General features: G+C 61.1%; 108 protein-coding genes and 2 pseudogenes (2 of these 110 cut by a window edge). 45 read left to right on the forward strand and 65 right to left on the reverse strand.

Annotation, left to right across the window (positions count from 1 at the left end):
- Positions 1-141, forward strand: the 3' portion of a protein-coding gene (locus AC1RQ5_RS26240; RefSeq protein WP_398481078.1) for a DUF7662 domain-containing protein. Its footprint begins 132 nt before the window's first position; only the last 141 of its 273 coding nucleotides appear in the window; the start codon falls outside the window, past its left edge; its stop codon occupies positions 139-141.
- Between the two features lie 166 nt (positions 142-307).
- On the opposite strand, the gene AC1RQ5_RS26245 is transcribed toward AC1RQ5_RS26240, so the two are convergent.
- The gene (locus tag AC1RQ5_RS26245) at positions 308-1990 is read right to left on the reverse strand and encodes an outer membrane beta-barrel protein (protein WP_398481080.1); all 1683 of its coding nucleotides are present in this window, start codon (positions 1988-1990) and stop codon (positions 308-310) included.
- Between the two features lie 217 nt (positions 1991-2207).
- Here AC1RQ5_RS26245 and AC1RQ5_RS26250 point away from each other — a divergent pair, with 217 nt between their 5' ends.
- A complete protein-coding gene (locus AC1RQ5_RS26250) occupies positions 2208-3215 on the forward strand; it encodes a KpsF/GutQ family sugar-phosphate isomerase (protein WP_398481082.1) in 1008 nt (335 codons plus the stop codon).
- Between the two features lie 142 nt (positions 3216-3357).
- On the opposite strand, the gene AC1RQ5_RS26255 is transcribed toward AC1RQ5_RS26250, so the two are convergent.
- From AC1RQ5_RS26255 to AC1RQ5_RS26280, 6 genes are all read right to left on the reverse strand, one after another.
- Positions 3358-3801, reverse strand: a complete 444-nt coding sequence (locus tag AC1RQ5_RS26255; RefSeq protein WP_493202894.1) for an NfeD family protein — start codon at positions 3799-3801, stop codon at positions 3358-3360.
- A gap of 10 nt (positions 3802-3811) precedes the next feature.
- A complete protein-coding gene (locus AC1RQ5_RS26260; RefSeq protein ID WP_493202895.1) occupies positions 3812-4792 on the reverse strand; it encodes an SPFH domain-containing protein in 981 nt (326 codons plus the stop codon).
- Between the two features lie 234 nt (positions 4793-5026).
- Positions 5027-6052 carry a ferrochelatase gene (gene hemH, locus AC1RQ5_RS26265; RefSeq protein WP_493203579.1) on the reverse strand — a complete coding sequence of 342 codons (1026 nt, stop codon included), beginning with the start codon at positions 6050-6052 and terminating at the stop codon, positions 5027-5029.
- A 38-nt stretch (positions 6053-6090) separates the two neighbouring features.
- Entirely contained in the window at positions 6091-7227 is a 1137-nt protein-coding gene (locus AC1RQ5_RS26270) for a nickel/cobalt transporter (RefSeq protein WP_493202897.1), read from the reverse strand.
- Entirely contained in the window at positions 7224-7859 is a 636-nt protein-coding gene (locus AC1RQ5_RS26275) for a DUF1007 family protein (RefSeq protein WP_493203581.1), read from the reverse strand. Before AC1RQ5_RS26275 ends, AC1RQ5_RS26270 begins: the two co-directional genes overlap by 4 nt.
- A gap of 23 nt (positions 7860-7882) precedes the next feature.
- Positions 7883-9964 carry a M3 family metallopeptidase gene (locus tag AC1RQ5_RS26280; protein ID WP_493202899.1) on the reverse strand — a complete coding sequence of 694 codons (2082 nt, stop codon included), beginning with the start codon at positions 9962-9964 and terminating at the stop codon, positions 7883-7885.
- 131 nt (positions 9965-10095) lie between these two features.
- On the opposite strand from AC1RQ5_RS26280, the gene AC1RQ5_RS26285 reads away from it, so the two are divergent.
- Positions 10096-10347, forward strand: a complete 252-nt coding sequence (locus AC1RQ5_RS26285; protein WP_398481093.1) for a hypothetical protein — start codon at positions 10096-10098, stop codon at positions 10345-10347.
- A gap of 132 nt (positions 10348-10479) precedes the next feature.
- Here AC1RQ5_RS26285 and AC1RQ5_RS26290 read toward each other — a convergent pair whose 3' ends face one another.
- The gene (locus AC1RQ5_RS26290) at positions 10480-11247 is read right to left on the reverse strand and encodes an SDR family NAD(P)-dependent oxidoreductase (RefSeq protein WP_493202901.1); all 768 of its coding nucleotides are present in this window, start codon (positions 11245-11247) and stop codon (positions 10480-10482) included.
- 139 nt (positions 11248-11386) lie between these two features.
- Here AC1RQ5_RS26290 and AC1RQ5_RS26295 point away from each other — a divergent pair, with 139 nt between their 5' ends.
- The 6 genes from AC1RQ5_RS26295 (at position 11387) to AC1RQ5_RS26320 (ending at position 17742) form a co-directional block, all read left to right on the forward strand.
- Positions 11387-12280 carry an AraC family transcriptional regulator gene (locus AC1RQ5_RS26295; RefSeq protein WP_493202902.1) on the forward strand — a complete coding sequence of 298 codons (894 nt, stop codon included), beginning with the start codon at positions 11387-11389 and terminating at the stop codon, positions 12278-12280.
- 856 nt (positions 12281-13136) lie between these two features.
- Entirely contained in the window at positions 13137-14279 is a 1143-nt protein-coding gene (locus tag AC1RQ5_RS26300; RefSeq protein ID WP_493202904.1) for a type III PLP-dependent enzyme, read from the forward strand.
- A 217-nt stretch (positions 14280-14496) separates the two neighbouring features.
- Entirely contained in the window at positions 14497-15087 is a 591-nt protein-coding gene (locus tag AC1RQ5_RS26305) for a GNAT family N-acetyltransferase (protein WP_398481101.1), read from the forward strand.
- A gap of 53 nt (positions 15088-15140) precedes the next feature.
- Positions 15141-15527: a RidA family protein gene (locus tag AC1RQ5_RS26310; RefSeq protein ID WP_398481103.1), complete on the forward strand. Its 387-nt coding sequence runs from the start codon at positions 15141-15143 to the stop codon at positions 15525-15527.
- A 130-nt stretch (positions 15528-15657) separates the two neighbouring features.
- On the forward strand, positions 15658-17100 hold the full coding sequence (locus AC1RQ5_RS26315; RefSeq protein ID WP_398481114.1) for a homospermidine synthase: 1443 nt from the start codon (positions 15658-15660) through the stop codon (positions 17098-17100).
- A gap of 129 nt (positions 17101-17229) precedes the next feature.
- Complete coding sequence (locus AC1RQ5_RS26320) at positions 17230-17742, forward strand: MaoC family dehydratase (RefSeq protein WP_493202905.1); 513 nt, start codon at positions 17230-17232, stop codon at positions 17740-17742.
- 868 nt (positions 17743-18610) lie between these two features.
- Here the strand turns inward: AC1RQ5_RS26320 and ppdK are convergent.
- Both ppdK and AC1RQ5_RS26330 read right to left on the reverse strand, forming a co-directional pair.
- Positions 18611-21589: a pyruvate, phosphate dikinase gene (ppdK, locus tag AC1RQ5_RS26325; protein WP_493202907.1), complete on the reverse strand. Its 2979-nt coding sequence runs from the start codon at positions 21587-21589 to the stop codon at positions 18611-18613.
- Positions 21590-21707: 118 nt separating this feature from the next.
- The gene (locus AC1RQ5_RS26330) at positions 21708-21866 is read right to left on the reverse strand and encodes a DUF3096 domain-containing protein (RefSeq protein ID WP_398484371.1); all 159 of its coding nucleotides are present in this window, start codon (positions 21864-21866) and stop codon (positions 21708-21710) included.
- A gap of 250 nt (positions 21867-22116) precedes the next feature.
- On the opposite strand from AC1RQ5_RS26330, the gene AC1RQ5_RS26335 reads away from it, so the two are divergent.
- Positions 22117-22482, forward strand: a complete 366-nt coding sequence (locus tag AC1RQ5_RS26335; RefSeq protein WP_398484373.1) for a DUF1236 domain-containing protein — start codon at positions 22117-22119, stop codon at positions 22480-22482.
- 236 nt (positions 22483-22718) lie between these two features.
- Here AC1RQ5_RS26335 and AC1RQ5_RS26340 read toward each other — a convergent pair whose 3' ends face one another.
- From AC1RQ5_RS26340 to AC1RQ5_RS26370, 7 genes are all read right to left on the reverse strand, one after another.
- On the reverse strand, positions 22719-23813 hold the full coding sequence (locus AC1RQ5_RS26340) for a hypothetical protein (RefSeq protein ID WP_493202910.1): 1095 nt from the start codon (positions 23811-23813) through the stop codon (positions 22719-22721).
- Positions 23814-24104: 291 nt separating this feature from the next.
- Entirely contained in the window at positions 24105-26219 is a 2115-nt protein-coding gene (gene glyS / locus AC1RQ5_RS26345; protein WP_493202912.1) for a glycine--tRNA ligase subunit beta, read from the reverse strand.
- Complete coding sequence (locus AC1RQ5_RS26350; protein WP_493202914.1) at positions 26219-27154, reverse strand: glycine--tRNA ligase subunit alpha; 936 nt, start codon at positions 27152-27154, stop codon at positions 26219-26221. The genes glyS and AC1RQ5_RS26350 overlap by 1 nt, the downstream gene beginning before the upstream one ends.
- Before the next feature lie 392 nt (positions 27155-27546).
- Complete coding sequence (locus AC1RQ5_RS26355) at positions 27547-27735, reverse strand: hypothetical protein (RefSeq protein ID WP_398480738.1); 189 nt, start codon at positions 27733-27735, stop codon at positions 27547-27549.
- 304 nt (positions 27736-28039) lie between these two features.
- On the reverse strand, positions 28040-28924 hold the full coding sequence (locus AC1RQ5_RS26360) for a S49 family peptidase (protein WP_398480732.1): 885 nt from the start codon (positions 28922-28924) through the stop codon (positions 28040-28042).
- Positions 28925-29150: 226 nt separating this feature from the next.
- On the reverse strand, positions 29151-29906 hold the full coding sequence (locus AC1RQ5_RS26365) for a tRNA1(Val) (adenine(37)-N6)-methyltransferase (RefSeq protein WP_493202916.1): 756 nt from the start codon (positions 29904-29906) through the stop codon (positions 29151-29153).
- A complete protein-coding gene (locus AC1RQ5_RS26370) occupies positions 29906-30136 on the reverse strand; it encodes a putative signal transducing protein (RefSeq protein ID WP_398480728.1) in 231 nt (76 codons plus the stop codon). Before AC1RQ5_RS26370 ends, AC1RQ5_RS26365 begins: the two co-directional genes overlap by 1 nt.
- 223 nt (positions 30137-30359) lie before the next feature.
- Here AC1RQ5_RS26370 and AC1RQ5_RS26375 point away from each other — a divergent pair, with 223 nt between their 5' ends.
- The gene (locus tag AC1RQ5_RS26375; RefSeq protein WP_398480726.1) at positions 30360-31370 is read left to right on the forward strand and encodes a polyprenyl synthetase family protein; all 1011 of its coding nucleotides are present in this window, start codon (positions 30360-30362) and stop codon (positions 31368-31370) included.
- A 150-nt stretch (positions 31371-31520) separates the two neighbouring features.
- Here the strand turns inward: AC1RQ5_RS26375 and AC1RQ5_RS26380 are convergent, their stop codons facing one another.
- Positions 31521-32366 (reverse strand): alpha/beta hydrolase, encoded by an 846-nt coding sequence (locus AC1RQ5_RS26380; protein ID WP_493202919.1) that lies wholly within the window; start codon positions 32364-32366, stop codon positions 31521-31523.
- 156 nt (positions 32367-32522) lie between these two features.
- Between AC1RQ5_RS26380 and AC1RQ5_RS26385 the strand changes: the two genes are divergently transcribed.
- The 4 genes from AC1RQ5_RS26385 (at position 32523) to AC1RQ5_RS26400 (ending at position 36945) form a co-directional block, all read left to right on the forward strand.
- On the forward strand, positions 32523-33947 hold the full coding sequence (locus AC1RQ5_RS26385) for an amidase (protein WP_493202921.1): 1425 nt from the start codon (positions 32523-32525) through the stop codon (positions 33945-33947).
- A 398-nt stretch (positions 33948-34345) separates the two neighbouring features.
- Positions 34346-35581, forward strand: a complete 1236-nt coding sequence (locus AC1RQ5_RS26390; RefSeq protein ID WP_398480736.1) for an MFS transporter — start codon at positions 34346-34348, stop codon at positions 35579-35581.
- Positions 35582-35610: 29 nt separating this feature from the next.
- On the forward strand, positions 35611-36273 hold the full coding sequence (locus tag AC1RQ5_RS26395) for a sulfite oxidase-like oxidoreductase (RefSeq protein WP_493202922.1): 663 nt from the start codon (positions 35611-35613) through the stop codon (positions 36271-36273).
- Positions 36274-36678: 405 nt separating this feature from the next.
- Positions 36679-36945, forward strand: coding sequence for a hypothetical protein (locus AC1RQ5_RS26400; protein WP_398466673.1), 267 nt, complete (start codon positions 36679-36681; stop codon positions 36943-36945).
- 150 nt (positions 36946-37095) lie between these two features.
- Here the strand turns inward: AC1RQ5_RS26400 and AC1RQ5_RS26405 are convergent, their stop codons facing one another.
- Entirely contained in the window at positions 37096-38430 is a 1335-nt protein-coding gene (locus tag AC1RQ5_RS26405) for a dihydroorotase (protein WP_493202924.1), read from the reverse strand.
- Between the two features lie 129 nt (positions 38431-38559).
- On the opposite strand from AC1RQ5_RS26405, the gene ygfZ reads away from it, so the two are divergent.
- The 11 genes from ygfZ (at position 38560) to AC1RQ5_RS26460 (ending at position 51932) form a co-directional block, all read left to right on the forward strand.
- Entirely contained in the window at positions 38560-39441 is an 882-nt protein-coding gene (gene ygfZ / locus AC1RQ5_RS26410) for a CAF17-like 4Fe-4S cluster assembly/insertion protein YgfZ (RefSeq protein WP_493202926.1), read from the forward strand.
- Positions 39438-40064: a DNA-3-methyladenine glycosylase I gene (locus AC1RQ5_RS26415; protein ID WP_493202928.1), complete on the forward strand. Its 627-nt coding sequence runs from the start codon at positions 39438-39440 to the stop codon at positions 40062-40064. Before ygfZ ends, AC1RQ5_RS26415 begins: the two co-directional genes overlap by 4 nt.
- On the forward strand, positions 40064-40678 hold the full coding sequence (locus AC1RQ5_RS26420; protein ID WP_493202930.1) for a YfbR-like 5'-deoxynucleotidase: 615 nt from the start codon (positions 40064-40066) through the stop codon (positions 40676-40678). Before AC1RQ5_RS26415 ends, AC1RQ5_RS26420 begins: the two co-directional genes overlap by 1 nt.
- 33 nt (positions 40679-40711) lie before the next feature.
- Positions 40712-41218: a tyrosine phosphatase family protein gene (locus tag AC1RQ5_RS26425; RefSeq protein WP_493202932.1), complete on the forward strand. Its 507-nt coding sequence runs from the start codon at positions 40712-40714 to the stop codon at positions 41216-41218.
- A gap of 125 nt (positions 41219-41343) precedes the next feature.
- Complete coding sequence (locus tag AC1RQ5_RS26430; RefSeq protein ID WP_493202934.1) at positions 41344-44040, forward strand: DUF2339 domain-containing protein; 2697 nt, start codon at positions 41344-41346, stop codon at positions 44038-44040.
- 133 nt (positions 44041-44173) lie between these two features.
- Positions 44174-45865 (forward strand): thiamine pyrophosphate-dependent enzyme, encoded by a 1692-nt coding sequence (locus tag AC1RQ5_RS26435; protein WP_493202936.1) that lies wholly within the window; start codon positions 44174-44176, stop codon positions 45863-45865.
- A 234-nt stretch (positions 45866-46099) separates the two neighbouring features.
- Positions 46100-46882: an ABC transporter ATP-binding protein gene (locus tag AC1RQ5_RS26440; RefSeq protein ID WP_493202938.1), complete on the forward strand. Its 783-nt coding sequence runs from the start codon at positions 46100-46102 to the stop codon at positions 46880-46882.
- Positions 46879-47736 carry an ABC transporter permease gene (locus AC1RQ5_RS26445; RefSeq protein ID WP_493202939.1) on the forward strand — a complete coding sequence of 286 codons (858 nt, stop codon included), beginning with the start codon at positions 46879-46881 and terminating at the stop codon, positions 47734-47736. Before AC1RQ5_RS26440 ends, AC1RQ5_RS26445 begins: the two co-directional genes overlap by 4 nt.
- A gap of 35 nt (positions 47737-47771) precedes the next feature.
- On the forward strand, positions 47772-48740 hold the full coding sequence (locus tag AC1RQ5_RS26450) for an ABC transporter substrate-binding protein (protein WP_493202941.1): 969 nt from the start codon (positions 47772-47774) through the stop codon (positions 48738-48740).
- Between the two features lie 219 nt (positions 48741-48959).
- The gene (locus AC1RQ5_RS26455) at positions 48960-50288 is read left to right on the forward strand and encodes an amidase (protein WP_493202942.1); all 1329 of its coding nucleotides are present in this window, start codon (positions 48960-48962) and stop codon (positions 50286-50288) included.
- A 135-nt stretch (positions 50289-50423) separates the two neighbouring features.
- The gene (locus AC1RQ5_RS26460; protein ID WP_493202943.1) at positions 50424-51932 is read left to right on the forward strand and encodes a flavin-containing monooxygenase; all 1509 of its coding nucleotides are present in this window, start codon (positions 50424-50426) and stop codon (positions 51930-51932) included.
- Positions 51933-52108: 176 nt separating this feature from the next.
- On the opposite strand, the gene AC1RQ5_RS26465 is transcribed toward AC1RQ5_RS26460, so the two are convergent.
- Positions 52109-52639, reverse strand: coding sequence for a cupin domain-containing protein (locus AC1RQ5_RS26465; protein ID WP_493202945.1), 531 nt, complete (start codon positions 52637-52639; stop codon positions 52109-52111).
- 178 nt (positions 52640-52817) lie between these two features.
- Here AC1RQ5_RS26465 and AC1RQ5_RS26470 point away from each other — a divergent pair, with 178 nt between their 5' ends.
- The 3 genes from AC1RQ5_RS26470 to AC1RQ5_RS26480 all read left to right on the forward strand — a co-directional run bounded on the left by AC1RQ5_RS26470 (position 52818) and on the right by AC1RQ5_RS26480 (position 54193).
- Positions 52818-53033 (forward strand): CsbD family protein, encoded by a 216-nt coding sequence (locus AC1RQ5_RS26470; protein WP_398480692.1) that lies wholly within the window; start codon positions 52818-52820, stop codon positions 53031-53033.
- Positions 53034-53190: 157 nt separating this feature from the next.
- Positions 53191-53985, forward strand: a complete 795-nt coding sequence (gene trhO / locus AC1RQ5_RS26475; RefSeq protein WP_493202947.1) for an oxygen-dependent tRNA uridine(34) hydroxylase TrhO — start codon at positions 53191-53193, stop codon at positions 53983-53985.
- Entirely contained in the window at positions 53978-54193 is a 216-nt protein-coding gene (locus tag AC1RQ5_RS26480) for a SlyX family protein (RefSeq protein ID WP_398480688.1), read from the forward strand. The genes trhO and AC1RQ5_RS26480 overlap by 8 nt, the downstream gene beginning before the upstream one ends.
- Before the next feature lie 125 nt (positions 54194-54318).
- Here the strand turns inward: AC1RQ5_RS26480 and AC1RQ5_RS26485 are convergent, their stop codons facing one another.
- Positions 54319-55857, reverse strand: coding sequence for a class I adenylate-forming enzyme family protein (locus tag AC1RQ5_RS26485; protein ID WP_493202949.1), 1539 nt, complete (start codon positions 55855-55857; stop codon positions 54319-54321).
- A 143-nt stretch (positions 55858-56000) separates the two neighbouring features.
- On the opposite strand from AC1RQ5_RS26485, the gene AC1RQ5_RS26490 reads away from it, so the two are divergent.
- The gene (locus AC1RQ5_RS26490) at positions 56001-58100 is read left to right on the forward strand and encodes a S9 family peptidase (protein ID WP_493202951.1); all 2100 of its coding nucleotides are present in this window, start codon (positions 56001-56003) and stop codon (positions 58098-58100) included.
- Positions 58101-58234: 134 nt separating this feature from the next.
- On the opposite strand, the gene hemC is transcribed toward AC1RQ5_RS26490, so the two are convergent.
- From hemC to AC1RQ5_RS26515, 5 genes are all read right to left on the reverse strand, one after another.
- Entirely contained in the window at positions 58235-59206 is a 972-nt protein-coding gene (gene hemC / locus AC1RQ5_RS26495) for a hydroxymethylbilane synthase (RefSeq protein WP_493203583.1), read from the reverse strand.
- Positions 59207-59395: 189 nt separating this feature from the next.
- On the reverse strand, positions 59396-60871 hold the full coding sequence (gene mctP, locus AC1RQ5_RS26500; RefSeq protein ID WP_493202953.1) for a monocarboxylate uptake permease MctP: 1476 nt from the start codon (positions 60869-60871) through the stop codon (positions 59396-59398).
- Positions 60861-61046: a DUF3311 domain-containing protein gene (locus AC1RQ5_RS26505; RefSeq protein WP_398480680.1), complete on the reverse strand. Its 186-nt coding sequence runs from the start codon at positions 61044-61046 to the stop codon at positions 60861-60863. Before AC1RQ5_RS26505 ends, mctP begins: the two co-directional genes overlap by 11 nt.
- Before the next feature lie 235 nt (positions 61047-61281).
- Positions 61282-62394, reverse strand: coding sequence for an NADH:flavin oxidoreductase/NADH oxidase (locus tag AC1RQ5_RS26510; protein ID WP_493202955.1), 1113 nt, complete (start codon positions 62392-62394; stop codon positions 61282-61284).
- Between the two features lie 230 nt (positions 62395-62624).
- Positions 62625-62948, reverse strand: a complete 324-nt coding sequence (locus tag AC1RQ5_RS26515) for a hypothetical protein (RefSeq protein WP_398480675.1) — start codon at positions 62946-62948, stop codon at positions 62625-62627.
- A gap of 359 nt (positions 62949-63307) precedes the next feature.
- On the opposite strand from AC1RQ5_RS26515, the gene AC1RQ5_RS26520 reads away from it, so the two are divergent.
- Positions 63308-65110, forward strand: coding sequence for a carbamoyltransferase family protein (locus AC1RQ5_RS26520; RefSeq protein ID WP_493202957.1), 1803 nt, complete (start codon positions 63308-63310; stop codon positions 65108-65110).
- Between the two features lie 160 nt (positions 65111-65270).
- Here the strand turns inward: AC1RQ5_RS26520 and AC1RQ5_RS26525 are convergent, their stop codons facing one another.
- The 8 genes from AC1RQ5_RS26525 to AC1RQ5_RS26560 all read right to left on the reverse strand — a co-directional run bounded on the left by AC1RQ5_RS26525 (position 65271) and on the right by AC1RQ5_RS26560 (position 75893).
- On the reverse strand, positions 65271-66962 hold the full coding sequence (locus AC1RQ5_RS26525) for a methyl-accepting chemotaxis protein (protein ID WP_493202959.1): 1692 nt from the start codon (positions 66960-66962) through the stop codon (positions 65271-65273).
- 273 nt (positions 66963-67235) lie between these two features.
- Positions 67236-69239, reverse strand: a complete 2004-nt coding sequence (locus AC1RQ5_RS26530; protein ID WP_493202961.1) for a methyl-accepting chemotaxis protein — start codon at positions 69237-69239, stop codon at positions 67236-67238.
- A 31-nt stretch (positions 69240-69270) separates the two neighbouring features.
- Positions 69271-71301, reverse strand: coding sequence for a methyl-accepting chemotaxis protein (locus AC1RQ5_RS26535; RefSeq protein WP_493202963.1), 2031 nt, complete (start codon positions 71299-71301; stop codon positions 69271-69273).
- A 294-nt stretch (positions 71302-71595) separates the two neighbouring features.
- Complete coding sequence (locus tag AC1RQ5_RS26540) at positions 71596-72327, reverse strand: amino acid ABC transporter ATP-binding protein (RefSeq protein ID WP_398477859.1); 732 nt, start codon at positions 72325-72327, stop codon at positions 71596-71598.
- A 23-nt stretch (positions 72328-72350) separates the two neighbouring features.
- A complete protein-coding gene (locus AC1RQ5_RS26545; protein ID WP_398477849.1) occupies positions 72351-73043 on the reverse strand; it encodes an amino acid ABC transporter permease in 693 nt (230 codons plus the stop codon).
- 3 nt (positions 73044-73046) lie between these two features.
- Positions 73047-73778, reverse strand: coding sequence for an amino acid ABC transporter permease (locus tag AC1RQ5_RS26550; RefSeq protein ID WP_398477847.1), 732 nt, complete (start codon positions 73776-73778; stop codon positions 73047-73049).
- A 163-nt stretch (positions 73779-73941) separates the two neighbouring features.
- Positions 73942-74850 carry an amino acid ABC transporter substrate-binding protein gene (locus tag AC1RQ5_RS26555; protein WP_493202966.1) on the reverse strand — a complete coding sequence of 303 codons (909 nt, stop codon included), beginning with the start codon at positions 74848-74850 and terminating at the stop codon, positions 73942-73944.
- Between the two features lie 239 nt (positions 74851-75089).
- The gene (locus AC1RQ5_RS26560) at positions 75090-75893 is read right to left on the reverse strand and encodes a gamma-glutamyl-gamma-aminobutyrate hydrolase family protein (RefSeq protein ID WP_493202968.1); all 804 of its coding nucleotides are present in this window, start codon (positions 75891-75893) and stop codon (positions 75090-75092) included.
- Between the two features lie 378 nt (positions 75894-76271).
- On the opposite strand from AC1RQ5_RS26560, the gene AC1RQ5_RS26565 reads away from it, so the two are divergent.
- From AC1RQ5_RS26565 to AC1RQ5_RS26595, 7 genes are all read left to right on the forward strand, one after another.
- Entirely contained in the window at positions 76272-76850 is a 579-nt protein-coding gene (locus AC1RQ5_RS26565; RefSeq protein WP_493202970.1) for a hypothetical protein, read from the forward strand.
- Positions 76840-77673, forward strand: coding sequence for a hypothetical protein (locus AC1RQ5_RS26570; RefSeq protein ID WP_493202971.1), 834 nt, complete (start codon positions 76840-76842; stop codon positions 77671-77673). Before AC1RQ5_RS26565 ends, AC1RQ5_RS26570 begins: the two co-directional genes overlap by 11 nt.
- Before the next feature lie 363 nt (positions 77674-78036).
- Positions 78037-78282, forward strand: coding sequence for a helix-turn-helix domain-containing protein (locus tag AC1RQ5_RS26575; protein ID WP_493202973.1), 246 nt, complete (start codon positions 78037-78039; stop codon positions 78280-78282).
- Positions 78282-79415 (forward strand): tyrosine-type recombinase/integrase, encoded by a 1134-nt coding sequence (locus AC1RQ5_RS26580; protein ID WP_493202975.1) that lies wholly within the window; start codon positions 78282-78284, stop codon positions 79413-79415. Before AC1RQ5_RS26575 ends, AC1RQ5_RS26580 begins: the two co-directional genes overlap by 1 nt.
- A gap of 6 nt (positions 79416-79421) precedes the next feature.
- Positions 79422-80423, forward strand: a complete 1002-nt coding sequence (locus AC1RQ5_RS26585) for a hypothetical protein (RefSeq protein ID WP_493202976.1) — start codon at positions 79422-79424, stop codon at positions 80421-80423.
- Between the two features lie 368 nt (positions 80424-80791).
- The gene (locus tag AC1RQ5_RS26590; protein WP_493202978.1) at positions 80792-81031 is read left to right on the forward strand and encodes a hypothetical protein; all 240 of its coding nucleotides are present in this window, start codon (positions 80792-80794) and stop codon (positions 81029-81031) included.
- A 585-nt stretch (positions 81032-81616) separates the two neighbouring features.
- On the forward strand, positions 81617-82054 hold the full coding sequence (locus tag AC1RQ5_RS26595) for a YybH family protein (protein WP_493202980.1): 438 nt from the start codon (positions 81617-81619) through the stop codon (positions 82052-82054).
- A 236-nt stretch (positions 82055-82290) separates the two neighbouring features.
- On the opposite strand, the gene AC1RQ5_RS26600 is transcribed toward AC1RQ5_RS26595, so the two are convergent.
- Positions 82291-83641 (reverse strand): IS3 family transposase gene (locus AC1RQ5_RS26600; protein ID WP_493202982.1). Its coding sequence is split into 2 segments (ribosomal slippage): positions 82291-83305 and positions 83304-83641, totalling 1353 coding nucleotides; the frame shifts between segments, so codons are not numbered across the junction.
- 347 nt (positions 83642-83988) lie between these two features.
- On the opposite strand from AC1RQ5_RS26600, the gene AC1RQ5_RS26605 reads away from it, so the two are divergent.
- The gene (locus tag AC1RQ5_RS26605; RefSeq protein WP_493202984.1) at positions 83989-84165 is read left to right on the forward strand and encodes a hypothetical protein; all 177 of its coding nucleotides are present in this window, start codon (positions 83989-83991) and stop codon (positions 84163-84165) included.
- 3 nt (positions 84166-84168) lie between these two features.
- On the opposite strand, the gene AC1RQ5_RS26610 is transcribed toward AC1RQ5_RS26605, so the two are convergent.
- The 5 genes from AC1RQ5_RS26610 to AC1RQ5_RS26630 form a co-directional block, all read right to left on the reverse strand.
- Positions 84169-84423 carry a hypothetical protein gene (locus AC1RQ5_RS26610; protein ID WP_493202986.1) on the reverse strand — a complete coding sequence of 85 codons (255 nt, stop codon included), beginning with the start codon at positions 84421-84423 and terminating at the stop codon, positions 84169-84171.
- Positions 84420-84593: a DUF3606 domain-containing protein gene (locus tag AC1RQ5_RS26615; protein ID WP_493202988.1), complete on the reverse strand. Its 174-nt coding sequence runs from the start codon at positions 84591-84593 to the stop codon at positions 84420-84422. The genes AC1RQ5_RS26610 and AC1RQ5_RS26615 overlap by 4 nt, the downstream gene beginning before the upstream one ends.
- A gap of 58 nt (positions 84594-84651) precedes the next feature.
- Positions 84652-84882, reverse strand: coding sequence for a hypothetical protein (locus AC1RQ5_RS26620; protein WP_493202990.1), 231 nt, complete (start codon positions 84880-84882; stop codon positions 84652-84654).
- Positions 84882-85214: a hypothetical protein gene (locus AC1RQ5_RS26625; RefSeq protein WP_493202992.1), complete on the reverse strand. Its 333-nt coding sequence runs from the start codon at positions 85212-85214 to the stop codon at positions 84882-84884. Before AC1RQ5_RS26625 ends, AC1RQ5_RS26620 begins: the two co-directional genes overlap by 1 nt.
- Positions 85215-85462: 248 nt before the next feature.
- Positions 85463-85876 carry a response regulator gene (locus tag AC1RQ5_RS26630; RefSeq protein WP_493202994.1) on the reverse strand — a complete coding sequence of 138 codons (414 nt, stop codon included), beginning with the start codon at positions 85874-85876 and terminating at the stop codon, positions 85463-85465.
- Between the two features lie 756 nt (positions 85877-86632).
- On the opposite strand from AC1RQ5_RS26630, the gene AC1RQ5_RS26635 reads away from it, so the two are divergent.
- Positions 86633-86923, forward strand: coding sequence for a hypothetical protein (locus AC1RQ5_RS26635; RefSeq protein ID WP_493202995.1), 291 nt, complete (start codon positions 86633-86635; stop codon positions 86921-86923).
- Positions 86924-87070: 147 nt separating this feature from the next.
- On the opposite strand, the gene AC1RQ5_RS26640 is transcribed toward AC1RQ5_RS26635, so the two are convergent.
- A complete protein-coding gene (locus AC1RQ5_RS26640; RefSeq protein WP_493202997.1) occupies positions 87071-87289 on the reverse strand; it encodes a hypothetical protein in 219 nt (72 codons plus the stop codon).
- 382 nt (positions 87290-87671) lie between these two features.
- A complete protein-coding gene (locus AC1RQ5_RS26645; RefSeq protein WP_493202999.1) occupies positions 87672-88256 on the reverse strand; it encodes a DUF1376 domain-containing protein in 585 nt (194 codons plus the stop codon).
- Between the two features lie 304 nt (positions 88257-88560).
- On the opposite strand from AC1RQ5_RS26645, the gene AC1RQ5_RS26650 reads away from it, so the two are divergent.
- Positions 88561-88767 (forward strand): hypothetical protein, encoded by a 207-nt coding sequence (locus tag AC1RQ5_RS26650; RefSeq protein ID WP_493203001.1) that lies wholly within the window; start codon positions 88561-88563, stop codon positions 88765-88767.
- Positions 88768-88792: 25 nt separating this feature from the next.
- The gene (locus AC1RQ5_RS26655; RefSeq protein WP_493203003.1) at positions 88793-88957 is read left to right on the forward strand and encodes a hypothetical protein; all 165 of its coding nucleotides are present in this window, start codon (positions 88793-88795) and stop codon (positions 88955-88957) included.
- On the opposite strand, the gene AC1RQ5_RS26660 is transcribed toward AC1RQ5_RS26655, so the two are convergent.
- Positions 88954-89229 carry a hypothetical protein gene (locus AC1RQ5_RS26660; protein WP_493203005.1) on the reverse strand — a complete coding sequence of 92 codons (276 nt, stop codon included), beginning with the start codon at positions 89227-89229 and terminating at the stop codon, positions 88954-88956. The two genes, AC1RQ5_RS26655 and AC1RQ5_RS26660, sit on opposite strands and share 4 nt — an antisense overlap.
- Positions 89230-89443: 214 nt before the next feature.
- On the opposite strand from AC1RQ5_RS26660, the pseudogene AC1RQ5_RS26665 reads away from it, so the two are divergent.
- A pseudogene (locus AC1RQ5_RS26665) lies at positions 89444-89955 on the forward strand (helix-turn-helix domain-containing protein); the annotation flags it as partial.
- 502 nt (positions 89956-90457) lie between these two features.
- Here AC1RQ5_RS26665 and AC1RQ5_RS26670 read toward each other — a convergent pair.
- From AC1RQ5_RS26670 to AC1RQ5_RS26685, 4 genes and pseudogenes are all read right to left on the reverse strand, one after another.
- Positions 90458-90709 (reverse strand): annotated as a pseudogene (locus tag AC1RQ5_RS26670) (integrase core domain-containing protein); the annotation flags it as partial.
- 758 nt (positions 90710-91467) lie between these two features.
- Positions 91468-92217 (reverse strand): ParB/RepB/Spo0J family partition protein, encoded by a 750-nt coding sequence (locus tag AC1RQ5_RS26675; RefSeq protein WP_493203006.1) that lies wholly within the window; start codon positions 92215-92217, stop codon positions 91468-91470.
- A gap of 5 nt (positions 92218-92222) precedes the next feature.
- Complete coding sequence (locus AC1RQ5_RS26680) at positions 92223-93095, reverse strand: plasmid partitioning protein RepB C-terminal domain-containing protein (protein ID WP_493203008.1); 873 nt, start codon at positions 93093-93095, stop codon at positions 92223-92225.
- A complete protein-coding gene (locus AC1RQ5_RS26685) occupies positions 93092-94648 on the reverse strand; it encodes a recombinase family protein (RefSeq protein WP_493203010.1) in 1557 nt (518 codons plus the stop codon). Before AC1RQ5_RS26685 ends, AC1RQ5_RS26680 begins: the two co-directional genes overlap by 4 nt.
- An 88-nt stretch (positions 94649-94736) precedes the next feature.
- Between AC1RQ5_RS26685 and AC1RQ5_RS26690 the strand changes: the two genes are divergently transcribed.
- Both AC1RQ5_RS26690 and AC1RQ5_RS26695 read left to right on the forward strand, forming a co-directional pair.
- Entirely contained in the window at positions 94737-95129 is a 393-nt protein-coding gene (locus AC1RQ5_RS26690; protein WP_493203012.1) for a hypothetical protein, read from the forward strand.
- 165 nt (positions 95130-95294) lie between these two features.
- Entirely contained in the window at positions 95295-95813 is a 519-nt protein-coding gene (locus AC1RQ5_RS26695; protein ID WP_493203014.1) for a hypothetical protein, read from the forward strand.
- 51 nt (positions 95814-95864) lie between these two features.
- Here the strand turns inward: AC1RQ5_RS26695 and gabD are convergent, their stop codons facing one another.
- The 18 genes from gabD to AC1RQ5_RS26785 form a co-directional block, all read right to left on the reverse strand.
- Positions 95865-97331: an NADP-dependent succinate-semialdehyde dehydrogenase gene (gene gabD, locus AC1RQ5_RS26700; protein ID WP_493203016.1), complete on the reverse strand. Its 1467-nt coding sequence runs from the start codon at positions 97329-97331 to the stop codon at positions 95865-95867.
- Entirely contained in the window at positions 97328-97789 is a 462-nt protein-coding gene (locus tag AC1RQ5_RS26705; RefSeq protein WP_493203018.1) for an acyl-CoA thioesterase, read from the reverse strand. Before AC1RQ5_RS26705 ends, gabD begins: the two co-directional genes overlap by 4 nt.
- A gap of 3 nt (positions 97790-97792) precedes the next feature.
- Positions 97793-98950: an iron-containing alcohol dehydrogenase gene (locus tag AC1RQ5_RS26710; RefSeq protein WP_493203020.1), complete on the reverse strand. Its 1158-nt coding sequence runs from the start codon at positions 98948-98950 to the stop codon at positions 97793-97795.
- Between the two features lie 13 nt (positions 98951-98963).
- Positions 98964-101408, reverse strand: coding sequence for a 5-amino-6-(D-ribitylamino)uracil--L-tyrosine 4-hydroxyphenyl transferase CofH (gene cofH / locus AC1RQ5_RS26715; protein WP_493203021.1), 2445 nt, complete (start codon positions 101406-101408; stop codon positions 98964-98966).
- The gene (gene cofC / locus AC1RQ5_RS26720) at positions 101399-102082 is read right to left on the reverse strand and encodes a 2-phospho-L-lactate guanylyltransferase (RefSeq protein ID WP_493203023.1); all 684 of its coding nucleotides are present in this window, start codon (positions 102080-102082) and stop codon (positions 101399-101401) included. The genes cofH and cofC overlap by 10 nt, the downstream gene beginning before the upstream one ends.
- 4 nt (positions 102083-102086) lie before the next feature.
- The gene (npdG, locus tag AC1RQ5_RS26725) at positions 102087-102788 is read right to left on the reverse strand and encodes an NADPH-dependent F420 reductase (RefSeq protein ID WP_493203025.1); all 702 of its coding nucleotides are present in this window, start codon (positions 102786-102788) and stop codon (positions 102087-102089) included.
- Positions 102785-103699, reverse strand: coding sequence for an enoyl-CoA hydratase/isomerase family protein (locus AC1RQ5_RS26730; RefSeq protein ID WP_493203027.1), 915 nt, complete (start codon positions 103697-103699; stop codon positions 102785-102787). Before AC1RQ5_RS26730 ends, npdG begins: the two co-directional genes overlap by 4 nt.
- Entirely contained in the window at positions 103699-104907 is a 1209-nt protein-coding gene (locus AC1RQ5_RS26735; protein WP_493203028.1) for an acetyl-CoA C-acetyltransferase, read from the reverse strand. The genes AC1RQ5_RS26730 and AC1RQ5_RS26735 overlap by 1 nt, the downstream gene beginning before the upstream one ends.
- 1 nt (position 104908) lies before the next feature.
- Complete coding sequence (locus AC1RQ5_RS26740) at positions 104909-106009, reverse strand: TIGR03617 family F420-dependent LLM class oxidoreductase (RefSeq protein WP_493203030.1); 1101 nt, start codon at positions 106007-106009, stop codon at positions 104909-104911.
- A 30-nt stretch (positions 106010-106039) separates the two neighbouring features.
- A complete protein-coding gene (gene paaK, locus AC1RQ5_RS26745) occupies positions 106040-107344 on the reverse strand; it encodes a phenylacetate--CoA ligase PaaK (RefSeq protein WP_493203032.1) in 1305 nt (434 codons plus the stop codon).
- 216 nt (positions 107345-107560) lie between these two features.
- Entirely contained in the window at positions 107561-108601 is a 1041-nt protein-coding gene (locus tag AC1RQ5_RS26750) for an AraC family transcriptional regulator (RefSeq protein WP_493203033.1), read from the reverse strand.
- A gap of 110 nt (positions 108602-108711) precedes the next feature.
- Entirely contained in the window at positions 108712-109422 is a 711-nt protein-coding gene (locus AC1RQ5_RS26755; protein WP_493203035.1) for a 3-hydroxyacyl-CoA dehydrogenase family protein, read from the reverse strand.
- On the reverse strand, positions 109401-109700 hold the full coding sequence (locus tag AC1RQ5_RS26760; RefSeq protein WP_493203037.1) for a 3-hydroxyacyl-CoA dehydrogenase NAD-binding domain-containing protein: 300 nt from the start codon (positions 109698-109700) through the stop codon (positions 109401-109403). Before AC1RQ5_RS26760 ends, AC1RQ5_RS26755 begins: the two co-directional genes overlap by 22 nt.
- Positions 109697-110638, reverse strand: coding sequence for a 2-phospho-L-lactate transferase (gene cofD / locus AC1RQ5_RS26765; protein ID WP_493203039.1), 942 nt, complete (start codon positions 110636-110638; stop codon positions 109697-109699). The genes AC1RQ5_RS26760 and cofD overlap by 4 nt, the downstream gene beginning before the upstream one ends.
- Positions 110635-111405 carry a coenzyme F420-0:L-glutamate ligase gene (cofE, locus tag AC1RQ5_RS26770; RefSeq protein WP_493203041.1) on the reverse strand — a complete coding sequence of 257 codons (771 nt, stop codon included), beginning with the start codon at positions 111403-111405 and terminating at the stop codon, positions 110635-110637. Before cofE ends, cofD begins: the two co-directional genes overlap by 4 nt.
- A complete protein-coding gene (locus tag AC1RQ5_RS26775; protein ID WP_493203043.1) occupies positions 111402-112100 on the reverse strand; it encodes an ABC transporter ATP-binding protein in 699 nt (232 codons plus the stop codon). Before AC1RQ5_RS26775 ends, cofE begins: the two co-directional genes overlap by 4 nt.
- Complete coding sequence (locus AC1RQ5_RS26780; RefSeq protein WP_493203045.1) at positions 112087-112878, reverse strand: ABC transporter ATP-binding protein; 792 nt, start codon at positions 112876-112878, stop codon at positions 112087-112089. Before AC1RQ5_RS26780 ends, AC1RQ5_RS26775 begins: the two co-directional genes overlap by 14 nt.
- Positions 112875-113548: the 3' portion of a branched-chain amino acid ABC transporter permease gene (locus tag AC1RQ5_RS26785; RefSeq protein ID WP_493203047.1), read on the reverse strand. 271 nt of this gene lie beyond the right edge of the window; the window shows 674 of its 945 coding nt (coding positions 272-945); the start codon falls outside the window, past its right edge — the gene reads right to left on this strand; it ends in the stop codon at positions 112875-112877. Before AC1RQ5_RS26785 ends, AC1RQ5_RS26780 begins: the two co-directional genes overlap by 4 nt.

The raw sequence follows: 113548 nt of genomic DNA on the forward strand, positions 1-113548 counted from the left end.
GAAACCGACCGCGCGCCGGACGAGCACATGCCCCAGCGCGAGGCCTGTATCGAAGCGGGATTTGTGGCGACGCGCCTGCCCGATGGCTCCGGCGTCAAGTTTCACCGGAAGACGGCGAAGTTTCTGCGGAAGTGGAAGTAGGCTCCGAGCGCCTTTTTCGTCCGCTCTCGGACCCTCATGGTGAGGAGCGTGCACTTGGCACGCGTCTCGAACCACGAGTTGGCCTGGTTGGTGAGATCAGCACACATCCTTCGAGACGCCGCTTCGCGGCTCCTCGGGATGAGGGCTGCATGTGGGCTCCTCGCGACTAGCGCTGCAGGCGCACGCCGAGCATCACCACAGTTGCCGCAGTGCTGGCGCCCACCACGTTGGAATTCAGGATATCGCGGCGAACCTGCGCCTTGAGCCAGACCTCGCGGCTCATCTTGTAGAGCAGGTTGCCTTCGATCGAATAGATCTTATCCGAGCGGAAGTTCTCCTGATAATCCTGCGTGCCGTAAGTGAACTTGCCGATCGCGGTGAGCCAGCGGCGGAAGTCGTGATCGACCTGCACCGTATAGAGCCGCGTCAGCACGCCGGGAACGCCAGGCACTGTCGTCTCGTCGATGGTCGTCGTCGTGATGAAACGCGCCGTGGTCAGTGGCGTCGGCGTCCAGACGAGCGAGGCCGAGGTCAGCAGCCCCTTGAGCACTTCGAGGCGTGGATCTTCGTATTTGCGCGCGAGATAGCCGACGGACGCTTCGCCGGTCAGCAGGCGCGTGAACTCGAACGTGGTGCCGGCCTTGATATAGCCGCCGCTTGAATCGCGCAGATAGGTGAAGCGATCCGCCCGCTCGTCATGGACACGGACATCGCCCTGGATTTCCGCAAATGGCTTAAGGCCGGGCAGCACCTCGTAGCTGACACGACCGACGCCGCCATACTGATTGAAGTTACGGTCCGTATTCGGCGTCGTGATGCCGTTGACCAGTTTGGAGTCCTGATAGACGGTGCGATCGACCAGAGCGTCCATCTTCAACTGAAAGCGGTTGAAATCCTGCTCGATGCCGAGCGAGCCGCCGGTGGTCGTGAAGAGCGGGAATTCCTTCATGCCGGCGGTGTTGTTCGGGCTGCCGGGATTGTCGGAGCCGACGCGCATGCGGGCTTCGGTATTGATGCGGGTGTCGCGGGTCGCATCGATGCGCCCGGCGATCTTGCCGTTGAACTCGGCACGATCGACATTCTCCGGCGACGGTGACACCTGCGCGATCGCCGATGGAAATGTCTTGTCATACCCCGTGAACGAGCCGCGCAGATCGACCACGACCGAATGGCGCGACCAGTTGGACGCGGCCAGAAGCTCCGGTGCGATCTGATACAAGGATGCGCCGCGCGGCTGAAGCAAGCGCGCGGGGTTATCGCTGTAGCCGCCCATGATCTCGACGGCGCCCTTGACCAGAAAGCTGCCGACCCGGATGCCGATGGGCGCATAGGGATCGGGATCGATCGGCAAACGCTTGCGGGCGGGCTGACCGATCACCGCGCCTGCAATTGCGGGCGCGACCGGCGGCTTGGCCGCCTTGGCCGATGGCGGCACGGGTCGCGTTTCCTGGACAAGCGGCGGCGGCAAACTGCCAGGCCCGACAGGACGCTTCGGCCTTTGCTGGCCGGGATAATATTTGACCTGCTGCCGCTTGCGGTTGAGTGCGTCATAGCCGCTGCCGGCAGCGCCCGACGCCGCAGGCACGGGTGGCGTGATGATCGACTGATCCTGGCGCTGTGGCGACAGCAGACTCGTCTGTAGGGTCCCGCGCGGCTGCAGGGAGTTATTGCCCGGTCGGCGCGACGGCAGATTTTCGGGCTGAACGAAGCCACCGGGAACCGGGGCCAGTAGATCCGAGGTCAGCGCCTGTGCGAAAACAGGGGATGGCGCGGCGAGCGCGAGGCACAGACATGCCGAAACCGCGCCGGTCGCCCGCGCGCGGTTCTTTGTCCGGTCTGCCCGACCCATCCTCACGATCACAAAAACTCCAACGCCATCAAAAACTTGGATGAGTTCATCAACCGCGGCCGCGGACCGCCGGACGACAACTCATGGTTAAGGGAGTTAAAACGCTTATGGTTAATGGGCCGTTGAGATTTGGCGGACGGGCGTTTCGCTTCCCGCCCCGCCGCGTGCTAAAGGACGGCCAGCACAAGGCCGATGGACCGGCCGCAGGACACCACCCATGGCCCTTTCCAAGATCCCGACCTCGACCATCAGCGATCAGGCAAGCGAGGCGATTGCCTCGGCGCTGCGCACGCTGGAGGCCGAAGCCAGTGGCGTCACCGCACTTGCCGCGGCACTGCAGGCCGATCTCGGCGCGAGTTTCGTTGCCGCCGCCGACCTGATCCGCAATGCCAAGGGCCGTTTGATCATTACCGGCCTCGGCAAATCCGGCCATATCGGCCGCAAGATCGCCGCGACTTTTGCGTCCACCGGCACGCCAGCGTTTTTCGTCCATGCGGCCGAAGCCAGCCATGGCGATCTCGGCATGATCACGGCCGATGACGTGATTCTCGCCATGTCATGGTCCGGCGAGCAGCCGGAGATGAAGAACCTCATCACTTACGCCACGCGTTTCAGCATCGGCCTGATCGCGATGACGTCGGAGGCCGGCTCGACACTGGCCACCGCTGCCGATGTCGCCCTGACACTGCCGAAGGCGCGCGAGGCCTGTCCGCATAATCTCGCGCCGACAACCTCGTCGCTGATGATGCTGGCGATGGGCGATGCGCTCGCCATCGCGCTGCTGGAAGGCCGTGGCTTCACCACGCGCGATTTCAGCGTGCTGCATCCCGGCGGCAAGCTCGGTGCGCTCTTGAAATATACGCGCGACCTCATGCATCAGGGCGACGCCGTGCCGCTGAAGCCGCTCGGCACAAAAATGTCGGATGCGCTGGTGGAGATGTCGGCCAAAGGCTTTGGATGCGTCGGCATTGTCGATGGCAACGGCCACGTGGTCGGCATCGTCACCGACGGCGACCTCCGCCGCCATATGCGCGCCGATCTGATGACGGTCTCCGTCGATGACGTGATGACGAAAAACCCCAAGACCATCAGCCGCGATTTGCTCGCCGGCGAGGCGCTGGAGCTGCTCAACACGGCCAAGATCACCGCCGTGCTGGTGACCGACGCGAAGAAGCCTGTGGGGATCGTGCATCTGCACGATCTGCTGCGTGCGGGCGTGGCGTAACGCGAATACGCTCTCCAAACTCAGCCCTCATGGTGAGGAGCGTGCCCCTCGGCACGCGTCTCGAACCATGACTGGCGTGGCTCTCGCGTTCGCGGCCATCCTTCGAGACGCCGCTACGCGGCTCCTCAGGATGAGGTCAGAGCTACGCCACATCCACCGTCAAACTCGCGCCATCCGCCTTCACGATCTTCACCTTCGTTCCCGCGGCGACATCCGGCCCGCTGACGCGCCAGACCGTGTCATCGACGCGCACGATGCCTTCGCCATCGACGATCGGGCGATCCAGCGTGAAGACGCGGCCGACCAGCGCATCGCTGCGCCGGTTCAGAAACGGATTCGGATTGGCACCCGGCTTCTGCTGCGCGACGCGACGCCAGATCGGCACGGCAGCGGCAGCGAATACTGCAAAGATCAGCACCTGCACTTGCCACGACGGCGCAACGATGAAGGACAGCATGCCGACGAGGAATGCGGCGAGGCCGAGCCAGAACAGGAAAATGCCGGGCGCCAGCAATTCCAGCGCCATCAGCAGCACACCGAAGATCAGCCAGTTCCAGGTGCCGAGCGTGACGAACATCTCTGCCATGGATTGCCCCTTACGCCGCCGGCGGCTTGGTCGGTGGCACCGAGCCGGCGCGGCGCGCGGCCTGCGCGGCGACGGCCTGTTCGCCAAATGTCGCCTTGGCGATCTCGCCGATGCCGCCCAGCGAGCCGAGCATGCTGGTCGCCTCCATCGGCAGCATGATGATCTTCTGGTTCGGCGACTCCGCGAGCTGGCCGAACGCCTTGATATATTTGTCGGCGACAAAATAGTTCAGCGCCGCCACGTCGCCCTTGCTGATCGCTTCGGAGACGAGCTGCGTGGCCTTCGCTTCGGCTTCGGCCGCGCGTTCGCGCGCCTGCGCATCGAGGAAGGCGGATTCGCGCCGACCTTCCGCCTGCAGGATCTGTGACTGCTTGGCGCCCTCGGCGCGCAAGATTTCCGACTGCCGCTGGCCTTCGGCCTGCAGGATTTCGGCGCGCTTGACCCGCTCGGCCTTCATCTGCCGGCCCATTGCCTCGACCAGATCGGCCGGCGGCGCGATGTCCTTGATCTCGATGCGGTTGACCTTGATACCCCATGGCGCCACGGCCGCATCGACCACGCGCAGCAGCCGTTCATTGATCTCGTCGCGATGCGACAGCATCTTGTCGAGATCCATCGAGCCCATGACCGAACGGATATTGGTCATGGTCAGCACGACGATCGCCTGCTGCAGATTGGAGACTTCGTAGCTCGCCTTGGCGGCATCGAATACCTGGAAGAAAGCGACGCCATCCACGCCCACGGTGGCATTGTCCGCGGTGATGACCTCCTGCTCTGGAATCTCGATCACCTGCTCCATCATGTTCACCTTGCGGCCGACGCGATCGAAATAGGGAATGATGAGATTGAGGCCGGGCGACAGCGTGCGGGTGAATTTGCCGAAACGCTCGATGGTCCAGTCATAGCCCTGCGGCACTGTCTTCACGCCGGCGAACAGCGTGAAGATGATCAAGAGTGCAATGGCAATGGCAAAAATGTCGAACCCGGACATCGGTGTCTCCCTGCGGCAAAATGGACGCGCGACGTGGTGCGTCTCGGTGTTTTGTCGTTCGCGGGGATTGTAGGGTTCGACACGGGGAAAAGCGAGGGGCGCTCCTAACTCAGATCCTCATGGTGAGGAGGCGCGAAGCGCCGTCTCGAACCATGAGATGCTGTACGCCGGAGCTTGCAGCCATCCTTCGAGACGCGGCCTGCGGCCGCTCCTCAGGATGAGGGGCGGAGTGTGTTAAATCCAGCCCTGCAATTCGCGCAACACGAGCTGGCGGATCACATCCATGCCCTCGTCGCTGTCATTCAGGCACGGGATCGCGGAAAATTTCTCGCCGCCATTGTGCAGGAAGATCTCGCAATTCTCCTGCGCGATTTCTTCGAGGGTTTCCAGACAGTCCGCCGAGAAACCCGGCATGACAACGGCCAGACGCTTCACGCCATCCTTGCCCAGCTGCTCGATGGTCTTGTCCGTGTAAGGCTGCAGCCACGCATCGAAGCCGAAGCGCGACTGGAAGGTCAGCAACAGCTTTGGCGCATTCGGTCCCATCCGCTTGCGCAGCGCTTCCGTGGTCGCGACACACTGCGCCTGATAGGGATCGCCCTTGTCGATATATTTCTGCGGCATGCCGTGGAACGAGGCCACGATCATCTCCGGCACGAAATCCAGCGTCGCCAGATGCTTGTCGATAGAGATGGCGAGTGCATCGATATAGTCGGGCTCGTCATAATAAGGCGGCGTGACACGCAACGTCGGCTGCGCGCGCATGCCGGCGAGCACGCGGAAAGCCTCGTCGCAGACGGTGGCGGAGGTCGCGGCGGAATATTGCGGATAGAGCGGCACCACGAGGATGCGATCGCATCCCTGCTCCGTCAGCGCCGCGATGCGCGAGCGGATCGAGGGATTGCCGTAGCGCATCGCCCAATCCACCACGAGATGGGTGTGGCTGCCGAGCGCCGCACCGAGCTTGTCGGACTGAGCGCGCGTGATCGTCTTCAGCGGAGATTCGTTATTCTCCGTATTCCAGATCTTGAGATAGTCCTTTGCCTTCTTGCGCGGGCGCGTGTTCAGGATGATGCCGTTCAGTACCAGCTTCCACAGCAGGCCCTGATTTTCGATCACGCGGGCATCGGACAGGAATTCCTTGAGATAGACGCGCACGCCCTTGGCATCCGCCGTATCGGGCGTGCCGAGATTGACGAGCAACACGCCGACCTTCTCAGGCAGATCGGCGACGGTTCGGACGGGATGGGGCTCGGTCATGATGCCGCTGGCTTCGCGCTTCGGACCAATCTTGTCAATTAGAAACACCTTACCGGCTCGGTGCCGAGATAGCCGAGCAAGAGGCCGACACCGAACACCAGCACCACAGCCGCAGCGCCGAACTCGATGCCGCGCATCAGCAGCGCACCGGAGCCGTCCTTGCTGCCGGCGAGGCGTGCGGCAAGCCCCTTGGCGGAGACGGCGATCACGGCGATGGTCGCCACCGTAAGGGCGGTGCCGAGGCCCATCACGAAGGTTGCCGCGATGCCCGCCCAGAACAGGCCCTGCGCCAGCGCGAAGACCAGCACCAGGATCGCGCCCGAACACGGCCGGATGCCGACGGTGAGGACTGCCGACAGGCCGCGCGCCCAGCCGCCGGGACCAGCGAGCTGATCCGGCGTCGGGCCATGGGAATGGCCGCAATGCTCGTCATGGACATGATGATCGTGATGCGCATGAGCGTGAGCTTCTGCATGCGCCGTATGGGCGTGGGCGTGAGCATGCGCGTGGCCATGATCGTGGTGATGGTGATGATCATGCCCGTGATCGTGGGAATGGCTGTGCGCATGCGCGGAGGCGTGCGCTACCGCCAATTGCGGCCCGGCCGAGCCGAGCGACGGCCGCAGCGCGCGGAAGAAACCGCGCCCTTTCACCCAGACCAGCCGCGCGCCAAAGAGGGCGATCAGGCCATAGCTGGCGATCTCGATGACGCGTTCGGTGCTGCACATGGTGCGCGCCGTGACATTCAGCAGCCATGCACCGATGCCGACGATCAGCACCGCCACCAGCGCCTGCATCAGCGCCGAGACGAAGGACAGCGCGATGCCGCGCTTCGCCGTCTCCTCATTGGCGACGAGATAGGACGAGATCACCGCCTTGCCGTGACCGGGGCCGGCGGCATGGAAGATGCCGTAGAGAAAGGAGATGCCGAGCAGTGTCCACACCGCACTGCCATCGGATTTGGCAGCGCGGATGGTCGTGGAGATCGCGCGATAGAATTCGGATTGTTTGGTCAGCAGCCAGCCAATGATGCCGCCCACTTGCGAGTCCGGTACGGCGCCTTTGGAAGCGCCGAAGGGATTCTGCGCGAAGGCCGCATGCACGGATGCATCAGCGATGACGATGCAGGCCAGCGCGGCGAGCGCAGCCGCGACAACCACACGCGATTTGATCATGGGCAGTCCACCGTCACCTTGTTGGCGAACATCGCGCCGAAATTGCTGTTCTCGCCATTCGTAAAGGTGTCTTCATTCATGGTCTGCGCCTTGGAGGCGCCGTCCGACGGACGCTGGATCGCCATGGCGCACGAGGCCGGCGCACCGACGAGCTTGATCGGGTCCTTCTTCTCCAGACTGAAATCGATGAAGAAGGAGGGATCGAACACTTCGAGCGCGAGCTGCTTGGTCTTGACGGGCGTCTTGAACGGCAGCGTGAAATGCAGCGTCAGGCCGGCATCCGTCTTCTCGAGATAGTAATCGACGGGCTCGTTGAAGTGTTCTTTCTTGCCGTTCGCTTTGGCAAAGGTGAAGAACTTGTATTCCTGCAGCGACTCCACATTGGTCTGCGCCAGCGGCGCCAGATCCTCGCGGGTGTAGACGCCCGGCGTCTTTGTCGCGAGGCCCTGCAGCGCGTAGGTCGAGAACATGTCATCAAACGTCCAGGCGTGGCGCACGCCCGTGATGGTGCCGTCCGGCGCATAGAGCAGCTCGCTCCTTGCCGCGACGAAGACGTGCGGATGCGCGGCAGCAGTCGCGATGCCACCAATAAAGACTGCGATCAGAGCAGAAAATCCAAAGAGACGTCGGATCACGTTGTTCACCTCAGGCGACCTCAGGCCGCATCCAACAGACCGCGCCGCCGCAGCAGTGCATCCGCTTCCGGCGCACGACCACGGAAGGCCACATAAGCGGCCTCCGGATCAACCGAGCCACCCGACGAATAGATATCGTCATGCAGCCGCTTCGCCGTGGCAGGATCGAAGATATTGCCAGCCTCCTCGAACGCACCGAACGCATCGGCATCCATCACTTCCGACCACATATAGCTGTAGTAGCCGGATGCGTAGTGATCGCCGGAGAAGATGTGACCGAACTGCGTGGGCCGGTGGCGCAGCGCGATTTCCTCGGGCATGCCGATCTTTTGCAGCTCCCTCTTCTCGAAGGCTGCGACATCGGTGGACGCCGATGCCGGCTGGGTGTGGAATTCCAGATCGATCAGCGCCGAGGAGACGAATTCAACCGTGGCAAAGCCCTGGTTGAATTTACGCGCGGCAATGAAACGCTTGAGCAGATCGTCCGGCAACGCCTCGCCGGTCTGATAGTGCTTGGCGAATTGCTGCAGAACCTCGGGTCGCTCCTGCCAGTGTTCGTAGAGCTGCGACGGCAGTTCGACGAAATCGGTGAACACCGAGGTGCCCGACAGTGATGGATAGGTGACGTTGGACAGCATGCCATGCAGGCCATGGCCGAATTCATGGAACAGCGTGCGTGCATCGTCCGGCGACAGCAGCGATGGCTGCCCATTGGTGCCCTTGGCGAAATTGCAGATGTTCAGCACCAGCGGTGCGGTGTCGCCATCGAGCTTCTGCTGGTCGCGCAGCGAGGTCATCCAGGCGCCGGAACGCTTCGATGAGCGTGCGAAGTAATCGCCGTAGAACAGCGCCTTGTGCTCACCCTTGGCGTCCTTGACCTCCCAGACGCGCACATCGGGATGCCAGACCGGCACGTCCTTGCGCTCATGGAAAGTGATGCCGAACAGCTTTGTCGCCACATCGAATTGCGCGGCGATCATGTTGTCGAGGGCGAGATAGGGCTTGATGGCCGCATCGTCGAAATTGGCGCGGCGCTGGCGCAGCTTTTCAGCGTAGTGGCGCCAGTCCCAGGCAGCGAGTTTGAAATTGCCGCCCTCCTCCGCGATCAGGTCCTGCAGCGCGTCGCGATCCGCGAGCGCGCGGGCCCGCGCCGGCTTCCAGACGCGCTCCAGCAGATCGCGCACCGCTTCCGGCGTCTTTGCCATGGAGTCTTCGAGGCGATAGGCAGCGAAGGTCGGATAGCCCAGCAGCTTCGCGCTTTCCTCGCGCAGCTTCAGGATTTCGACGATGGTCGTGTTGTTGTCATTTGCGTTGCCATTGTTGCCGCGCTGGATGAAGGCCTTATAGGCCTTCTCGCGCAGATCGCGCCGCAATGAGCTCTGCAGGAACGGTTCCATCGACGAGCGCGAGGTGGTGACGATCGCCTTGCCGGGCTTGCCTCGCTCTTCAGCTGCAGCCCTGGCCGAGGCGACGAAGCTTTCGCTGAGCCCCTCAAGATCGCCCTCGCCGAGCTCCATCGACCAGTCCTGCTCGTCGCCGAGCAGGTGATGGCTGAAGGTGGTGCCGAGATGGGCGAGGCGTTCGTTGATCTCGGCCATGCGCGCCTTGGCAGCCTCATCGAGGCCCGCGCCGGCGCGGTGGAAGCGCGTATAGGTCCGCTCCAGCAGGCGCGCCTGTTCGGGCTTGAGATGCAGGCTGGCGGCATTGTCGCGCAGCGCGGCGATGCGGCCGAACAGCACCGCATTCATCATGATGGGATTCCAGTGCCGCGCCATCCGCAGCGACACCTCCTTGTCGATCTCCAGGATCGCCGGATTGGAATGCGCCGAGACGAGGTCGTAGAACACCGACGCCACTTTCGAGAGCAGCTTGCCGGAGCGCTCCAGCGCCGTGATCGTATTGGCGAAATCCGGAGCCGAGACGTCGTTGACGATGGCGGCGATCTCGCCGGCGTGATCGGCAAAGGCCTGCTCGAAGGCCGGCATGAAATGCTCCGGCTGGATCTCGTCGAAAGGCGGGGTCTCGAACGGGGTCTGCCACGTTTTCAGGAGGGGGTTATCGAGACCTTTCGACGCAACCGGCGAAACCTGCGTGTCCGACATCATAAATCCTGCTTTGCGGCCCAAATCACGCGTGGAGCTATACCACGCCTAGGGCCTTTTTGAGGCTCATTAGCGCTTGCCGCAGCAGGCTTTTTCGTTAGATTGCGGCCCGAAACAGGACCTTATCGACCATGACCACTTCCACCGGCCCTCGCCGCATTTACTGGCCCAGCGTCATCACCGTCATTTCGGCGGCGATCCTGATTGGCGCCGAGGTTTTTGGCGCGGCTTTCGCGGGTGGATGGGCGCTGTCGATCCTGTTCGGCCTCGACACCTTTGGCGAGCATGTGCTGCAGGCCGTGCTGTTCCTGTGCGGCGTCGCCGTGATGGCTGCCTTCATGCGCACCGCCGCGCGGATCGAGCCGTTCACGCGCCGCGGCTGAGCTTGCCGCTGTCGTTGCCCGGCTCGACCGGGCAATCCAGCAGACACCACCGCCAGCGTTTCATCACGAACGACATCGCCGACTGGATCCTCCGCTTTCGCGGAGGATGACAAGTGCGAGCAGACTCCCCGATCAGATACCCTGACCACCCGACACTTCAATCCGCTGCGCATTCACCCAGCGATTGTCCTCTGACAACAGGCCCGCGATCATCGGGCCGATATCGTCGGGCACACCAGCACGGCCGAATGCCGTCATGTCGGCGAAGACCTTGTTGATCTCCGGATTGTCGCGCACCGCGCCGCCACCGAAATCGGTCTCGATCGCGCCCGGTGCCACCGTATTCACAGCGATACCGCGGCTGCCCAGCTCCTTCGCCATATAGACCGAGAGCACTTCCACAGCACCCTTCACAGCCGCATAGGCGCCGTAGCCGGGGAATGACACCCGCGTCAGGCCCGTCGACAGATTCACGATGCGCCCGCCATCGGCCAGCACGGGCAGCAGCGCCTGGGTGAGAAACAGCACGCCCTTGAAATGGACGTCCACCAGCCGATCAAACTGCGCTTCGGTCGTATCTGCGATCAATGCGTAGTCACCATGCCCAGCATTGTTGACGAGGTGGTCGAACGTGTCGCGGCCGAATGTCGTCTTCAGCGCCGCGCGAAGGCGCTCGGCGAAGCCGGCAAAGCTGGCGACATCGCCGGTGTCGAGTTGCAGCGCCACGGCCTTGCGGCCAAGCGCCTCGATCTCGGCAACCACGGCCTGGGCCTCTTCGGCACGGCTTTGATAGGTGATGACGACATCGCCGCCGTGGCGGGCGACACTGAGTGCCGTATTGCGGCCAAGGCCGCGGCTGGCGCCGGTGACGAGGGCGATCTTGTTGCTGGTGATGGTCATCGTGAGTACTCCTCTGTGAGGTGTTGGGGTGCCTTGAAATACGGCGGCCCTGCCCGACCGTCGTTACCGGAACCTCGGCGTTTCTTGCCTAATCCTCCAATAGCCAAGCCAGCCGGCCCAGGATGAGTTAGGATGCCGCATGACCGAAAACCTGCTCGCTGCCGTCCGCCGCTATGTCGAGGCCCACACCGATGCCACCGGGCTTGCCCAAACGCCCGTGCCCGGCCTGACCACGATCCGCTCCCTCGCGCCGACCGGGCTGGTCCATGCCATTGTCAGCCCGTTGGTTTGCCTGGTGCTGCAGGGGACCAAGCTGGTGACCATCGGCACCAAGACCTTCACCTTCAATGCCGGTGACAGCCTGTTGATCACGGCGGACGCACCGACCGTGAGCCAGATCACCTCCGCCAGCGCCTCCGAGCCCTATCTCTCGCTGGTGCTGCATCTCGATCCCGCGGTCATCGCTGAGCTCTCGCTGCAGATGAAGACGGCGCCCGTCGCTGACAATGCCGCCGTGCGATACGAGCCCACGGACGGCGAAGTCAGTGACGCCGCGCTGCGGCTGATGCGGCTGCTCGATCGCCCGGAATCCGTCCCGGTGCTGCATGGCCAGCTCGTCCGCGAATTGCATTACTGGCTGCTCACCGGTCGCCATGGTGCAGCGATCCGCCGGCTCGGCTGGCGGGATAGCCACGTCCAGCGCGTGACGCGCGCGGTATCGATCCTCCGCGATGAGTTCGCGCAAACCCTGCCGGTGGAACGTCTCGCCGCTGCGGCGGGCATGAGCCCATCTTCCTTCCACGAACATTTCCGCAGCGTCACCTCGCTGTCGCCACGGCAATTCCAGAAGCAGCTGCGGCTGATCGAGGCGCGTCGGCTGATGATGTCCGAAGGCGCGACGGCCAGCAGCGCCGCTTTCGCCGTCGGCTATCTGAGCGCCTCGCAATTCACGCGCGAATATGGCCGCATGTTCGGTACTCCGCCTGCGCGCGATGCCGAGGCGGCACGGAGCTGGGCGGAGAGCGCAGCGTAGCTTGCCGGCCTGCACTCAATCCCTCATGGTGAGGAGGCGCGTAGCGCCGTCTCGAACCATGAGTTCGCCTGGCCCGAGTGTGCGGCCATCCTTCGAGACGCGCGCTTTGCACGCTCCTCAGGATGAGGGCTGGAGTGGAATATGAGCATGCGACCATCCTCCGCAGCGCTCACTTTGATACTTCACATCTCCGACAAGGAATCGTTGCAAACTACTTGCCGGCTAGGCCCAAACGCGCTTCCGCCGTTAATGTTTGTTCATCTTCCCAGCACTCAGTGCGACCTCTTTGCAACGCCTCGACCCCGCGTCGATAAAATTGCCCCCTCACCCAAAAAAGTTGTTGCGGAGGGGGGCCAAAGAACCTATTTGCGGTCTTGCCCAATTTCGCACGTGCCTGTGGTCGTGTGTCAGTCGGTAGGTATCCGGACAAGAGGCCGGACAGCCGCCAAGGGGCGAAGAAGCCGAGGGTCGCTCGAAAATCTCTTCCAGAGATATTGCGAGAGGCCAGCATCTCTCTCCAGGGATGCCGTTGAAGGCAACTTTGCTCTTTGCAACCGTGACTGGCAGCCGGAGGCGAACCGGCGCACCTCGTTCTCAACGGGGGACGCGACTTAAAGCAACGACGGATCGGGCTTTTTTGGTCTCTACCGGCAGTCCAACGCCGGCGCGGGCTACTGAAAAGGCTTGTCCTTCATTGCCAGGTGTGCGGGCGGGAAATCTCCCAACCAATCCACGGCAGCACAGTTTGATCCGAGCGTTTTGGCTCGTTGCGCCTCCATCGCGTGACGTCGCCGGAAAGCATCGGACTGACGCATCTATTTGCGCCCCTTCTCGCGAAGGGCGTCGGGAGAGTGCTATGACCGAACGTATCCAGGAATTCCTCCGCGCACGCCGCAATGAGGGTCTCGATACCGAGCCGTGCCTGGTCGTCGATCTCGACGTCGTGCGCGACAATTTCCAGACCTTTGCCAAGGCGCTCCCGGACTCCCGCGTGTTCTACGCGGTGAAGGCCAACCCGGCGCCGGAAGTGCTGTCGCTGCTGGCATCCATGGGCTCGTGCTTCGATTGCGCCACCGTGGCGGAGATCGAGATGGCACTGGCCGCTGGCGCCACGCCGGACCGCATCTCCTATGGCAACACCATCAAGAAGGAGCGCGACATCGCGCGCGCCGCAGCGCTCGGCATTCGCATGTTTGCCGTCGATTGCGCGCCGGAAGTCGAGAAGGTTGCGCGCGCCGCACCGGGCGCCAAGGTGTTCTGCCGCATCCTGTATGATTGCGCCGGCGCCGAATGGCCGCTGTCGCGCAAGTTCGGTTGCGATCCGGAAATGGCCGTCGACGTGCTCGATCTCGCCAAGCGTCTTGGCCTCGAGCCGGTCGGCATCTCGTTCCACGTCGGCTCGCAGCAGCGCAAGGTGAAGGCATGGGACCGCGCGCTGGCGATGGCCTCGTCCGTGTTCCGTGACTGCGCCGAGCGCGGGATCAACCTCACCCTCGTCAATATGGGTGGCGGCTTCCCGACCAAGTATCTGAAGGACGTGCCGCCCGTGCTGCAATACGGCCGCTCGATCTTCCGTGCGCTGCGCAAGCACTTCGGCAATGCGATCCCGGAAACCATCATCGAGCCGGGCCGCGGCATGGTCGGCAATGCGGGCATCATCGAGACCGAGGTCGTGCTCATCTCGAAGAAGAGCGACGAGGACGACAATCGCTGGGTCTATCTCGACATCGGCAAGTTCGGCGGTCTCGCCGAGACGATGGACGAGTCGATCCGCTACGCGATCCGCACCCCGCATGACGGCGCGGACATGGCGCCCTGCGTGCTCGCCGGCCCGACCTGCGATTCGGCCGACGTGCTGTATGAGAAGGCGCCGTATCCGCTGCCCGTCACGCTGGAGATCGGCGACAAGCTGCTGATCGAAGGCACCGGGGCGTATACGTCGACCTATTCGGCGGTCGCCTTCAACGGCATCCCGCCGCTGCGGACGTATCATATCTGATCTTTCTTACCTCTCCCCGCTTGCAAGGAGAGGTCGGAGCCGAGCGTAGCTCGGATCCGGGTGAGGGGGCTCTCCACTCGCTCCGAGCAAGTGGAGAGCCCCCTCATCCGTCGCCGCTGCGCGGCGCCACCTTCTCCCCGCAAGCGGGGAGAAGGAAAACCCGTCACTCACCGGAATGACAACACTCCGCGCACCACGCGGAGTGGGGACACATGCCATGACCGATCTGCACGAGACCAACATCATCGCCCCGACCATCGCAGCCGCTCCGTTCGTGATCCGCGCGGAAACCGGCTCCGACATCGCCGCCCGTGAAGCCCTGCTGGATGTGTGCTTCGGCGCCTCGCGCCATGCCCGCACCTGCCAGCGACTGCGTGACGGACGACTGCCCGCAGAAGGCCTCGCCTTCTCGGTGGATTTCGAGGGCCGGCTGGTCGGCACGATCAGGCTTTGGCATGTCGATGCCGGGGGCCGAGCAGCACTCATGCTCGGCCCCCTGGCCGTCGATCCCGCACTGCGCGCTCTCGGCATCGGTGCGGCGCTCATGAAGCATGCGATCACCGAAGCTGCGGCACGCGGTCACGGCGCCATCCTGCTGCTTGGTGACGCGCCCTACTACGCCCGCTTCGGTTTCACGCCGGACCGCATGGACACGCTTGCGCTGCCCGGCCCGTTCGAGCGCGAGCGCCTGCTCGGCCTCGAACTGAAGCCGGATGCGCTGGATCGCGCACGGGGCATCATCCTGCCGAGCGGTAAGCGGGTCCGTCGTGCAGAGGTTGGGTTCCAGCCATTCGCCCACGCGGCTTGATTTGACGGCCAGGAACCGGCATTGCGGGGCTCATCTCTGCAGGAGAGCCAGCCATGACGCGCCAACTGATTTCTTCGGGATCGCCGTTCGAAAAGCTCGCCGGTTACAGCCGCGCAGTGGTGGATGGCGATTTCTGCTTTGTCGCCGGAACCACCGGCTATGATTACACAACCATGATCATGCCGACCGATGTCACGGCGCAGACATACAACTGCTTCAAGACGATCAGGAACGCGCTGGAGGAAGCCGGCTTCGCCATGGCCGACATCATCCGCGCCACCTATTACATCACCAGCGCCCAGGATGCGGACGCCGTCTTCATCGTCTGCGGCGAACATCTCGGCCAGATTCGCCCGGCTGCAACACTGCTCGTGGTCGCAGGACTTTACCGGCCAGAGATGAAGGTCGAAATCGAAGTGACGGCAAAGCGTCGCTCGTAAGGCCGTACAGGCCACACACCGTTATTCCGGGGCGCCGCGCCAGCGGCGAACCCGGAATCCCATCATGAAAAGATTCCGGGTCTGCGCCGAAGAGGCGCATCCCGGAATGACGAAAGAGAAAGAGAATTCGATGACGCATCCGATCTACGCGAAGATCACCGGCCCCATCGTCATGGTTGGCTTCGGCTCCATCGGTAAAGGCACGCTGCCGATGATCGAGCGCCACCTCGACTATGACAAGTCGCGCGTCACCGTGCTCGATCCCAAGGACGAAGGCCGCAAGGCGCATTGCGAACAGCAGGGCGTGCGCTTCATCCAGCAGGGCGTCACCAAGGAGAACTATCGTGAACTCCTGACCCCGCTGCTCACCGAAGGCGGCGGCCAGGGTTTTTGCGTCAATCTCTCGGTCGATACCGGCTCCACCGACATCATGGAGCTCTGCAACGAGATCGGCGCGCTCTATATCGACACCGTCAACGAGCCATGGCTCGGCTTCTATTTCGACGCCTCCAAGGGCCCGGAAGCGCGCTCCAACTACGCGCTGCGTGAAAACACGCTGGCCGCCAAGAAGGCGCGCAAGCCCGGCTCGACCACGGCCGTGTCCTGCTGCGGCGCCAATCCCGGCATGGTCTCGTTCTTCGTCAAGCAGGCGCTGCTCAACGTCGCCGCCGACCTCAAGCTCAACGCACCGAAGCCGAAGACCAAGGCCGAATGGGCCGACCTGATGCGCCAGGCTGGCATCAAGGGCATCCACATCGCCGAACGTGACACCCAGCGTTCGAAGAATCCGAAAGAGCCGGATGTGTTCGTCAACACCTGGTCGGTGGAAGGTTTTCTGTCCGAAGGCGTGCAGCCGTCGGAACTCGGCTGGGGCACCCATGAGAAGTGGATGCCGGAAAACGCCAAGACCCACGAAGCCGGTTGCGGCGCTGCGATCTATCTGATGCAGCCCGGCGCCAATACCCGCGTACGCACCTGGTGCCCGACGCGCGGCGCGCAATATGGCTTCCTCGTCACCCATAACGAGTCGATCTCGATCTCGGATTACTTCACGGTGCGCGACGCCGCCGGCAACGCGGTCTATCGCCCGACCTGCCATTACGCCTATCACCCGGCCGACGATGCCGTGCTGTCGCTGCACGAGATGTTCGGCCGCGCGGCGAAGATGCAGGAGAAGCATCACATCCTCGAAGAGGACGAAATCGTCGACGGTATCGACGAACTAGGCGTGCTGCTGTTCGGCCACGACAACAATGCCTATTGGTATGGCTCGCAGCTCTCCATCGAGGAGACACGTGCGCTGGCGCCCTATCAGAACGCCACGGCGCTGCAGGTAACCTCTGCCGTGCTCGGCGGCATGGTGTGGGCGCTGGAAAATCCGAATGAAGGCATCGTCGAGGCCGACGAAATGGATTTCGACCGCCTGCTGGAAATCCAGACGCCCTATCTCGGCCCGGTGAAGGGTTACTATACCGACTGGACCCCGCTCGAAGGCCGTCCGGGCCTGTTCCCGGAAGAGCTGGACACGAGCGATCCGTGGCAGTTCAAGAACATCCTGGTTCAGGGCTGGTAAAATTGAGCCGTAGGGCGGATGAGGCGCAGCCGTCATCCGCCAGCGGAGTTTCAGTTGTGGACTCGGCCGGCGGATTACGCTTCGCTCATCCGCCCTACGGCTTATATTCGATTTTCGAGGACGCACACCGTGTCATACGCAGAACGAGCGACCGCGCAGCTCGAAGCCATCCGCGCCAAACTCATTCCGCTGGATGACTATCGCAAGCTCCTGAATGGCGACGAACTGGTGTCGGACTGGGTCGTGGTCGATCAGTCCATGATCAACACCTTTGCCGACGCCACGCATGACCATCAGTTCATCCATGTTGATCCCGACCGCGCGAAAGAGACGCCGTTCGGCGGCACCATCGCGCATGGCTTTCTGACGCTGTCGCTGCTTTCGACGCTGGCCTTTGACGCGATGCCGGGCGTGCAGCGATCGCGCATGGGCGTCAATTACGGTTTCGATCGCGTGCGCTTCAACAGCGCGGTGAAAGCCGGCGCGCGCGTGCGTGGCAAATTTCGGCTGGTGGGTTTGACCGAACGCGCCGTGTCGATCCAGTCGGCCTGGGACTCCGTGGTCGAGGTCGAAGGCATCAAGAAGCCGGCGCTTGAAGCGCACTGGATCACGGTGGCGATGATCGATCCGAACGCGGAGTAGAATTCGACCTGTAGGATGGGTTGAGCGGAGGCGCGACGCGCCGGAGCGATAACCCATCAGCCAACCGTGCGGCAAACTCCGCTGATGGGTTTTCGCTTCGCTCAACCCATCCTACAAAACGAGCATCTACAGTCTCGCGGCGCTTGCGCGTCCGAGGTGTGAGCATTTCTCCCCTCAAAGACATGAGGGGAGGTGGCACGCCGCAAGGCGCACTTTTGTGGACTAAACGCTGCTCCTGCCTGCTGGATCGCCAGCAAACCTGAGAAGCGCAACGCCTTACGGCGCGCCACCGCGACGTTTTTTCAGTCGAAGGACCGTTCTTCCGGGTACTGGGCACTCCACAATGGGAGTCATCCGACGGATTTCTCCGCCTTCGCCCGCACCACGTCCAGCCGCGCTAGCGGCAGGGCCCCGTAGTGGGCCCGGACGGTGACCCTCGACCACCCGAGTGCTGGGGGATACGTCCTCCCCCGGCCCGCAGGCGCCGCATCCATGTTCCGCTCAATGACGCCTCATGAAGCGCCCCTCACCGAACAAGACGGGAGGGAGTATGGCGACGATGGGAATTTTGTCAAGAACGAAATAGGAACATTTTCGCGCGAGCGGCGATCTTTCTTCTCCCTCCCCCAAGCGGCGCAGCGGGGAGGGTGGCGCGGCGACGAGCGAAGCGAGGAGACGTGACGGGTGGGGTGTTTCCACAAGCGCGACGTCACGTGGGGCGCCCCACCCGGCGCTACGCGCCACCCTCCCCGCTGCGCCGCTTCGCGGCTTGAGGGAGGGATGCCATGGGCGTCGGCGCGTCGATGCTCAAACAAAAGCGGCCGGGTTTTCACCCGGCCGCTTCAAACTCATTCCATCCCACCCCGGCTCACGCCTGGCTGGCGATTTCCTTGCCCAGGGCCGCCTGCGCCGCAGCGAGACGGGCGATGGGCACGCGGTAGGGCGAGCACGACACGTAGTCCAGGCCGATCTGATGGCAGAACGCCACCGAGGCCGGATCGCCACCATGCTCACCGCAGATGCCGACCTTGATGTTCGGACGCGTCTTGCGGCCGCGGGCAACGCCGATCTTCACGAGTTCACCCACACCGCTGCGGTCCACCGACACGAACGGGTCGATCTCCAGAATACCCTTGGCGATATAGGTGCCGAGGAAGCTCGCCGCGTCGTCGCGGCTGATGCCGAACGTCGTCTGGGTGAGATCGTTGGTGCCGAAGGAGAAGAACTCCGCGGTCTCGGCGATCTCGCCGGCCAGCAGGCAGGCGCGCGGCAGCTCGATCATGGTGCCGACGGTGTAGTTGAGCTTGCCGCCGGTTTCCTTCGTAACGGCTTCAGCGGTCGCATCGATGCGGGCCTTGGTGAGGTCGAACTCCACCTTGCTGACGATCAGCGGCACCATCACTTCCAGCGCCACGGCATCGCCGGTGCGCTTGGCAGCTTCGATGGCCGCCTCGAACAGCGCGCGGGCCTGCATCTCGGCGATTTCCGGATAGGCGATAGCCAGACGCACGCCGCGGAAGCCGAGCATCGGGTTGAATTCCGACAGTTCGCGCGCGCGATCGGCGAGCTTGCGCGGATCGGCGTTCATGACGCGCGCCACTTCCTCGATCTCGCCCTGGGTGTGCGGCAGGAATTCGTGCAGCGGCGGATCGAGCAGACGGATGGTGACCGGCAGGCCATGCATGATCTCGAACAGCTCGACGAAATCGGCGCGCTGCATCGGCAGCAGTTTGGCGAGCGCGGCACGACGGGCCTGCTCGTCTTCCGCCAGAATCATCTCGCGCACGGTGCGGATGCGGGTTTCTTCGAAGAACATGTGCTCGGTGCGGCACAGGCCGATGCCTTCGGCGCCGTACTTGATGGCGGTGCGCGCATCTTCCGGCGTGTCGCCGTTGACGCGGACCTTGAGCTTGCGGACCTTGTCGGCCCAGCCCATCAGGGTTGCGAATTCGCCCGACAGTTCCGGCTCGATCATCGGCATGCGGCCGGCCAGCACCTGGCCGGTGGAGCCGTCGATGGTGATGATGTCACCGGTCTTGAAGACGCGGCCGCCGATGGTCATGGTGCCGCGGCCGTAATCGACGCGGATGGCGCCGGTGCCGGAGACGCAGGGCTTGCCCATGCCGCGCGCGACCACCGCCGCATGCGAGGTCATGCCGCCGCGGGTGGTGAGAATGCCTTCCGAGGCGTGCATGCCGTGAATGTCTTCCGGCGACGTCTCGATGCGAACCAGAATGACCTTCTTGCCATCGGCCTGCAGCTTGGCGGCTTCATCGGACGAGAACACGATCTCGCCCGAGGCGGCGCCCGGCGAGGCCGGCAGACCGGTGGCGATCACGTCGCGTTCGGCCGAGGGATCGATGGTCGGGTGCAGCAGCTGGTCGAGCGAGGCCGGATCGATGCGGGTGACCGCGTCCTTCTGCGAGATCACGCCTTCATTGGCGAGTTCGACCGCGATGCGGATCGAGGCCTTGGCGGTGCGCTTGCCGTTGCGGGTCTGCAGCATCCAGAGCTTGTTCTGCTCGACCGTGAATTCGAGATCCTGCATGTCACGGTAGTGCTTCTCGAGCTGCTTGTAGATGCGGGTCAGCTCCTTGAAGGCTTCCGGCATCGCCGATTCCATCGACGCCTTGTCGGAGCCGCTCTCGATGCGGGCTTCCTCGGTGATGTCCTGCGGCGTGCGGATGCCGGCAACGACGTCCTCGCCCTGGGCATTGATCAGGAATTCGCCGTACAGCTTGCTCTCGCCGGTGGACGGGTTGCGCGTGAAGGCGACGCCGGTGGCCGAGGTGTCGCCCATATTGCCGAACACCATGGCCTGCACGTTGACGGCGGTGCCCCAGCTCTCCGGAATGTCATGCAGACGGCGATAGGTGATGGCGCGCTGGTTCATCCAGGAGGAGAACACGGCGCCGATGGCGCCCCATAGCTGGGCATGCGGATCCTGCGGGAAATCGCTGCCAGTCTCGCGGGCGACGGCTTCCTTGTACTTGCCGACCAGGTGCACCCAGTCGTCACCGTCGAGATCGGTGTCGAGCGAATAGCCCTTGTTGTCCTTGTAGGTGTCGAGGATTTCCTCGAAGTGATGGTGATCGAAGCCGAGCACCACGTCGGAATACATGGTGATGAAGCGGCGATAGCTGTCATAGGCGAAACGCTTGTCGCCGGAGAGTTCGGCCAGCGCTTCGACAGTGACGTCGTTGAGGCCGAGATTGAGGACGGTGTCCATCATGCCCGGCATCGAGGCGCGGGCGCCCGAGCGGACCGAGACCAGCAGCGGGTTCTTGTTATCGCCAAAGGTCTTCTTGGTGATCTTGCCGACGGTCTCCAGCGCCTTCTCGACCTGCGCCTTCAACTCTTTCGGGTAGGTGTTCTTGTTGTCGTAGTAATAGGTGCAGACTGAGGTCGGGATGGTGAAGCCCGGAGGCACCGGCAGGCCGAGATTCGCCATTTCCGCGAGGTTCGCGCCCTTGCCGCCGAGCAGGTTGCGCATCTCCGACTTGCCCTCGGACTTGCCGCCGCCGAAGGAATAGACCCACTTGCCGGCCTTGCCGAGATCGGACGCCGGCTTGGCGACGACCTTCTTGGCAATCGCCTTGGCCGGTGCCTTGCTTGCGGAAGCCTTGGCCACAACCGCTTTCTTCGCCACCGGCGCCTTCGCGACCACCTTGTTGGCAACGGCCTTCCTGGCGGCGGGCTTGGCAACCTTGGCCGGCGCCTTCGATTTCGCGGGCGCCTTCAATGCCTTGCGGGCGGCGGGCGCAGCCTTGACGGCAGCTTTGGACTTCGCGGCTTGCTTGGCAGCCTGCTTGACAGCCTTCTTGGACTTGGATGCGGTTTTGGCCATGGTTCTCAATCGATCCGGCGAGAGGATGGAGACGGGAAGGAACCGCCTTACACCACGTTTAGGCGATGTGGTGCAAGCGACGGCGCCGGTAGCTTGTTACGGAATTGCGTGGCGTAAATTAGCCGATCTTCAGCAGCTTGAAGACGCCGAGGCCGACCAGGCCGATGAAGATGAGATAAATCGCGACGATGAAGTTGAGCAGGCGCGGCATCAGCAGAATCAGGACACCAGCGATGAGTGCGACAATCGGCTGGATGTGAGCTGCCGTGATGGTCATGGGGGGATCTCCGGGTGCTGTGATGCGATTCGGCGCCCTGCGCGCCGCGGGGGAGTAGCAGCATAAAGACGCGCCGGGCATCAATGGGTTCCCGGTTGCATCGCTGCAATGCATCAAAAACCGGCGCCATGTCCCCAAAAATTCCGGAACGATCGCTGGCGGCGGGCATTGGCCGACCGTGGGAATTCAAACGATGGCTGGACATCTCGTCGGCGAAGCAAGCCGGACATTGGCTATGAAGGAGACGACAATGCGTAAGACACTGATTGCAGCAGCCGCCCTCATGGGCACGATGGCAATGCCACTTGCGGCACAGGCCCAGGGCGTGACGGTCGGCGTCGCCGGTGGTGACCGTGTGATCGTCGACCAGAACGACCCCGATGGCATCACGGTGCAGGAGCGACCGGCGTTCCGCGAATATGTGGTGCGTGAACGCGTGCCGACCTTCACGGTGGACGAGCGCGTCGTGGTGGGCTCGACCCTGCCGGAAGCCGGCGTGACCTATTACGACGTGCCGCAATCAGTGGCGACCACGCCCTATCGCTACACGGTGGTGAACGGACAGACCGTGCTGGTCGAGCCACGATCGCGCCGCATCGTGCAGGTGATCGACTAAGATAGTTGAGTGCGAAATTCGTTCGGGCGCTTTCCGATGAGCGACCGGACGAAGAAGCCCCGCCCCGGTGTCCCCTGCCGGGCGGGGCTTTTCTTTTGGGCGCCCACATTCCGTGCCCTCATGGTGAGGAGGCGCGCAGCGCCGTCTCGAACCATGAGATGCACAGCTCCGTCGCCATCCTTCGAGACGCCGCTGCGCGGCTCCTCAGGATGAGGGAAGAGTGTGTTGGAAGCGGCTTAGCCCTTCAGCATCGACAGAATATTATTCGTCGATTTATACGCGGCCACCGCATTGTCGCGGAAGGCCGGCGTCCAGTTCGACGCCGTGCGCTCCTCCGCGCTCATGCCGGAATACACATTGAGAATGCCGAGGCTGAGCTGCGCGGGATCGCCGCTTTTCTGGCTCGCCTGCAGCGCGTCGAGGATGCTCGCGCGGTTACGCGCATCGAGCGTCTGCTTGGCGGCAAAGCTCTCTTCTTGCGAGAACAGGCCATCCTGATTGAGCGACATCGCCGACAGCGAGCGATTGTCGATGGCGGAGAGATCGGCCATCTGCCCGGTTTTTCGCGCGGCGTCGTAGACCAGTTCGCCCTTGCCGCTGTCCTTCGCGGCCTTGGCCTGCGCATCGAGCGCGGCGCGCACCGCTTTCGCGACATCGCCGATGCTCTTCACCGACTGCGCATCATCGGGCTGCGCGAGAAAAGTGGCGACGGGATCATTGGCGATGCCCGACGGCGCCTTGTCCGGTGTCTGGGTCGTCGCCTGCACGCCCTTGGCAACGGCATCGCGCTGTGCGGCCCAGAGCGCGGTGGCTTTTTCTTCGGGACTGGCTGCGTCGAGATAATCCGCTGCGGCCTTGTAGAGGCCGGCGAAATTGCCTGTCAGTTTGGTGGTGCCGGCAGCCGGCGCGAGTGCGGCGTTGAGGCGGCTGGTGAGCTCGGCGCTCGCGGCCTTCTGCTCGTCGGCGGTGAAGCCGCCGCCATTGTTGGTGGAGACCGCAAACAGTGCGCGACGATCGAGCGAGGCGAGATCGACGGTGAGCTTGCCGCTCGCATCATACGGGCCCTTGACCTTGGCCGCGGTGTAGAGCCCGTCCAGTGCCGTGCGGGTATCCGCGATCACGGTGGCGATGCTCTTGGTGTCGCCGGATGCCGCAAGCTGCGCGCGGGCTGCATCCGAGAGCGTCAGGTTGGTCGCGGCAGATGACGATGACGACGCGCTCTCATTGGCGTTCAGCGCATTGGCCAGGGAGGGCGCGGCCGTGGCCGCAGCACGGGCATAGGCCGAACCGTAATTCGCGTAAGGATTGAGACCGGTATTGACCGACGTCATGCGCAGGCGCGCTCCATGGCACGGTTAACAAACCGTTGATGGGAGCGGACTTTTTCAGGGGATGGTTAAGGGAAGGTTAATGTTGCTGGAGGTGTCGGGATATTTCCGAGTGTTGTCCAGTCATTCCGGGGCGCGCGGAACGCGCGAACCCGGAATCTCGGTGTGTTCAACGCATCTATCGAGCGAGTAAGGAGATGCGATGAACACGCCGAGATCCCGGGCTCCGTCCCGTCGCCTTTGGCGCCGGTCCGTCCCCGGGATGACGATCGGGGCGCGCGAGCGCCCCGATCGTCAATCCTGGATCTTCGAGAAATCCGCCACCGCACGCGTGGCGGCACGGATCTCGCCCAGCAGCTTCAGACGATTTTCGCGCACCGCCGCGTCGTCGTCATTGACCTTCACTTTGTCGAAGAACGCATCCACCGCCGGGCGCAGTTTTGCCATCGCCGCCATGGCGCCGGCAAAGTCTTCCTTGGCCACCGCAGCGCTCGCTTCCGGACCGACCTCGGCGATCGCCTTGGCCAGCGCCTTTTCCTCGTCGAGCTTGAACAGCGACGCATGCGGCGCGCCGTCAAAGCTGCGCTTGTCCTTCTTCTCCTCGATGGTGAGGATGTTGTTGGCGCGCTTGGTGCCGGCAAGCAGGTTCTTGCCGTCATCGCTGTCGAGGAACTTGCCGAGCGCCTCGACGCGGCGGACCACCATCAACAAATCGTCCTGACCACCAAGCGCAAACACCGCATCGACGAGATCGTGACGCGCGCCTTGGTCACGGAGCTGGACTTTGAGGCGATCGGCGAAGAAGGCGAGGAGATCGGATGGGACCTTCTGCGTATCGGCAAAGGTCTTGCCGGCGCTGGTCGCGAGCAGACCATCGACGCCAGACTGCGAAGCCTTGGTCATCGAGAGGCGGAGATTGTTCTCCAGCACGAGGCGGATTACGCCGAGCGCTGCGCGGCGCAACGCGAACGGATCCTTCGAACCGGTCGGCTTCTCATCCATCGCCCAGAAACTGGCGAGCGTATCGAGCTTGTCGGCAAGGCCCACCGCAACGCTGATGGGATCGTTGGGCACGCTATCGCCCTGCCCCTGCGGCTTCCAGTGCTCTTCGCTCGCAGCCGCGACAGCCGCATCTTCGCCATGCGCCAGTGCGTAGTACTTACCCATCAAACCTTGCAGCTCAGGGAATTCGCCGACCACCTCGGTCAGCAAGTCCGCCTTGGCAAGCTGTGCGGCACGCTTGGTCTTCGCCGCATCGGCGCCAACCAACGGCGCGAGTTCGCCGGCCAAACGTTCGATACGCTTGATGCGCGCCGCCTGTGTACCCAGCTTCTCGTGAAACACGATCTGATCGAATTTCGGCAGCCGGGCTTCCAGCTTCGTCTTCAGATCGGTCTCGTAGAAGAACTTCGCATCACTCAGCCGCGCGCGGATGACGCGCTCGTTGCCGGCGATGATGGCGGCGCCGCCATCACTCGCTTCGATATTCGCGGTGAGGATGAACTTGTTGGTGAGCTTGCCCGTGTTGGGATCGCGCACCACAAAGCACTTCTGGTTGGCGCGGATGGTGGCGCGGATCACCTCATCCGGGATCGACAGGAAGTCCGCATCGAACGAGCCCATCAGCACCACGGGCCATTCGACCAGGCCGGAGACTTCATCGAGCAGCGCGGGATCCTCGACCAGCTCATAGCCCTGCGCAAAAGTCAGCTGGCGGGCATCCGCAAGGATGATCTCCTTGCGGCGCTCGGGATCGAGCACGACCTTGGCCTGCTGCAGCTTGGCGACGTAATCGTCGAAGCGGCGTACCTCGAACGCATCGGGCGCGAGGAAGCGATGACCGCGTGTGGTCTGGCCGACGCTGACACCGGGGAGATCAAATTTCACGACTTCCGGCTCTTCAGTCTCGATGCCGAAGGTGGCGATGATGGAATGCAGCGGACGCACCCAGGTCAGCGCGCTCGACTTCACCGATGCCTCGCCCCAGCGCATCTGCTTCGGCCACGGGAAGGTGCGGATCACCATCGGCAGGATCTCGGCCAGCACATCCACCGCCGGCTTGCCGGGCTTCTCGGTGAGCGCGATGTAGAAATCGCCCTTGGGATCGCGCTGGATTTTTGCTTCGTCGAGCGAATTGAGGCCGGTCGCCTTCAGGAAGCCGGCAATCGCGGCTTCGGCGCCGCCGACGCGTGGGCCCTTGCGCTCCTGCTTGAGATCGGGCTGGCGCGCCGGAATGCCATGCACGGTGAGCGCAAGACGGCGCGGCGTCGCAAACGCTTTGGCCCCTTCATAGACGAGGCCGGCATCGACCAGCTTGTCGGTGACGATGCGGCGCAGGTCTTCCGCAGCCTTCGCCTGCATGCGGGCGGGGATTTCTTCGGAGAACAGTTCGAGGAGAAGATCGGGCATCAGGCTGCGCTTCCGGCTTCGGTGTGCACCCATGCTTCGCCGCAGGCTTTGGCCAGTTCGCGGACGCGCATGATGTAGCTCTGGCGTTCGGTGACCGAGATCACGCCGCGCGCATCGAGCAGATTGAAAACATGGCTGGCCTTGATGCACTGGTCATAGGCCGGCAGCGCCATCAGATGTTCTTCGCGCTTGTCGCCCTTCCAGCCTGCATCGAGATATTTCTTGCAGGCGGCTTCGGCCATCTTGAACTGCTCGAACAGCATCGCCGTATCGGCGTGTTCGAAATTGTGCCGTGAATATTCCTGCTCGGCCTGCAGGAAGACATCGCCATAGGTCACCTTCTCGGCGCCATCTCGGCCGTTGAAGTTGAGATCATAGACGCGGTCGACGCCCTGCACATACATCGCGAGGCGTTCGAGGCCGTAGGTCAGTTCGCCCGCGACAGGGGCGCATTCGACGCCGGCGACCTGCTGGAAGTAGGTGAACTGCGAGACTTCCATGCCGTCGCACCAGCACTCCCAGCCGAGGCCCCAGGCGCCCAATGTCGGGCTTTCCCAGTCGTCCTCGACGAAGCGGACGTCATGCAGCGCGGTGTCGATGCCGATGGCTTTCAGCGACTGCAGATAGAGGTCCTGCAGGTTGGCCGGCGACGGCTTCATGATCACCTGGAACTGGTAGTAATGCTGCAGCCGGTTCGGGTTCTCGCCATAGCGGCCATCCTTCGGCCGGCGCGATGGCTGCACATAGGCGGCTTTCCAGGGCTTGGGGCCGAGGGCGCGCAACGTGGTGGCGGGATGGAAGGTGCCGGCACCCATCTCCATGTCATAGGGCTGCAGGATCACGCAGCCCTGCTCGGCCCAGAACCGCTGCAGAGCGAGAATGAAACCCTGGAACGAGCGTTCCGGGCGCATATGCGGAGGCAGGGAGTCCGTCATGGTCTTGGATATATCCGGGCCGGTTTTTCGGGATGTCGCGGTCAGATTCGCCCCAGAGTTTCAGGGCGGATCGAAGCGCGCGGACCGTATCCACGCAGGCCTGTGGAATCAAGGCGATACGCCGCAGGGCGGAACGAAAGCGGGCCACAGCGCGTTGATGTGCCGAACCCCAAGAGAACTTCCAAGAATGCAGCCGGCCATGAGGATATGCCCATCCTCGGCCGGCTTTTTCTTGTTTTCTGACCTCTCCCCACCGGGGAGAGGTCGACCGGCGCAGCCGGGCGGGTGAGGGGGAGCCGCGGGCGGCAGAGTTTGTGGAAGCCCCCTCACCCGCGCGCGAACAGCGCGCGACCTCTCCCCGGTGGGGAGAGGTAACGGAGAGGCCAGCGTTTTTATCCAGGCCGATAGGCGCCGGTGGCGGGATCGCGGCGGAGGGTCTTGGCTTCGGGCGTGGTGGTCTCGGCCATGCGGGCCTGACGGGCCGCATCCAGCTCCTGATTGACGCGCTTCACGGTGCGATAGGCCCAGCGAACCACGGCAGCGCTTCCGAGCGCACCCGCAATGGCGACCAGCGGCGGCATTTTAACATCCTTGCTCATGACGAGCCCCCTTCCCCGCAATCTCGCTCAACTGCTGGCGCGGAACAATGGCGATTTGCGGGACGAACGACCCTCTCCCACACGCAACCCTCATCCTGAGCGCGCCACATACTCACCCCTCATCCTGAGGAGCCGCGACTTGTCCGCCGAAGCTCGCAGAGCGAAGGCGGAAGCGGCGTCTCGAAGGATGGCCGCTAGCGCCGGCGCCAGGCCAGCTCATGGTTCGAGACGCGCGCCAAGAGGCGCGCTCCTCACCATGAGGGGCGGAGCGGAGGCTCGGCAACCATCAAAACCCGTAGCGCGACCATAGTGCGCGGGTTTCCAGCGTGGTAACGATCTGGTCGGGCAGATCAGCGAGTGCACCGAGTTCCAGCTGCGCGCCGCTGGAGGATTTGCGGCCGAACAGGTTCGACAACATCCCGGTAGGCTGCGCGATGACTGGCGTCTTCACCTCGTCGCCATAGCGGGCGCGAAGCACCGAGCGGAGATCGCCGATGGCATCGACGAGGCCGAATGCGACGGACTTCTCGCCGGCCCAATAGGCGCCCGTGAACAGCTCGTCCTCCGGCCCCTTCAACCGGGCGCCGCGGCTCTCTTTCACAAGGCCAATGAAAATCGCATGGATCTCGCGCTGGAGCGATTTCAGCCGCGCGACGTCGTCGGGATTTTCCGGCAGGAACGGATCCAGCGTCGCCTTGTGTTCGCCGGCCGTATAGAGCCGGCGCTCGACGCCGATCTTCTTGATCAGTTCCTGAAAACCGAACGTGCCGCCGACCACGCCGATGGAGCCGACGATGGAGGACGGATCGACGAAGATCTCGTCGCCGGCGCAGGCAATCATGTAGCCCCCGGAGGCTGCGACATCCTCGACGAAGACGAACACCGGAAGCTTCTTCTCGGCGGCGAGCTGGCGGATGCGCAGATAAATTTGCCGTGATTGAACAGGCGAGCCACCGGGCGAATTCACCACCAATGCGACGGCTTTCGCGTTCTTCGTCGCGAAGGCTTTATCCAGCAGTTTTCCCACGCCCGCGAGCGACATACCCGGCCGCAGCGGCGTCACAGCGCCGATGGTGCCGGACAAGCGGACCACCGGAACGACCGATGTCGCGCGACGGAAACGCGCAGGCAGCAGCCTTGCAATCGCCGCTTTCAAACTGGATTCGCTCATAGAAGGTTACCTCGACATTAACCGTACATTATCACGCGCGTGTCATTGAACCCGCAGAGAGTTTCAGCGTTTGCAAACCATAATTGTCAAACGCGCGTTGGGAGTGAACATGAAGATCTATCTGCTGATGCTGATCATCGGCACGCTGCTCACGGCGATCCATCTGACGTCCGCGCCGCAGAAGCGTTCCGAAACAGCTCCTCAATAACAAGCATTGGCGCATCGCTCATAGCGATGCCCATGGAAGTGCCGCATGCCCCGCCAGGATTTGCTGGATATGGGCATCGGGCGCGCCTTTCGCATCCCGTAGCGCAATGCCGGGGTGAATTGCCGCAGGCGCCCTCCCCCCTTTCACCGCACGCACCAGAATCCGGATGGCCGGCGCCGTTGTATCGCCGTGCACCGGCATCAGCGCGAGCGAGCCGAAGCCGCGATGGAGTGCTGTAAGCACGTCAGCGACCCCGTCAGCGCGCCAGATCATCGTCAGCACACCATTCGATTTCAGCACGCGACGCGCGGCGTGGACCCAGGTCGCGAGCGTCTCGTCTGTCGCAACATGCGCGATCTCGCGGGTCTTGTTCGGCGAGGCGCGGTGGCGTGCGGGATCGTTGAAGGGCGGATTCATCAGAATGACGTCGGCGCTGTCCGCAGACAGGCCCGCGGCCGCGAAGGTTTCGGCATTGGATGCGAGATCGAGCGTGATCACATCGGCCGCCACGCCATTGGCCTCGGCATTGTGGCGCGCGAGATCGGCAAAATCCGGATTGATTTCGATCAAGGCGAGCGAGAGGCCGGCCACGCGTCTCGCGACAGCCAGACCAGCCGTGCCAACACCCGCGCCGAAATCCACCACACGCTGGCCCGGCCGCGCCGATGTCGCGGCGGCCAGCAGGATCGCATCGTGACCCGCGCGATGACCGGAGGCCGGCTGCCGCAGCAGCAACTGGCCGCCCAGCACGTGATCATCGGTGGTCGCCGGCATTACTTCTCCTCGGCGCGCAACTCATGCGCGAGCCCGGCTTCGGTCAGCAGGGTCCGCGCTTCCCGCGCATCGTCCTCATGCACGAGAATCCGTCGTGGAATGACGCCCAATGAGCCTTCCAGAATGCTCATATTCTGGTCGAGCACGAGGTGATGGATATTGGCGCCATCGAGCAGCGCGCCCACCGCCGAGACCAGCACCACGTCATTCGTCCGCATGATTTCGCGCAATTGACCACCATTCCCTGTTCACGGCTGGTATATCTGGATTTGATCCAGGTTCCCTAGCCCTTGCCGCGCCCCTGCGCAGTTCCTATTCTGCGGACATATTGTCTAACCGGCCCAGTCTGCGCATGAATTTACATGATTTTCGCGCCAATTCGGCCTATCAGGGCGTGCGCGCCGGCCGGCCACGGCCTGTCGCGCCAAGATTCTGCAATTCGGAGACTACAGCGTGGCGGTGATTGTTCCTTTCGAGAGTCACGCAACAGCGTCGATCGATCAGCTTGTCAGCCTCGTGTCTGCTGACATGGAGCGCGTGAACGCGACCATCCTGTCGCGCACCGGCTCCGACGTCACCATGATTCCGGAAGTGGCCAACCACCTGATCTCCTCGGGCGGCAAGCGCCTGCGCCCCATGCTGACGCTGGCGATGGCCAATCTCACCGGCTACACCGGCGACGGCCATATCAAGCTCGCTGCCGCCGTCGAATTCATGCACACGGCAACGCTGCTGCATGACGACGTGGTCGATCAGAGCGAACTCCGCCGTGGCAAGCTCTCCGCCCGCATGCTGTGGGGCAATGAGGCCTCGGTGCTGGTCGGCGACTTCCTGCTCGGCCAGGCGTTTCGCATGATGGTCGAAGTCGGCTCGCTGCGCGCGCTGGACATTCTGTCATCGGCCGCTGCAACGATTGCCGAAGGCGAAGTGATGCAGCTCGCCGCCGCCAAGAATACCGCCACCACCGAAGACGAATATCTCGCGGTGATCCGCGGCAAGACGGCCGAACTGTTCGCCGCGGCCTGCGAAGTCGGCCCGGTGATCGCCAACCGTCCGAAGGCGGAGCAGACCGCCTGCCGTTCGGTCGGCATGAATCTCGGCATCGCGTTCCAGCTCGTGGACGACGTGCTGGATTACGGCGGCAAGGCCGCCAAGCTCGGCAAGAATGTCGGCGACGATTTCCGCGAGGGCAAGATCACGCTGCCGGTGGTGCTGGCGTTCCGCCGCGGCAACGATGCCGAGCGCGAATTCTGGATCAAGTCGCTGGAGCGCGGCGAGATCGGTGACGGCGACCTCGATCACGCCATCGGATTGATGACCAAGCACCGTGCGCTGGAAGACACGATCAGCCGCGCGCATCATTATGGTGCGATGGCGGTGGATGCGCTGGCGCTGTTCCCGTCGTCGCCGATGAAGACGGCGCTGGAGCAGGTGGTGGCGTTCTGTCTGGCACGGACGCATTAAGCCAGACACATTGAAAGCCACGCACTCCGCCCTCATGGTGAGGAGCGCGCCAACGGCGCGCGTCTCGAACCATGAATGGGGAGCCTGCGGCCATCCTTCGAGACGCCGCTGTGCGGCTCCTCAGGATGAGGACGGAGTGTGTGGCGGAGTTTAAATCCGCGCCACCAACTCCCTGATCAACACCGTGATCCGTCCCTCCGGCTTCTCCAGCTCCGCCATGATCGAGAAATGATCGGCGCCCGGAATCTCCTCATAGCTCACCGGCAATCCATGCTGCACGCGGTGCACCGCGAGGTCCGCCGTCTGCTGGCGCAAGATCGGGAGCTCCGCGCCGCCCACCACCAGTGCCAGCGGCTTGTCCGGGCCGGCGCCCTGCAGCAGCGGTGACTGCCGCTTCGACATCGCTTCATCGAGCTTGAGCTTTTCGTTGAGATACGACGCGCGGATCGGCTCGAGATCGTAGATGCCGGAGATCGCCACCCCGCCTTTCACCTTCGGATGCGACAGCGTGGTCGCGGTCATGTGGCCACCGGCCGACCAGCCCGTGACCACGATGCGATCGGCATCGATGCCGAGCTTTCCAGCCTGATCGACCAGCGCATCCACGCCCGCTTTGATCTCGGCGACGATCTCGTCCAGCGTCGCATCCGGCGCCAGCGTGTAGCCGATCGCGGCGACATTGATACCGTGGGCGATCGGCCCCGCTGCGAAGCAGGTGAAAAAATCCTTCGAGCGCATCTGCCAGTAGCCGCCATGGATCAGCAGCAGCACCGGGCCACCTTCCGTCACCTTGATGAGATCGATCCTGTTGCGCTCGCGCGGGCCATAAGCGAGGTCGAGATGCGCGGGATATTTCGCCTTCATGGCGTCGGAGCGCTGGCCCCAGCCATTGGCGATCTCGGCGCTCCCCACGACAGCCACGCTGTTGTTGAGGCCGGCATCGAGCTGTTCGCGCGACATCGCGCGCCAGTTGGAATCGCCGAAGGGATTACTCATGGTTGTTGTCCTTAGCTGCATCTCAGTATTGTGCGGCGCGCGGCCGCTCGCGAGTCCCAATTATGCAAGAAATAGGCTAGACCGCCACGCGCCGGACGAACATGCTGCATCTGCTTTTTCTGCATCACACTTTCTGCATCATCCCTGGAGACGTGCGTGGCCTCTCATCAAGACCTCATCAAAGCAACGGCCTGCGCCGTCGTCGATCAACTCAATAACGGCACAGTCACGCCGCTCGATGTGCTCGATGCACTGGAATCGCGCATCAAGGAGGTCGATGGCCAGGTCAATGCCCTGCCGATCCTGTGCTTCGATCGCGCCCGTGACCACGCCAGGGAATTGATGAAGAAGCCGCTCGGCGAGCGCGGCATCCTCGCCGGCCTCCCGGTGCCGATCAAGGATCTCACCTCCGTCGCCGGCGTGCGCACCACCCAGGGATCGACGATCTTCAAGGATGTGGTGCCCACCAAATCGAATGTCCTTGTCGAGCGCCTCGAAGAAAATGGCGGCGTGGTCTATGCGAAATCCAACACGCCGGAATTCGGCGCCGGTGCCAACACCTTCAACGAGGTGTTCGGCGCGACGCTGAATCCGTGGGACCTGTCGAAGTCGGCGGCCGGCTCGTCCGGTGGTGCGGCTGCAGCGCTTGCCAGCGGCACGGCCTGGATCGCGCACGGCTCCGACATGGGCGGCTCGCTGCGCAACCCCGCCAGCTTCTGCGGCATTGTCGGCCTGCGCCCGAGCCCTGGCCGCGTCGCTTCAACGCCGAGTATCGCGCTGGCGCGCATGGTGAGCGTGCAGGGTCCGATGGCACGCACCGTGGAAGACCTGGCATTGATGCTCGACGCCATGAGCGGGGAACATCCCGCCGATCTGATCTCGCTGCCCAAATTGCCGACCTCGTTCCGCTCCGCCGTGCGCGGTGGTACCAAACCGAAGCGGATCGCCTACTCGCCCGATCTCGGCATCACGCCCGTCGATCCGGAAGTCGCAGCCCTCACCCGCAAGGCGGCGGAGCGTTTTGCGGAAGCCGGCGTCATCGTCGAGGAAGCGCATCCCGACCTGCGCGAAGCGCACGAGTGCTTCCATGTGCTGCGCGCCTATGATTTTGCGATCTCGAAACTCGGCCTGCTGCGCGACCATCGCGACAAGCTGAAGCCGGAAGTGATCTGGAATATCGAGGAAGGCCTGAAGCTCAAGGTCGAGGATCTCGCCAAGGCGGAAACGCAGCGCGTCACGCTCGCGGCCCGCGCCTATGACTTCTTCCAGACATACGACCTGCTGCTCTGCCCGGCGACCATCACGCCGCCCTTCCCGATCGAGCAGCGCTATCTCGCCGAATGCAACGGCACCAAGTTCGACAACTATGTGCAGTGGCTGGGTATCGTCTATGCGATCACCCTGACCTGCTGCCCGGCGCTGTCGCTGCCTTGCGGCTTCACTTCAACGGGGCTGCCTGTCGGCCTGCAGATCGTCGGCCCGCCGCGCGGCGAAGCCTCGCTGCTCGCCGGTGCACGGGTGCTGGAGGATATTCTCGGCCTGCAGGGCTCCACGCCGATCGATCCGCGTCCGGCGAGGTAAAACCGGGCCCCGTAGGGCGGATGAGCGAAGCGTCATCCGCCGCGGAGTTTCAGCAATAACTTCGGCCGGCGGATGACGCCTTCGGCTCATCCGCCCTACGGCCCTACCGCCTCAAATACCGCCATCTCTCTCCATACTTTCGTCTAAGCCACATTGTCGCAGCTAACGGCTAATCATGCATTGTAGCAGCCGGAACGATCCCGCTGCCTGACAGAACGCCCCATGCCAGCAGCAATGCATTTGGCGGCATTGGCTTTTGCGGCCTCCCGTGGCAACGGGGCATTTCATTTCACGGAATACGAGGGCTTTACGTGGCTGACTCTTTCGCACCGCCGGCCGACGGCAAACTTCATTTCGACGACGCCAAGAAACGCATCAAGGCCATCTTCATCGGCTCGATGGGCAATCTGGTCGAATGGTACGACTTCTACGCCTACACCGCCTTCGCGCTGTATTTCGCACCGGCCTTCTTCCCCTCCAATGATCCGGTCGTCCAGCAGCTCAATGCGGCCGTGCTGTTCGCCGCCACCTTCCTGATGCGCCCGCTCGGCGGCTGGCTGTTCGGCTTCCTCGCCGACCGTTACGGACGTCGCCTGTCGCTCACCGTCTCCGTGCTGTTCATGTGCTTCGGCTCCTTGATCATCGCGCTGTGCCCGACCTATGCGACCATCGGCTTTGCCGCCCCCGTCGTGCTCGCGCTCGCCCGCATCATCCAGGGCCTCAGCCTCGGCGGCGAATACGGCGCCTCCGCCACTTACCTCTCGGAAGTCGCCGATCCCAAGCATCGCGGTTTCTATTCGAGCTTCCAGTATGTGACGCTGATCGGCGGCCAGCTCACCGCCATCATCGTGCTCCTGCTGCTGCAGAAGGTGTTCCTCACCGAGCAGGAGCTGAAGGACTGGGGCTGGCGCATTCCGTTCTTCATCGGCGCCAGCCTGGCTATCTTCGCCGCCGTGATGCGGCGCGACCTGCACGAAACCGAGCAGTTCACGGAAGCCAAGAAGCAGTCGAAGCCGATGGGCTCGATGGCTGGCCTTTTGAAGTATCCGCGCGAATTGCTGCTGGTTGTCGGCCTCACCGCCGGCGGCACCGCGGCCTTCTACACCTTCACCACCTATATGCAGACCTTCGTGAAGCTCTCGGTCGGCCTCACGGCGGACCAGACCACCACGGTGATCTTCGGCACGCTGATCTTCGCCTGCATCCTGCAGCCGATCTATGGCGCGCTCTCGGATCGTTTCGGCCGCAAGCCGCTGCTGATCTTCTTCGGCATCGCCGGCACGCTCTGCACGGTGCCCATCCTGACCACGCTGCAGACCACCAAGTCGCCTTTCGTCGCCTTCCTGCTGATCTGCGGCGCCTGGGTGTTCGTGGCAGGCTACACCTCGATCAATGCCGTGGTGAAGGCCGAGCTGTTCCCGACCAATATCCGCGCCATGGGCGTCGGCGTGCCCTATGCGCTGACGGTCTCGATCTTCGGCGGTACGGCACCTGCCGTGGCGCTGTATTTCAAGCAGTCGGGCCACGAGCAATATTTCTACTATTATCTCTCGGGCATCATCTTCCTGTCGCTGATCATCTACGCCACGATGCGCGACACCAAGCACAACTCGGCGATGCACCGTCACGAGTGACAGTCACAGCCTAACCAAGGAGCGTCAGCATGGATGAAGACAACACACCTTCGGAATCCAAGCTGACGCAAACCAAACAACGCTGGGCGCGCGAGGGCCGGTTTCTCACCGGCCGGCATGCGCGCCCGGAGACCGACCGGCTTCCACCCGGCCAGCACCTGACCCAGGACTGGCCGGTGCTGGATCTGGGCATCACGCCCAATATTTCCCGCGAGCGCTGGCGCCTCGATGTCTATGGTGCCGTCGAGACGCCGCTGTTCTGGGATTTTGCGCAATTTGCTGCGCAACCGCAGTCCACATTCATCTCCGACATTCACTGCGTCACCACCTGGTCGCGCTACGACAATCAGTGGGAAGGGCTTTCGACACGCGCATTGCTCGACGCATGCCAGCCGAAGCCCGATGCGCGCTTCGTATCGCTGGAATCCTACGACGGCTACACGACCAATCTCTCGCTGGAGGATTTCGCCTCCGACGACGCGCTGCTGGCGCATTCGTGGCAGGGCACGCCGATCGAGCGCGACCATGGCGGCCCCGTGCGGGTGATCGTGCCGCATCTGTATTTCTGGAAGAGCGCCAAATGGCTGCAACGCATCGAATTCCGCAGCGATGACAAACCGGGCTATTGGGAAGTCCGCGGCTATCACAATCGCGGCGATCCGTGGGACGAGCAGCGCTATTCGGAGGATTGAACCTTCTCCCCGCGTGCAGCAGGGGAAGAGCAGGTTGCCGAAGTAGCCTGCGACCATCCTTTGAGACGCGGCCAAACGGCCGCTCCTCAGGATGAGGGCAGAGTATGTCGCTGTAGAAGACCCTCATGGTGAGGAGCCCGCGAAGCGGGCGTCTCGAACCATGCAGGCCGACCACTATCCTCATCGCTCAAACGGCATAAGCGATCGTCTTGCCGCTCGCAGCGCGCATCGGTTCCCGTTGCTAACGCAATGTCCGACAATGTGAATCCCGGCCGTTAACCTTTCTTAAAGATGTCGCTCGCGGCCTGCGCCGTGCGTGGTAAATCTCTTGCGAGCCGAAGGAATCAGTTTCACGCCGACGCAGATTCGCGCCGGTGTCCTGCCCGCAGATTGTTTGGGAATTTCATGAGCGAACGCCTGTCGTACCAGCCTACCCGCGCTCCCCTCCCCGATCAGGAGCAGAAGCAGGCGGCGCTCAGCTATCTCAACGAGGCATGGGCCGAAGCGCGCCACGACGGCGTGGATGGCGACTGCCTGGCGCAGGCCAGCCTGTTCGCGGCCTTTGCCGAGCTGGTCGGGACCTATGGCGAGGATGCGGTGGCGAAGTTCGTCGAGGGCCTGCCGACGCGCGTGCGCAATGGCGAATTTTCGCTGACGCTGGCAAGGCAGTAGGTCTATCTCCCAACTGTCGTCGCCCGGCTTGACCGGGCGATCCAGTACACTCCACCGATCGCGCTTCTACACTCTTACATCGTTTACTGGATCACCCGCTCCAGGCGCGCAATTGCGCGCCAGGGCGGGTGATGACAGTTTGAGCGTGCCTTACTGCTTCAACGTCTCCAGAAACTTCACCGTCTCGCCCTGTGATGGCGTGACGAGTTCGCCCTGCCACATCACCTGCCTGCCGCGCACGAAGGTGCCGACCGGCCAGCCCTTCACGGTCACGCCGTCATAGGGCGTCCAGCCCGCTTTCGAGGCCACCCATTTGTTGGTGATGGTCTCGCTGCGCTTGAGATCGACAATGGTGAAATCGGCGTCGTAGCCCGCCGCGATACGGCCCTTCATCGCCATATTGTAGAGCCGCGCCGGGCCGGCGCTGGTGAGATCGACGAAACGCTGCAGCGACAGCCGGCCGGCATTCACATGATCCAGCATCAGCGGCACCAGCGTCTGCACGCCGGTCATGCCGGATGGCGAGGCCGGATAGACCTTCTGCTTCTCTTCCAGAGTATGCGGCGCGTGGTCGGAGCCGAGCACGTCGATGATGCCCTGCTCGATGCCCTTCCAGATGCCGGCGCGGTGGCTGGCATCGCGCACCGGCGGATTCATCTGCGCCAGCGTGCCGAGCCGCTCGTAGCAGTCCGGCGCCGTCAGCGTGAGATGATGCGGCGTCGCTTCGCAGGAAGCGACGTCCTTGTGATCCCGGAGATAGTCGATCTCTTCCTTGGTCGAGATATGCAGCACATGGATGCGCTTGCCGGTCTCGCGGGCGAGATTGACCAGACGCTGGGTCGCCATCAGCGCCGCGGTCTCGTCGCGCCACACCGGATGCGAGCGGGCATCGCCCTCGATGCGCAGGCCCTTGCGCTCGTTAAGGCGATATTCGTCCTCGGCATGGAAGGCGGCGCGGCGCTTGATGACCTGGAAGATCTTGCGCAGGCTGTCGTCATCCTCGACCAGCAGTGCACCGGTGGAGGAGCCGATGAAAACCTTCACGCCAGCACAGCCGGGGGCACGCTCCAGCTCGGGCAGATCCTGCACATTCTCGCGCGTGCCGCCGATGAAGAACGCATAGTCGCAATGCATGCGGTGATGGCCGCGTTTCACCTTGTCGGTGAACGTGGCCTCGTCGATGGTGAGAGGGTTGGTGTTCGGCATTTCGAACACGGCGGTGACGCCGCCCATCACGGCGCTGCGCGAGCCGGTTTCGAGATCTTCCTTCTGCTCCAGGCCGGGCTCGCGAAAATGCACCTGGGTGTCCATCACGCCGGGCAGGATGTGCAGGCCCTTGCAGTCGATGGTCTTGCCCGCCTGTTCCGGCCCGAACGTGCCGAGCGCCGCGATGCGGCCGTCGCGGATGCCGATGTCGCGCTGGCCCTCGCCATCCTGATTGACGACGGTGCCGTTCTTCAGAATCGTATCGAAAGTCTCGCTCATACCGGTCTCGCTTGCAGCTTGTGGATGCCTGCGCGCATGGCGCAGGCCTTGTTACCGGCATCTTAGCGGCTTAACTTTGGCGATGAAATCCGTCCGCCGCGATTCCTGAATTTTTTCGAGATTTTCCGTATGAAAGCAGCATTTCTCCCCGATCGGGGTGTGGTGAAGATCGCCGGCGACGACGCCCGCGCTTTTCTCAACAACCTCATCACCTCGGATATCGACGACCTCGCGCCCGGCCGCGCGCGGTTCGGCGCGCTGCTGACGCCACAGGGCAAGATCGTGGCGGATTTTCTGGTGACGGAAGCACCTGCCGGCCATGGTGGCGGCCTCCTGATCGATTGCCCGCGCGAACTGGCCAAGCCGCTCGCCACCAAGCTCGGCTTCTACAAGCTGCGCGCCAAGGTGACGGTGGAGAATCTCTCCGACGGGCTCGGCGTGCTGGCGGTCTGGGACGGCGAGCCAATGATGAAGCCGGATCTGACCTTCGCCGATCCGCGCAATGCGGCGCTGGGCTACCGCATTCTCGTGCCGGCCGATCTCGCCGAGAAGACCGCTTCGGTGCTCGGCGCGGAGCTTGTCGATGAGCCGGCCTATGAGGCGCATCGCATTGCCTGCGGCGTGCCGCGCGGCGGTATCGATTTCGCCTATGGCGATGCATTCCCGCATGAGACCAATATGGACCGCATGGCCGGAGTCGATTTCGACAAGGGCTGCTATATCGGCCAGGAGGTGGTGTCGCGCATGCAGCATCGCGGCACCGCGCGCACGCGCATCGTGCCGGTGACGCTCGATGGCACGACACCTGTGGCAGGCACGGAGATCCGCGCCGCCGACAAGCCGGTCGGCACCATGGGCTCTTCAGCCGGCCACAGCGGTCTCGCGCTGCTTCGCATCGACCGCGCGACTGATGCGTTCGACGCCGGCGCAGCCCTGATCGCTGGCGACATCACCATCCATCTGGCCGATCCCGAAGCCGCCCGCGCCTTCATTGCCAAGAAACACGCATGAGCAAGCCAGCGATCACCCATGCCGACGGCAAGACGCGCTGCCCGTGGCCGGGCGAATATCCATTCTATGTCGCCTATCACGACACCGAATGGGGCGTACCGGACTATGACGACCGCGCGCTGTTCGAGAAGCTGATCCTCGACGGCTTCCAGGCCGGCCTGTCGTGGATCACCATCCTGCGCAAGCGCGACAATTTCCGAAAGGCGTTCGACGATTTCCAGCCGGAAAAGATCGTGCGCTACAGCGAGAAGAAAGTGCATGCGCTGATGAACGATGCCGGCATCGTGCGCAATCGCGCGAAGATCGAGGGCACGATCCTGTCCGCCAAGGGCTATCTGAAGATCATGGAGGAAGGCCCCGGCTTCTCGAAATTCCTCTGGGACTTCGTCGATGGCAAGCCGATCGTGAACAATTTCAAGACGCATGGCAGCGTGCCGGCTTCGACGCCGCTGTCGATCAAGATCTCGAAGGAGTTGCAGTCGCGCAATTTCAAATTCGTCGGACCGACCATTGTCTATGCCTTCATGCAGGCGACCGGCATGGTCAATGACCACCTCACCTCCTGCTATTGCCATGCGCTGTGCAGCAAGAAGAAAAAGCCGCTGCGGCTGAAGGCGACCTGATGGCGAAAGCGATCGTGACCGGCGGCACACCGCGTGCCTGGCAACGCATGCTATCGGGGCGCAGACTCGACCTGCTCGATCCCTCGCCGCTCGATATCGAACTGGCTGATATCGCCCATGGCCTTGCGCGCATGGCGCGCTGGAACGGGCAGACGCGCGGCCCCCATATCTTTTCGGTGGCACAGCATTCACTGCTGGTCGAGGCGATCATGCGCGAGCAGGCGCCGCGTGTTGACGATCAATTCGGGCTCGCGGCATTGCTGCATGATTCCCCGGAATATGTGATCGGCGACATGATCTCGCCGTTCAAGGCGGTGATCGGCGATGCCTACAAGGTGGTGGAGCATCGCCTGCTGGCTGCGATCCATATCCATTTCGGCCTGCCGGCCACGCTCGATCCGAAAATGACGAAAGCGATCAAGAACGCGGATATGGGTGCGGCCTATCTGGAAGCCACGCGGCTTGCAGGCTTTGCCGAGACGGAGGCGAAGCGGCTGTTCGGCAAGGATCCGTGTCTGGATCTCGAGGTGGAGGCGGATTACCTGACCCCATGGTCGGCCAGCAAGGCCGAGAAGCGGTTCCTTGCGCGGTTCGAAGCACTGATAGCGGGATGACATGCAGCGCCTGAGCGCGGTAGAAAGACCATCATGATCTATGTCTGCTCCCTCGCCGACCTGCATCCCACCGTCAAAACGACGGGCGCCAGCCATGTGCTGACCATCATGGCCAATGTTGCGCAAGTGGTGCGGCCGGAGACGGTGATCGAGGCCAATCACCTGCGTGTGCAGGTGGACGATATCACCGAGAGCATGGACGGGTTTGTCGCGCCGAACGAGGGCCATGTCACGCAAGTGATGGATTTCGTGCGCGGCTGGGATCGCACCTCGCCGCTGGTGATCCATTGCTATGCGGGCATCTCGCGCTCCACCGCCAGCGCCTTCACAGCGGCCTGCATGCTCAACCCCGATCGCGACGAGCACGAAATCGCGCAGCGCATCCGCGCAGCATCCCCCATCGCATCGCCGAACCGGCTGATCGTATCACTCGCCGACAAGGCGCTCGGCCGCAATGGCCGCATGGTCCGTGCGCTCGACGATATGGGCCCGGGCAGCCTGATGGTGGCCGGCAAGCCGTTTCGCCTCGATCTGGATTGATGCGCCAGGGTTCACGCGATGTGAACCATTACGACTTCGACAAGCACTAAGTCCCAACGGCTTCCCTCACCCCATCCCTTGTGGGACAAGGATGGGAAGAGAAGAAGAGTGAGGGCTGACTTAAGATGTTTGATTTCGATTTCATTGCGCTTGTCGTCGCCATCGTCGCCTTCTTTTTTGCACGCAACGCACGCAATGAAGTCAGAATCCTGCGGGCGCGGCTGGATGCATTAGAGGCCGTGCCACGCGCGGTCACTGCGCCAGTGGCCGCGGCCGAACCAGCACCGCCGCTCGCACCAGTGCAGCCAGCCACCAGCAATGTGCCGCCGCCTCCGCCCAGCACGGCGCCAGCACCTAAACCATCGATCCCTGCTGCTGCATCGACGCCGCGTGTCGCTGAGACTGTCATGAAGCCGGCAGTAGCGGCACCGGCAACCGAACGCCCGAGCTTCGAAGAGCGCATCGGCACGCGCTGGGTGGTGTGGGTCGGCGGCCTGACACTGGCCCTCGGTGGCCTCTTCATGGTGCGCTATTCCATCGAGGCCGGATTGCTCGGCCCGGAAGTGCGCGTGCTGCTCGGCGGCCTGTTCGCCTTGGCGCTGCTTGCCGTCGGCGAATTCGCGCGCCGCAAGGAATCGCTGTCATCGATCGCGCCGCTGCCGATCGCCAATATCCCGGCGATCCTCACCGCAGCGGGCACCGCCGTGGCCTTCGCCACGATCTATGCGGCCTATGCGCTCTACGATTTCCTCGTGCCCGGCACCGCTTTCGTGCTGCTCGGCATTGTCGCCATGGGCACCATGGCTGCGGCGCTGCTGCATGGCCCCGCGCTCGCAGGACTCGGCCTCGTCGGCGCTTTCGTCACGCCGATGCTGGTGTCGTCGGGCAAGCCGGATTACTGGGCACTGTATATCTATCTCGCCATCGTCACCGCAGCCGCCTTCGCGCTGGCGCGGATGCGGATGTGGCGCTGGCTGGTGCTGACCACCATCGCCTTCACGACCTTCTGGACGCTGCCCGGCCTCGACAGCGGCCCTGCAATGGTCGCCCCGCATGTGTTCCACGTCATCGCCTGCTTCGGGCTCGCATCGCTGCTGGTCGTCTGCGGCTTCATGTATGGGCCGCCGGCCGAACCCGGCCGCATCGAAGGCATTTCGTCAGCCGCGCTCGGCACCAGCCTGTTCGGCGCCACGCTGATCGTGCTCGCAGGCTCCCATGCGGATCTGGCGATGATCGCTTTTGCCCTGCTGGTCGCCGGCACGCTGTTCGTGGCCTGGTACGCGCAGGCAGCAACCAGCGCCGTGGCCATCGCTGCCATCTTCGTCGCCGTCGTCTTCCTGTCCTGGGCCATCCAGGGCAATCTCGACATGCTGGTGCTGCCCGGCGGTCCGCTGGACGGCATCGGCCTCAGCCCGATCGAAGGCTCGGTGACGCTGCATCTCGTCAGCGCTGCAGTGTTCGCGCTCGGCTTCGGCGTCGTCGGCTTTCTTGCCCAGGGACGCTCGGTCAGCGCGGTCATTCCGGTGATCTGGGCCGCCTGCGCCACCTTCGTGCCGATCGCGCTGTTGATCGCGCTCTATGCGCGCATCGCGCATCTGGATCGTTCGATCCCGTTCGCCATTCTTGCGGTGATCATTGCCGCCGCTTTTGCCGCTGCGACGGAACTGCTCAGCAAGCGCGAGCAGCGGCCCGGCCTCGCGATCTCCACCGCACTGTTCGCCACCGGCACGCTCGGCGCGCTGGCGCTGGCATTGACCTTCGCGCTGGAGAAGGGCTGGCTCACCATCGCGCTTTCGCTGATGGCGCTCGGCACTGCGTGGATCTCCATGCAGCGGCCGATCCCGTTCCTGCGCTGGCTTGCCGCCATTCTGGCCGCCATCGTCTGCGCCCGCATGGCCTGGGAGCCGCGCGTGGTCGGCAATCTCGTCGGCACCACGCCGATCTTCAACTGGCTGCTGTGGGGCTATGGCGTGCCGGCCGCCTCGTTCTGGGGCGCCAGCCTGCTGATGCGCCGCCGTGGCGACGACGCGCCGCTGCGCATGGTGGAATCCGCAGCCATCCTGTTCACGGTGCTGCTGCTGTTTCTGCAGATCCGCCACTACGTCAATGGCGGCGACGTCTATCGCGTCTCGTCCGATCTCGTCGAAATCGCGCTGCAGGTCTGCACAACGCTCGCCATGGCCATCGGCCTCGAGCGGCTACGGGTGCGCAGCGGCAGCATCGTCCACAATGTCGGTGCGGTGCTGCTCACGCTCTATGCCGGTCTCGCCTCGCTAGGCGGCCTGCTGTTCATCGCGAATCCGAACATCTGGCGGGTCGATGTCGGCGGCGCCGTCTTCAACCTGCTGCTGCTCGGTTATGCGCTGCCCGCGATCCTCGCGCTGCTGCTGTCCTATGCAGTCGCGGGTCGTCGCAAGCCGGCTTATGCCAATACGATTGCTGCGGGCGCGCTACTGCTCGCGCTGACCTATGTGACGCTCGAAATCCGCCGCATCTATCACGGGCCGATCTTCTACAATGCGCGGGTGCTCGACGCCGAGCAATATACGCTGTCGATCGCATGGCTCGTCTTCGGCGTCGCGCTACTCGCTGCCGGGCTGATCTTCTCATCACAACGGGCGCGGCTGGCTTCGGCGGTGGTGATCGGCCTCACGGTGCTGAAAGCCTTTCTGATCGACATGTCGTCGCTGACCGGCGTCTGGCGTGCACTCTCCTTCATGTGCCTCGGCCTCGTGCTGGTGGCGATCGGCTATCTGTATCAGCGCATCCTGTTCTCCCGAAAGAAAGCCAACGAGGTTCGTTCCGAGATTGCCGGAACTTAATTCGACATCACAAATTTGTTGGGGCGTGATGTTAATGCTGCAATGCGACAATTGAGCATCCATCTGTTCTATCGATCGACGCCGCGGCCGCTATCCTCGCCGCGGTGTCCCCCATCAAATCTGGAGCCTACCGATGTCGAAGACCGTTGCCGATGACCTCGTCCATGTCCTCGAACAGATCGGCGTGCAGCAGATTTTTGGCCTGATCGCCGACTCGCTCAATCCGCTGGCGGATTCGGTGCGTCGCTCGAAGATCGAATGGGTCGGCGTGCGCCACGAGGAAGGCGCGGCATTGGCCGCAGCGGGCCAGGCGAAGCTCACCGGCAAGCTCGGCGTTTGCGCGGGCTCGACAGGACCGGGCAGCACGCATCTCGTCGCCGGGCTCTATGAAGCCGCCCGTGACCATGCCCCGGTGCTGGCGCTGTCCGGCGACATGGCGCGGGCCATGAAGGGCTCGGACTTTTTCCAGACCACCGAGCCGGACCTGCTGTTTCGCGACGTCTCGCTCTATACGCAGACTGTCACCACCGCCGCGCAAGCGCCGCGGGTGTTTCACGAAGCGATTGCCGCCGCCTATGCCGGCCCCGGCGTCGCGCATCTGACGCTGCCGATGGACGTGCTGTCGCTGAAATCCGACGTGCCGACCTCGAGCATCGCGACGCTGATGCCGCGCGGCGAGATCCTGCCGAACGAGGCCGCCATCGACGAGGCCGTGCGACGCATCGACGAGGCAAAAAGCGTCGTGATCATGTGCGGCCATGGCGCCCTTGGCACCGCGGATCTGCTGCGCGCACTGTCCGACAAACTGAACGCGCCGCTGGTGCATTCGGTGCGCGGCAAGGAAATCATGGCGTTTGACGATCCGCGCTGGATGGGCGGCCTCGGCATGATCGGCACCAAGCCGGTCTATGACGCCGTCCATGACTGCGATCTGCTGGTGATGGTCGGCACCGACTATCCCTATTCCAACTTTCTCCCGACCAAGGGCCATGTGATCCAGATCGACGAGCGCGCGCAGGCGCTGGGACGCCGCACCCCGACGGCGCTTGGCGTGATCGGCTCGGCACGGCCGTCTTTGGCGATCCTGCTCGGCCGCGTTCAGGCCAAGACCGACAGCAAGTTCTTCGAAAAGACCGTGCATGCGCGCAAGAAGTGGGACGAGATGCTGGACAAGCAGGCCGATCCCGCCCGCAGCAAAAACAAGATCCATCCGCAAGCCGTCGCACGCGTCACCAGCGATCTCGCGCGCTCGGATGCGATCTTCGTGCTCGACACCGGCCTCAACACGCTGTGGTCGGCGAACTGGATCCGCCAGAACGGTACCCAGCGCATCACCGGCTCGTTCAACAATGCGGCGGTCGGCACCGCCGTCGGGCAGGGCAACGGCATCCAGATTCTGGATCGATCCAAGCAGGTGATCGTGCTCACCGGCGACGGCGGCTTCAACATGCTGATGGGCGAGTTCATGACCGCCGTGCAACACAAGCTGCCGCTCAAGGTCATCGTCTACAACAACTCAGCGCTTGGTCTGATCACGCTGGAAGCCGAGAGCGTCGGCCTGGCACCTTTCCGCGAGGCGATCGAATTCCCGAATCCGGATTTTGCAGCACTGGCGCGTGCCTGCGGCGGCCAGGGTTTTACGGCGAAACAGCCGGGTGAACTCAAGAAGGCCATCGCCGATGCGCTGGCCTGCGAGGGCCCGGCCATCGTCGATTGCGTGGTCGCTGCCGATGAGATTCCTAACCTGCCGCATGTCGATGCCAACATGATCGGGAATTACGCGCTGGCGAAGATCAAGGAAGCCGTGATGTCGGTGACGGGTTGATCCTTTGCGCCTCTCCTGCCACCGGGAGAGGCGCGTGAACTGTATCGAGAAAATACACTTTCTCATGCCTGCTCATTTTCTCGCCCAGAACTATTCCAGCCTGCACAAAGCCAAAGCAATCATGCGCGCATGGCGGGCGAGTGCTGCGAGAAACTCTGCGATTGCCGGCCGGTGCGTGATGTTTCGGGGTGGCACACTGTTTGCGTAACAACGGTATCCAACGGGGATGCCGTCATGCCGCCGAAGCAAGTGCAACTGAGCGTCGCCAATGTCAGCAAGTCATTTGCTGGCAAGAATGGCGACGTCACCGTGCTGGACGATCTGTCGTTCAGCATCAATGAAAGCGATTTCGTCAGCATCATCGGGCCATCCGGCTGCGGCAAGACCACGATCTTCAACATCATCGCCGGATTGCTGGAGCCTGACAGCGGCACCATCACCTATCGGGGCCAGGAGATCGAGAGCCTGCGCGGCCGCGTCGGCTATATGATGCAGAAGGATCTGCTGTTTCCATGGCGCACGGTGCTTGGCAATGTGCTGCTCGGGCTCGAGACCCGTGGCGTCGATGCCAAGGAAGCCGAGGCCAAGGCGCGCGAATATCTCAAGCAGTTCGGCCTTGCCGGTTTCGAGAACGCCTATCCCAAAACACTGTCCGGCGGCATGCGCCAGCGCGTGGCGCTGATCCGCACGCTGATCATGGATCCGGACATCCTGCTCCTGGACGAGCCGTTCTCGGCGCTGGATTACCAGACGCGCCTGTATCTGGAAGGCGTGCTGAAGGACGCCGTGCAGACCTACAAGAAGACGGTCATTCTCGTCACCCATGACATCGATGAAGCGGTGGCGCTGTCCAAGCGCGTGGTCGTGCTGTCCGGTCGCCCGGCACGGGTGAAGGTCGTGCACGAGATCGACATCGACGCGACCTCTCCCGTGACCGCGCGCAACGACGCCAACTTCGCGACCTATTTCAAGACGCTTTGCGCCGAGCTCGACATCCAGACCGAGAAAACCGCATGACGATGACGATCCAGACCAGCGCTCCCGTTCGCGCCAAGCGCAAGCCCGTGCGTGCACGCAAGCGCGCGACGTTCGATACGATGCTTGGTCGTGCCTTCCTGCAGATCGCGGCCATCGCCATCTTCTTCGGGATCTGGGAGACCGGCGTCCATGCCGGCTATATCTCGGCTTTCCTGATGGGCTCACCCAGCGGCATCTTTGCCAGCTTCTATCAAAAACTGCTCAGCGGCGAATTGCTGATGGATTCCTGGATCACGCTGTTCGAAGCCATTCTCGGCTTCGTCATCGGCACCATCTTCGGATCGCTGTTTGGCCTTGCGCTCTGGTATTCGGTGTTCGTCGCCAAGCTGGTCGAACCCTTTATCGTGGCCATCAATTCGGTGCCGAAGATCGCGCTGGCTCCGATCGTGGTGCTGTGGTTCGGCACCGGGCTGATCTCCAAGGTGGCGCTCGCTGTCTCGCTTACCGCGCTCGTGGCGCTGATCGCAGCCTATCAGGCTGCCAAGGATGCCGATGTCGATCTGCAGTCGCTGATGATCTCCATGGGCGCCGACAAGCATCAGGTGTTCTTCAAGGCCGTGGTACCATCGACACTGCCGGCGATCATCGCGACCTTCCGCATCAATATCGGCTTCGGCCTGGTCGGCGCCGTGGTCGGTGAGTTCATCTCGTCGCAGCGCGGTCTCGGCCACATGATATTCAACGCTTCCAGCCTCTATGACCTCAACTCGGTCTGGGTCGGCCTGTTCACGCTGATGATCATGGGTTTTGCGCTCTACTACGTCATCGACATCATCGAACGCACCTCGCTGCCCTGGAAGCAGGCGACCACGTCGCATCAGGTTCAAGTCTAGCTCTCTTCCTCATCCTTCGCATCACGGAGACTTTCATGTCGTTGTTTAAGCGTATCGCCTGCGCCACCGCGCTGGCCGGGTTGCTCGCTGCCTCGCCGGCCTCGGCCCAGAACAAGAAGGTCGTGCTGTCGCAGGCCTTCCAGTCGATGCTGTATCTGCCGCTCTATGTCGCCATCAATGAGGGCTTCTTCACCGCGCAGGGCCTCGATCTCACCAAGGAGACCGCGGGGTCGCCGACGGTTGCGCTTTCCGCTGTGATCTCCGGCAGCGCGCAGTTCTCGATCCACGGGCCGGAATGGACCGCGATCGCTGCCTCCAAGGGGGCGCCGGTGGGCATCATCGCCAATGTCGTCAATGGCGCCGCCGTCTGGCTCGCCGCAGCACCCGATTTCGACTTCAAGGACATCAAGAGCCTGAAGGGCCAGAAGGTCGTCACCGGCACGATGCCGACCACCAGCACCTCGCTGTTCCTGAAGCTGCTCAAGGAGAACGGCATGGATGGGAAAACCGACGTGGAGATGATCCCGGTTGCCATCGGCACCGAGCCCGGGCCGTTCCTCGCCAAGCAGGCGCCGGTGGCCGTGATGTATGAGCCCGGCCTCGATCAGGTCGTCGCCAAGGGCATGAAGGTCGTGTTCGGCTTCCCGAAGACCTATGGCGCCTATGCGTTCTCGTCGGTGACGGCGCGCAACGACGTTAACCCCGATCTCGCCCAGCGCGTCACCAACGGGATGGAAATGGCGATGCGCTTCATGGCCAAGAACGAGTCCCGCACCGTCGCCATCGCGCAGAAGGAATTCCCGTCGCTGGAGCCGGCCGTGGTCGAAGCCGCGGTCAAGCGCATGCTGGCCGATGGCGTCTATCCGCCGAGCGTCGATATTTCGGCGCCGTCGCTGAAAGTGTCCATGGACACCCAGATCGCACTCGGTAATCTCGCGGCGCAGCCGGACTACGACAAATTCGTGGTGCGGAAATATATCGAGCCGGCGCTGGCGATGAAGTGATTGGCATCCTGTTGGATTGACGGGCGACATGGTCTCCCTCCCCCAAGCAGCACAGCTGCGCAGTGGGGAGGGTCCGCCGATAGGCGGGGGTGGGGTGCCTCCGCAAACTCCGGAGTTTGTGGAGGCACCCCACCCGTCCGGCCTGCGGCCGTCCACCCTCCCCACGGCGCCGCTGCGCGGCTTGGGGGAGGGACAGAAAGAAAGCTCTGAGGTTTCGACGTGACCAACTCCACCAAGACTGAACCCGGCGTGCTCGAGCTGCTGCGCCTGTTCAAGGGCAACAGCGCGGCCGCCGACCATTACGCATCCGAGCGCCTCGCGCAGGCCAAGGCCGTCGAGCCCGTTCTCAAGGCCTTCGAAGTGCTGCCCACCGACACTGCGCGAAAGCCGGGGCCGCTGTCGGGCATCCCCGTCGCCATCAAGGACATCATCGCGACGACCGACATGCCGACCAGCAATGGCTCGCCGATCTATCGCGACCATGTGCCGGCTGCCGACGCCTGGGTGGTCGAGCGGTTGCGCAATCTCGGCGCCACCATTTTCGGCAAGACCGTCTCCACCGAATTCGCCTGGCGCCAGCCGGGCCCGACCACCAATCCCTGGAACAGCAAGCATACGCCCGGCGGATCGTCCTCGGGCTCGGCAGCGGCCGTTGCTGCGGGCCTCGTCCCGCTCGCGCTCGGCACCCAGACGCTGGGATCGATCATCCGCCCCGCGGCCTTCAATGGCGTGGTGGGCTTCAAGCCAAGCTTTGGCGCCATTCCGCGCAGCGGCGCGCATCCGCTCAGCCATTCGCTCGATCATATCGGTTTCTTCGCGCGCCAGGTCGATGACGTCGCCTACGCGCTGTCGCTGCTGGCCGGCACCAGCGACAGCGATCTGCATGGGCAGCCCGTGCCCGCCTTCGAGGTATCCGTTACGCATGGCATCCAGCCACTGCCGGCGCCGCGTCTCGCCGTGGTGCATTTCGCCAAATTCGCCAAGGCCGAAAGCGAACAGCAGCAACTGTTCGGCGCATCGATCACCCGCCTGCGATCCGGCGGTGCTGTCATCGACGACCTGGAGATGACCGAGCTCGATCACCTCAACTGGGACGTCATCAACACCATCCTTGCCAGCGAAGCGGCGGTGATTTTCGGCGATCTGGTCGAGCGTCATCCGGAAAAAACGAGCGAGCATCTCAAGCTGCTGGTGAAGACCGGCAATGGCATCAGCGCCGCGGACTATCTCAAGGCCAAAGCGCAGCAAAAGTCCCTGCGCGACGCGTTCACGGCGCAGATGGCGCCCTATGACGCCGTCCTGACACTCCCCGCCACCGGCGAGGCACCCGAGGGGCTCGACTTCACCGGCGACGCTGCCTTCTGCGCACCATGGACGCTGATGGGCGTGCCGGCCGTGGCCCTGCCGGCCGGTTTCGGAAAGACCGGACTGCCGCTCGGCCTGCAGGTCGTCGGGCCGTATCGGCATGACGTCCGCACGCTGCGTGTGGCGAAATGGATCGAAACCACGCTGGGATTCCAGCCCGGCCTGCCGAAACTCGTCGCCTGATTTCCCAAAACTGCGGCGCAATAGGTCTTGCGCATTCTCCCTGATCGTCAATCATGACGCTGGCGGTTCCATCTCGCGGGACCGCCAGACAAGCATCCGCGCACAGACTGCGGAGCCAGACAAGATCGGGAGCCCATGAACGTCCAGGGAAACATCGCCACGAATCCGTCCGTGGCCCAACCGACCGAACATTTCGACGTCATCGTGGTCGGCGCCGGCATTTCCGGTATCGGTGCCGCCTATCATCTCACCCAGCAAAGCCCGAACAAGCGCTTCGCCATCCTCGAAATGAAGGATGGTTTTGGCGGCACCTGGCACACCCATCGCTATCCCGGCATCCGCTCCGACAGCGATCTCCACACCTTTGGCTATCGCTTCAAGCCATGGACCTCGGCGCCGATCGCAACGGCCGCCGAGATCAAGGCCTATATGGGCGCGGTGATCACCGAGAACGGCATCGACCAGCACATCCGCTATCACCACAAGATTCTCAGCGCCAACTGGTCGAATCACGACAAGCTCTGGACTCTGACCGTGACGCGCACCGACACCGATGAGACCCTATCCTTCACCACGCGCTTCCTGTGGATGTGCCAGGGCTACTACAATCACGCCAAGGGATTTACGCCGGACTGGCCCGGGCTCGATTCCTTCAAAGGCACGGTGGTGCATCCGCAGACCTGGCCTGACGATCTCGACCTGTCCGGCAAGCGCGTCACCGTCATCGGCTCCGGCGCGACCGCCGCCACGGTGGTGCCTGCCATCGCCGATCAATGCGCGGGCGTCACCATGCTGCAGCGCTCGCCGACCTTCTTCATCACCGGGCGCAATGCCAATGTGCTCGCAGAGACGCTGCGTGAACTCGATATCGACGAGACATGGGTCCACGAGATCGTCCGTCGCAAAGTGCTGTTCGATCAGGCTGCCTTCACTAAGCGCGCACAGAATGAGCCCGACACCGTGCGCGATGAACTGCTGAAAGGCGTCCGCGCCCATCTCGGCGACGACTATGACATCGCCACCCATTTCACGCCGCGCTACCGGCCATGGCGCCAGCGCATCGCTTTCATCCCCGATGCCGACCTGTTCAAAAGCGTGCGCGCCGGCAAGGCCACGGTGGTGACCGACGAGATCGCGCATTTTGACGAGACAGGCATCGCGCTGAAATCAGGTGACCGGATCGATGCCGATGTCGTCGTCACCGCCACCGGCTTCGATCTCAACGTGCTCGGCGACATCGCCTTCTCCATCGATGATGAGCCGCTGAATTTCGCCGACACGGTGACCTATCGCGGCATGATGTTCACGGGCGTGCCGAACATGGTGTGGATTTTCGGCTATTTCCGCGCCAGCTGGACGCTGCGCGTGGATATCGTCGCGGATTTCGTCTGTCGTCTGCTGCGGCATATGGACGAGAAGGGTGTCGATATGGTCGCGCCGGCCTTGCGGCCCGAGGACAGCGACATGTCCTTGCTGCCATGGATCGACGAGCAGGACTTCAACCCCGGCTACATCATGCGCGGGCTGCATCTGCTGCCCAGGCGCGGCGACAAGCCGGAATGGCAGCACGACCAGAATTACTGGAGCGATCGCGAGGTATTTCCGGCGATCGATCTCGACGATCCCGTGTTCAAATATAACTAGCGGCCGTTGCCTTCTCCCCGCTTGCGGGGGGAAGGTGGCGCGGACGAAGTCCGCGACGGATGAGGGGGCTCTCCACGCACTCGGAGCAAGTGGAGAGCCCCCTCACCCGACTTCCACGCGCTTTGCGCGTTGCAGTCGACCTCTCCCCGCAAGCGGGGAGAGGTTAAAAAAAGAAACTACTTCTTCACCGCGCCATCGGGATGGGTCGGATCGACCCACAGTACCGTCTCCGGCTTCTCCACCGGCTCGATGTCGATATTGACAGCCACCGCCTCGCCGTCGCTGCGCACCAGCACGCATTCCAGCACTTCATCGCGGCTGGCATTGATTTCCTGATGCGGCACATAAGGCGGCACGAAGATGAAATCGCCCGGGCCGGCCTCGGCGGTGAACTGAAGCTGCTCGCCCCAGCGCATCCGGGCCTTGCCCTTGACCACATAGATCACGCTTTCGAGATGGCCGTGATGATGCGCGCCGGTCTTGGCGTCCGGCTGGATCGAGACCGTGCCGGCCCACAGTTTCTGCGCGCCGACGCGGGCGAAGTTGATCGCTGCGGCGCGGTCCATACCCTTGGTCGAAGGCACATTGGTGTCGAGATTATCGGCCGGAATGACGCGCACGCCGTCATGCTTCCAGCGATCGGTGTCATGGCTGTGATCGTAAGAGTGATCGTGCGGATGGGTGTGATCGTGACCGTGACCGGACATGGCAGTGCCTTCTTCAGATCCGTGACAGCGAGCGACACGGCATGTGCGGCATCACGATCGCGGAATTCCAGGAACATTCAATCAAGCTGGCAATTGACCTTGCGAAGCTCAACCGGGGCGGCGTCATTCGAGAATAATTCTCGGAACAAAACCGCCTCACGTCAGACAGGAGTATCTCATGGGTGCCACCGCAGACAAGATCAAGGGTAACGCCAACGAAGCCATCGGCAAGGCCAAGCAGGGCATTGGCGAGGCTGTCGGCTCCGAGAAGCTGCAGGGCGAAGGCCTGATCCAGGAAGGCAAGGGTCACGCGCAGAAGGCGGTCGGCGATGCCAAGCAGGCCGCCAAGGACGCCGCCGACAAGGCGTCGGATTTCGCGAACCGAAAGCTCTAAGCCTTCATTTCGCAGACGTGGTCTGACTCCCACGCCTGTCGCAGGTGACGCTGCACGGAAGCCGGTCCTTCGGGAGCCGGCTTTTGTGCGTCTGAAGACTGGCATACCAGCGCGCGGAAGGGTTTCGCCACCGCCTGCGCTTTGCTACATCCCCGGCATGTACAAGGTTGCTGCCCTTTACCAATTCGCTGCCCTGCCTGACTTTCGTCAATTGCAGGCGCCGCTCCGCGCGCTCTGCGACCAGCTGGGCATCAAGGGCAGCCTGTTGCTGGCCGATGAAGGCATCAACGGCACCATCGCCGGCAAGGATGCCGAGATCGATGCGCTGGTGCGAGAGCTGGAAAGCGGCGTGCTGTTCGGCGGCCGGTTGAACAATCTCGAACTGAAATATTCCCGCGCCAGCATGATGCCTTTCCTGCACATGAAGGTGCGGCTGAAGAAGGAAATCGTCACACTCGGCGATCCCCTCACCGATCCCAACAGACTGGTGGGCACCTATGTGAACGCCGCCGACTGGAACGCGCTGATCGCTGCCGAGGACACGCTGGTGCTCGACACCCGCAATGCGTTCGAAGTGGCGATGGGAACATTCGACGGCGCAATCGATCCGCAGATTGCCAGCTTCGGCCAGTTCAAGGATTTCGTCGCCAAAACGCTCGATCCGGCCAAGCACAAGAAGATCGCCATGTTCTGCACCGGCGGCATCCGCTGCGAGAAGGCGAGCTCCTACATGCTGGCCCATGGATTTTCCGAGGTCTATCACCTCAAGGGCGGCATCCTGCAATATCTCGAGGACATTCCCGAAAGCGACAGCCTGTGGCGCGGCGAATGTTTCGTGTTCGACCAGCGTGTTGCGCTCGGCCATGGGCTGGTGGAGAGCCAGTCGATCCGGCCGGACCTGCCGATCAATTCGGAAGATTTCGCCCTGACGCGTGAGGCTGAAGATGAGTGAGATCGAAGGCCTGCGCGAGCGGATCGAGACGATGGAGGTCCGCATCGCCTATCAGGACGACACGATCGAGACGCTGAATGCGACCATCACCGCGCAATGGAAGCAGATCGACATGCTGACGCGGCAGATGGCAGCACTGGGCGAGCGACTGACCGAAGCCGAAACGGCGGCGGGCACACCCGGGAATGAACGGCCGCCGCATTATTGACAGTCGTCCCCGCGCAGGCGGGGACCCATAGCCTCACTCGGATGTGGTGAGAACGCAGAGTTACGACGACCATCGATCATCGCCTCTACAGCGTTTATGGATCCCGGCCTTCGCCGGGATGACAGCTACGCCGACAAATCGCCACTCAGCCTGCGATCCCGCAACTCGCGCTTCAGCACCTTGCCAATCGCACTGCGCGGCAGCACATCGACCATGACGACATCATTGAGCCGCTGGAATTTGCCGAGCCGCTCATTGGCCCAGCTCTTGAGCCCTGCTGCGTCTGCTGACGCACCGGGCCGCAGCACGACGAACGCCACCGGCGTCTCGCCCCACTCCTCCGATGGCATCGCGACCACCGCCGCTTCCAGCACCGCCTCATGCTGGACCAGCACGACTTCCAGGTCGCTCGGATAGATGTTGAAGCCGCCGGAAATGACCATGTCCTTCTTGCGGTCCATCAGCGTGAGGAAACCATCCTCGTCGAAGCGTCCGACATCGCCGGTGCGCACATAGAGCTTGCCTGACGCATCGCGCCAGAATGTCTCGGCGGTCTTGCCGGGCTGGTTGAGATAGCCCTTCATGATGGTCGGTGAATGCCCGACCACCTCGCCGATCTCGCCCTGGGCGACGAAATTGCCGTCGTCATCGATCAGCCTGATGTCATGATCGGGCCCCGGCTGTCCGACAGTATGCAGCTTGGTCGGATGTTCATGCGCCAGCAATATGCAGGTGCCGCCGCCTTCGGTCATCCCGTAATATTCGGTGAGACCACCCGGCCAGCGCTTCAACACATCGGCCTTTAGTGCAGCAGCGAAAGGCGCCGAGGTCGAGAATTTCATGACGAAGGACGACAGGTCGAAGCGGTCAAAGTCCTCGACCGCCATGATGCGGCGATACTGCACCGGCACCAGCATCGCGTGGGTGGCGCGATGTTTGGCGCTGAGTTCGAGGAAGCCGCGGGCATCGAATTTCTTCATCAACACCAACGTGCCGCCGCCTGCTAAAGTCGGATTGAAGCAGACCAGTGTCGTGTTGGAATAAAGCGGCGTCGAGAGCACGGTGACCGCATCCGGTCCGTAGCCGAGCGGATCGAGCTGGCCGTATTGCCGCCAGCGCATCTGATGCGTGTGCACGATTCCCTTCGGCGTGCCCGTGGTGCCCGACGAATAGATGATGTTGAACACCCATTCCGGATCGATCGTCACGGGCTCGGGCTTGCTGCCGTCCGGCGCCAGCCACTCCTTGAATGCTTTGCCGGCCTTGCCACCATCAAGCGCCACGCGCTGGATCGCGGGATCGATATCGGCTACCGCGAAGCTGTCGGCGGTCGCATTGTCCATGAACAGGATTTTCGCAGCCGCATCCTTCACCATCGCGGCAAAATCACTCGGCGTCGATGACGGCGCCAGCGGAGCGACAGCGACACCGGCGCGCAGCGCACCGAGGAACGTCGCGGCATATTCGATCGACGAGAGCGCACAGATTGAAATCGCGTCCTGCGGCTTCAGCCCGCTTGCCTGCAGCGACGCAGCGACGCGGTCGATCAGCGCATTGAAATCCGCATAGTTAATGGCGCGATCGGGATCGATGACCGCGGTCTTCTGCGGCAGCCGCTCGGCGGTGTCCCGGACCAGCGCATCGAGCGTAACGAATTCGGGCATCGGTTTCCTCGTTTCTTGTTTTGTCTTGTCCTGCGAGGGGGCTCGAAGGATGGCAAAGCGGGTGATCCCGCCTATATTCACAGCACGTCGCCATGCCGACGGACGGGATCATATCCGATCGGACCTCCGCGAAAAGAGCCTTCATGACACAGCAGACCTCCAAGATTTCAGCCCCGGTTGCGCCGATCCATCTGCATTCCTTTACGACCCATGGCGTCACCGTCAGCGACGACTATGCCTGGCTGAAGGACGCCAAATGGCAGGAGGTGCTGCGCGATCCCGCGGTGCTGGAGCCGGAGATCCGGACCTATCTGGAGGCCGAGAACGCCTATACCGAGAGCCTGCTGGGCGGCACGGCTGCGCTGCAGAAGAAGCTCGTCGCCGAGATGCGCGGCCGCATCAAGGAGGACGATTCGTCGGTGCCGTCGCCCGATGGTCCATGGTCCTATTTGCGCAAATTCCGTGAGGGAGGACAACACGAGCTGTTCGGCCGCACGCCGCGCGATGGCGGCGAGGCGCAGATCATTCTGGACGGCGACGCGCTGGCCAAGAACCACGACTACTTCAAGTTCGGTGAGGCCCGCCATTCGCCCGATCACACGCTGGAAGCCTGGACCGCCGACATCAAGGGCTCCGAATATTTCACCATCCGCGTACGCGACTGGGCGACGGGCAACGATCTCGACGACCTCGTCGAGGAAACCGATGGCGGCGTGGTGTGGACGCTGGATTCGAAGGCGTTCTTCTATGTGAAGCTCGACGACAACCACCGCCCGATGCAGGTCTGGCTGCATCGCCTCGGCACCAAACAGGCTGACGACAAGCTTGTGTTCGAGGAGCAGGATAGCGGCTGGTTCACCCATATTCATGAAAGCGCCAGCGGACGTTTCTGCGTGATTGCCGGCGGCGATCACGAGACGTCCGAGCAGCAGCTGATCGATCTCACGACCCCTGATGCACCGCCACGCCTCGTCGCCAAGCGCGAAGACGGCGTGCAGTATTCGCTGGCGGATCGCGGCGATGAGTTGTTCATCCTCACCAATGCCGACGATGCCATCGATTTCAAAATCGTCACCGCGCCGATCGCAGCGCCGGAGCGCGCGAACTGGAAAGACCTGATCCCCTATCGCGAGGGCATCTATCTCATCGACATGGAGCTTTATGCGCATCACCTGATCCGGCTAGAGCGCGCCAATGCGCTGCCGTCGGTGGTGATCCGCGATCTCGCGACAAATGAAGAACACGCCATTGCGTTCGACGAGGCCGCCTATTCGCTCGACACGCTCGGTGGCTATGAATTCGACACCACCAATCTGCGCTTCGCCTATTCGTCGATGACGACGCCGTCAGAAGTCTATGACTACGACATGGTGACGCGCGAACGCACCTTGCGGAAGCGGCAACAGATTCCATCCGGCCACAATCCGGCTGATTATGTTACCACGCGCATCATGGCGAAGGCAGAAGATGGCGCCGAGGTGCCGGTCTCGATCCTGCATCGCAAGGATTTTACGCCAGACGGCAAGGCGCCGCTGCTGCTTTATGGCTACGGCTCCTACGGCATGGCAATGCCGGCCTCTTTCTCGGCGAATCGTCTCTCCTTGGTCGATCGCGGCTTCGTCTATGCCATCGCCCATATCCGCGGCGGCGCCGACAAAGGCTGGGGCTGGTATCTCGACGGCAAGCGCGACAGGAAGACGAATTCGTTCGACGATTTTGCAGCATCGGCACGTGCGCTGATTGCGGCGAGATACACGTCGGAGAAGAACATTGTCGGCCACGGCGGCAGTGCCGGTGGCATGCTGATGGGTGCTGTCGCCAATCGCTCCGGCGAGCTGTTCTCAGGTCTTGTCGCCGAAGTTCCGTTCGTCGATGTGCTCAACACCATGCTCGACGACACGCTGCCGCTGACGCCGCCGGAATGGCCGGAATGGGGCAACCCGATCGAGAGTGCCGAGGATTTCAAGACGATCCTTTCCTATTCGCCCTACGATCAGGTGGCAGCAAAGGCCTATCCGAAGATCCTGGCTATGGGCGGCCTCACCGATCCCCGCGTGACCTATTGGGAGCCGGCGAAATGGATCGCGCGCCTGCGCGCGACGATGACGGGAGGTGGTCCAGTGTTGCTGCGCACGAATATGGGCGCGGGACATGGCGGTGCGTCCGGCCGGTTCAATCGGCTGGATGAGATCGCGATCGTTTATGCGTTTGCGCTGTGGAGCGTGGGGTTGGCGGAGAGTTGAGGCCTTCAATTCCGCCCTCATCCTGAGGAGCGGCCGTCTTCGGCTGCGTCTCGAAGGATGGCCGCAAGCGCGGAGCCAGGCCAACTCATGGTTCGAGACGGCGCTGCGCGCCTCCTCACCATGAGGGCTGGAGATCAATGCTCCGGTCGTGTCCGCTCGATCAATGCCGCCGCGCCCTTGTCCAGCAAATCGAGCCCCACGGCCCGACCCAGCTCACGCGGGCGCCCCGCCGGCCCCATCCGCGTCACTTCGATGAAACGCTCGCCGGCCTCATCCAGCACGGATGCCGTCAAACACATCTCGCCGCCATTGATCACCGCATAGGCGGCGATCGGCGAGTTGCAGTGACCGTTCAGCACCCACAGCACTTCACGCTCGGCATCGCAGGCCAGATGCGCCGCGGGATCGTCGATCAGCGACAGATGGCGCCGCGTGCCCCAGTCATTCACCGCGCATTCGACGGCGACGATGCCCTGCCCGGCCGCCGGCAGCATCTCCTGCGGCGAGAAATCGCGCACGATGCGACTGGCCAGACCAACGCGCTCCAGGCCGGAACGCGCCATGATCAACGCGTCGGCCGGCCCGACCTCGCCGCCACCCGGCAGGCGCTGCATCTCGCCATTGTCGAGTTTTCGCACGCGCGTATCGGCAGCGCCGCGATAGTGAATGACTTCGATGTCGGGAAAAAGCCGACGCAGATAAGCGGCGCGGCGCACGGCATTGGTGCCAATTTTAAAACCCTTGCCGCGTGACCGCGTAAGTTCATCCAGCGTCAGCCCCGGGCGCAGCACCAGCGAATCGGTCGGCGGATCGCGCACGAGCGTGGCGCCGATCACGAGGCCCGGCGTGTCTTCGTTGCCCGGCATGTCCTTCAGCGAATGCATCGCCGCATGCAGCTTGCCGGCACGCACGGCATCGCGGATTTCACCGACAAAGGCGCCGCCCTTGCCGCCATGGCGCAGCAGGTTGCTGGTCTGGTCGCGGTCGCCGACAGGGTCGAATTTGACGATCTCGACGGCGACATCCGGCGCAGCCACATTCAGGCGGCGCGCGATTTCTTCCGTCTGCGCCAGCGCCATCGTGCTCTTGCGGGTGCCGATGCGCATCTGATCCGTCACGTGTCTCGCTCCGTCGCGCCGCCCACTGCAGGCGGCCATTGCAGCGCGGACAATAGAGCCAGCGCATGCACGGGGCAATGCGCTGGCTCAATGTGCAGGGCGGATAAGGCGTAGCCGCAATCCGCCGGCCGATGGCACGTGGCGAAGATCGGCGGATGACGCTTCGCTCATCCGCCCCTACGCCGCCACGGCAGTCTTCTTCGGCACCACCAGATTGACCAGCACCGCGACGACGATATTCGCAACCAGTGCAATCAGCCCCACATAGACCGTGGCCTGGAAGCTGCCGATCGAGAGCAGATGCAGCGGCTTGAGGCCATCCATCCAAGTCAGATAGGTGCCGCCGAACAGGCCGACCACCCAGCCGGCGAGCAGCGCCGGCGCGGTGAACCAGCCGGTGAAGAGGCCGAAGATCAGCGCCGGCAGGGTCTGCAGGATCCACAGGCCGCCGAGCAGTTGCAGATCGAGCGCAAACTGCGTCGGCAGATAGATGATCACCAGCAACGCACCGACCTTGACCACCAGCGATGCGAGTTTCGCCACCGTGGCTTCGCCGGCCGTATCGATCTGCGGATTGACATAGGCCTTCCAGAAATTCCGCGTGAACAGGTTGGCCGCGCCGATGCTCATGACGGCAGCGGGCACCAGCGCACCGATGGCAATCGCGGCGAAGGCGAAACCAGCAAACCAGCTCGGGAACAGAGTCTGGAATAGCGCCGGCACCACGTCATTGTTGCTGGCGAGCTTGAGCTGCGCCGCATGGCCCATATAGCCGAGCAGGGCGAGCAGGCCGAGCATCAGCGTATAGGCTGGCAACAGCACGGCATTCTTGCGGATCGTCGTCGCGCTCTTGCTGGCGAAGATGCCGGTCAGCGTATGCGGATACATGAAGGCCGCAAGCGCCGAGCCCAGCGCCAGCGTGGCATACGCAAAATACTGGCTCGGCCCGAGCAGGATGCTGCCGGAGCCCTTGGCCTTGAAGGCCGCGTCCGCCATGTTGAACACATTGGCATAGCCGCCGAGTTTGCCGGGGATCACCGAGATCGCCGCGATCACGGCGATGTAGATCATGATGTCCTTGACGAAGGCGATTAGCGCAGGCGCGCGCAGGCCCGACGAATAAGTGTAGAGCGCAAGCACAACGAAGGCTGCGATCAGCGGCAGTTCGCCTTCGAAGCCGAGCGCCTTGACTGCTGCGGCCATGCCGATGAGCTGCAGCGCAATGTATGGCATGGTCGCGACGACGCCGGTGATAGCCACAGCGGCTTCCAGCGTACGCGACGCGTAGCGGCCGTGAACGACGTCAGCAGCGGTGACATAGCCGTTGTCCTTGGCGACCTGCCACAGTTTCGGCATCACCATGAAGACGAAGGGATAGACAAGGATCGTGTAAGGCAGCGCGAAGAAGCCATAGGCGCCGACCGAATAGACGAGAGCCGGTACGGCGATCACCGTATAGGCCGTGTAAAAGTCGCCGCCGACCAGGAACCAGGTGATCCAGGTGCCGAACTGGCGGCCACCGAGCCCCCATTCATCGAGGCTTGCAAGGGTCTTCGGACGCTTCCAATGCGAGGCGACAAAACCCATGACCGTGACGAGGGCGAAGAAAAACAGGAAGACGGCGATTGCCGGAATGTCGAGCTCAGTCTTCATTGGGATAGGTCCGGTAAGCGAGCCACGTCAGGAAAGCGGTCACCGGCACCCAGGCGAGCTGATACCAGTAGAAGAACGGGAAGCCGAACAGCACCGGATCGTGAAAATTGTAGAACGGGATCCAGAGCAATCCGATGAAGGGGATCAGCAACAGCCACAAATAATGGCGGCCCATAGCGGGGCTCCTCTCAAAAACGGGCAGCGCCGGATGCCACGATTATTTTACGGCGCAGAATTTTTCGGGGTGTAGGAGCGCAGCCATGGCGTGTAAACACAACTTCGCCGCAGAGCTGCCATTCGCGTGGCGGACGCGATTTCCCGGGAACTTTTGCGTGATCAGTCGATCACGAAAAACGCCCACCACATCGAAGATGTGATGGGCGTCGATGTCCTGGAATCAAAGTCCGATATCAGCGCGCGCCGAACGTCGTATCGCCGAACAGCGCCTTCTGCGTCGAAGGCTGGGAGCGCCAATATTGCGGCGGCGCCTGGACTTGACCACCGAGTTCGGCTGCTGCATGCCACGGCCAACGCGGGTCGTAGAGAACGCCGCGCGCGATGGCGATGAAGTCGGCCTTACCTGCCTGGAGGATATCCTCGGCCTGCTGCGTCTCGGTGATCAGGCCCACGGCCATGGTCGGCAGCCCCGTCGCCGCTTTCACAGCCTCAGCAAAAGGCACCTGATAGCCCGGCCCGAGCGTGATCTTCTGCTGCGGCGAGACACCGCCGGACGAGACGTCCATCCAGTCCACACCGCGCTTCTTCAGTTCCTGCGCGAAGGCGATGGTCTGCTCGACATCCCAGCCGCCCTCGACCCAGTCCGATGCGGAAACACGCACGCCAACCGGCTTGTTGGCCGGGAAGGCTGCGCGCACCGCGTCGAACACTTCGAGGGGGAAACGCATGCGGTTCTCCAGCGAGCCGCCATAATTGTCGGTGCGCTGGTTGGCGATCGGCGACAGGAATTCGTGCAGCAGATAGCCATGCGCAGCATGAACCTCGACCGCATCGATGCCGAGACGATCTGCACGTTTTGCGGTCGCCGCAAAGGCATCGCGGATGCGCGCGAGGCCCGCGGCATCGATCTCCTTCGGCGCTGATTCACCGGGCTTGGTCGGGATTGCCGAGGGCGCTTCGGCGACCCAGCCACCCTTGTCGGGCGTGATCTGCTGGCCGCCATTCCACGGCGCATTGCTGGATGCCTTGCGGCCGGCATGTCCGAGCTGCATGGCAACTGCCGTTTTCGAATGTTTGCGAATGGCCGCCAGGACGGGCTTCAGGGCCGCCTCGGTCGCGTCGTCGTAGAGACCGAGATCGCCGGGCGTGATGCGACCGATGGCTTCCACCGCCGTCGCCTCGATGATCAGCATGCCGGCACCGGACAGCGCCAGATTGCCGAGATGGATCATGTGCCAGTCGGTGGCACGGCCTTCTTCCGCCGAATATTGGCACATGGGCGCAATGACGATGCGATTGGACAAAGCGAGGTCGCGCAGCTTGGCGGGAGAAAACAACTTGCTCATGAAGGATTCCGAGGCAGGAGGGGCGTGAAGGCCGACGCGGCGCCGGCTCGCAGTTCGAGATTGGGGCAGCGCGCGAAAAAGGCAAGACGGCACGGCGCCGCCAAATGCGCCTTGTTCAAAATGCAGCGGTCCCATGCAAATGAATATGGCTCAAAAACAGAAAGGCGCCCCGGTCACCCGGAGCGCCCTCGATTCATGATGCCGTCATCGCTGAAGATGACGATCGCCGATCAATACGGGCAAACCACGCGGCCCCAGCGACGGCTGAAATAGCAACCCGGAGCCACGAAACGCGGACCGCCATAGAAGCCATAGCCACGGCCGTAACCGCGACCGCCGCCACGATAGAAACCGCCGCCGCGGCCACGGCCGAAGCCGCCACCACGACCACGGCCACCGCCGCCGCGACCACGCTGGGCCTGTGCTGCGGTGCTGCCAGCAGTCAGCATGACCGCAGAGGCACCGATCAGACCAAAGCAATAAACAGAGACAAGCGCCGCGGCTGCGAGGCAGCGGGTCAGGAGGTTACGGCGCTTCGAAGTCGTTTGAGCCATTCTTGGGATCTCCCATTCTGCAGAAGCACGGCTTTAGAATGCTTCCGATGTCGAATTGTTCAACAGAGTTACTCGGCGAGCAATTCCAGTTCACGCATGCTGATGTAGCAGACTTTGAAACCAGACCAGCAATATGGCCGCGGCATGGCGTGCATGCAGTATCGACGCGAGAATAGGATCAAGCGCGAAGGCCGGTCAAGTTGACAGGTGCGCTGTGACTACGAACAAAGACGCATCGTGATTTGCGCTTGTCCCTGTTCATCTTCTCTTCATAGTACCTTGCATTATCCTCGCCGGCTCGGCTCGCAGCTGCGAGATGGTCCCGCCAGCCAGTATCCTGAACACAAAAAGTGAGCCGCATGGCCAAGTCCCGCTACATTCTCGGTCTCAACACCTATGATCACGACGTCAGCGCCTGCCTGCTGCGCGACGGCGAGATCGCTTTTGCAATCGAGAAGGAGCGAATTACCCGCGAAAAGCACGCCACCGGCTTTTACCAAGAGGTGATCGAATACTGTCTGCAGGCCGAAGGCATCGGCCTGAACGATGTCGAGCTGGTGGTCAGCAATTGCTACATCCTCCCGGTTCCGGAGATGGAGGACCGGCTGATCTATCAGGACATGCCCGGCTTCCTGCCCGAATATGAACGGCAGGATGCGCGGCGCCATCCGCTGTTCCGGTCGCGTAATGGCAAGGTCGTCGCCATCTCGCACCACCTTTCGCATGCTTACAGCGCCTTCGCCGTCTCGCCTTTCGAGGAAGGCGCTGTGATGATCGTCGATGGCGTCGGCAGCTATCGCTCCGACGTGATGGAGCCCTACCCGGCCGAAGACGGCGGCTCGCCGCTCGCCCGCGAATCCGAGAGCTACTATACGTTCAAGGGCACCCAGCTCGACTGCATCAAGAAAGTCTGGATGGAGCCGGATCGTGGCTTCCTCAGCGACGAATTCACCAACATGCCCGGCCTCGGCGCGCTCTACAGCCGCGCCTCGACCTATGTGTTTGGCGACTGGAATAAATGCGGCGAGTTGATGGGCCTCGCGCCTTATGGACGTCGCGAGCAATTCCCCTCGCTGATGTCGATCGATAATAACAAACTCTCGGTGCCGCGCTGGTCGGCCGAATTCGACCAGCCCTATGTCGCTGACAGCGAAGGCAAGTGGGACACCAGCCCTTCCATGAAACACTGGGAGGATCTCGCCTGGCGCGTACAGGACGACACCGAAAAGGTGCTGCTCGCCCGCGCGCGCTGGCTGCGCGAAACCACCGGTGCGAAAAATCTCTGCATCGCCGGCGGCGTCGCCTTGAACTGCGTCGCCAATGGCCGCCTCGCGCGCGAAGCCGGTTTTGATAATGTCTGGATCCAGCCCGCCGCCGGCGACAACGGCATCGCCATCGGCTGCGCCTATTATGGCCTGCTCGAAGTGCAGAAGCAGCCGCGCAGCTATGTGATGAAGCACTCCTACACCGGCCGCGCCTATGACGACCGCGAAGTGGAAGCCGCGACCCAGCGCACGCTGGTCAAGGCGCAGACCACCACGGTTCGTAGCGACAATATCTGCCGGGATACGGCGAAACTGCTCGCCGACCAGAAGGTGATCGGCTGGTTTCAGGGACGTTCGGAATATGGCCCCCGCGCGCTCGGCAATCGCAGCATCATCGCCGATCCCCGCCATGCCGAAATGAAGGACATCCTGAATTCACGCGTGAAGCACCGGCAGCCGTTCCGGCCGTTTGCACCGCTGGTGCTCGCCGAGCGCTGCGAGGAAATATTCGAGGGCAAAGAGGATTCGCCGTTCATGCTGATCGCCAAGCCGGTGCGGCCGGAATGGCGCGACCGCATTCCGGCGATCGTGCATGTGGATGGCACCGCGCGCGTGCAGACGGTGACCGAAGACACCAACCCGATCCTGTATCGCCTGCTCAAGGAGTTCGAAGCGCTTACCGGCGTGCCGGTGCTGCTCAACACGTCATTCAATGTGAAGGGCGAGCCGATCGTGGAAACGCCGCGCGATGCGATGGCGTGTTTCATCAATACGGGAATCGATCACCTGATCCTGCATGACCGGATCGTGTCGAAGACGGCCGCTCATCGCGTCGTGGCGCCGCTGGTGCGGACCTATATGGATATCGCGGGACTGGTGACGTCGAGCGTGAGATAGGCAATCCTTCCCTCTCCCTTTGTGGGAGAGGGTGGATCGAACGCGGAGCGTTCGAGACGGGTGAGGGGTAACCACAAGCTCGGAGCCTAGCCGTACCCCTCATCCGTATTCGCTTCGCGAAGCCACCTTCTCCCACAAGGGGAGATGGAAGAGGAACGCTTTAAGCCGCCCGCACCGCGTTCAGGAACTTGCCGACTTCATCCTTCAGCCGCGTCGAGTCCGACGACAGCGATTGCGCTGCGGACAGGACCTGCGTCGAGGCTGAGCCGGTCTCGCTGGCACCACGCTGGACGTCGGTGATGTTCGACGACACCTGCAGGGTGCCCTGAGCAGCCTGCTGGACGTTGCGCGAGATCTCCTGCGTCGCGGCCCCCTGCTCTTCCACCGCGGACGCGATGGTGGATGCGATCTCGGACATACGGCCGATCGTGTCGCCGATCTCCTTGATGGCGCCGACGGATTCCTGCGTCGCCGCCTGGATACCGGAGATCTGGGTCGAGATCTCTCCGGTCGCCTTGGCGGTCTGCTCGGCCAGCGCCTTCACTTCGGAAGCGACCACCGCGAAGCCGCGGCCCGCTTCGCCTGCACGTGCCGCCTCGATGGTCGCGTTTAGCGCCAGCAAATTGGTCTGGCCGGCGATGTTGTTGATGAGTTCGACCACGTCACCGATACGGGCGGCGGCGCTGGCGAGTTCGCTGACACGATCATTGGTCTTGCGGGCCTGATCCACGGCCTGATTGGCGATATTGGCAGATTCCTGCACCTGACGGCTGATCTCGTTGACCGACGACGCCATTTCCTCGGTTGCCGACGCAACCGACTGCACATTGGTGGAAGCCTGTTCGGACGCGGCGGCGACGGTGGTGGTCAGTTCCTGCGAACGTTCTGCCGTGGCGGTGAGCGTGGTGGCCGACGCCTCGAGTTCGGTCGATGCTGACGACACGGTTTCGACGATCTCGCCGATCATCGCCTCGAAAGTACGCGTGATGCCATCGACACGGCGACCACGCTCGATCTTGGCTTCGGCATCGATGGACGCCGCCTCGTCTGCCGCACGCTTGTCGATCAGCGCCTGTTTGAACACCTGCAGCGTATCGGCCATCGCGCCGATTTCGGTCTTCTCGCCCTGGTGCGGCACATGCGCGGTGAGATCGCCGGTGCCGAGTGCCTGCATCGGCTTCACGATGGAGGCGATACCCGACGACACGTCACGCACCAGATAGATGCCGACGGCAATACCAATGACCGCGGAGAGGCCGATGATGGTCATGACCATCAGGAACGCCGAGTTGTAGCTATCGACCGCCTTCTCGCCAGAAGCAGCAGCGCCCTTGTCGTTGAATTCGATGGCCTTGCGGAGAGCAAAATCAGCCTTGGACCCGAGCGGATTGATCACATTCAGGTTCAGCTCGTGCGCTTCCTGACTGGACTTACCGAGATTCTTACGATTGAGCGCGAAGACTTCCTTGCTGCGCGTCAGATAATTGTCCCACTCCTTCGCCCATTCGTTGAAAATGGCGCGCTCTTCAGGCGAGGAAACCAGCCTGTCATAGGTGGCACGCTCTTCGCCCACGCGCTTGACGATGACGTCGATGCCCGTTTCGGTCTTGCCCATCTGCTCGGCATTGGCGGCCAGGATGTGAGCGCGGACAAGATTGCGATAGTCAATGGTGCTCGCGCGCAGACCGCCCAATACACGAATGCTCGGCAGCCAGTTCTTCTGGATCTCCGACGAGTTGGTATTGATCATCTGCATTTTGCTGACGGCCAGAAGACCCATGCCGGTCATGGCAATGAGCAGGAACGCGATGACGGTCGTGATCTTGGCACGAATGGAGAAGCTCGCGAGCATAACTATCCTATCCCTCGGTTTTCGACCGTTGGCTGAGCACAATGACAAAGCTGGATTTTTTTGTTTCCGCGAAGAAGCAGCATCGACTGCCGACGTCATGGGCGGATTGGCGTCAGAATTTCACTTTCTGCGCCTGCTACCTTGACGGTAGAAAGTTAAAAACAAGTGGAGTTGTGCGCACTCGCCGTTGCGTTCCGGCCTGCGCAATCGATTGAGAAACTCAAAGAAAAAGGGCCGGCGTTGTGACGCCGGCCCTGATCTGAATATTGATGATCAGGCTGCGCGCACCGTATCGAGGAAGCGACCCACCTGCTGCTTGAGCCGACCGCTTTCCGACGACAAAGACTGCGCCGCCGACAGCACCTGCGATGATGCGGTGCCAGTCTCGCTGGCGCCGCGCTGGACATCGACAATGTTCGACGAGACTTCGCGGGTGCCATGCGCCGCCTGCTGAACATTGCGGGCAATCTCTTGCGTGGCTGCGCCCTGCTGTTCGACCGCTGATGCGATGGTCGAGGCGATCTCCGACATCTGGCCGATGGTGGTGCCGATCTCCTGGATCGCCGAAACCGATTCGTCGGTGGCCGTCTGGATGCTCGCGATCTGTGCGCTGATTTCCCCGGTGGCCTTTGCCGTCTGTTCGGCCAGCGCTTTCACTTCAGCGGCCACGACGGCAAAGCCGCGACCGGCATCGCCCGCGCGCGCGGCCTCGATCGTCGCATTAAGCGCCAGCAGATTGGTCTGGCCAGCGATGGTGTTGATCAGCTCGACCACCGCGCCGATGCGGCCGGCCGCGCGCGACAATTCGCCGACACGGTCATTGGTTTTCTGCGCCTGAGTAACTGCAGCGCTTGCGATGCGCGACGATTCCTGAACCTGGCGGCTGATCTCGTTGATGGAGGACGTCATCTCCTCAGTCGAGGACGCCACCGACTGCACATTGGTCGATGCTTCTTCCGACGCTGCCGCGACCATGGTGGTGAGTTCCTGCGAGCGCTCAGCCGTCGAGGTGAGCGTGCCCGCGGAACCTTCCAGCTCGCTCGATGCGGACGACACCGCTTCGACGATCTGGCCGACGGCGGCCTCGAAATCATCGGCAAGCCTGACCATGTCGCGACGACGTTGCAGGGCAGCCTGCTGGTCCTGTGTCAGCTTGGCTTCAGCTTCGATACGCGCCTTCTCCTCGGCCTTGACCTTGAAGCCCTCGACTGCGCGCGCCATGTCGCCGACTTCATCCTTCCGCGCCAGACCAGGCAGCACGACGCTGAAATCACCGTCCGCGAGGCGCTTCATGCCAGCGGTCAGACCGGACAGCGGGCCGATAATGCTGCGGGCGATCAGGAATGCGATGACCACACCGATCAGGGTGGAAGCCGCAGCGACAACCGTCTGCAGCGTCGTGGTGGCCGAAATCTGCTCATTGGTCGCGGCAACCGTCTGCGATTGCGCCTGCTGGATGCCGGTCTTGACGACTTCGACACGGGCGATCGCATTGACGATGAGAGGACTGATCGACTTGTTGAAGATCGCATCCGATGCCTGCATGCTGGCGGCGGCCTTTTCGAACAGCGATGCGTAGCTCTTCAGATTGGTGCGGATGGTGCCGAACAGCGTCGCCAGCGTCGGCGGCATCTGCATCTTTTCCATCTCGCCGATCTGCTGCTCGGCAATGCGCGCCTGATCCTTGAAGGCCTCGATGTGCTTCTCGTCACGGCTGCTGAAGAAGCGCCAGTTGGCGATCTGCACCATCAGCGTATCGGATTCGAGCTTGGTCGAGCCCTGACCATATGTGGTGTTGCGGGTGCTGATCGTGAGCTTGCGGAGGCTGGATGACAGTTTGTCGCCGGCCTCCTGCAGCACTTCGCGCCCGGCCACCACCTGCTTCACCGCGTCGCCCAGCGCCTGCCGCTGCCTGGTCACCTCGGCGACATCCTTCGCGATGGCTTGATAGGCGGTACGACGCTCTTCGGAGCGGCTCGCCTTCATCACCGTATCGACGCTTGTCGCCAGACTGGCGAGGCGCCTATCCGCATCCGCGATCGATGCTTCGTCCTGATCGAAGGAATAGCGCAGGATGGCGCCGCGCACCGCCTGCAGCTCCGACGCCACTTCGGCGGCACGGATCGTGTTGTTCGACAGATGGGTCATGGAGCCGACCCGCGTGCTCACTTCGGTCATCTGCCAGACTGCGAAGGCAGAACTCGCCAATCCGAACAGAACCAGGGCGCCGAAACCGCCATAGAGGCGGCCGCGGATGCGAAGATTGAGCAACGACATTACAGGCATTCCTTGCTGGATCGACGTAACGTTAGGCGGCCCGGACCGAGTCCAGGAACCTGCCGACTTCAAGCTTGAGACGTCCGCTCTCGCTGGACAGCGACTGCGCGGCGGAGAGAACCTGGGACGAGGCCGAGCCGGTCGCCGTGGCACCGCGCTGGACATCGGAGATATTGGCGCTCACTTGCATGGTGCCATGGGCCGCCTGCTGGACGTTGCGCGCGATTTCCTGAGTCGCGGCGCCCTGCTCCTCGACAGCGGACGCGATGGTCGATGCGATCTCGGACATGCGGCCGATGGTGTTGCCGATCTCGGCAATCGCATTCACCGATTCCCGCGTCGCCGTCTGGATGCCGGAAATCTGCTGCGAGATTTCGCTGGTCGCACTCGCCGTCTGCTGGGCGAGTGTCTTCACTTCAGATGCAACCACCGCAAAGCCGCGGCCGGCATCACCGGCACGTGCCGCCTCGATGGTCGCATTGAGGGCGAGAAGGTTGGTCTGGCTGGCGATGGTGTTGATCAGGTCGACCACATCACCGATGCGCGCCGCAGCCTTGGCCAGTTCGGCGACACGTTCATTGGTCTTGCGGGCCTGCTCCACCGCGGAATTGGCGATGCTTGCGGATTCCTGCACCTGCCGGCTGATCTCGTTGATCGAGGACGACATCTCTTCGGTCGATGAGGCCACGGCCTGGACATTGCCGGATGCTTCGTCGGAGGCATTGGCGACCGCCACAGTGAGCTGCTTGGCCTGCTCGGCAGTTGCCGTGAGGCCGCCTGCAGAGTCTTCCAGCTGCGACGATGCCGAGGAGACATTGTCGACGATGTTGCCGACCGCCCGCTCGAAGCCATCGGCGAGATCGGCCATTTCGCGCCGGCGCGCTGCCGCGGCCTGGCTGTCCTGATCGATCCGCGCCGCGGCTTCATCGCGCGCCTTGCGTTCAGCATTGTCACGGATCACCGACACGGTCTTGGCAATATCGCCGATTTCATCGCCGCGCCGCGCACCGGGAATCACCACGTCGAGATCGCCACCGGCCATCCGGCCCATGGCCGCATTGAGACGCGTCATCGGCCGAGCTACGCCGAAGAAACTGAACACCATCGATCCGATCAGAACCGTAACGACAGCGACACCGAGGGCCAAATTGATCTGGCCTGAGCGTTCCATGGTCGCCGCAGCCTGATTTCGCGCATCCGCTACGGCCTGTTTGGCAGCAGCCACAGCTGCCGACACCAGCTCGCCGGCGGCCGCCGCTGTCGGCGTCAGTTTCTTGCGGACGATGTCGCTCTTCTGGTCGTTGATCTGGATGGCTTCATCGGTCGCCGCCATGAATTTCCGCATGTCGGCACTGAGCTGCGTCAGCCCGTTCTGCACCAGTTCGCTGTCCTCGATCACGCTGGCCTTGGCAAGCGCGTCGTTCAGCACTTTCGCCTTGGTGACGATCAGCCCCTTTTGAACGATTTCGTTCAGCGAAGCATAGCGCCAGGCAGCCGCCTGCACGGCATTGACGGCATTGTCGGCGGCTTTCAGGTGATTTTCGACGTCGGCCCAGTTCGGCGCCTGATTCACCGCGGTGGTGAGGCGCATCTGTTCGAGATGCCTGTTCCAGTCGAGCACGGCGACATTGCGCGTGCGGTAGAGATCCAGCAGTTTCTTCTGTAGCGCGGCGATCTCATCGGCCGCCCCGACGTAAGACGCCGTCAGTGCCTTGATCTTCGCGAAATTGTCCCGGTTTTCCTGGCGAAGCGCCATCGCGATATTGCCATCGAGGATCGTATCCTGCGCGGCCTTCGCCGCCTTGATCTCGGCGACGCTCTTGTCCATCTCCGGCGTCGTGATCGCGATGCGCAGGCTCTGGCTGGCTGTCTGCATGCTGCGCATCAGCGCATCCGCCTCGCGCGCGCCATCGGCGATCTGCTGCTGGACATCGGCACGGCGATTGACGTCGGAGACCTCGGTCTCCGTATGCATTTGATTGGCGACCACGCCGATGGACAACAGGATGCCGATCAATCCGGCCAAACCGAGCTTGTTGCCGACGCGGTTTATCTTCGCCATGCCACTCACTTCCCGCAACGGCATAGACCGGCCCGCGCGCAGACGAAGCCTGCACGGCTGGAGGCGGCGCTGCCAACAGACGCTAAACATCGGAGTTATTGAAGCAGCAACACCATGCACTGCCCGCGAGGACGACGACCTTGCGGGTCTGAGGCAATAGCCGCGAACCGTGGGGCCTGTTCTCGCGGGTTCAGGAGTACCACCGGATTCCTGACACAATCGTTAATTGCCGGGCCAGGCAGCATCCACCGCGCTGCACAAACTTAGTGCAAGCCAGCGATCAAATTGCAGGCGTCAGTGTGACAGAATCTTCGACAGGAATTGCTGCGCGCGATCGCTGCGCGGATGGCCGAAGAAGTCCTCCTTCTGCGCATCCTCGACGATCTCACCAGCATCCATGAAGATGACGCGGTTGGCGACCTTCTTGGCGAAGCCCATTTCATGGGTCACCACCATCATGGTCATGCCTTCCTTGGCGAGTTCGACCATGACGTCGAGCACTTCATTGATCATCTCCGGATCGAGCGCCGAGGTCGGCTCGTCGAACAACATGCAGATCGGATCCATCACCAGCGCGCGCGCAATTGCCACGCGCTGCTGCTGACCACCCGAGAGCTGGCCGGGATATTTCTCCGCATGGGCGGTGAGGCCGACGCGCTCCAGCATCGCCATCGCCTTCTTGCGCGCCGCTTCTTCCTTGCGGCCGAGCACGATGGTCTGGCCGAGGCAGAGATTCTCGACGATCTTCAGATGCGGAAACAGTTCGAAGTGCTGAAACACCATGCCGACGCGCGAACGCAGCTTCGGCAGGTCTTTTTTCATCTTGGTGACATCGAGCCCGTCAACCGTGATGGTGCCTTCCTGGACGGGCTCCAGCGCGTTCACGGTCTTGATGAGCGTCGATTTGCCGGAGCCCGACGGGCCGCAGACGACAACGACCTCGCCCTTCTCCACTTGTGTCGTGCAGTCCTTCAGCACCTGAAACTGCGGATTGTACCACTTGCTGACTTTGTCGAGGGTGATCATGGGCATGGGGACAACCGTGCTGGCTAGCGGATGATGCTGATGCGCTTCTGCAAGCGCTTCACGAAGAAGGAGGCAGTGAAACTGATCGCGAAATAGACGACGGCGGCGAACAGATACATTTCAGTGAGGCGGCCGTCGCGCTGCGCAACCTTGGACGCAGCACCGAGAAAGTCCGTGATCGACAGCACGTAAACCAGCGACGTATCCTGAAACAGCACGATGGTCTGCGTGAAAATCACGGGCAGCATGTTGCGGAAGGCCTGTGGCAGCACGACATAGCGCATCACTTCGCGATAGTTGAAGCCGATGGCATAGCCCGCATTGACCTGACCGCGCGGCACCGACTGGATGCCGGCACGCATGATCTCGGCAAAGTAGGCGGCCTCGAACAGCGTGAAGGTGATGATCGTCGATGTATAGGCGCCCACCTGCACCGGCTGATCGGCGCGAATGATCCACTGCCCGATATAGGGGCTGAGGAAGTAGAACAGGAAGATCACCAGCACCAGCGGCAACGAGCGCATCAGGTTGACATAGCTCGCAGCGACGCCGGAAAGCACTGCATTCGACGACAGCCGCATCATCGCGATCAACGTGCCCAGGATCAGGCCGAAGAAGGTTGCGATGGCTGTGAGCGTCAGGGTGAAAACCATGCCCTGATAGAAGAGGTAGGGAAGGCTGCGCCAGATAACATCGAAATCGAATGTGCTGAACATTGCTTATTTCCCCACATTGAAGCCGGGGATGACCAGCCGTTTTTCGATCAGGCGCATGCCGATGGTGACGACGGCGCTCAGCAGCAGATAGATGCCCGCCGCAGCGGTGAAAGCCTCGAAGACCTGAAACGAGAATTCCTGCATCGAGCGCGCCTGCGCAGTGAGTTCGAGCACGCCGATCGTCAGCGCTGGCGCCGTGTTCTTGATCGTGTTCAAGAATTCCGACGTCAGCGGCGGGAAGATGATGCGATAGGCCAGCGGCAGCAGGATGTAGCGATAGGTCTGCCAGGTGGTGAGACCGATCGCCGTGCCCGCCATGCGCTGCCCCTTCGGCAATGCATTGATGCCGGCGGTGACCTGCGTGGCCACGCGCGAGGACATGTAGAAGCCAAGCCCGAGCATCGCGGCAATGAAAGGCCCGTTGCGCAGCTGCTTGACCCACATGCCGAATTCGCCCGGCAACAATTCCGGAACGACGAAAAACCAGATGAACAGCTGCACCAGCAGCGGGATGTTACGGAACAGCTCGATATAGGCATTGCCGATCAGAACCGGCCAGCGCGACGGTAGCGTGCGCATGATGCCGACGACAGAGCCGAGCACGAAAGCGATGATCCAGGCCACCAGCGCGAGCAGGACCGTGACCTGAAGTCCGCTCATCAGCGAGGCAAAATAGGTTCCAGTCGCATCCGGCGTCTGGTCCCAGAAGATCCCCCAGTTCCAATTATAGTTCACCTAGCGCCCCCGATACGCAGTCTGACAAGCTCTCATGCAATGGCTGGGCCATTGCCTATCCTCCGTCATGCGCGGGCTTGCCCCGCGTATCCCCGTCGTTGCCATCAGCAGCGAAAGACGTGGATGGCCGGGACAAGCCCGGCCATGACGGAGTTAGCAGCAATTACAGATAAGCGTCCGGATCAGCCGAATCCGATGGCTTGGCAAAAGCCTTGGTCTGTTCCGGGCCCATCGGCACGTTGAGGTTCAGACCCTTCGGGGGGATCTTCTGAGTGAACCACTTCTCGTACAGTTTTGCGCCTTCCGGGCTCTTGTAGAGATCGGCCGTCGCGGTATCGGCGACCTTCTTGAAGGCGTCGTCGCCCTTGCGCAGCATGATGCCATAAGGCTCGGGCTTCGAGAACGCGTCCTTCGAAATCACGTAGGCATTGGGATCACGCGCGCCAGCAGCGAGCGAAGCGAGCAGGATGTCATCCATCACGAAGGCGACCGCACGATCCGTCTCGACCATCAGGAACGCTTCCGCGTGATCCTTGGCCGGCACGATATTGATGCCAAGGCTGCGCGCGGCATTCGCTTCGGTCAGCTGCTTGATATTGGTGGTGCCGGAGGTCGAGACCACCGTCTTGCCCTTCAGATCGTCGATCTTTTCGAGCTTGGCAGTCTTCTTGGAAACGAAGCGGCTGGCGGTGAGGAAGTGGGTGTTGGTGAACGACACCTGCTTCTGGCGATCCGCATTATTGGTGGTGGAGCCGCATTCGAGATCGACGGTGCCATTGGCGATCAGCGGAATGCGCGTCGCCGAAGTCACGGGATTGAGCTTCACTTCGATCTTGTCGTTCTTCAGTTCCTTCTTCACCGCCTCGACAATCTTGTAGCAGATGTCCATGGCGAAGCCGACGGGCTTCTGATTGTCATCGAGATAAGAGAACGGCACCGAGGAATCGCGGAAGCCGATGGTGATGGCCCCGGTGTCCTTGATTTTCTTGAGCGTGCCGGTGAGCTCTTGCGCACTGGCCTGGCTTGCGAAAGCGGCGGCGATCACGCCCCCCAACAGAAAAAGTCGTTTCATAGTCCCTCTCCTCACAACTCCGGTCTCACACCGGGCTCCTCCGAGCACACTGGCATGTCCGCCCGTCATGCTTGCACAAACGGGGCCAAACGCAAATGCCTCCTCCGGCAAATCACGGATAAGCCGGGCGAGTGCGGAAGTGATACGTTTAAAGGAGGCGGTTGGTTCTCGCGTGTCCGACGAAAGATGGAGAACGCGATCAGGCGGATCGTCGCAGTATGACGATCCTGCTACAGAGATCAGGCAAGTGCTGCGACGCCGATCGTCCGGCGCTGCTTTTGCGCTGCGACAGCCTCGCCGAAGGCGAGAAAGAGTGTGCGGTTGATCGGATTGATCTGCGGATCATATTCGGCATGCCATTGCACCCCGAGCGCGAAGCTCGGTGCATCCGCAATACGAATGGCCTCGATAGTCCCGTCCTCGGCGATGCCCTCGACCACCACCCGCTCACCAGGCATCTCGATGCCCTGCCCGTGCAGCGAATTGACCGTGATGGTCTCGCGCTTGAGTAGGCTGGCGAAGGTGCCGTTGCTGGTCAGATGCACGTCGTGACGATCGGCGAAGACCACGGCGGGGTCGGGATGGATTTCGCCATTTTCGAGCCGCGGCATCCGGTGATTCATGCGGCCTGGAATTTCGCGGATTTCCGGATGCAGCGTACCGCCAAAGGCGACATTCATTTCCTGCAGGCCGCGGCAGATCCCGAAGATCGGCACGCCGCGCGTGACGCACGCCTCCACCATCGCCAATGCCACATCGTCGCGCCCGTTATCGTAAGGCTCGTGACGCACACAGGCCTGCATGCCGAATCGGGCGGGATGGACATTGGCGCGAGCGCCGGTGAGCAGGATGCCATCGACGATATCCAGCACCTCGGCGATATCGGTGATATCAGGCGTGCCGGCGAACATCATGGGCAAGGCGCCAGCGACCTCGGCCACCGCGCGAAGATTGTTTTCTCCGGCCGCCTGGACGGAGAATCGGTTCTCAATGCGGTAGGCGTTGCCGATCACGCCAATGACTGGCCGGGACTTCACTGCCATCGCTTCCGGTCGAACATATTATGACGGAACGACGATAACCGAGATTTGCTGCGAAAACGATACGCAATGGAACAGAAGCCCCATCTTTCCGCGCATGGGAGAAAAGTCGACTGATGCAGGAAGGCGAAGCACCTACGCTCAACCCATCCTACAGACTGTCGATGTTTGGAAACCTGGACCTAAGGGCAGGATGGTGGGCGCGACAGGGATCGAACCTGTGACCCCTTCCATGTCAACGTGGAAGTCGTACGCGCATCTCGTTGATTTCTATTCACTTTCGATCGCGCTGGTAACGGCTGGAAAAGCCCCATTTTCACGTTTTTCCGCAGTTTTGTGGAAGTCTCGTGGAAACGTCGCTGCCGCGGCGGGGGCAGCATCATGAGCGTGGAAAAGCAGCCTAATGCCGGCAGAGCACTGATCGACCGCCTCCCGAAGGACAGGCGAGACGAGTTGATCTCGATCGGTCGGGTAGCGCTTTGCCGCTTCGGCTACGCCTTTCAGGACGTCTTCGACGCGAACTTGCCTCTCTTCGACTATCTCACCGAACGGGGTGCCACCGCGGTGATGATCGGCCGCATGTTGGCTGAAGTCGGCATCGCGCGGGATGACGGCACTGCGTTACCAGAAGGGACGGTCTCAAGTGCCTTGTCCCGAGCGCGAGAGCGAGAACGGGCTGCTCATCGCCCGAGCACGCCCCTGCACGAACGAGCAGTGCCCGGCACGACCCGTCAGGCCCCTGCAACGCCAGGCAATGTCCTGCAGCCCCCTGCAGAAGATCAGAAGGCGGAACTCTCCGTACCGCGCTCAGAACATCGGAGATCCTCGCCCCCCTCAGGCCCCAGCTTTTCAGAAATTCGGCCTTCGCCGATTTCGTCGGCCACCGTTCGGTTGCCGGCGGTCACGCGCCGCTCGGCGGCCATTCTCCAGCAACTAAGGAAGACCCCATATGACGACTAAGAAGACCGTTCAATTCCGGCCAGCCGATTTGGTCGAGGTGGTGGCCGATTCGACCAGCGTCGGCAAATCGACGCTGGCCGGCCGGCTTTGCCATCTCTTTCGCGAGAACGGGCGCCCGGTGACGCTCGTCAAGATCGAGACTGGACGCCGTCAGACCCCCGAAACGGGGGCTGCGGATAAGGAAGTCTACATAAGGACCGAAGATTTCGCCACTGCCGCGAGCCGCACGGGCGGCCTGTCGGGTGTCCTGACGACACTATGGGAGGAAATCGTCGAAATTCCGAAGTCGGGAAACGCGGTGGTGGTCGACTGGGCAGGCGGCAGTTCTGCGCACAGGCTGGACGTGCTTGCCGCCACCAGTTTCGACACCACGCTTGAGGCGCTGGGCGTCAGGGGCCTGTCGATGGTGCTGTCCACTTCGGCGACGGAGTCGATGACCCAGGCCGGCACCTATCTGTCGGGCATCGAGGCGGTCGCCCCCGGCCTGCAGCGCGCGCTCGTCCTTTCGGGCCGCTCCGGAAACTTCGACTTTCCTCCCCTCAGCGAGCAGGCCGAAACCTTGATCCGCCTCCGCGACAAGGCCGGCGCGATCCCGATCGTGACGATCCCGCGCGTCACCGGCAGGGCACTCGAGTCGTGCGCCGATGCCGGCCTCGACGTCGCCAACGCTCTGATGCTGGAGAGCGACGCGCTGGCGCGGCGCCTAGGCATCGATCTCTTTCGCTCGCGCGCGTGCGCGAGCGAACTGGCCCTGTGGTGGCAGCACACGGGCAAGACGCTGAGAAAGATCACGGAGCGTATGGATGGGCATTCCGCCGCGTAGGCTGGCTCGCCGGGTCGCGTTTTTGATCGACCAACGCAAGTATTTGCGCTCTCAGGCGGCGGCTTTCATCCTGCAACACTACCGGACGCACCGGCGGATGCCGATGGGCTACGTCACGGCGCTTCTCCCGAGGTCCACCGTGCGGCGCATCCGCCTTCGTGGAGAGATCGAGCACATACTCGGTCTCTCGCGTCTCCTGGCCAGGCTGAGGACCTTATTCTCATGATGCCACGTCATGCCACAGTGGTCTTATTCATGGACTTGACTTCCGTTTCTGATCGTCGTAGCGAAATCATCATGCAACAGTGGTGTTATTCATAGAGAGACAGCCGCGTCGTTGCGGAAGCATCATGGAGAGCAAGAATGCCCTTTGATCTCGACGAACTCTCGGCCTACCAGCTGCTTTCCACTTCGGACGTCGCCGAAGCCCTCGGTATCAGCGCCGGGTCGGTGCGAAAGGCTGCGAAGGATGGCCGGCTGAAGTGCATCGGCGGCTTCCGCGTCCTGTATTTCTCGGCCGCCGCCGTTCGCGCGTTCGTGAGCGGGAACGGGAGGTCGGCGTCGCCGGATGAAGTGGGCGACACCGGCCCGATTGAGATGACGCGCTAATGGCCTATAAAAAACTCCACCGAATGGGGGATTATTCCGTCTGCGTTTCTGTCGGGACGGACAACCTGTACGTGGGCGGTTATGACAAGGAAACTAAATCGTCCTTCTACCGGTCGCTCGGTACGAACGACCTCGAGATCGCGGTCGTCACGGTGCGCGCCCTGATCGAGCGCGGCATCACCGGTGACCCGAAAGACGCACTGGTGCAGAAGCCCCTTCGCACGGTCGATGAGGTGATCGAGTTCAACCGATCCCGATCTGAGGCTCAAATCAGCGCTGAAACCAACATGGTTGCGATGGAGCGCATGAAGCGCTTGATGGGCCACCTGCTGCTGCAGCACATGGTGCCTAGCACCTTCGAAGACTTCCGCGATGCAGCCATGGCGGAGGGTCTTGCCCTTTCGAGCGTCGATCGGACGCTGACAGTGTTGCGCAAGGCGTGTTCCGTCGCTGTCGCGGAACGTCGCTTGCCGCAACACCACGTGCCGACGGTTCCCTACTTCTGCACCAAAAACGACCTGCGCGCGGCGCCACCGAAAGGTCGTTTGATGGAGATCGAGGAGATCGCCGCGGTCATCGACGAAGCACAATTCATCCATTTTTTGTTTTGCATGGTCTGGCTTGCCAATCTCGGCTGCCGGATCGGCGCATTGTTGGACGCAACAGCGACCCAGATTGATCATCGGCGGGGGCTCGTCGATCTCAACCCGCCCGGCCGCGTCCAGACCAGCAAATGGCGGCCAACGCTTCCCATCCCGGAGACGCTGGTCCCTTGGACGCAGGGTATTCCGCCAGGTCACCTCGTGCAGTGGCGCGGCAATCCGGTCGGCGAGATCGACACCGCGTTCGGGGCCGCCTGTCGCCGCGCCAAGCTCGCGCCGGGCGGCAACACCTACTCCGTCCGACACGCTCTCGGACGCTACATGCGTGAAAAGCGCGTCGATGACGAACAGATCGCTCTCTGGTTGGGGCACATCCAGCCACCCGAGTCGAACGCGGTCACCATCATCTACTCGCCCTACTCTCCCGACTACCTTCGCGACGCGAAATTCGCTGCAGAGTCGTTCATGCGCGAGCTCGCCCGCCACTGCCGCCGCCACGATCCGTTGCAGCCGCCCTGGCTGAAAGACTGAGTCAACATGACCCGTCAGGAAAAAACTGAAAACGAATACCTCGAGCGGGCGGCTCAGATCGCGGCGACCGAAGATGAGGCCGCGCGCCGCAAGCTGACCCCGGTAGAACTCGTCAAGGCCGTGATGGCCAGAAAATTGGAGCCAGCGAGCATCCGCAACTATCGGTCCGCGCTCATCTTCGCCATGAACCGTGCAGCCGAACTTAAGCCGGAGGGGGCAGATGCCCTACAGACCGCGATCGCGCTGCTTCGCGACTGGCGCTCCGGTGGCGGCGCCAGCAAACCTCGAACGTCGCAATGGAAGCAGAAAAACGACGTCAGCAACGACCTCTTACGTATCCGGCATCGCCTTCTCTCTACAGGCGGTAAGAACGCGGATCGTTTGGTCGCCGTTCTAAGTTGCGGCGAAATGACCGGCGCGCGCTTCGTCGAATGGCCGACCGCAACCTTCAGGCCGAGCATGGCGGAATGCTTCGCGTGGGAACTCGTGCTGATCAACGGCAAACAGGGCAACGGTCGCGCGCACGGTGAAACCCGGACATTGCGATGGACCGAAATGCCGGAAGATCTAGTCTGGCAGATGAATTTCTGGATCGACGAAGCCAAAACCGCCGTAGAGGCGGGTTCATACGATACTATGCAGGATACATTGGAGTCGCTCTTGCGCAGGACGACGAAGGCGATGTTTTTCCGCCGGACGTCGGCTCCGCATCCAACCCTGTCGTCGGTGCGTCATGCAGCTGCGGCTCGATTCAAGTCTGCATATGTCGGGGCGGCGACCACCGCGGAGGAAAAGCAGCTCGGTCTTGCCATTGTGGCCGCGCTGCTCGGCCACGCCAGCGACGCGTCCGCCACCGCGCATTATGCGCGCGCGAATGAGCGCGACGGCCGCTATCCTGTGCCGGTGCCTGATGCTCTCGAAGTCGCTCGCATCCGCCGGCGCTACGATGCGCTCGATATCAACAAGACTTCGGCGTTGGGCATGCGCGGTGCGGACCAGTCGACCTGACAGAAGGAAAAACGATCGAAGTCGCGTTCAGTGTTCGCCGCTATCGCCCTCGGAGACCAAAGAAGAGAATTTGCGAAAGAAGGATTCTGGCTCATCGTAAAGGAGCGAAGATGAAACAGAAATCCGTACCGGACAAAGCGCCCGCAGAACAAGTGCTCAAGACGCCTCCCGTTTCCTGCAAAAGCGCTTCGCTAGGGCTCACGACCGCTACCTCACGGACGCCGAGCTCGAGCAACGGATCCCTGCCTCGCGACCGCGACGCGCCACATCCGGACCTGCAGCGGCTGTTTCCGGCTCTCGAGAGGACGAGGGCAGACAGCCCTCCGCCCATGCTTCTCCCGTACTCCTCCATGTTGCGGACCCTTGCGATGGTCGATGGCACCGAGGCAGCTAAAGGTTTGCCTCCGATCTTCGCCGAGATCGACGTGATACAGGCGCGCCTGGCCAAGTACGAATACGTTGCGGACGATGATAGCGAAGCTGCCATCGCGTCCTTGGCAGGGGTACCGGCAATCCCCTTATCTCACGAGCCCGGCACGTGGCTCGCGCCTCGCGCTTTCGGAAGAAGCGACCCTGTCGCCTCCGGAAAGGCACCGGGCTTCGGATGACCGCCATCGCCCCTATGACTATCCCGAACAGACGAGCAGTTGCTTTCTCGTGGATGGTCACGAAGATCGAATTGATCCGGCCGAGCGGCAACCCCTCATCATGAACTTCCAGAAGCTTTTGGCGTTTCGAGCAGTGCGTGGAGTGACTGTCATTGAGCGGCAACCGAAGGAGGCGAGACACCCCTGCGAATGCAGGTTTTTTTCGTCGCTAGTAATGCGGGTCTCCACGAAGGTGCGCCTGACCTCGATCATTTTCACGGTGCGCAGCGGATCGATCGGCTAGGCGGCGTCGCTGAAAGCCTAATCGATGTGCCGTCCGACGACCGGTCCAAAGCGCAGCGCCAGCGGAGCATGTGGCTTTGCGCGCAAATCGGATATTGGCTCGAAGCCGAAACGGGTAGAACCGATGTTAGCCGTTATCGAAACGTGGCAACTTTGCCGAAGTCGCTGGCCCCGATTAGGCGAGGCCACCGCCCGCGTAGAGTCCGCAATACTGCGACACAGCTTCACAAACCAATGCACTACTCGGAGATTAGAGATCCTCATATAGTCTCATGGAGCATCGCGAACGGGAGGGAACACGAGTTGAAAACGCTGGTCGAATCCGCTGAAAACATTGGAGGTGCCGCTACGGCCCAGAGCGACATCAAAAAGGTTTTACGTAGCTACGAGGCCGCACTTAACGCCTCAGACACCGACACGGTACTATCTGTATTCGCGTTGGACGGCGTCTTCATGGCGCCCAACGGTCCTTCAACGGTGGGCGCCGACGCGATCCGCGCTGCCTACGATGGCATCTTCAAGACGATTACCTTCGACACCGAATTGACCGTCGAGGAAGTGGTGCAGATCGCTCCGGAATGGGCGTTTGCTCGGACGAGTTCTAACGGAGCCGTCACGTTGAATGCAATCAACCAGCGCGTTCCGGATGCCAACCACGAACTTTTTATCTTCCAAAAGATGGATGGCGCGTGGAAAATAGCACGCTATTCGTTCGCGACGACCAACCCGCTACCCAAATAGCCTGGGGCTCGTCCTACCCACCCATACTCCCAAAGCCGGGTGGGACGATAGGCAGATCAATCGTACCACACATCAAGATGGCGTGGGCGACGTCGGCCCTGTTCGTCGTCACGTCAGGCAGCTCCTGCGTAATCGTTCATCCGGAAGGCCTCTATCCCGACATGTTCGTCGTCAGATAATTTGAGACCGCTCAGGCATTTCGAGAAGGGAGGATCTGGCTCATCTAGGGTTAAAGTTTAAGCGGCTTGCAATCGATGCTGCAAGCGGCGGTTTGCAACGGTTTCACGTTTGATGCGCGCACGCTCAGTCAGGATGGTTTCGGCTCGGCCGAAGTAAACATCCGCAGGCGTGAGGTTGTCGATGCTCTCATGATAGCGGTGATGGTTGTAGTGTTCGACGAAGCCGCTGACCTGACGTTCGAGGTCCCTCGGTAAATAGTAATTCTCGAGCAGGATGCGGTTCTTCAAGGTCTGATGCCAGCGCTCGATCTTGCCTTGGGTCTGGGGATGATACGGCGCACCGCGCACATGCTGCATGTCCTTGCCCTTGAGCCAGGTGGCCAGATCTTCCGCGACGTAACTTGATCCGTTGTCGCTCAGAAGCCGTGGCCGCTGTTTTATATTGACGTGGTCCAAGCCTGAGGCGCCAAGCGCCTGATCGAGCGTGGCCGTGACGTCGGAGGCGCACATGGTTGGGCCCAGCCTCCAGGCCACAATGTAACGAGAGAAGTCGTCGAGCACCGTCGATAGATAGTACCAGCCCCAGCCAGTGATCTTGAGGTAGGTGAAGTCGGTCTGCCAAAGCTGGTTGATCGCCGTGGTCTTGTCCTTGAACTCATTAGCCGCCTTGATCACCACATAGGCGGGGCTGGTGATCAGGTCGTGCGCCTTCAGCAGCCGATAGACCGAAGCCTCGGAAACAAAGTATTTTCTCTCGTCGGTGAAGCGCACCGCCAGCTCTCGCGGCGACAACTCGGGGTGTTCCAGTGCCAGATCGACGATCTGACCGCGGACATCGTCCGGGATGCGATTCCAGACCCGGTCCGGCTTGGAGCGGTGATCGGCCAGCGCCTCGATGCCACCCTCGCGATAGCGATCGTACCATCTATAAAAGGTGGCTCGCGGGACGCCGAGCTTTTCCAACGTGCGCCTGGCAGGCAGATGCGATTGCTCGACCAGCGCGATTATTTCGGATTTCTCGGATGCTGGATACCTCATGCCTCGTCCTCCCCAGCCCCGTTCATGCTTTTTTGAGCAGGCGGTTCTCCAGGGTCAGGTCGGCCACCACCTCCTTCAATTCGGAGGCTTCGCGGCGAAGGTCTTTCACCTCACCGGACGTGGCGGAGCGGGCCGTGTCACCCGCCAGGCGGCGTTTGCCGGCCTCCAGAAACTCCTTCGACCAACCGTAATACATCGAGGCGGCAATGCCTTCACGGCGGCACAGCTCGGAGATGTTCTCCTCGCCGCGCAGTCCTTCCAGCACGATACGGATCTTCTCTTCCGCCGAATACTGCCGACGCGTTTGCCGCCGGATATCTTTTAGCACTTGTTCTGCGGGCGCTTTGCCCAGTCCGGATTTCTGCTTCATCTTCGCTCCCTGACGGCTACGATGAACCAGAAGTCCTCCTTTCGTGAAGTCCCTCATTTGGTCTCAGAGGCGATGACGCCGAACACCCAAGTGACAAGGTCAAACCCGATCCGCGTACGGAGCAGGATAAGGGCTCCCTCGCCCAGAGCGACAAGCCTTGGGAAAAGAACCCGCAGAACACGACCGATTCCGGTTCGACAGATACCCCGAAGCCGGACCTGGAGAAGTGGCAGAGGAGCAAAACGCATTGAGGATTTCTGGCCACAGGCGGCATATAGTTACGGGCGTCGGGAACTGCGGCGCCCTTTCTGCTTCTAACCGTCTGGATTGAGCCAACGGGGGTTGAAATGGCTGATAGGTCTTGTCCGAAATGCACGTCGTCACTGTTTCTGCAGCGGATCGAGCCCGGCATGAAGGGTTACGTCAACCGCGTATATGAGTGCCGCCAGTGCGGCACCGAGAAGACCTTTCCCGGCCGCGCCAGGCCGGGAGTGTCATCGTGGCCGCACGACAAGGTCGCCTAGAGCCTACACGTAGGTGCCGTCGTTTCTTCGCTGTCCGGGCCGGAGGCTTTCCTCTTCCCGTTGCAGCATGTCGCGACGTTGGGCCTTCAGTGCGCGCACGCCTGCCAACTCTCCGCCGAGCTGACGTGCGGCCTTCTTCACCGAAGACGCCGAGCGGTTGAGGGCAGCAGCACACCGGGAGGCTGAGGCTCCTTGAGAGATCAGCAGCCGCAGCTTCTGCAGGTCTTGCTCAGTCCAGCGCCGAACAAGCGGCTTCATGCCGCCAGCTCCTTGCGAACGGCAGCGGCGGAGTTGCCGACCTTATCGACGACCTTCTGCAGCTGATCTTTTGTTACGCCTAGCTGATGCGTCCCGTATTTGACCTCATGGGCCTCATGCATGTTGATCTTGCTGCGGTCCGGCTGGCCACGGTTTGACAGATTGTCCACGGCTTCCTCCTGACATGACGGGACGAAACGAATGCGGAACTGCCTAGTTCCGAAGCGGTCAATAAGGCGGGCGTCTCATCAGCTCTGGCAGCCGCGAGATCGCCTTCGCAATTCGCCGCGCCTCCTCCTTGGTCAGGTGCTCATCTGCGTATTGGTAGTTGCGGGCATGCAGGTCTTGCCGATGCACCACGGCCAGGATGAAGAACCCGCTGGCGTCGTACACTCTAAAGCAGTCGTCCTGTCCTTCTTCCATCCGCCACGGCGCTGGAAATCGCCGAAGGTTATCCATCACATCCTGCGAGAAGACGGGACGCCGCGGATCGCTTTGCCGCTGGCATAGGTGTGCTGCTCAGCAACACGGGCCTCGCCGGTAAGCCGGTTTCGCTGGCCGATCAGCTCGTCGGTCTTGTTCTGCATGCGCTCCAGCAGGGCAATCGCCGATGTCGTCGGGATACCTGCGCGCTGAAGGTCAAGAATGTCTCTTTGCTGCCGTTTGATCTGCACGCGCATGCGCGCGATCTCGGCCTTGAGGTGGTCGAGGTTCATGGCTGTCACCTGAAAAGATGGATCGCAGTATTGGGGTAAATCGTGAACAAACGCAGGCCCGATTACGGCATCCAATAGTACCTTGAGCAACCATGCCCTGATGGTACTCGTTCTCGTGCTAGGTACGGCAACCGACCGACACCTAGAGGTTGTTATGCTATCTTCCCGACATACAGCCGCTGCTACCAGCGTTGCGATTGATCCTATGCGGTGTTGGCATGCCGGAGTGGGTCATCAAGGCGATTATAATCGTCGGAGGCTCGGTGCCGATCCTTGCCCTGTGCGTTCTTCTATTTTCTACACGTTGAACACTTAGCGCCGCATCAGTGGGCTTGTGCCGCCGAATTCAACGCCTGCAGAACATCAGATGGGAGGTACGGCTTCGGTAGAAACACAGCGTAAGATGGCATTTCATCTGCGACGGGTCGGTGCTTGCCACTGGCGACGACAATGTCCATCGGGGGCCATCGATCTCTCACGATAGAAGCCAGGCGGAGCCCATCCATGGTGCCCGGCATATCGATGTCGGTGAAGACGATATTTACCTCAGCCTCGCGCTCAAGGATTCCCATGGCCTGGTCAGCGTTATGCGCCGTCAGGACAACATGACCCGCGTCCCGCAGAGCGTCTTCAAACCCACATCGTGATGAGCAGCTCGTCTTCGACAACCAGAACCTTAGCCAATGGCCACTCTCCCGCCCCGAGCGTGATACAACGTCGCATAACTGACTCGACACGCCTTCGTTCCGGCGATTGTTGAAAGTAATTTATCAATTCGCGTCTTCGCCGCTTACGTCACAGACCACAATGGCCGATGGTCAATCATCCGAACAACCCGTGGCAAATATCGGTGATGAGAGTCGTTTGCTCCCGCCCTGTCCCCAGTGGAGGAGGAGCATCATGCTTCCCAATACATCTCATATCGCACGTCCCGACTGTCCGCATTGCAGGGCGCCGACGTTTCTCATGCGCATTACGCCTCGTACCGCGGGCATGGAGCTGCGTATGTTTGAATGTCCGAAGTGCGAGCACGTCATTGAGGAGCTTTCGAAAGATCCGAGATCTTCAGCAGAGGCTTGGGTCAACAGCATCGGGTTGCAGCGCCGCACCTGACGTTGCGACATTCCATGACTCTATGCAGTTTCTGAAGACGCCTATCCACAATCGCGCATTGTCGATTGTTCGAGTCACCTGCACTCTGTGAACAGCGCAGTCATGCGTAGGTGGGAATTTGCCGCCCGCCTGGTTCAAAAAGCAGGTTTCCCGATATGCCGCACATTGCCCGGCCCGTCTGTCCGCATTGTTCACAACCGATGGGCCTTAAGCGTTTAAGTCCCCGCGCCGCCGACTGCGAGCTTCACGTCTTTGAATGCTTGGATTGCTTCCACGTCACCGAGGAACTGGTTTCATCGCTCCCCTTCCAATCAGCGAGGTTCAGGCCTTCTCCCGGAACAGAGCAGCAATAGCTGTTTTGATTTCGGCAGGAGGACGCTATGGCAAACATCACTCGAAATATGTCTCTCGGTCAGGCCCTGCTCATAGCGATCCTGTTCACGATGCTGGTCTTCGCAGTGGTCTGGGCGACAATGGCCTGGACGTCTGAAGACGTAGAGATGTCGGTTCACGGCTGGATCGCACTGGCACTCGGTACGATCTTCTCGCTGCTGATTGGCTGTGGGCTGATGGCTCTCATGTTCTACAGCAACCGCACCGGCTACGACGACGTCGCCAACCCCGATGTCTACGAGCGGCAGCGTGAGGATCAGGAATCGAACCGCATGTGAGGAGGCCAAGGCACCAACTCCACAACCTCCTTTTTGCGCTCTGTTATTGGCACCGGTCGGAACACAGTCCCTGCTCCCGACGCTTTTGGCGGCACTCTTCGAAAAACAGCTCAAGTTGCTTGAACTGCTCGTTCACGTTGACCTCTTTCATGCGACCAGCCTTCTCAGCAACCGCTCACGTTGAATGGTGTTGGCGCCGATTCCGTATAGTAGTTGAGCGATGAAGGCGGCCAGGCTAGGCATCTTTGTCTCCGCTCGTACTGCCGATTTGGCCGCTTTCCGGACGGCATACAGCGGAAACTCCTCCAGTTCTTCACACCTGACCGCAATCTGCGCTTTCAATTTTCCTTCATCGCCGGTGAACATTGAACCCAGCGAAGAGTTTTGCGATCACGACCTCAAGCTCAGGCCCACGGTCGCGAGCGGGGCGCAGGATCTCAGAAAGGGATTGCACCGACCGGCAGACGACCTCCTTCTCCTCCACCGTCAGTGTCGGCATCGCTGGCGCTTGCCCCCACTGATTGTGCCACCAGATTGTGTTGCTCCGTTGCGGCTAAGAAAGCTTGCACGCGCGGCGGCAACAAGTGCCCCACCAGTGCCAGAGCCATTGCCTCGGCTTCCAGGGCGGTTCGCGGCGCGACGGCAGTGAGAGCGCCAGGTTGCGAACCAGTCTGCTTTGCGACCGCCATGGACGGCGTTGCCGCTTGCCCAGTAGTCGGAGAAGTCTGCCCATTCGTTGCTGACCCGATTAGCGCCCCATCCAATGCTCGTTTGCCCATCGTCCCCATTCAGCGGGAGGGAAGCCCGAGCCTGCCGAGACACCTCCGCTGTTTGACAGAAACTCTTCAAGACGGATTGCAGATGTTGATCCACGACGGGAGACTTTCGTTGGTTTTACATTCTCGCTTACAGATACTTCAGTATCTGTGTTAGGGGTTGGGGTTGGGTTAGTTGGATTCTGGTTGGCGTCTGGTTGAACATCCGTTGAGTGCCTTCCTTGCCTTTTCAACGCACTAGACCTGCCAGCGTGCGCATTCTTCACTCGCCTATCTTCAGCATGATGGCGTTCGTCGGAGAGCTTTGGCTGTTGCCATTTGCCGTCCGGCATCATCTTCCAGAAGGCCAGAACGACGTCACGGTTGCGCAGCCAGGTACGGAGATCCATCGAAGCCCATCGGCTCAGTGTCTCGTCATTATCCGGGAGGGCGCAATCAGGCTGGCGCCATGCCATCATCAGCAAGAGCAGATAGGCGCCGTGCTGTGCGGCGGAGAGATGTCGCGTATCGGCTAGATACGCGTCGGTATAGAGAGGGATGGCGGGATACTCTGCCACATAACGAGCTTTCCTTTTTGTTTGTCCACCCACGGGTTTCTCGAATGGACGACGGCAACGAGGGAAGACCGTGAGGCAAAGCTCGCTTTCAGGCTATTGCGTTCGCACGCCCTAGCCGTCCCAGCCAAGGTGAGTCACGCGGGGTTATCGGTCAATCAGGATTGTTTGCCACAAGCAGATGCTGATTTGTCACAAACCGATATGCGTGGAACACGCAATTCCACTTGCGAACATTCCGCGCGGGGATACCGTGCGCGCATCTCGGCTGGCCAAAAAGAGCCATTACAGGGCGCAGGGGTGGGACATGTGGAACTTTGGACGGTCGTCTGATGACGAAGCCTTGCGGCTGGTTACAGCCTTTCTCCAGATCAGCGAGCCCGACCGGCGCAGAGAGATAGTGGCATTGGCAGAGCGCTATCATCGCTCGACCGTGCGCCCGGTCCTAAAGCGCCCCGATCTTCAGCAAGATAATTTCCCTGGAATTAACTCGTCGTTTGTCGAGAAAAAGTAGCTTCCGGCAGCGAAGGGGAGCTGCCATGTGGTGGAAGAAGGACGATCCATCAGACAGGGACGCGGTGCGTCTGATTGAGGCTCTTCTCGGCAAGGTCGAGGAAAAGCCCTCGAACGTCATCGACATCACAAAGCGCATCAGACGAAAGTCCGCGCCGCCGAAACTGACCGTGATCGAGCCGGAAAACTAGACGCTTTCGTGCCGGCACCGCAGCGCCTCAACGGCAGCCATCCCGGCGGACACCATCCCTGCAAACGTCCGCTCACCGCCGCCCACTCGCGCGAGGATGCTGCGGGCAATGAAGCATCGGTTTTCGTGGCTATCGTATTCCGGCGGCAGGATCTGGCAGGCTTTCTGCAACGCCAACTCCATCTCGAACACAGTCCGATTGCCGAACGATTCCGTCACGAGCGGAGGCGCGTCGGCGGCTGGTAGTTCGACAGCTACTTCTTCAATCGACATGGCAACCCTCCCTCATTTTTCTGCTCAATCCAGTTACAGAGGTTGAGTTCCTGAGCCGTTAATGAATTCGTCGATGCACCGCAGTGCCGTTAGACGCCTTCTAAAATAGGGTGCGGTATACGATTTAATCCCGCATCATCCTCCTACTTCAAACGACATCTCCAACCTTTTGAACGGAGGAACGCATGTTCCGCTGCCACTACACGTGCGCGCATTGGAGAACCGCCTGCTCAAAAAAAGCATGAACGGGGCTGGGGAGGACGAGGCATGAGGTATCCAGCATCCGAGAAATCCGAAATAATCGCGCTGGTCGAGCAATCGCATCTGCCTGCCAGGCGCACGTTGGAAAAGCTCGGCGTCCCGCGAGCCACCTTTTATAGATGGTACGATCGCTATCGCGAGGGTGGCATCGAGGCGCTGGCCGATCACCGCTCCAAGCCGGACCGGGTCTGGAATCGCATCCCGGACGATGTCCGCGGTCAGATCGTCGATCTGGCACTGGAACACCCCGAGTTGTCGCCGCGAGAGCTGGCGGTGCGCTTCACCGACGAGAGAAAATACTTTGTCTCCGAGGCTTCGGTCTATCGGCTGCTGAAGGCGCACGACCTGATCACCAGCCCCGCCTATGTGGTGATCAAGGCGGCTAATGAGTTCAAGGACAAGACCACGGCGATCAACCAGCTTTGCGACTTCACCTACCTCAAGATCACTGGCTGGGGCTGGTATTCCACTGGAGTACACCATCACGGACGTCGATGGAAATTCGGCGATGTGCGACGACTGGACGCCGAACCCGGCAGCCATCGACGGCACCAGCAAGCCCAAAGGCGTATTCATCAAGTCGGACGGGGGCTATCACTGGAGCTGCCTGTTTACGATCGAGGGTCCGCTCGAGCCGGACGGCGGCTGGTGGCACGCCGTCGTGGTGCGAGAGACGCGCCAATTTGATCGCGCGCAGTCACCTGAAAACACGGCTCAGCGGCGTGACACAGGCCCCATCTTTTGTCGCGCGTATCCCCATCAAAAACGAAGCTGCTGGTAGCCCACCGAAGCACCTGAAAAAACCGAAACCGCAGCGCAAGGGCCAGAGTACCTCGCCGCGCAAGATTGCTGAACACCAAGCGGACCATACGCAAACTAACTAACACCGATATGCAAACCGATGAGCTGTTTGCCACTTGCTTGTGAGACTTGACCTGATGGATATTTTGGACCAGCGGGATAGAGACTACTGCATCACGACGTTCCGATCTAGATGGTGGGCATCGGGTGCCGATGCCAGTGGCGCAGGAGGTCGATAGTTCTGCGATGAGTGCGGCCGAGCCCTATTGTAGTGCTTGCGCCATTGCTCGATGACGACCCTCGCTTCCTTCAGGCTGTAGAAGATTTCGCCATTCAGGCACTCGTCACGCAGCTCTTCGTTGCAGGACTCGCAGTAGCCGTTCTCCCACGGGCTGCCAGGCTCGATGTAGAGCGTCTTCACCTCACTTCCTGACCGACAAACCGTCCTTCCTCTCGTGCATCGGACATGATTGGATCGCCTGTTCGGCCGATGGGCATGCGCACGGCACCGCTCCTGTCCTATCGTCGAGCATTACCCCAAAGGCCTATTTTACTTCGGGCTCTGCACAGCATTGTGCACATCGGCCGGTGCACGACCGCCGGACGGACTGGTGCTATGTGAGTGGCTTTGAGAATTTCTTTTGTTGCAAAGCCTGCGTCTTCCAGAACGCCTGCTGGCCAGAGCCTCAACGCGCAACGCTTCCCTGTGGCGAACGAAAGGCTACGCTCGAAGCGCTTGCCGCAGCAGAAGGCGCCGCTAGGTAACGGCCGGAGCTATCCGGGCGCAACGCTCGGTTATGAACAGCGATCTGGCTCCCGCAAAAAACATTGAACATCGCAACCGGGAATAGGGCGCCCGCAGTAGGGGATGCCTGGCCTGAGACTGAGCGGCGGGACTCAGTATCCAACCCGGTCAACGACGCAGGACTTGCCGTACTGCGGAGCAAGACTAGGATGCTCCAGATACTCTTGGAGGAAGAGCGCAACGGCCGGCGCGCAAGACGAGGCACACCACTGCCGGACCATCGAAGCCTTGCAGCACGAGATCGAGATAGGCAACCTAGGTCGTTCGTAGCGGCCTTTTGGATCGCCGAGCACAGCATCGGAAATCCGACACATCTTCGGCCAACGACAGCTGTGAAAGCCGCCTAAGTTCTTTTGCCGCGAAGGGGTTCGTTAGCTCCGCAGAAAGTCCCAAACTTTCGAAATCACAACCGAGCCCTCCCCCACGGATGATGCAACCCTCTTAATTGAACCTGCACGAACGTCGCCGACGGCGAATATATCACGACGCGATGTTGCATAAGGCGAATCAGCAGCTGATCCTGCTCCGGTACCGGTGAGTACGAACCCTTTGCTGTCGAGTTCAACCATATCGGCAAGCCGCCCAGTATTTGGTTTGGCGCCAACCGTAACGAACACGGCTACAGGGTTGACCACCTTATCCTTAAGCATCTCTACAACCTCAGGACAAACTCCGTTCAACAACGTGCGACGCCGTTTGATGTGACCAATATTTACATCGAGGGCCCTTGCAAGCTTCTCCTCAGGGACTCCCTTTTCAAGAGCACGCACGATCATGAAATGTTCTTGCACCGTAGCAAGATGGTTTATCCGCTTGTTGTAGGTAAACGCCTCGTCATCCAAAGCAAGAATACAGCGAGCCGACATTTGGCCCAATTCAAGTAAGATCGCTCGTCGCGCATGTCCGTCGAGAAGGAGATGCGTGCCGTCGTCGTAAGGCTCCCGAGCCACAACCAGCGGCTCAATGACGCCGATCTCAGTAACGGATTGAGCAATCCGCTTGTACCGTGACGAGACCTTGAAGGCTTCCGAAATCTGTTTGTGCGGCAGTAACTTGTCTAAGGACAGAACGACAATGTCTTGTTCGAACGCTATACGAACTTCCGATCGCTCCATTTTCATGCTCCCTACGATGCAAGACGTTCGGCTAGTGGGCGAGGAAGGGTCTGGAGGTTCTCAGCACGCAGAAGGTTCACAAATGCAACGTCGTTCAGAAGGCTCCGGAGTGCATTTACAACGAATAGCAACCGCTCTTGTGCCAAGGTCGCCTTCTTCACAATCAGTTTTTGACGATCTGCTTCCTTTCGATAAGCTCTGATTAAAGCTACAGAAGTCACGTTCTTCTTCGGTTGTGGCCGTCGCCCGACTGAATGCACGTTTTTTCCAGTTAGATTACGCTGCTCAACAATTCGCCGAATAGCAACAATCTGATTTCCGGGCAGTGATCCAGACTCGTAAGCTTCCGCTAGGGCCTTTTGGACATCTGCATCCTTCGCTCTCGAAATTTCCATCGCTATGGAATGAGGAATGATGCCTCGCTCGACAGCCGCTAACAGACGTTCCTCCCCATGCTCAAGCAGATAACAGATGGCGTAGACATACTCGGGGCTAAAATCGATCTTGGCGGCTATCTGACCAGTGGAATAACCGCGTTTTTTGAGCTCCCCAATCTCCCCCACCAATTCAAGCGATGAATGATGCCGGCGTGCTAAGTTCTCGACCAAACTCATCACGTAGCAATCTTCCGGCAAAGCATCGATGACAACCGCAGGGATTTCCTGCTGGCCAAGTGCTATGAATGCTTCAAGACGCCCTTGCCCACAAACCAGATCAAATGTTGCACCTTCTTTTCTTTGACTCACCGTGATCGGTTTCTTTAGTCCTAGATGAGAAATGCTCGTCACGAGCTCATTAAAGACCCGTTTATTGCGAGCGCGCGGATTCAGGACGGCAATCGAACTGATAGCAATCATACGGATCTTTGGCTTGGCTTCGGTCATGCGGCAGCCCTCAGGTTCTCGCGTGAACTAAGATGGAGAAGGGTGTCCCAATCTTCAAAACGATATGAATCCAGATAGACGCCATTGTCCTCAGCCAGGCGGATTTGGTTACAAATCACGTCAATGCGTGGAAGCAGATAGTAATCGAGCACAGACGCATTGTCTCCGGCCATGCGGAGAGCAACCGTAATGTCAGGGCGCAGACTGGCGTCGAAGCGAAGTTTCCAGCGGAGAAGACCAGACTGGGTCTTGAAGCTCCGAGCGATTATAATCGACGCCGTAAATTCGTCATTTATGGTAAGAAGATCAGTCAGAGGATTCATAGCGACCTGTCCGCCCGCCTCTTGGATGCTCTCAATGGTTTGTGAAACCACTTCCGGATACATCGAACGCAACGCACGGTTAGTTTCCACGTACCGATAGTCGCGTTCAGGATGATATCCGACAAGCTCATAGGCTCTTAAGAGGCTGCCAAATCGAGTTCGATAAGCGGCGCTCGATGGCATGTCGTCTCGCTCGTCGATCGTAAGACCTGAAAAATAGCCCGTGCTGTTTAGCAAGGATGAAAGCCGATCCAACATCTCTCCATCACTGAAGCGCCTATTTCGTTTATCGATGATGCGTCTTGCGGCCGCGAAGAAATCTGTTTCGACCACCGCCTCAAACGCATTATCACGTCGCACCCACATATCCGGAGGATTTGTGATGCGCCTCTGCTTCAACTTGAAAGAAACCCGATTGTAGACATTATTACCGATGTATTTCTCGTTGGTGAGAACTTGGTGGACTGCTCCTCGTGTCCAAGTTCGTCCGAACTCGTTGTATAGGCCTTCGCTATTCAACGAGGCAGCAATCTCAATTTCGCTCATTAGTTGGAGGACGAAGAGGCGAAATATCCTGCGCACGACCTCCACTTCGTTGACAGGACCTGGCTTCAGTATAACGCGGTCAGTTTGGAGGCTCTTATACTCACCGGGCCTCAGCAGGGATTTGAAATTTCCTCGTTCGTCAATGAGTTGTCGTCGCAAGCCATACCCAGGTGAGCCGCCTTGCCGAAATCCTAAACCTACGAGATGGCATTGCCCTCGGAAGACCTTCACAGATAGATCGCGACTATACTCACCGGCCATAACCCTCTTCATGCTCTTTATTATCGTAGAAGCCAAACTGCCATCGTTGTCGAATTGCTCAGCACAGTAGGCAACAATGATGCCCGCTTCTTTGCAGATATATTCGTAGTAGGCACTCTCGTCGGCGTCTTGGAATCGCCCCCAACGACTGACGTCATAAACGAGAATCGCAGAATAATTGGCCCGGCGACTGCGCACATCCTCGATGAGACGCTTTAGAGCATCTCGCCCCTCCAACTTAAGGCCGCTTTTTCCTTCGTCGGCATAAGTTTGAACCACTGTGAAACCGCGGCGGGCGGCATAAGCCGCTATCATAGATATTTGATTTTCGGTTGAGTACCTTTGGTGCTCAGTAGACATACGCACGTATTGCGCCACTCGAACGAGAGCATTTGATCCTGCAGTTTGTGCCACGGCAATCATTGCGAGCTACCAGGTCACTTAGCCACGGAACTACCCAATTTTCGATCAACTCTCCAAACACCGACAGGGTAGCGAAAGGAGACATGGAATGTCGCCTCCGAAAACAGACCGAAAATTTCAGTCATCATCGGGAAACGGATGTCTCCCTCCCGGCGCCGACCTGCGAAATGAGAGATTCGCAGAGGTCATCGCTCAAGCTCTGAGACGTCAATTTGGAGAGACACACGCTTCAGTAAAGACAGTTGTCGCGCTAACAAGAGCAAACGAGCGAGCTGTAAAGAACTGGTTTGCGGCCAAGAATGGACCGACAGGGGAGCACCTTGTCGATCTCGTGCGGAGTTCTGATGAAGTTCTGGAGGCCGTATTGCTGATGTCCGGACACCGCGATCTAGTGCTCGCCAAAAAATTTGGAGACACGAAAGAAGTACTTCTCAAGATGCTAAAGCTAATTGAAGACTTGCAGCCCAAGGTCATGCAGTGAGGCTAAATTGCAAAGATCGTGGGTAATGCCGCGAAAGACCTTAGCGCAAAAATTAGCACGACGTCTTCATGCGCGCACGTCCTGAGGCGGCGGCCGGGCTTCAGGGCAGCGCACAACAAGATTGAGGTCGAATTTGCAGCGCTGCCTCGCCGTTATTGACTCGCAGTGCGCGAAGTAGATATCGCGATCACACTGGACAGGCCCACAGCCGGGCAGCTCACATCATGGATGTCTTGTCGACTACAACCTTGGGCTTTATGGGAGTCAAACGTACTTCGACAGAATGGTCGTCCGGCGCACCTGACAGATCTCCCATCCCACGCCTTCACGGGATCCATCCCGGAGCTCCTCTACACCGAGGATTTGAATTCTATGCTGTTTACGTCGGACATCCAACTCAAACTCAAGATGCGAAGCAGGAGTGTGACGGCTCAAGCCAATAGCGTCGCATGCGGCGACGTATTTGGTATCCCGCCGTCATTCATAGCCAAGCGCGACAAGAGACTGGAGCGGATCCTCAAAAATGAAATCTCAATAAGACGTGCGTATTGGATATCCGTGCACGGCGACCTTAAAGGAAGGCCCTCGGTGCGATTTCTCATGATCGCCGTTGCCAAAAGTGTGAGATCGGATCGACAACGGTTCCCGGGCCAGAACATCTCACCGTCTGACCATCTACCTTAAACATGGCGCGTTTATCGCGGCGAGAGATACTGACGACCGGTAGATCGTCGCTCACACCCCACCCATGCACAGATACTTTATCTCGAGATAGTCCTCGATTCCATACTTTGATCCTTCGCGACCATTTCCGCTTTCTTTTACGCCGCCGAATGGAGCGACCTCGGTCGATATGATCCCTTCGTTGATCCCGATCATCCCATATTCGAGCGCTTCCGCGACGCGCCAGACACGGCCGATATCGCGCCCGTAGAAATACGCTGCGAGTCCGAATTCGGTTTGATTGGCCAGCCGGATCGCCTCTTCCTCGGCCTTAAAGCGGAACACCGGCGCCACGGGACCGAACGTTTCCTCGCGGAAAATCAGCATATCGGGTGTGGCTCCCGTCAGCACGGTCGGCTGGAAAAACGAGTGCCCGAGCGCGTGGCGCTCTCCACCGACGGCGAGGAAGGCGCCCTTTTTCAACGCGTCGGAGATGTGTTCCTCCACCTTCTCGACGGCGGCCAGATTGATCAGTGGACCGATGGTCACGTCATCGTCGAAACCGTCTCCCACTTTCAAGTCTGTGACAGCCTGCGAAAGGCGCTGCACGAACGCGTCGTAAATCTGGTCCTGCACAAAGATCCGATTCACGCAAACACACGTCTGTCCGGCATTTCTGTACTTCGACGCCATGGCCCCCTTGACCGCGGCATCGAGATCCGCATCGTCGAAGACGATGAAGGGTGCGTTTCCTCCGAGCTCCATGGAGGTGCGCTTGACGGTCGAAGCACTCTGTTCGATCAGCTTCTTTCCGATCTCGGTCGACCCCGTGAAACTTACTTTCCGCACCACCGGGTTCGAAGTCATTTCACCGCCGATCGCGGAGGCCGATCCGGTGACGACCGAGAACACGCCCTTGGGAATACCGGCACGTTCTGCCAACGCCGCCAGCGCTAAGGCCGACAGAGGCGTCTGGCTCGCAGGCTTGACGACCATGGTGCAGCCTGCCGCCAATGCCGGGCCAGCCTTTCTGGTGATCATGGCTGCCGGAAAATTCCACGGTGTTATCGCAGCGCATACGCCGATGGGCTGCTTAAGCACGACGATGCGTCTGTCCGATGAAAATGGCGGTATGGTATCGCCATAGACCCGCTTGCCTTCTTCCGCAAACCACTCGACGAAACTCGCGGCATACGCGATCTCGCCTCGACTCTCGGCGAGCGGCTTGCCTTGCTCGGCAGTCATCAGGGCAGCGAGGTCCTCCTGGTTCGCCATGATCAAGTCGAACCACCTGCGCAAGATTACCGAACGCTCTTTGGCTGTCCTGGCGCGCCACGCAGGCAGCGCCACGTCGGCGCTTGAGATGGCGCGCCGTGTCTCGGCCGCGCCCATACTCGGCACGGTCCCAACCAAGGCTCCATTCGCCGGATTATCGACCCGCAAGGTTCCACCGCTGTCGGCGGCAACCCAATCGCCGTCGATAAAGCAGCGATCCCGTAGCAAAGTCTTGTCTCGCAACGCGATTGACATGGTCGTCATTTCCCCTGTGTCGTCGGTGCAGGTACCTTGATCGTCTCAAGCACCTCACGGAAACTGGCTGTGATAGGCGTCGGGCGGCGCGTGTGACGATCGACATAGACATGAACGAAGAAGCCCTCGGCTGCCGCCGTCGCCTCGTCGTTTCGAAACAAACCGACCTCGTAGCGGACCGAGGACGTTCCTATATTCGCAACGCGGATGCCGCATCTGACGACATCCGGAAACGATATCTCGGAGAAGTAACGGCACCCCGTCTCCACAACGAGACCGATGCTTGCTCCTTCGGCCGGATCGAGCACGCCACGCTCGATCAGCCAGGCATTCACCGCCGTATCAAAAAACGAATAGTAGATGACGTTGTTGACGTGACCATAGACGTCGTTGTCCATCCAACGCGTGGTCACGGCACGCCAAGCCGAGTAATCGGACGCTTGGGAAGCGGGCCGGCGAGCGCTCATAACTCACCAAGCCGCGCGATAAATGGCGAGAGCGTCACTTTCGGACATTGCGCGCGGGTTGTTCACCAGAAGGCGCTGTTGCTTCATCGCGTCCCTCGCCATCTGCTGCAGATGCCCTTCTTCAACGCCGACCTCGCGAAGCTTCGTCTGCATGCCAAGCTCGGAACACAAATTGGCCAGAGCGTCGATGAACGCGAAGCACTTGCCCTGGATGCCTTGATCCTGATCGATGTCGGGGAAGGCGTCCGCGGCGATGTCCGCATAGAGAGACGCGGCCTCCGGTGCGTTGAACCTGAGAACATGAGGCAGAACGAGCGCATTCGATAATCCGTGCGGAACGTGAAAGATCCCGCCCACCGGGTAGGCCAGAGCGTGGACCGCTGCGACCGGCGAATTCGCGAAGGCCTGCCCGGCCAGCATCGACCCCAACAGCATCCCGCTGCGGGCATCGCGGTTCTTCCCGTCGAATACGGCAGTCCGAATATTGGCACCTATCAGCCTCAAGGCTTCGCGCGCCAGCGTGCGCGATATCGGATTGTTGTTGGCATTCCTGGACGTGTAAGCCTCGATGGCATGGACCATCGCGTCCACCCCTGTCGCTGCCGTGATAGCAGGCGGCAAGCCGAGCGTGAGGTCGGGGTCGAGAATGGCTAAATCCGGAAGCAGAAGCGGCGACGATACGCCTCTCTTCTCGTCCTCCCCTACCGTGATGATGGAGACCGGCGTCACCTCGGACCCGGTCCCCGCGGTGGTCGGTATCAGCGCCAAAGGCAGGCGGGGCCCCTTGGCGTTACCAACGCCCCATGCCCCGTCGATTTCTTCGTCAGATCCGAGCAACAGAGCCGCCAGTTTCGCGACGTCGAGCGATGAGCCTCCACCAAAGCCGATCACACCGGTCACGCCGGCTTCGCGGCCGGCGTCCACAGCCTTCAGCAGCGTCTTTAGGGATGGATCGGGCTCCACATCGCTGAAAATCGCGACCTCGAATCCACCATCTTTCAAGGATGCTAGGGCGGTGTCGCACAATCCGATCTGTCGCAATCCCGGGTCTGTGACGAAAAGAACTTTGCCGCCCAGACAGCCTTCCAAAAGCTGCTGGATGCGCCCCGCGGAACCGGCGGCAAATGCGATCGTAGGCGCCCTGAAATGAAAAACGTTCATGCGAGATGATCCCCTAAGCGCTTTGCGCCCGGTCCTTCTTTGTTGATCTGTCGGCTTTCTTGAACGGAGTATTGACGATTGCGTTCAATTCCGCCGCCCCGAACGAAGCGAGCCGCTGCTGCGGCGGCGCATCGCCATAGACGGTCGTGCGTTGCCGCACCTGCCTTCCCGCCTGGTTGATCCATTTTTCGATGGTCTCGGGAGGCGCTTCCTGGCCATGGATCGCCCCAGCCGCACGCGTGATCGACTCGTTCATCAGCGTGCCGCCCAGATCGTTCACGCCAGCATCCAAAGCGATCTTGACACCGACCGGCCCGAGTTTAACCCACGACGCCTGAATGTTCGGGATGAGCGGATGCAATGCGATCCGCGCGACGGCGTGCATTAGGATAGCTTCGCGGAACGTCGGCCCTGGCCGCGCCGCTCCTTTGAGGTAGATCGGCGCTTCCTGAGCAACGAAGGGCAGCGGAACGAACTCGGTTATGCCGCCAGTCCGCGACTGCAGATCACGCAATCGTAGAAGATGGCGGGCCCAGTGCACGGTTCGCTCGACGTGCCCGTACATGATCGTGGAGGTCGTGCGAAGACCCACGGAATGGGCGGTTTCGAGTACATTCAGCCACTCGTCGGTCCTCAACTTGTCCGGGCACAGGATGTCTCGGACCTCATCGTCCAGTATCTCTGCTGCGGTTCCTGGAAGGCTTCCCAGGCCAGCATCCTTGAGGCGAAGCAAGAAGTCTCGAAGCGGTATCCCGAGGGTCCGGGCGCCCTGCATGACCTCGAGGGGGGAGAACGCGTGGATGTGCATTTTCGGACTGGCTGCACGAACCGCCGAACAGATATCGATATAGGTCTGTCCGGTGTAATCTGGATTGATACCACCCTGCAGGCAGACTTCGGTCGCTCCCCGATCCCATGCCTCGCGAGTTCTACGCTTGATCTCTTCGAGAGTCAGATCGTAGGGCTTCCCGCGCAAATCTTCATGGGTCTTGCCCTTGGAGAAAGCACAGAACTTACAACCGTAAGTACAGACATTCGTGTAATTGATGTTGCGGGTGACCACGTAGGAGACCGTATTCCCGTTGACCTCGCGCCGTAGCTGGTCCGCGGACTGGCAAACGAAGGCCGCCTCCTCGCCACGCGCGGCAAACAATCTCACGATGTCGCCCTCGGACAATCGCTCGCCTTTAAGCCCACGTGCTACGATTGATCTCAGCTTCTTGCTGGTGTTCAGCTCTAGCTCTGGTGCCAAAGTCGTCTCGACCTTGCGCATCGGAAGCGTGCCGCTTCCGGCCTGCCAGTCGCACTCGCGCGCGAGCCATTCTGCGTCGCTCAACTTCATCACATGAGGTACGACCGCTCGATCGATCCACTTATCTCCATCGGCTATATATTCGGGGTACACGGTCAACCGCTGGACCAGGCGTTTGCCCGAGGCCGCGGTCTGTCTCGCGAGTTCGTCGATATGTGGCCACGGCGCTTCGGGATTCACGTGATCCGGGGTAACCGGCGAGACACCGCCCCAGTCATTGATGCCTGCCGCGATTAGGCGCTGAAGCAGACCCGAGTTGAGGTTGGGTGGCGACTGGATGCTCATGGCCGGTCCCAACGCCAGACGTGCAAGCGCGATGGTGCGGCAAAACTCCTCGGAGCTCGTCTCGGGGTGGTTCGCCATCTTCGTCCCGGGCTTGGCCCGAAAATTCTGGACAATGACTTCCTGCAGGTTTCCGTGGGCGGCATGGAGGTCGCGCAATTCGAGCAGGGCCTCAATCCGTTCGCGAACGGTTTCACCGATACCGACGAGAATGCCGCTGGTCATGGGGATAGCGAGCTCGCCCGCTGTCCGGATGGTCTTCAAGCGCACCGCAGGTACCTTGTCCGGAGATCCGTGATGCACCATCCCGCGCTCTGTCAGGCGATTGGACGCTGTTTCGAGCATGATGCCCATCGAAGCAGAGACCTTTCGCATGGACGCAAGTTCCTCGCGCGTCATGGTTCCCGCGTTGATGTGCGGAAGTAGTCCGACTTCCTTGAGCACCCGCCCCGCCACATATGCGAGGTATTCTATTGTCGATCCGAATCCCGCCTGCGCTAGCCATTCCAGCGCGGCTTCATATCTGAGTTCCGGTCTCTCGCCGAGTGTGAAAAGCGCCTCGTTACAACCTGCGGCCTTGCCTCGTTGAGCCAGCTCAAGAACGGCGTCTATCGACATATAGGGAGCACGAACATGCCGCGGTGCCTTGGCGAAGGTGCAGTAGTGACATACGTCGCGGCACAGCTCGGTCAGCGGAATGAATATCTTGCGCGAATAGGTCGTAAACTCGCCGAAATGACTGTCCCGCACATAGGATGCAGCCTCCGAAAGGTCCTCCAGGCTTTCTTCTGCGAGAGCGAAAAGCTGGTCGAGGTCGAGCTTCGCTCCCCCGGCGACGGATTTGGCGATTTTTTCTAGGCGCATCGTTGTTGCCTCGCACAGGCTTTTTTCGACGCCACAGTCAACATTGACTTCAGCGTGGGGGGGATCGGATGAAGCGGATCAAGGTCGAGAGCGGCGTCGATATCGGCAGGCTCGTCCACGTCCAATCCCAGTCGGACGGAACTCACGATACGTAGCTCTGCATCGCGTTCCGACGCCGTCTTCCGATATTCGAGCGCGCTGTTTCGGCCATAAAGAGCCGGAAGTAGAGCACCAGGCCGACAGAGCCGGACATTCGTTCCGCAGCCGAAGCGATCCGGTACCAACGTTACGCGACGTGCGCCGCCGCGGTGGTGCGAGCGAACGATGTCGTCGAACTCACAGGCGGAGAAGAGTGGCAGATCCGAGAAAACGACGCCAACATCCGACGCCCCGGTAGCAACGGCGATGTCAATCGCTCGTTGTACTGCAGTGTTCAATCCCGCTGTCGCTGGCCCATCCGACACATGTTCAAATCCGTGGCGTGCTATCAACTCCCTCAGCGACGGCTCGGACGTTGCAACCAGAACGCGGCGAACCGTCGCCACCTGCGCAAGCTGCCCAAGAACCGTCTCAGCCAGCAGTCGAGCGAGACGCGCGCGATCACGCACATCAAGGACTGTGGCCAGGCGTGATTTGGCCTCGGAGTAGGCTTTTATGGGGACGATAATGTCCATACCATCACAGTCCGACTAGCTTGATACCTGCCTGGCACTTAAACTGGCGATTGATGGTGATCAGGATCGAAGTCAGCGCCTCAGACGCTGCAGAATTGGCCAGCGGCCCCGCATAAAGACCACGCAAGCCCGTCGCCTTCACAAGTTCGATGACACGATCACAATCTTCCCGCTTCCCGCCGCAGACGAGTACGTCGCCGTCCATCGGTTCGAGGGACTGCAATTTGTCCGCGGCAACCGTCTGGAACGCCGACACGACACTCACGGAATCGCCGAGCGCCACCTGCGTAGAAACAGCGGCACTGCCCGATGCGGGAAGCTGAACGGTCCCGACCTTCGGTGGAACAAGCGGTGCGGTTGTATCAAGAACCAACTTTCCCTGGACCGCATCCCGGAGCGCATTGATTGCCTCAGCGTGCTGTGCGAACGGAATTGAAAGCACCACGAGGTCTGCCCGCTTTGCGGCCTCGACATTCTCCGCTCCGGAAGCCCGCTGGTCGCGTCCGTTCTCTTTCAAAAGCGCATTCAGCGCATTGGCCGCGGTTTCGGCACTCTCTGCATTCCGCGATCCGATCACGATGGGGTAACCGGCATGCGCCCAGCGGCGTGCGAGACCCGTTCCCAGCGCACCGGTACCGCCAATAATTGCGATCGTGGGCTTTTCAGACATTTGTTGTTCTCCTTTGCGATCGACGACAGTGATCATCCGGCCTGAGATGGCTTCCTGGCTTCAAAGAACGCGGAGATTTTCCTGTTCGCGTCTTCGGAGAGAACCAGCTCGACGAAGCCCCGGGTTTCGATCCGCGAGGCCGTGTCGAAATCGAGGTATCGACTTTCAGCGGCGATATCCGCGATGACGACTGCCGCGCGATTGCCCCGACCGACGACTTTCTGCAGCCACGGTGCGACAAGAAATGCCTCGCCTTTTTGAGCCGAGGACAGCCTGTGTGCACCCAGCTTACGTGGCACGTCCCACGGCTGTCGCACGTCTGTATTGGCAAGTATCCACCCTTTTGCACGATCCATTAGCGCGGCCTCGCTCGCCACGACTTCATGAACGAGGCCAGCATCAAGGGCCTCCGTGACATCTACCGTTCGTCCCGAGACTAGAAAATCGAGCGCCCGCGTGATGCCGAAGACACTGGTCAGGCGAATGACACCGCCTGCGGCAGGCAGAATCCCGAAATTGACTTCCGGCAGGCCGATGCGCGTCTTCGGATTTGCCAGCGCGATACGGTGATGACAAGAGAGGCAAAGTTCGTAGCCGCCACCAAGAGCCGAGCCGTTGATGGCAGCTACAAGGGGGAGTTCGAGTTTTTCGAGACGTCGCAGGAAACTCTTGAGCAATTCGAAGTGGTCGAATATCGACTGCTCGTCTCCCTTCTTTGCCCGGCGCATGAGGTCCAAGTCGCCGCCGGCGAAGAACGTCGACTTCGCAGAGGAGATGATGAGCCCGCGCAATTCGCGTCGTCTGGTTTCCAGGGCGTCGAGCAATTTCGGCATGACGGTCATGAAGTCGTCGTTCATGATGTTGACTTTGCCCGGAAGGTCGAAAGTCACAGTCGCTATACGCTCACTGTCGATCGTCAGCGAGACGCCTTCAAAGGCGGGTTCCATTACAACCTCTCAATCAGCGTCGCGATGCCCATGCCGCTGGCGGCACACAGCGTGACCAGGCCCCGGTGAAGGCCACGACGCTCGAGTTCATCGACGATCGTGCTGACGAGGACCGCGCCAGTCGCACCTAACGGATGGCCCATGGCGATGGCGCCGCCGTTAACATTGACCTTTTGTTCCTGAGCTCCCAGTTCATCGATGAACCGAAGAACGACTGCGGCAAAAGCCTCATTGACCTCGAACAGATCAATATCGTCGATACTCAGTCCTGCCCGCGCCAAGACCTTGCGAGTAACCGGAGCAGGCTCAGCCAGCATGATGGTCGGGTCCCCGGACGTGACGGCGCAATGCCGAATTCGCGCTCGCGGCGTTAACCCAGAGCGCCGTCCGGCTTCGAAAGAACCGAGAACAACAAGGGCTGCACCGTCGGCGATGCCAGACGAATTACCAGCGGTGTGAACATGATTGATCGTTTGGGCCTCCGGGTACCGTAACCTCGCCACCTCATCGAAGCCGGTATCGCCAATCTTGTCGAAGGCTGGCTTCAGCTGCGAAAGTCCAGCCATCGAAGCGTCCTGACGGATGAGCTCATCGCGGTCCAGAATGATCAACCCACTACGATCCTTCACGGGGACAAACGATTTCGCGAAAAATCCGTTCTGAGAAGCGTGATCGGCCTTCCGATGAGAATACATGGCGAACTCATCGACCCGCGCACGGTCCATTCTTCCGAGAGTGGCTATGAGATCAGCGGAAACGCCCTGCGGCACGAATTGAGTTTCGAAACTGGTCGCGACATCTTCAGCCCAAGGTCCACCATCGGATCCCATCGGTACCCGGGACATGGATTCGACGCCGCCCGCTACGACCAGTTCGCTTTGCCCGCTGGCGATCTTCGCCACCGCAGTGTTAATCGCTTCCAGTCCCGAGGCGCAAAAGCGGTTGATCTGCAAACCTGAAGCCTTTTCGCTCCAACCAGCAAGCAGGGCTGCCGACTTAGGCAGTACGCTTCCCTGCTCCCCATGCGGATTGACGACACCCATGATGATGTCATCGACGAGTTCCGTGTCGAGCTTGTTCCTCGCTTCCAGCGCTTTCAGGAGAGCGACCGCGAGGTCGATGGGCTTCACTTCGTGAAGCCCTCCGCCTACGCGCCCACGACCTCTGGGCGTCCGAACCGCGTCGAACAGGAAGACGTCGTGAGACATCCTACTCGCCCTTGCCCATGATCGTGGCCCGGGCAGCATCCTCTCCGGACGATTGGACGTCCTTGACTAGACCGGCCAGCGCATCACGCTCCGCTTCGTTCCGAACGGGGATTGAGAATTCCGAGTTCGTCACCACAGATCCGAAGCGTTCGACCAGCTTCTTTCCGACCTTGTCGTAGGTCCCGATCACGGCGAATTTGTCGAGAATCTCGTCGGAGATCAGTTTTGGCAACGCCTCCCAATCCTGCGCACGAGACAGGTACTTGGCTTCGTTGGCCAGATCTTGAAGCCCGAGATGTTCGAATGCGTTGAGATACGCCGGCGTCGATGCGTAGAAGGCGATACGCGCGCGGGCGTCCCGAATCTTCGGCTGCAGCTCCTCTTCATTGACGGCGGCGGCGACCAGAGGCTTCATCGATACGCTGAACTTCTCCAGACTACGACCCGCTTTCTTCGCTCCCGCGCGAACCGCTGGCAGCATGACCTGCTCGATATAGGATGGTGTGCAGACCGGATGCGGCCTGATACCATCGGCGACCTCGCCGGCGACCTGGCTCATGATCGGGTTCACGGCCGCGACGTGGATCGGAATGTCTGGATGTTCGATCGGGCCCGGATCGAACAGCGGCACCATCAGGTCCAGCTTGTAGAATTCGCCTTGGTAATCGAGCTTCGTCTGGTTCTGCCAGCAATCCCAAACGGCACGTACCGCCTTGATGTAATCCCGCATCCACGGGCCTGCCGGATGCGGGTCGAGCCCGTATCGTCGGCGGATGTGCGCCTGGACTTGCGGACCGAGACCGAGGATGAAACGCCCACTGGAGAGCTTCTGGATCGTCCACGCGCTGAGCGCCATGACGGTCGGGCTGCGTGGGAACGCGATCGTGACGGCGGTGCCGACCTTCAACGTCGTGGTCGCCTGAGCAGCGAGGGCCATGATTACGAACGGATCGTCCTTCGTCTCTTCGGTCATTAGCGCGTCGTATCCGAGCGCCTCAACCAATTTCGCCTGTTCGCCGATAGTCTTGATGTCGAGCGGCTTGTCCGGCGCCCGGAGTCCGGGATCCACCTTTCCGAGCGGAAGCAGGGTTTCAATCTTCATGACGTGCCTCTTACGTTGCTTTGGAGAATTTCAGGTGAGTTTGCGATGATCGATGATCCGAACGGCCTTACCGGCCGAACGCGGAATCGAACCAGTCGGGCGCACGTCGATCACCGCGGTCACGCCGATATGGGCCTTTATGTTGTGAGCGAGTTGCGCACCGACAGCACTCGCCTCGATATCCCCCGACTCCGGGCGAAGCTCGACCTGGATCGTCAGGTCGTCGAGCGTACCGCGACGAGAAACCTCGATTTGGTAGTGACCGGCGAACGAGGAGAGCGCCAAGATCTGCTCCTCGACCTGCGATGGAAACATGTTCACACCGCGGATGATCAACATATCGTCGGAGCGTCCGGTCAAACGATCCAGCCGACGCATCGGACGCGCTGTCCCGGGCAGAAGCCTCGTCAGATCTCGGGTTCTGTATCTGACAATCGGAAGAGCCTCCTTCGTGAGACTCGTCACGACCAGCTCCCCGTGAGAGCCATCGGGGAGCACCTCGCCGGTCTCGGGATCGATGATCTCGGGGTAGAAGTGGTCTTCCCAAAAAGTAGGGCCATCCAGCGTCTCGATACACTCCGACGCAACGCCGGGACCGATAACCTCCGAGATCCCATAGTAGTTGATCGCGGTGAGGTTGAGCCGCCGGTTAATCTCTTCCCGCATCGCCTCAGTCCAAGGCTCAGCACCAACCATTGCGATCCTGAGGCTGAGTTGCTCCGTCTTGATGCCCTGCCGTTCGATCTCATCAGCAATATTCAGGAGGTACGACGGTGTCACCATGATGATCGTGGGCGCCAGGTCCACCAGCAGCTGGGCCTGCCGTTCGGTCTGACCGCCTGACACAGGAATAACGGTGCAGCCAAGCCGCTGAGCTCCATCATGCGAGCCAAGACCGCCTGTGAAGAGACCGTAGTTGTAGGCATTGTGAACACGGTCACCTGGACGCGCACCTGCGGCACGCAAGGAACGGGCAACGACATCTGACCACACCTGCATATCGCTCGCGGTGTAGCCGACCACGGCCGGCTTACCGGTAGTACCGCTAGATGCATGGATGCGAACGACCTGCTCCATTGGCACGGCGAAGAGACCGAATGGATAATGCGTTCTGAAATCCTGCTTGGTGCTGAACGGAAACAACCGAAGATCAGCAAGGTCTTTCAAATCTTCCGGATGCACGCCTTTCTCGCCGCACTTCTGACGGAAGCTCTGAACGTTAGCGTGAGTATGCAACAGCGACTTTTTCAGACGCGTTAGTTGTAGAGCACGTAGCTCGTCGAGACTGGCCTTCTCAATCGGCTCAAGCGGAAACGACTGGTTCTTGGAATTCATGTTTTTCTCCGCGTACGGCATCTTCCCATCGAACGCACGATGAGACCGAGCAGAGATATCTCTGGAATATTGACGTTTCGCCGCCCTGTCGGCGACCACGTCGAAGGCGAAGTTTCCAGCCCGACATTTCTGCTCTTGGGCGGGACACTAGTCTCACGTCCGGTGCATGAAACAGGACAGAAATGATCTTAGATCTGGACCGAGATGAGCACGCTTTCAGGGCCGATCAATTGGACGGCTTACGTGGGACCGGAAATGCTCACGGTATTGGATTGGGCTCATTCCGGTCCACTGGCCAAAGGCCCGTGTGAAGGCCCGCGTTTCGGAATATCCGAGAAGTTCGGCCAATTCAGCGACAGAAAAGTTTCCGCGTACGAGCTTCTCGATCGCCAGATCTCGTCTGATGTTTTCGATGATAATTCGGTAGGATGATGATTCCTGACGTAACCTCCGTCGAAGAGATTGCGCCCCGATTCCGAGCTCATTCGCCACGTCCTCGAACTCTGGAAACCGAAGGGGCAACTGCCTCTCCGAGAGAACTAGATTGCGTATCCGCCGACTGTAGCTCAGGACATCCGCCGGAATGGTCATAAAGCCAAGCGGAGCCACCGAAAGAAAGCTTTTCAGCTCGGGCTTCGAACGGACGATCGGATTCTGCAGATAATCACGACGAAAAACCAGACTTGTTTCGGGAGCGTCGAATTCGTACGCCGCCGGAAACATGTATTTGAATTCTTCGATCCGCACTACGGGGCGGACATAGGAGAACGTTACTTTCTCCAGTGGAGCGAGCGATCCTCCCAGCCAGCTCATCAGTCTGTACCAGATCGAGAGCCAGAATTCGTGCATGTATTGCGCCGGATCGAGTTCGGGTCTGACGAACTTCATCTTCAAGGCAAGAGTTTGGTTTTCGCCGGCCTCCAGATCCATCTTGATGTCTTCGGTCACCAATCCATAAAAAAGGACAGCTTTTTGCAAGGCTCGCTCCAATGAGCTCTCGCCGATGATGCCATGTGTGACCATCGCGAAAGTACCGACCTTGCAACGATGCTCGGTAAACCCCATGAACTCATCGCCCAGAGCCAACCAGACCAATTGGACGAGGCGTGCCAATTGGTCGGACCTCCCACGCCAGGTTGGATCCTCTATCTGCAGTCGAGTCACTTGGATTTGGGCCAACAGTCTCTCTGCGTCCAGGCCGCACCGTTCTGCCCCCCGAATGGTTTCCCTGAAATAATGCGAGCAAGATGTAGACATTTCTCTCCGGGACGGAAATGGTTCGGTGGCGGCCTGCACTATATCGCAAGAGTAGACAGATCGCCTCAAACCCTTCCGGGACAAATCCTGTTGATTGTTCCCGGAACCGATCAGTTCTCGGTTCGCCACCCGAACGGACCTGCCTTCCAGCCGAAGCCGCCACACAGGGCCAGATCCACAGTCTCGGTGGCGATCCCCTCTGACGCGACCAGCGCACGGCAGTAGTCGCCGAACTCTTTACTTAGTTTCCGTACGAAGTTCGCGGACTGTGAGGGGGCGACATCGGGCATGCCGACCTCTTCGAAAACGCGTCTGAAGGGATCGAACACTTCTCGCCTATCGCTTTCGCGATCCCTCCGGAAGAATGAAAAGTGATCACTGTCCGGTGATCCAACGGCAGTCAACAACGGCTCCTGTGAAAAAATGTCGCACTTCTGCCAAACGCGATCGTTCTTGAGGCGCTGCGTCATGCTGCCGATGATCGTTTTGACAACATCAAGTCCAATAAGGTCAATCAATCCGAACGCCCCAGAGCGAGGCAAACCGAACTGAGAGACCAGAACTGCATCTGCTCGGTCTGGACGAAGCCCCTCCTCCAGAGCTATCGCCATCGCGCGGAGAGCAAACATGAGACCCAAGCGATTTGCGATGAACCCCGGCGTGTCAGGACATCGAAGCACCCGCCTACCGAGGCCGACGGCCAAATAATTCGTCAGCCCGGCGTCGAAGGCTGACTCAACGTCATCTCCAGAGATCAACTCAACCAATGTCAACTTGGCCGTCGGTATGAAGAAGTGGCTTACGATGAAACGATGCGCCAAGAATCCTCGGCGCCTTGCAGCAACTCTCGACGAGGTATGACCGACTCGTCGGAGCAGATCACCGTGTTTTCCGATGCAACGGATCCCAATGCTTGCAGAAGTTCTCGCTTTCGTTCGAGCGGCCATCCGCTTGCCTCGAACACGAAGCGGGCTCGACGGAGCGCGTCCGACGCCCTCACTTCAGACGTCGATATCCGTATAGCAGACTGACCTGAACTTTCGACTAGGCTCGCGATGTCAGAAGCGAGCATCCCATCGCCGACGATCGCGGCGGTCACGCCGTCAATTCCCGCAGCAAATCCAAGGAGCATTGCGCCACCCTCACGCGGTCATCTGCGACTTTCATCATCGTATCCGCATGTTTCGCGCGAACCGCAAGGCTCGGGATATCGCACGAGTCACGGCTGTCGATGATCAAGCCATCGAGAATGTCACCATAATATGCGGAAATAGCCGTGTTGCCTGCGGTGTGACCGAGTTCTGCCATAAGCTTGTCGGCGGGGCCCTTCACCGCTTTTCCGCCAATCAGCGGGGAAACTGCGATGACCGGTACGTTGAGTTCGGCGATACGCTCGCGGACGCCGGGAATCGAGAGAATGGGCTCGATACTTAGGATCGGATTGGATGGCGCTATCAGGATCCCCGCAAGATCGGGATTCTTCAGCGCTTGCGAGAACGCTTTCGAAGGCGTCGCTCTCTCGACATTCTGAAACCGCACAGAGGTCGCCGTGGGCATGCATTTGTGCCTCACGAAGTAATCTTGAAACGCCATGTCGCCGGACGTTGTGGACACGATCGTCCTAACGCCCTCTTCACACATCGGAACGGGGATGTGCGTTATCCGCCAGCGAGCGCAGACGTCTGCCGTCACGTCGGCAAGCATGTCACCACGGTTCAGCCGGGCCGTCCTGTAAATGTGCAGCGCCAGATCACGATCACCGAGTTGAAACCAGTCTTCGCCTCCGAAGCCGGACAAGGTCTGCATGAAGGACCAAGTTTCGTCAGCCCTGCCCCACCCGCGCCCGGGATCAACGAGGCCTCCGAGCATGTAGGAGACCGTGTCGATGTCCGGACAAATCCTCAGTCCCAGATGCTCGAAATCGTCCGCGGTATTGACAACAATTGTCAATTCATCCGGAGAGAGAATCCGGGCAAGCCCATCGGCGAACTTGGACCCGCCGACGCCACCACAAAGTGCGATGTAGTGACGTTTCATCCGAACAGATCCTCATTGAGCGGCCGCACAATGTCTGCCGCGCGGCCAGTGACCGAGGTCGCGACCAATCCCTTGACGACCACAATCGGCGTCCCTTCGCTCCCTTGTCCCATAATGAGCGATGCTGCTGCGGCAAGTTCGTCACCGGTGGCAACGATCGTCGACTGCAGCGTACGACCGTAGAGGTCCTTCGATCCCCGCATATCGTTGATGGTCACAATCCCCGATGCGCCGATGCAAATTCCGGTCGTGCCAACGCGCCAAGGCCGACCAAGACTGTCGATAATCGCCACTCCGCAGTTGCAACCGATGCGCTTTTGAAGCCCAGCACGGATCTTGGCGGCGCTCCCGTCGGGGTCCAGCGGCAGCAACAACGCGCGACTTCCGGTCAGATTTTCGGGCAGGTTCGACTGATCTATCCCGGCGTTTGCCAGCACAAGGCCCAGCCTGTGTCTCACGATGAGCACGTTGGGGACGCACCGAACCACCGACGTCGATTCTTGTAGAATAAGCTCGACGAGACGAGGATCCTTGCGACAGATGCCAGCAAGCTTGATCGCTTCCTGCGAGGGGTCGACGCTATCGATATCCACATAGCGTCCTTCCGACTTTGAGACAATCTTCTGCGCCAGCACGACAATATCGTGCTCCGCGAGTTCTATCCCGTTGCGCATGACCGTATCGGCGATCACGTCGGCCAACTCGTCTCCCGGTTCTACATGGGGGGCCCCGGTAACAGCGTGCAGCGAAATCGCGGGCACTATCACACTCCTAGATAAGCTGACTGCACGCGCTTGTCCGAAAGCAACTCCTGCCCGGTTCCTTGCAAGGTCACGCGGCCCATCTCGAGTACATATGCCCTATCCACCATCTGAAGGACGGCGTTGACGTTCTGCTCGACAACAAAGACCGTCACGCCGCTATCACGGATCGTCCTCAAAACCGAGAATATCTGGCGGAAGACGAGCGGAGCGAGCCCCATGGACGGTTCATCTAGAAGAAGCATCTGCGGCTCCGCCATAAGTGCGCGGCCGACGGCAAGCATCTGCTGTTGCCCACCGGATAACGATCCTGCGGGTCGATTGCGGAAATCAGCGAGGATCGGGAAATACTCGTAAACCTTGACGAGGTCGGCCGAGATATCATCTTTCCGTGTCCAGGCACCGATGCGCAGATTGTCCTCTACCGTGAGTGGAGCGAAAATCTGGCGTCCCTCTGGCACTAGGGAAAGTCCCAGTCGTACGCGGCGATGCGCCGACAGCCTTTCCAGCGAAACACCGTCGATCGCCACCCGACCCGCGGAGATCGGCTGCACGCCTGAAATCGCTTTCAGCAGCGTCGTCTTTCCGGCGCCATTGGCTCCGACGAGCGCGACGATCTCCCCCCGCGCGACATCGAGGTTGACGTCATGAAGTGCCTTGATGCGGCCGTAGCCGCTCGATAGACCCTCAACTTTCAACATCGGCGACCTCCATTGCAGCTTCTGGAGCACCGAGGTAAGCAGAGATTACTGCCGGATTGCTCCGGACCTCCTGCGGCGTACCTGTCGCCAAGGTTGCGCCACGGTCGAGAACATGGATCTTGTCGGCAAGATTCATGATGAGATGGATATCGTGCTCGACGAGTACGACCGAGATTCCCGTGCTGACGATCTTCCGAATAACGGCATCGATCTCTGCGGTTTCGGTCGCGTTGCATCCCGCCACTGGCTCGTCCAGCAGAAGGACACGCGGCTCAAGCGCCAATGCCCGCGCTATCTCGAGGCGCTTGAGAATGCCGTAAGACAACTCGCCGGCTTGCCTGTTCGCATAATTGGCGAGCCCAACGAACTCCAGAAGTTCGGTTGCTCGATCACGGCTCTCGGCATTCTGGCGATGAACGGAAGGAAGCCCGAGAAGATTGCCGAACAGATTGCTTCGCTCTCTGATGTTGCGACCAACCATGACGTTTTCCAGCGCCGTCATGCGATAGAATATCTGCAAATTCTGGAACGTCCGCGTCAATCCACGATGGGCCAGCTCGAACGGGCGCAGCCCCGTTACATCCTTTCCATCCAAAAGGATCCTGCCAGACGTGGCTTGATAAACACCGGAAATAACGTTGAAGAGCGTGGTCTTCCCGGCACCGTTGGGACCGATCAGTGCAAGCACTTCGGCCTCGTTCACATGAAGCGAAACATCCTGCAACGCCTTTACACCGCCAAAATGGATCGATGCTCCCTCGACCTCCAACCGGATCATGCCAGCCACCGCTTAAACAAAGAATTCAGCGAAGGGACGATCCCCTGGGGTAGAAGAACCATGATCGTCACCAGAAGTAGTCCGAGAATGGCGTGCTCATAGTCGTGAAATCCGGTTAGAACCTGCGGTAGCAAAACAAGGAATGCCGCGCCGACGATGCTGCCGATCAAAGATCCGAGACCGCCGACTACAGCCATCGTGAGAAGTTCAACCGATCGCAAAATACTGCCGGCTACCGGCGTGATGTGGCTGTCAAGAAGAGCGAGACAGGCACCGGCCAACGCCGCGAGACCTGCGGAAATCACGAAGGCGACGAGTTTCGCTCGCGCGACATCGATTCCGAGTACACCGGCCGCCACCTCGCTGTCGTGCAACGCACGGAGTTGGCGCCCCGTCGGGCTAGCCAGAAGGTTGGTTAGGACAAACATGGACAAGACCAGGAATCCGCCGGTCAGCCAGTACCAGCTCATTAGGTGCGACAGTCCGAACACCGAGAAATTTGCACGAACGACCGGCATACCGTCCGGTCCGCCAGTAAGGTTCACTTCGTTCGTGACGAAGATGTACACAATGGCGCCAAAGGCGAGCGTTGCCATCGCCAGATGATAGCCGCTGAGTTTCAGAATGGGACGACCAATCACGAATGCTAGGATCGACGTAAGCAGAATGC

It is taken from the genome of Tardiphaga sp. GW821-FHT12E02 (assembly GCF_058807155.1).

Bases quoted from the DNA above. Each gene is read 5' to 3' on its own strand.
- AC1RQ5_RS26245 (WP_398481080.1), bottom strand. From the start codon at position 1,990: ATGGGTCGGGCAGACCGGACAAAGAACCGCGCGCGGGCGACCGGCGCG.
- AC1RQ5_RS26250 (WP_398481082.1), top strand. From the start codon at position 2,208: ATGGCCCTTTCCAAGATCCCGACCTCGACCATCAGCGATCAGGCAAGC.
- AC1RQ5_RS26255 (WP_493202894.1), bottom strand. From the start codon at position 3,801: ATGGCAGAGATGTTCGTCACGCTCGGCACCTGGAACTGGCTGATCTTC.
- AC1RQ5_RS26260 (WP_493202895.1), bottom strand. From the start codon at position 4,792: ATGTCCGGGTTCGACATTTTTGCCATTGCCATTGCACTCTTGATCATC.
- hemH (WP_493203579.1), bottom strand. From the start codon at position 6,052: ATGACCGAGCCCCATCCCGTCCGAACCGTCGCCGATCTGCCTGAGAAG.
- AC1RQ5_RS26270 (WP_493202897.1), bottom strand. From the start codon at position 7,227: ATGATCAAATCGCGTGTGGTTGTCGCGGCTGCGCTCGCCGCGCTGGCC.
- AC1RQ5_RS26280 (WP_493202899.1), bottom strand. From the start codon at position 9,964: ATGTCGGACACGCAGGTTTCGCCGGTTGCGTCGAAAGGTCTCGATAAC.
- AC1RQ5_RS26285 (WP_398481093.1), top strand. From the start codon at position 10,096: ATGACCACTTCCACCGGCCCTCGCCGCATTTACTGGCCCAGCGTCATC.
- AC1RQ5_RS26290 (WP_493202901.1), bottom strand. From the start codon at position 11,247: ATGACCATCACCAGCAACAAGATCGCCCTCGTCACCGGCGCCAGCCGC.
- AC1RQ5_RS26295 (WP_493202902.1), top strand. From the start codon at position 11,387: ATGACCGAAAACCTGCTCGCTGCCGTCCGCCGCTATGTCGAGGCCCAC.
- AC1RQ5_RS26300 (WP_493202904.1), top strand. From the start codon at position 13,137: ATGACCGAACGTATCCAGGAATTCCTCCGCGCACGCCGCAATGAGGGT.
- AC1RQ5_RS26305 (WP_398481101.1), top strand. From the start codon at position 14,497: ATGACCGATCTGCACGAGACCAACATCATCGCCCCGACCATCGCAGCC.
- AC1RQ5_RS26310 (WP_398481103.1), top strand. From the start codon at position 15,141: ATGACGCGCCAACTGATTTCTTCGGGATCGCCGTTCGAAAAGCTCGCC.
- AC1RQ5_RS26315 (WP_398481114.1), top strand. From the start codon at position 15,658: ATGACGCATCCGATCTACGCGAAGATCACCGGCCCCATCGTCATGGTT.
- ppdK (WP_493202907.1), bottom strand. From the start codon at position 21,589: ATGGCCAAAACCGCATCCAAGTCCAAGAAGGCTGTCAAGCAGGCTGCC.
- AC1RQ5_RS26330 (WP_398484371.1), bottom strand. From the start codon at position 21,866: ATGACCATCACGGCAGCTCACATCCAGCCGATTGTCGCACTCATCGCT.
- AC1RQ5_RS26335 (WP_398484373.1), top strand. From the start codon at position 22,117: ATGCGTAAGACACTGATTGCAGCAGCCGCCCTCATGGGCACGATGGCA.
- AC1RQ5_RS26340 (WP_493202910.1), bottom strand. From the start codon at position 23,813: ATGACGTCGGTCAATACCGGTCTCAATCCTTACGCGAATTACGGTTCG.
- glyS (WP_493202912.1), bottom strand. From the start codon at position 26,219: ATGCCCGATCTTCTCCTCGAACTGTTCTCCGAAGAAATCCCCGCCCGC.
- AC1RQ5_RS26350 (WP_493202914.1), bottom strand. From the start codon at position 27,154: ATGACGGACTCCCTGCCTCCGCATATGCGCCCGGAACGCTCGTTCCAG.
- AC1RQ5_RS26355 (WP_398480738.1), bottom strand. From the start codon at position 27,735: ATGCCGCCGCTGGTCGCCATTGCGGGTGCGCTCGGAAGCGCTGCCGTG.
- AC1RQ5_RS26360 (WP_398480732.1), bottom strand. From the start codon at position 28,924: ATGAGCGAATCCAGTTTGAAAGCGGCGATTGCAAGGCTGCTGCCTGCG.
- AC1RQ5_RS26365 (WP_493202916.1), bottom strand. From the start codon at position 29,906: ATGCCGGCGACCACCGATGATCACGTGCTGGGCGGCCAGTTGCTGCTG.
- AC1RQ5_RS26380 (WP_493202919.1), bottom strand. From the start codon at position 32,366: ATGAGTAATCCCTTCGGCGATTCCAACTGGCGCGCGATGTCGCGCGAA.
- AC1RQ5_RS26390 (WP_398480736.1), top strand. From the start codon at position 34,346: ATGGGCAATCTGGTCGAATGGTACGACTTCTACGCCTACACCGCCTTC.
- AC1RQ5_RS26395 (WP_493202922.1), top strand. From the start codon at position 35,611: ATGGATGAAGACAACACACCTTCGGAATCCAAGCTGACGCAAACCAAA.
- AC1RQ5_RS26400 (WP_398466673.1), top strand. From the start codon at position 36,679: ATGAGCGAACGCCTGTCGTACCAGCCTACCCGCGCTCCCCTCCCCGAT.
- AC1RQ5_RS26405 (WP_493202924.1), bottom strand. From the start codon at position 38,430: ATGAGCGAGACTTTCGATACGATTCTGAAGAACGGCACCGTCGTCAAT.
- ygfZ (WP_493202926.1), top strand. From the start codon at position 38,560: ATGAAAGCAGCATTTCTCCCCGATCGGGGTGTGGTGAAGATCGCCGGC.
- AC1RQ5_RS26415 (WP_493202928.1), top strand. From the start codon at position 39,438: ATGAGCAAGCCAGCGATCACCCATGCCGACGGCAAGACGCGCTGCCCG.
- AC1RQ5_RS26420 (WP_493202930.1), top strand. From the start codon at position 40,064: ATGGCGAAAGCGATCGTGACCGGCGGCACACCGCGTGCCTGGCAACGC.
- AC1RQ5_RS26425 (WP_493202932.1), top strand. From the start codon at position 40,712: ATGATCTATGTCTGCTCCCTCGCCGACCTGCATCCCACCGTCAAAACG.
- AC1RQ5_RS26430 (WP_493202934.1), top strand. From the start codon at position 41,344: ATGTTTGATTTCGATTTCATTGCGCTTGTCGTCGCCATCGTCGCCTTC.
- AC1RQ5_RS26435 (WP_493202936.1), top strand. From the start codon at position 44,174: ATGTCGAAGACCGTTGCCGATGACCTCGTCCATGTCCTCGAACAGATC.
- AC1RQ5_RS26440 (WP_493202938.1), top strand. From the start codon at position 46,100: ATGCCGCCGAAGCAAGTGCAACTGAGCGTCGCCAATGTCAGCAAGTCA.
- AC1RQ5_RS26445 (WP_493202939.1), top strand. From the start codon at position 46,879: ATGACGATGACGATCCAGACCAGCGCTCCCGTTCGCGCCAAGCGCAAG.
- AC1RQ5_RS26450 (WP_493202941.1), top strand. From the start codon at position 47,772: ATGTCGTTGTTTAAGCGTATCGCCTGCGCCACCGCGCTGGCCGGGTTG.
- AC1RQ5_RS26460 (WP_493202943.1), top strand. From the start codon at position 50,424: ATGAACGTCCAGGGAAACATCGCCACGAATCCGTCCGTGGCCCAACCG.
- AC1RQ5_RS26465 (WP_493202945.1), bottom strand. From the start codon at position 52,639: ATGTCCGGTCACGGTCACGATCACACCCATCCGCACGATCACTCTTAC.
- AC1RQ5_RS26470 (WP_398480692.1), top strand. From the start codon at position 52,818: ATGGGTGCCACCGCAGACAAGATCAAGGGTAACGCCAACGAAGCCATC.
- trhO (WP_493202947.1), top strand. From the start codon at position 53,191: ATGTACAAGGTTGCTGCCCTTTACCAATTCGCTGCCCTGCCTGACTTT.
- AC1RQ5_RS26480 (WP_398480688.1), top strand. From the start codon at position 53,978: ATGAGTGAGATCGAAGGCCTGCGCGAGCGGATCGAGACGATGGAGGTC.
- AC1RQ5_RS26485 (WP_493202949.1), bottom strand. From the start codon at position 55,857: ATGCCCGAATTCGTTACGCTCGATGCGCTGGTCCGGGACACCGCCGAG.
- AC1RQ5_RS26490 (WP_493202951.1), top strand. From the start codon at position 56,001: ATGACACAGCAGACCTCCAAGATTTCAGCCCCGGTTGCGCCGATCCAT.
- hemC (WP_493203583.1), bottom strand. From the start codon at position 59,206: ATGCGCATCGGCACCCGCAAGAGCACGATGGCGCTGGCGCAGACGGAA.
- mctP (WP_493202953.1), bottom strand. From the start codon at position 60,871: ATGAAGACTGAGCTCGACATTCCGGCAATCGCCGTCTTCCTGTTTTTC.
- AC1RQ5_RS26505 (WP_398480680.1), bottom strand. From the start codon at position 61,046: ATGGGCCGCCATTATTTGTGGCTGTTGCTGATCCCCTTCATCGGATTG.
- AC1RQ5_RS26510 (WP_493202955.1), bottom strand. From the start codon at position 62,394: ATGAGCAAGTTGTTTTCTCCCGCCAAGCTGCGCGACCTCGCTTTGTCC.
- AC1RQ5_RS26515 (WP_398480675.1), bottom strand. From the start codon at position 62,948: ATGGCTCAAACGACTTCGAAGCGCCGTAACCTCCTGACCCGCTGCCTC.
- AC1RQ5_RS26520 (WP_493202957.1), top strand. From the start codon at position 63,308: ATGGCCAAGTCCCGCTACATTCTCGGTCTCAACACCTATGATCACGAC.
- AC1RQ5_RS26525 (WP_493202959.1), bottom strand. From the start codon at position 66,962: ATGCTCGCGAGCTTCTCCATTCGTGCCAAGATCACGACCGTCATCGCG.
- AC1RQ5_RS26530 (WP_493202961.1), bottom strand. From the start codon at position 69,239: ATGTCGTTGCTCAATCTTCGCATCCGCGGCCGCCTCTATGGCGGTTTC.
- AC1RQ5_RS26535 (WP_493202963.1), bottom strand. From the start codon at position 71,301: ATGGCGAAGATAAACCGCGTCGGCAACAAGCTCGGTTTGGCCGGATTG.
- AC1RQ5_RS26540 (WP_398477859.1), bottom strand. From the start codon at position 72,327: ATGATCACCCTCGACAAAGTCAGCAAGTGGTACAATCCGCAGTTTCAG.
- AC1RQ5_RS26545 (WP_398477849.1), bottom strand. From the start codon at position 73,043: ATGTTCAGCACATTCGATTTCGATGTTATCTGGCGCAGCCTTCCCTAC.
- AC1RQ5_RS26555 (WP_493202966.1), bottom strand. From the start codon at position 74,850: ATGAAACGACTTTTTCTGTTGGGGGGCGTGATCGCCGCCGCTTTCGCA.
- AC1RQ5_RS26560 (WP_493202968.1), bottom strand. From the start codon at position 75,893: ATGGCAGTGAAGTCCCGGCCAGTCATTGGCGTGATCGGCAACGCCTAC.
- AC1RQ5_RS26565 (WP_493202970.1), top strand. From the start codon at position 76,272: ATGAGCGTGGAAAAGCAGCCTAATGCCGGCAGAGCACTGATCGACCGC.
- AC1RQ5_RS26570 (WP_493202971.1), top strand. From the start codon at position 76,840: ATGACGACTAAGAAGACCGTTCAATTCCGGCCAGCCGATTTGGTCGAG.
- AC1RQ5_RS26575 (WP_493202973.1), top strand. From the start codon at position 78,037: ATGCCCTTTGATCTCGACGAACTCTCGGCCTACCAGCTGCTTTCCACT.
- AC1RQ5_RS26580 (WP_493202975.1), top strand. From the start codon at position 78,282: ATGGCCTATAAAAAACTCCACCGAATGGGGGATTATTCCGTCTGCGTT.
- AC1RQ5_RS26585 (WP_493202976.1), top strand. From the start codon at position 79,422: ATGACCCGTCAGGAAAAAACTGAAAACGAATACCTCGAGCGGGCGGCT.
- AC1RQ5_RS26590 (WP_493202978.1), top strand. From the start codon at position 80,792: ATGGTCGATGGCACCGAGGCAGCTAAAGGTTTGCCTCCGATCTTCGCC.
- AC1RQ5_RS26605 (WP_493202984.1), top strand. From the start codon at position 83,989: ATGGCTGATAGGTCTTGTCCGAAATGCACGTCGTCACTGTTTCTGCAG.
- AC1RQ5_RS26610 (WP_493202986.1), bottom strand. From the start codon at position 84,423: ATGAAGCCGCTTGTTCGGCGCTGGACTGAGCAAGACCTGCAGAAGCTG.
- AC1RQ5_RS26620 (WP_493202990.1), bottom strand. From the start codon at position 84,882: ATGGATAACCTTCGGCGATTTCCAGCGCCGTGGCGGATGGAAGAAGGA.
- AC1RQ5_RS26635 (WP_493202995.1), top strand. From the start codon at position 86,633: ATGGCAAACATCACTCGAAATATGTCTCTCGGTCAGGCCCTGCTCATA.
- AC1RQ5_RS26640 (WP_493202997.1), bottom strand. From the start codon at position 87,289: ATGTTCACCGGCGATGAAGGAAAATTGAAAGCGCAGATTGCGGTCAGG.
- AC1RQ5_RS26650 (WP_493203001.1), top strand. From the start codon at position 88,561: ATGTGGAACTTTGGACGGTCGTCTGATGACGAAGCCTTGCGGCTGGTT.
- AC1RQ5_RS26655 (WP_493203003.1), top strand. From the start codon at position 88,793: ATGTGGTGGAAGAAGGACGATCCATCAGACAGGGACGCGGTGCGTCTG.
- AC1RQ5_RS26660 (WP_493203005.1), bottom strand. From the start codon at position 89,229: ATGTCGATTGAAGAAGTAGCTGTCGAACTACCAGCCGCCGACGCGCCT.
- AC1RQ5_RS26675 (WP_493203006.1), bottom strand. From the start codon at position 92,217: ATGAAAATGGAGCGATCGGAAGTTCGTATAGCGTTCGAACAAGACATT.
- AC1RQ5_RS26680 (WP_493203008.1), bottom strand. From the start codon at position 93,095: ATGACCGAAGCCAAGCCAAAGATCCGTATGATTGCTATCAGTTCGATT.
- AC1RQ5_RS26685 (WP_493203010.1), bottom strand. From the start codon at position 94,648: ATGATTGCCGTGGCACAAACTGCAGGATCAAATGCTCTCGTTCGAGTG.
- AC1RQ5_RS26690 (WP_493203012.1), top strand. From the start codon at position 94,737: ATGTCGCCTCCGAAAACAGACCGAAAATTTCAGTCATCATCGGGAAAC.
- gabD (WP_493203016.1), bottom strand. From the start codon at position 97,331: ATGACGACCATGTCAATCGCGTTGCGAGACAAGACTTTGCTACGGGAT.
- AC1RQ5_RS26705 (WP_493203018.1), bottom strand. From the start codon at position 97,789: ATGAGCGCTCGCCGGCCCGCTTCCCAAGCGTCCGATTACTCGGCTTGG.
- AC1RQ5_RS26710 (WP_493203020.1), bottom strand. From the start codon at position 98,950: ATGAACGTTTTTCATTTCAGGGCGCCTACGATCGCATTTGCCGCCGGT.
- cofH (WP_493203021.1), bottom strand. From the start codon at position 101,408: ATGCGCCTAGAAAAAATCGCCAAATCCGTCGCCGGGGGAGCGAAGCTC.
- cofC (WP_493203023.1), bottom strand. From the start codon at position 102,082: ATGGACATTATCGTCCCCATAAAAGCCTACTCCGAGGCCAAATCACGC.
- npdG (WP_493203025.1), bottom strand. From the start codon at position 102,788: ATGATCACTGTCGTCGATCGCAAAGGAGAACAACAAATGTCTGAAAAG.
- AC1RQ5_RS26730 (WP_493203027.1), bottom strand. From the start codon at position 103,699: ATGGAACCCGCCTTTGAAGGCGTCTCGCTGACGATCGACAGTGAGCGT.
- AC1RQ5_RS26735 (WP_493203028.1), bottom strand. From the start codon at position 104,907: ATGTCTCACGACGTCTTCCTGTTCGACGCGGTTCGGACGCCCAGAGGT.
- AC1RQ5_RS26740 (WP_493203030.1), bottom strand. From the start codon at position 106,009: ATGAAGATTGAAACCCTGCTTCCGCTCGGAAAGGTGGATCCCGGACTC.
- paaK (WP_493203032.1), bottom strand. From the start codon at position 107,344: ATGAATTCCAAGAACCAGTCGTTTCCGCTTGAGCCGATTGAGAAGGCC.
- AC1RQ5_RS26750 (WP_493203033.1), bottom strand. From the start codon at position 108,601: ATGTCTACATCTTGCTCGCATTATTTCAGGGAAACCATTCGGGGGGCA.
- cofD (WP_493203039.1), bottom strand. From the start codon at position 110,638: ATGAAACGTCACTACATCGCACTTTGTGGTGGCGTCGGCGGGTCCAAG.
- AC1RQ5_RS26775 (WP_493203043.1), bottom strand. From the start codon at position 112,100: ATGTTGAAAGTTGAGGGTCTATCGAGCGGCTACGGCCGCATCAAGGCA.
- AC1RQ5_RS26780 (WP_493203045.1), bottom strand. From the start codon at position 112,878: ATGATCCGGTTGGAGGTCGAGGGAGCATCGATCCATTTTGGCGGTGTA.